Origin of the sequence: Qipengyuania nanhaisediminis (assembly GCF_900115585.1) — a bacterium.
Lineage (GTDB): Bacteria > Pseudomonadota > Alphaproteobacteria > Sphingomonadales > Sphingomonadaceae > Qipengyuania > Qipengyuania nanhaisediminis.
In genome coordinates this window covers 823,132-933,799 of the sequence record NZ_FOWZ01000001.1, presented here as the reverse complement: position 1 = coordinate 933,799, position 110,668 = coordinate 823,132, and the positions used below count along the sequence as shown (strand labels likewise).

126 protein-coding genes, 3 tRNA genes and 1 riboswitch (2 of these 130 running past the window's edge) are annotated in these 110,668 nt (G+C 60.4%); of the genes, 60 read left to right on the top strand and 69 right to left on the bottom strand.

Going from position 1 to position 110,668, the window contains the following annotated elements:
- The 16 genes from BM173_RS04790 to BM173_RS04715 all read right to left on the bottom strand — a co-directional run.
- Positions 1–1,283 carry the 5' portion of a BCCT family transporter gene (locus BM173_RS04790; protein WP_090478523.1) on the bottom strand. Its footprint begins 403 nt before the window's first position, so only the first 1,283 of its 1,686 coding nucleotides appear in the window; the start codon lies at positions 1,281–1,283; its stop codon lies off the left edge, out of view.
- Between the two features lie 206 nt (positions 1,284–1,489).
- On the bottom strand, positions 1,490–2,620 hold the full coding sequence (locus BM173_RS04785; RefSeq protein ID WP_090477814.1) for an acyl-CoA dehydrogenase family protein: 1,131 nt from the start codon (positions 2,618–2,620) through the stop codon (positions 1,490–1,492).
- Between the two features lie 28 nt (positions 2,621–2,648).
- A complete protein-coding gene (locus BM173_RS04780) occupies positions 2,649–3,845 on the bottom strand; it encodes an acyl-CoA dehydrogenase family protein (RefSeq protein WP_090477811.1) in 1,197 nt (398 codons plus the stop codon).
- A 132-nt stretch (positions 3,846–3,977) separates the two neighbouring features.
- A complete protein-coding gene (locus BM173_RS04775; protein WP_090477805.1) occupies positions 3,978–4,682 on the bottom strand; it encodes a CPBP family intramembrane glutamic endopeptidase in 705 nt (234 codons plus the stop codon).
- 191 nt (positions 4,683–4,873) lie between these two features.
- The gene (locus tag BM173_RS04770) at positions 4,874–5,398 is read right to left on the bottom strand and encodes an anthrone oxygenase family protein (protein ID WP_090477803.1); all 525 of its coding nucleotides are present in this window, start codon (positions 5,396–5,398) and stop codon (positions 4,874–4,876) included.
- Positions 5,380–6,225: an NmrA family NAD(P)-binding protein gene (locus tag BM173_RS04765; RefSeq protein WP_090477799.1), complete on the bottom strand. Its 846-nt coding sequence runs from the start codon at positions 6,223–6,225 to the stop codon at positions 5,380–5,382. Before BM173_RS04765 ends, BM173_RS04770 begins: the two co-directional genes overlap by 19 nt.
- A gap of 92 nt (positions 6,226–6,317) precedes the next feature.
- Entirely contained in the window at positions 6,318–7,331 is a 1,014-nt protein-coding gene (locus BM173_RS04760; protein WP_090477796.1) for a helix-turn-helix transcriptional regulator, read from the bottom strand.
- Between the two features lie 877 nt (positions 7,332–8,208).
- Positions 8,209–8,871: an HNH endonuclease gene (locus BM173_RS04750; protein ID WP_218152625.1), complete on the bottom strand. Its 663-nt coding sequence runs from the start codon at positions 8,869–8,871 to the stop codon at positions 8,209–8,211.
- A gap of 48 nt (positions 8,872–8,919) precedes the next feature.
- A complete protein-coding gene (locus tag BM173_RS14675; RefSeq protein WP_218152624.1) occupies positions 8,920–9,069 on the bottom strand; it encodes a hypothetical protein in 150 nt (49 codons plus the stop codon).
- 6 nt (positions 9,070–9,075) lie between these two features.
- Entirely contained in the window at positions 9,076–10,212 is a 1,137-nt protein-coding gene (locus BM173_RS04745) for a DUF4268 domain-containing protein (RefSeq protein ID WP_090477790.1), read from the bottom strand.
- A 52-nt stretch (positions 10,213–10,264) separates the two neighbouring features.
- Complete coding sequence (locus BM173_RS04740) at positions 10,265–13,378, bottom strand: type I restriction endonuclease subunit R (protein ID WP_218152623.1); 3,114 nt, start codon at positions 13,376–13,378, stop codon at positions 10,265–10,267.
- Entirely contained in the window at positions 13,363–14,214 is an 852-nt protein-coding gene (locus tag BM173_RS04735) for a hypothetical protein (protein WP_090477784.1), read from the bottom strand. The genes BM173_RS04740 and BM173_RS04735 overlap by 16 nt, the downstream gene beginning before the upstream one ends.
- Positions 14,215–14,217: 3 nt before the next feature.
- Positions 14,218–14,832, bottom strand: coding sequence for a hypothetical protein (locus BM173_RS04730; RefSeq protein ID WP_090477780.1), 615 nt, complete (start codon positions 14,830–14,832; stop codon positions 14,218–14,220).
- The gene (locus BM173_RS04725; protein WP_090477778.1) at positions 14,829–16,079 is read right to left on the bottom strand and encodes a restriction endonuclease subunit S; all 1,251 of its coding nucleotides are present in this window, start codon (positions 16,077–16,079) and stop codon (positions 14,829–14,831) included. The genes BM173_RS04730 and BM173_RS04725 overlap by 4 nt, the downstream gene beginning before the upstream one ends.
- A complete protein-coding gene (locus BM173_RS04720; protein ID WP_090478520.1) occupies positions 16,076–18,325 on the bottom strand; it encodes a type I restriction-modification system subunit M in 2,250 nt (749 codons plus the stop codon). Before BM173_RS04720 ends, BM173_RS04725 begins: the two co-directional genes overlap by 4 nt.
- A gap of 203 nt (positions 18,326–18,528) precedes the next feature.
- Positions 18,529–19,122 (bottom strand): recombinase family protein, encoded by a 594-nt coding sequence (locus BM173_RS04715; protein ID WP_090477775.1) that lies wholly within the window; start codon positions 19,120–19,122, stop codon positions 18,529–18,531.
- Between the two features lie 454 nt (positions 19,123–19,576).
- On the opposite strand from BM173_RS04715, the gene BM173_RS14400 reads away from it, so the two are divergent.
- The gene (locus BM173_RS14400; RefSeq protein WP_143089569.1) at positions 19,577–20,794 is read left to right on the top strand and encodes a hypothetical protein; all 1,218 of its coding nucleotides are present in this window, start codon (positions 19,577–19,579) and stop codon (positions 20,792–20,794) included.
- On the opposite strand, the gene BM173_RS04705 is transcribed toward BM173_RS14400, so the two are convergent.
- The 3 genes from BM173_RS04705 to BM173_RS04695 all read right to left on the bottom strand — a co-directional run bounded on the left by BM173_RS04705 (position 20,791) and on the right by BM173_RS04695 (position 23,390).
- Complete coding sequence (locus BM173_RS04705; RefSeq protein WP_090477769.1) at positions 20,791–21,408, bottom strand: hypothetical protein; 618 nt, start codon at positions 21,406–21,408, stop codon at positions 20,791–20,793. The genes BM173_RS14400 and BM173_RS04705 overlap by 4 nt on opposite strands.
- A 204-nt stretch (positions 21,409–21,612) precedes the next feature.
- Positions 21,613–23,205, bottom strand: coding sequence for a DUF6538 domain-containing protein (locus tag BM173_RS04700; protein ID WP_090477766.1), 1,593 nt, complete (start codon positions 23,203–23,205; stop codon positions 21,613–21,615).
- 95 nt (positions 23,206–23,300) lie between these two features.
- Positions 23,301–23,390 (bottom strand) — tRNA-Ser (locus BM173_RS04695).
- A 161-nt stretch (positions 23,391–23,551) separates the two neighbouring features.
- Here BM173_RS04695 and hspQ point away from each other — a divergent pair.
- The 5 genes from hspQ (at position 23,552) to BM173_RS04670 (ending at position 26,178) form a co-directional block, all read left to right on the top strand.
- Positions 23,552–23,932, top strand: a complete 381-nt coding sequence (gene hspQ, locus BM173_RS04690) for a heat shock protein HspQ (protein ID WP_090477763.1) — start codon at positions 23,552–23,554, stop codon at positions 23,930–23,932.
- Between the two features lie 124 nt (positions 23,933–24,056).
- Positions 24,057–24,147 (top strand) — tRNA-Ser (locus BM173_RS04685).
- A gap of 200 nt (positions 24,148–24,347) precedes the next feature.
- Positions 24,348–25,415 carry a peptidylprolyl isomerase gene (locus BM173_RS04680; RefSeq protein ID WP_090478517.1) on the top strand — a complete coding sequence of 356 codons (1,068 nt, stop codon included), beginning with the start codon at positions 24,348–24,350 and terminating at the stop codon, positions 25,413–25,415.
- Positions 25,412–25,729 carry a DUF1905 domain-containing protein gene (locus tag BM173_RS04675; RefSeq protein WP_090477761.1) on the top strand — a complete coding sequence of 106 codons (318 nt, stop codon included), beginning with the start codon at positions 25,412–25,414 and terminating at the stop codon, positions 25,727–25,729. The genes BM173_RS04680 and BM173_RS04675 overlap by 4 nt, the downstream gene beginning before the upstream one ends.
- Positions 25,726–26,178: an META domain-containing protein gene (locus BM173_RS04670; RefSeq protein ID WP_090477758.1), complete on the top strand. Its 453-nt coding sequence runs from the start codon at positions 25,726–25,728 to the stop codon at positions 26,176–26,178. Before BM173_RS04675 ends, BM173_RS04670 begins: the two co-directional genes overlap by 4 nt.
- Here BM173_RS04670 and BM173_RS04665 read toward each other — a convergent pair.
- The 4 genes from BM173_RS04665 to BM173_RS04650 form a co-directional block, all read right to left on the bottom strand.
- Positions 26,175–26,540, bottom strand: coding sequence for a VOC family protein (locus tag BM173_RS04665; RefSeq protein WP_090477756.1), 366 nt, complete (start codon positions 26,538–26,540; stop codon positions 26,175–26,177). The genes BM173_RS04670 and BM173_RS04665 overlap by 4 nt on opposite strands.
- The gene (locus BM173_RS04660) at positions 26,537–28,630 is read right to left on the bottom strand and encodes a RelA/SpoT family protein (RefSeq protein ID WP_090477753.1); all 2,094 of its coding nucleotides are present in this window, start codon (positions 28,628–28,630) and stop codon (positions 26,537–26,539) included. Before BM173_RS04660 ends, BM173_RS04665 begins: the two co-directional genes overlap by 4 nt.
- 50 nt (positions 28,631–28,680) lie before the next feature.
- Entirely contained in the window at positions 28,681–29,664 is a 984-nt protein-coding gene (locus BM173_RS04655) for a hypothetical protein (protein ID WP_143089568.1), read from the bottom strand.
- An 87-nt stretch (positions 29,665–29,751) separates the two neighbouring features.
- A complete protein-coding gene (locus tag BM173_RS04650) occupies positions 29,752–31,650 on the bottom strand; it encodes a M1 family metallopeptidase (RefSeq protein WP_090477747.1) in 1,899 nt (632 codons plus the stop codon).
- Between the two features lie 177 nt (positions 31,651–31,827).
- Between BM173_RS04650 and BM173_RS04645 the strand changes: the two genes are divergently transcribed.
- The gene (locus BM173_RS04645) at positions 31,828–32,727 is read left to right on the top strand and encodes a glycoside hydrolase family 16 protein (protein WP_090477744.1); all 900 of its coding nucleotides are present in this window, start codon (positions 31,828–31,830) and stop codon (positions 32,725–32,727) included.
- Here BM173_RS04645 and hemF read toward each other — a convergent pair whose 3' ends face one another.
- Positions 32,728–33,585 (bottom strand): oxygen-dependent coproporphyrinogen oxidase, encoded by an 858-nt coding sequence (gene hemF / locus BM173_RS04640; protein ID WP_090477741.1) that lies wholly within the window; start codon positions 33,583–33,585, stop codon positions 32,728–32,730.
- Positions 33,586–33,630: 45 nt separating this feature from the next.
- Here hemF and pdeM point away from each other — a divergent pair, with 45 nt between their 5' ends.
- The 6 genes from pdeM (at position 33,631) to BM173_RS04610 (ending at position 40,209) form a co-directional block, all read left to right on the top strand.
- The gene (pdeM, locus tag BM173_RS04635) at positions 33,631–34,332 is read left to right on the top strand and encodes a ligase-associated DNA damage response endonuclease PdeM (RefSeq protein ID WP_090477738.1); all 702 of its coding nucleotides are present in this window, start codon (positions 33,631–33,633) and stop codon (positions 34,330–34,332) included.
- Between the two features lie 100 nt (positions 34,333–34,432).
- Positions 34,433–34,951, top strand: a complete 519-nt coding sequence (gene infC, locus BM173_RS04630; protein ID WP_090477735.1) for a translation initiation factor IF-3 — start codon at positions 34,433–34,435, stop codon at positions 34,949–34,951.
- A gap of 317 nt (positions 34,952–35,268) precedes the next feature.
- Positions 35,269–36,378 (top strand): DUF547 domain-containing protein, encoded by a 1,110-nt coding sequence (locus BM173_RS04625; RefSeq protein ID WP_090477733.1) that lies wholly within the window; start codon positions 35,269–35,271, stop codon positions 36,376–36,378.
- 70 nt (positions 36,379–36,448) lie between these two features.
- The gene (locus BM173_RS04620) at positions 36,449–37,858 is read left to right on the top strand and encodes an SLC13 family permease (RefSeq protein WP_090477730.1); all 1,410 of its coding nucleotides are present in this window, start codon (positions 36,449–36,451) and stop codon (positions 37,856–37,858) included.
- 145 nt (positions 37,859–38,003) lie between these two features.
- Complete coding sequence (locus BM173_RS04615; RefSeq protein WP_090477729.1) at positions 38,004–39,317, top strand: cystathionine gamma-synthase family protein; 1,314 nt, start codon at positions 38,004–38,006, stop codon at positions 39,315–39,317.
- Between the two features lies 1 nt (position 39,318).
- The gene (locus BM173_RS04610) at positions 39,319–40,209 is read left to right on the top strand and encodes an ATP-grasp domain-containing protein (RefSeq protein WP_245755753.1); all 891 of its coding nucleotides are present in this window, start codon (positions 39,319–39,321) and stop codon (positions 40,207–40,209) included.
- Between the two features lie 8 nt (positions 40,210–40,217).
- Here the strand turns inward: BM173_RS04610 and BM173_RS04605 are convergent, their stop codons facing one another.
- The 15 genes from BM173_RS04605 to hisB all read right to left on the bottom strand — a co-directional run bounded on the left by BM173_RS04605 (position 40,218) and on the right by hisB (position 49,450).
- Positions 40,218–40,499, bottom strand: coding sequence for a PilZ domain-containing protein (locus tag BM173_RS04605; RefSeq protein ID WP_143089567.1), 282 nt, complete (start codon positions 40,497–40,499; stop codon positions 40,218–40,220).
- A 95-nt stretch (positions 40,500–40,594) separates the two neighbouring features.
- Entirely contained in the window at positions 40,595–41,128 is a 534-nt protein-coding gene (locus BM173_RS04600) for a J domain-containing protein (protein WP_090477725.1), read from the bottom strand.
- Positions 41,129–41,293: 165 nt separating this feature from the next.
- Positions 41,294–41,809, bottom strand: coding sequence for a peptidoglycan-associated lipoprotein Pal (pal, locus tag BM173_RS04595; RefSeq protein ID WP_090477722.1), 516 nt, complete (start codon positions 41,807–41,809; stop codon positions 41,294–41,296).
- A gap of 81 nt (positions 41,810–41,890) precedes the next feature.
- Positions 41,891–43,276, bottom strand: a complete 1,386-nt coding sequence (tolB, locus tag BM173_RS04590) for a Tol-Pal system beta propeller repeat protein TolB (RefSeq protein ID WP_090477719.1) — start codon at positions 43,274–43,276, stop codon at positions 41,891–41,893.
- Positions 43,273–44,073, bottom strand: a complete 801-nt coding sequence (locus BM173_RS04585; protein WP_090477714.1) for an energy transducer TonB — start codon at positions 44,071–44,073, stop codon at positions 43,273–43,275. Before BM173_RS04585 ends, tolB begins: the two co-directional genes overlap by 4 nt.
- A gap of 9 nt (positions 44,074–44,082) precedes the next feature.
- Entirely contained in the window at positions 44,083–44,559 is a 477-nt protein-coding gene (locus tag BM173_RS04580; protein ID WP_090477711.1) for an ExbD/TolR family protein, read from the bottom strand.
- A gap of 1 nt (position 44,560) precedes the next feature.
- On the bottom strand, positions 44,561–45,259 hold the full coding sequence (tolQ, locus tag BM173_RS04575; protein ID WP_090477708.1) for a protein TolQ: 699 nt from the start codon (positions 45,257–45,259) through the stop codon (positions 44,561–44,563).
- Positions 45,256–45,711, bottom strand: coding sequence for a YbgC/FadM family acyl-CoA thioesterase (locus BM173_RS04570; RefSeq protein ID WP_090477706.1), 456 nt, complete (start codon positions 45,709–45,711; stop codon positions 45,256–45,258). The genes tolQ and BM173_RS04570 overlap by 4 nt, the downstream gene beginning before the upstream one ends.
- Positions 45,712–45,809: 98 nt before the next feature.
- Positions 45,810–46,187 (bottom strand): histidine triad nucleotide-binding protein, encoded by a 378-nt coding sequence (locus BM173_RS04565; protein ID WP_090477703.1) that lies wholly within the window; start codon positions 46,185–46,187, stop codon positions 45,810–45,812.
- Positions 46,187–46,501 (bottom strand): phosphoribosyl-ATP diphosphatase, encoded by a 315-nt coding sequence (locus tag BM173_RS04560; RefSeq protein WP_090477700.1) that lies wholly within the window; start codon positions 46,499–46,501, stop codon positions 46,187–46,189. The genes BM173_RS04565 and BM173_RS04560 overlap by 1 nt, the downstream gene beginning before the upstream one ends.
- An 18-nt stretch (positions 46,502–46,519) precedes the next feature.
- Positions 46,520–47,293, bottom strand: coding sequence for an imidazole glycerol phosphate synthase subunit HisF (gene hisF / locus BM173_RS04555; RefSeq protein ID WP_090477697.1), 774 nt, complete (start codon positions 47,291–47,293; stop codon positions 46,520–46,522).
- Positions 47,294–47,297: 4 nt separating this feature from the next.
- Positions 47,298–47,516, bottom strand: a complete 219-nt coding sequence (locus tag BM173_RS04550; protein WP_090477694.1) for a hypothetical protein — start codon at positions 47,514–47,516, stop codon at positions 47,298–47,300.
- Positions 47,513–48,241, bottom strand: a complete 729-nt coding sequence (gene hisA, locus BM173_RS04545; RefSeq protein ID WP_090477691.1) for a 1-(5-phosphoribosyl)-5-[(5-phosphoribosylamino)methylideneamino]imidazole-4-carboxamide isomerase — start codon at positions 48,239–48,241, stop codon at positions 47,513–47,515. Before hisA ends, BM173_RS04550 begins: the two co-directional genes overlap by 4 nt.
- Positions 48,238–48,864, bottom strand: coding sequence for an imidazole glycerol phosphate synthase subunit HisH (gene hisH / locus BM173_RS04540; RefSeq protein WP_090477688.1), 627 nt, complete (start codon positions 48,862–48,864; stop codon positions 48,238–48,240). The genes hisA and hisH overlap by 4 nt, the downstream gene beginning before the upstream one ends.
- Entirely contained in the window at positions 48,857–49,450 is a 594-nt protein-coding gene (hisB, locus tag BM173_RS04535) for an imidazoleglycerol-phosphate dehydratase HisB (RefSeq protein ID WP_090477685.1), read from the bottom strand. The genes hisH and hisB overlap by 8 nt, the downstream gene beginning before the upstream one ends.
- A 113-nt stretch (positions 49,451–49,563) precedes the next feature.
- Between hisB and BM173_RS04530 the strand changes: the two genes are divergently transcribed.
- From BM173_RS04530 to BM173_RS04500, 8 genes are all read left to right on the top strand, one after another.
- Complete coding sequence (locus tag BM173_RS04530) at positions 49,564–50,064, top strand: SspB family protein (RefSeq protein ID WP_090477681.1); 501 nt, start codon at positions 49,564–49,566, stop codon at positions 50,062–50,064.
- A 37-nt stretch (positions 50,065–50,101) separates the two neighbouring features.
- On the top strand, positions 50,102–50,542 hold the full coding sequence (locus BM173_RS04525; protein ID WP_090477679.1) for a hypothetical protein: 441 nt from the start codon (positions 50,102–50,104) through the stop codon (positions 50,540–50,542).
- Positions 50,543–50,593: 51 nt separating this feature from the next.
- Positions 50,594–51,241 carry a guanylate kinase gene (gmk, locus tag BM173_RS04520; protein WP_090477676.1) on the top strand — a complete coding sequence of 216 codons (648 nt, stop codon included), beginning with the start codon at positions 50,594–50,596 and terminating at the stop codon, positions 51,239–51,241.
- A gap of 2 nt (positions 51,242–51,243) precedes the next feature.
- The gene (locus BM173_RS04515) at positions 51,244–52,002 is read left to right on the top strand and encodes a helix-turn-helix domain-containing protein (RefSeq protein WP_090477673.1); all 759 of its coding nucleotides are present in this window, start codon (positions 51,244–51,246) and stop codon (positions 52,000–52,002) included.
- A 111-nt stretch (positions 52,003–52,113) separates the two neighbouring features.
- The gene (locus tag BM173_RS04510; protein WP_090477669.1) at positions 52,114–52,620 is read left to right on the top strand and encodes a helix-turn-helix domain-containing protein; all 507 of its coding nucleotides are present in this window, start codon (positions 52,114–52,116) and stop codon (positions 52,618–52,620) included.
- A gap of 44 nt (positions 52,621–52,664) precedes the next feature.
- Positions 52,665–52,991 (top strand): hypothetical protein, encoded by a 327-nt coding sequence (locus BM173_RS04505; protein ID WP_090477667.1) that lies wholly within the window; start codon positions 52,665–52,667, stop codon positions 52,989–52,991.
- Positions 52,992–53,026: 35 nt separating this feature from the next.
- Entirely contained in the window at positions 53,027–53,458 is a 432-nt protein-coding gene (locus tag BM173_RS14555; RefSeq protein ID WP_177201801.1) for a hypothetical protein, read from the top strand.
- A gap of 5 nt (positions 53,459–53,463) precedes the next feature.
- On the top strand, positions 53,464–54,048 hold the full coding sequence (locus tag BM173_RS04500) for a JAB domain-containing protein (RefSeq protein ID WP_245755786.1): 585 nt from the start codon (positions 53,464–53,466) through the stop codon (positions 54,046–54,048).
- 83 nt (positions 54,049–54,131) lie between these two features.
- Here the strand turns inward: BM173_RS04500 and BM173_RS04495 are convergent, their stop codons facing one another.
- Genes BM173_RS04495 through BM173_RS04485 form a run of 3 tightly spaced genes read right to left on the bottom strand, consistent with a single transcriptional unit; the run spans position 54,132 to position 57,277 of the window.
- Complete coding sequence (locus tag BM173_RS04495) at positions 54,132–54,938, bottom strand: SDR family oxidoreductase (protein WP_090477662.1); 807 nt, start codon at positions 54,936–54,938, stop codon at positions 54,132–54,134.
- 14 nt (positions 54,939–54,952) lie between these two features.
- Complete coding sequence (locus tag BM173_RS04490; protein WP_090477659.1) at positions 54,953–56,092, bottom strand: acyl-CoA dehydrogenase family protein; 1,140 nt, start codon at positions 56,090–56,092, stop codon at positions 54,953–54,955.
- Positions 56,093–56,095: 3 nt separating this feature from the next.
- A complete protein-coding gene (locus BM173_RS04485) occupies positions 56,096–57,277 on the bottom strand; it encodes an acyl-CoA dehydrogenase family protein (RefSeq protein ID WP_090477656.1) in 1,182 nt (393 codons plus the stop codon).
- A 179-nt stretch (positions 57,278–57,456) separates the two neighbouring features.
- On the opposite strand from BM173_RS04485, the gene BM173_RS04480 reads away from it, so the two are divergent.
- From BM173_RS04480 to BM173_RS04435, 10 genes are all read left to right on the top strand, one after another.
- Positions 57,457–58,317, top strand: coding sequence for an SDR family NAD(P)-dependent oxidoreductase (locus BM173_RS04480; RefSeq protein ID WP_090477654.1), 861 nt, complete (start codon positions 57,457–57,459; stop codon positions 58,315–58,317).
- Positions 58,317–59,753: an MFS transporter gene (locus BM173_RS04475; RefSeq protein ID WP_090477652.1), complete on the top strand. Its 1,437-nt coding sequence runs from the start codon at positions 58,317–58,319 to the stop codon at positions 59,751–59,753. Before BM173_RS04480 ends, BM173_RS04475 begins: the two co-directional genes overlap by 1 nt.
- A gap of 72 nt (positions 59,754–59,825) precedes the next feature.
- Positions 59,826–61,172 (top strand): acyl-CoA dehydrogenase family protein, encoded by a 1,347-nt coding sequence (locus BM173_RS04470; protein ID WP_090477648.1) that lies wholly within the window; start codon positions 59,826–59,828, stop codon positions 61,170–61,172.
- Complete coding sequence (locus BM173_RS04465) at positions 61,172–62,260, top strand: Zn-dependent alcohol dehydrogenase (RefSeq protein ID WP_090477645.1); 1,089 nt, start codon at positions 61,172–61,174, stop codon at positions 62,258–62,260. Before BM173_RS04470 ends, BM173_RS04465 begins: the two co-directional genes overlap by 1 nt.
- Positions 62,260–63,345: a phosphotransferase family protein gene (locus BM173_RS04460; RefSeq protein WP_245755752.1), complete on the top strand. Its 1,086-nt coding sequence runs from the start codon at positions 62,260–62,262 to the stop codon at positions 63,343–63,345. The genes BM173_RS04465 and BM173_RS04460 overlap by 1 nt, the downstream gene beginning before the upstream one ends.
- Positions 63,346–63,393: 48 nt before the next feature.
- A complete protein-coding gene (gene dapD / locus BM173_RS04455) occupies positions 63,394–64,218 on the top strand; it encodes a 2,3,4,5-tetrahydropyridine-2,6-dicarboxylate N-succinyltransferase (RefSeq protein WP_090477642.1) in 825 nt (274 codons plus the stop codon).
- Positions 64,219–64,294: 76 nt separating this feature from the next.
- Complete coding sequence (locus BM173_RS04450; protein WP_090477639.1) at positions 64,295–64,624, top strand: hypothetical protein; 330 nt, start codon at positions 64,295–64,297, stop codon at positions 64,622–64,624.
- Between the two features lie 17 nt (positions 64,625–64,641).
- Positions 64,642–64,869 carry a hypervirulence associated TUDOR domain-containing protein gene (locus BM173_RS04445; RefSeq protein ID WP_090477636.1) on the top strand — a complete coding sequence of 76 codons (228 nt, stop codon included), beginning with the start codon at positions 64,642–64,644 and terminating at the stop codon, positions 64,867–64,869.
- A gap of 4 nt (positions 64,870–64,873) precedes the next feature.
- Positions 64,874–65,065: a DUF3008 family protein gene (locus BM173_RS04440; RefSeq protein WP_090477633.1), complete on the top strand. Its 192-nt coding sequence runs from the start codon at positions 64,874–64,876 to the stop codon at positions 65,063–65,065.
- A complete protein-coding gene (locus tag BM173_RS04435; protein ID WP_090477631.1) occupies positions 65,065–65,394 on the top strand; it encodes a DUF3140 domain-containing protein in 330 nt (109 codons plus the stop codon). Before BM173_RS04440 ends, BM173_RS04435 begins: the two co-directional genes overlap by 1 nt.
- A 3-nt stretch (positions 65,395–65,397) precedes the next feature.
- On the opposite strand, the gene BM173_RS04430 is transcribed toward BM173_RS04435, so the two are convergent.
- Complete coding sequence (locus BM173_RS04430) at positions 65,398–66,672, bottom strand: dipeptidase (RefSeq protein WP_090477629.1); 1,275 nt, start codon at positions 66,670–66,672, stop codon at positions 65,398–65,400.
- A gap of 76 nt (positions 66,673–66,748) precedes the next feature.
- On the opposite strand from BM173_RS04430, the gene BM173_RS04425 reads away from it, so the two are divergent.
- Together BM173_RS04425 and BM173_RS04420 are read left to right on the top strand one after the other, a co-directional pair.
- Positions 66,749–67,039, top strand: coding sequence for a DUF427 domain-containing protein (locus BM173_RS04425; protein ID WP_090477627.1), 291 nt, complete (start codon positions 66,749–66,751; stop codon positions 67,037–67,039).
- Positions 67,036–67,437 (top strand): DoxX family protein, encoded by a 402-nt coding sequence (locus tag BM173_RS04420; RefSeq protein ID WP_090477625.1) that lies wholly within the window; start codon positions 67,036–67,038, stop codon positions 67,435–67,437. Before BM173_RS04425 ends, BM173_RS04420 begins: the two co-directional genes overlap by 4 nt.
- 3 nt (positions 67,438–67,440) lie before the next feature.
- On the opposite strand, the gene BM173_RS04415 is transcribed toward BM173_RS04420, so the two are convergent.
- Entirely contained in the window at positions 67,441–67,692 is a 252-nt protein-coding gene (locus BM173_RS04415; RefSeq protein WP_006833160.1) for an SWIB/MDM2 domain-containing protein, read from the bottom strand.
- A gap of 35 nt (positions 67,693–67,727) precedes the next feature.
- Positions 67,728–68,309, bottom strand: coding sequence for a YbhB/YbcL family Raf kinase inhibitor-like protein (locus BM173_RS04410; protein WP_090477624.1), 582 nt, complete (start codon positions 68,307–68,309; stop codon positions 67,728–67,730).
- A 234-nt stretch (positions 68,310–68,543) separates the two neighbouring features.
- Between BM173_RS04410 and BM173_RS04405 the strand changes: the two genes are divergently transcribed.
- Positions 68,544–69,950, top strand: coding sequence for a S41 family peptidase (locus tag BM173_RS04405; RefSeq protein ID WP_090477622.1), 1,407 nt, complete (start codon positions 68,544–68,546; stop codon positions 69,948–69,950).
- Positions 69,951–69,958: 8 nt separating this feature from the next.
- Here the strand turns inward: BM173_RS04405 and BM173_RS04400 are convergent, their stop codons facing one another.
- The 3 genes from BM173_RS04400 to BM173_RS04390 are packed head-to-tail and all read right to left on the bottom strand — an operon-like array spanning position 69,959 to position 71,812.
- Complete coding sequence (locus BM173_RS04400; protein WP_090477620.1) at positions 69,959–70,411, bottom strand: DUF3429 domain-containing protein; 453 nt, start codon at positions 70,409–70,411, stop codon at positions 69,959–69,961.
- A gap of 58 nt (positions 70,412–70,469) precedes the next feature.
- Positions 70,470–70,892, bottom strand: a complete 423-nt coding sequence (locus BM173_RS04395; RefSeq protein WP_245755751.1) for a COG3650 family protein — start codon at positions 70,890–70,892, stop codon at positions 70,470–70,472.
- The gene (locus BM173_RS04390) at positions 70,889–71,812 is read right to left on the bottom strand and encodes an alpha/beta hydrolase fold domain-containing protein (protein ID WP_090477618.1); all 924 of its coding nucleotides are present in this window, start codon (positions 71,810–71,812) and stop codon (positions 70,889–70,891) included. Before BM173_RS04390 ends, BM173_RS04395 begins: the two co-directional genes overlap by 4 nt.
- A gap of 111 nt (positions 71,813–71,923) precedes the next feature.
- On the opposite strand from BM173_RS04390, the gene BM173_RS04385 reads away from it, so the two are divergent.
- Positions 71,924–72,475, top strand: a complete 552-nt coding sequence (locus BM173_RS04385; protein ID WP_143089565.1) for a hypothetical protein — start codon at positions 71,924–71,926, stop codon at positions 72,473–72,475.
- A gap of 79 nt (positions 72,476–72,554) precedes the next feature.
- On the opposite strand, the gene BM173_RS04380 is transcribed toward BM173_RS04385, so the two are convergent.
- The 4 genes from BM173_RS04380 to BM173_RS04365 all read right to left on the bottom strand — a co-directional run bounded on the left by BM173_RS04380 (position 72,555) and on the right by BM173_RS04365 (position 74,362).
- The gene (locus tag BM173_RS04380; RefSeq protein WP_090477615.1) at positions 72,555–73,133 is read right to left on the bottom strand and encodes a fasciclin domain-containing protein; all 579 of its coding nucleotides are present in this window, start codon (positions 73,131–73,133) and stop codon (positions 72,555–72,557) included.
- A 166-nt stretch (positions 73,134–73,299) separates the two neighbouring features.
- Positions 73,300–73,509: a hypothetical protein gene (locus tag BM173_RS04375; RefSeq protein ID WP_090477613.1), complete on the bottom strand. Its 210-nt coding sequence runs from the start codon at positions 73,507–73,509 to the stop codon at positions 73,300–73,302.
- 83 nt (positions 73,510–73,592) lie between these two features.
- On the bottom strand, positions 73,593–73,805 hold the full coding sequence (locus BM173_RS04370; protein ID WP_090477611.1) for a cold-shock protein: 213 nt from the start codon (positions 73,803–73,805) through the stop codon (positions 73,593–73,595).
- Positions 73,806–74,017: 212 nt separating this feature from the next.
- Positions 74,018–74,362 (bottom strand): HPF/RaiA family ribosome-associated protein, encoded by a 345-nt coding sequence (locus BM173_RS04365; RefSeq protein WP_090477610.1) that lies wholly within the window; start codon positions 74,360–74,362, stop codon positions 74,018–74,020.
- Between the two features lie 157 nt (positions 74,363–74,519).
- Between BM173_RS04365 and BM173_RS04360 the strand changes: the two genes are divergently transcribed.
- Positions 74,520–74,939, top strand: a complete 420-nt coding sequence (locus tag BM173_RS04360; RefSeq protein ID WP_090477608.1) for a pyridoxamine 5'-phosphate oxidase family protein — start codon at positions 74,520–74,522, stop codon at positions 74,937–74,939.
- A gap of 49 nt (positions 74,940–74,988) precedes the next feature.
- Entirely contained in the window at positions 74,989–75,558 is a 570-nt protein-coding gene (locus tag BM173_RS04355) for a lipocalin family protein (protein ID WP_090477606.1), read from the top strand.
- A gap of 3 nt (positions 75,559–75,561) precedes the next feature.
- Here BM173_RS04355 and BM173_RS04350 read toward each other — a convergent pair whose 3' ends face one another.
- Positions 75,562–77,061 (bottom strand): serine hydrolase domain-containing protein, encoded by a 1,500-nt coding sequence (locus BM173_RS04350; RefSeq protein WP_090477604.1) that lies wholly within the window; start codon positions 77,059–77,061, stop codon positions 75,562–75,564.
- Between the two features lie 86 nt (positions 77,062–77,147).
- Entirely contained in the window at positions 77,148–77,552 is a 405-nt protein-coding gene (locus BM173_RS14550) for a nuclear transport factor 2 family protein (RefSeq protein ID WP_177201799.1), read from the bottom strand.
- Between the two features lie 421 nt (positions 77,553–77,973).
- Here BM173_RS14550 and BM173_RS04340 point away from each other — a divergent pair, with 421 nt between their 5' ends.
- Positions 77,974–78,618 (top strand): DUF2726 domain-containing protein, encoded by a 645-nt coding sequence (locus BM173_RS04340; protein ID WP_090477601.1) that lies wholly within the window; start codon positions 77,974–77,976, stop codon positions 78,616–78,618.
- A gap of 28 nt (positions 78,619–78,646) precedes the next feature.
- On the opposite strand, the gene BM173_RS04335 is transcribed toward BM173_RS04340, so the two are convergent.
- From BM173_RS04335 to BM173_RS04305, 7 genes are all read right to left on the bottom strand, one after another.
- The gene (locus BM173_RS04335) at positions 78,647–79,339 is read right to left on the bottom strand and encodes a DarT1-associated NADAR antitoxin family protein (protein ID WP_090477600.1); all 693 of its coding nucleotides are present in this window, start codon (positions 79,337–79,339) and stop codon (positions 78,647–78,649) included.
- Positions 79,339–79,860 (bottom strand): DarT ssDNA thymidine ADP-ribosyltransferase family protein, encoded by a 522-nt coding sequence (locus BM173_RS04330; RefSeq protein WP_090477598.1) that lies wholly within the window; start codon positions 79,858–79,860, stop codon positions 79,339–79,341. Before BM173_RS04330 ends, BM173_RS04335 begins: the two co-directional genes overlap by 1 nt.
- A gap of 72 nt (positions 79,861–79,932) precedes the next feature.
- Positions 79,933–81,834, bottom strand: coding sequence for a phosphomethylpyrimidine synthase ThiC (gene thiC / locus BM173_RS04325; RefSeq protein ID WP_090477597.1), 1,902 nt, complete (start codon positions 81,832–81,834; stop codon positions 79,933–79,935).
- Positions 81,835–81,868: 34 nt separating this feature from the next.
- Positions 81,869–81,974: riboswitch (TPP riboswitch) on the bottom strand.
- Positions 81,975–82,015: 41 nt separating this feature from the next.
- Complete coding sequence (locus BM173_RS04320) at positions 82,016–82,615, bottom strand: DUF2585 family protein (protein ID WP_090477595.1); 600 nt, start codon at positions 82,613–82,615, stop codon at positions 82,016–82,018.
- Positions 82,616–82,790: 175 nt separating this feature from the next.
- Positions 82,791–83,201: a hypothetical protein gene (locus tag BM173_RS04315; protein WP_090477594.1), complete on the bottom strand. Its 411-nt coding sequence runs from the start codon at positions 83,199–83,201 to the stop codon at positions 82,791–82,793.
- A 4-nt stretch (positions 83,202–83,205) separates the two neighbouring features.
- The gene (locus BM173_RS04310) at positions 83,206–84,333 is read right to left on the bottom strand and encodes a tyrosine-type recombinase/integrase (RefSeq protein ID WP_090477592.1); all 1,128 of its coding nucleotides are present in this window, start codon (positions 84,331–84,333) and stop codon (positions 83,206–83,208) included.
- A complete protein-coding gene (locus tag BM173_RS04305) occupies positions 84,314–84,769 on the bottom strand; it encodes a hypothetical protein (RefSeq protein ID WP_218152622.1) in 456 nt (151 codons plus the stop codon). Before BM173_RS04305 ends, BM173_RS04310 begins: the two co-directional genes overlap by 20 nt.
- A 297-nt stretch (positions 84,770–85,066) precedes the next feature.
- Between BM173_RS04305 and BM173_RS04300 the strand changes: the two genes are divergently transcribed.
- The 7 genes from BM173_RS04300 (at position 85,067) to BM173_RS04270 (ending at position 88,910) form a co-directional block, all read left to right on the top strand.
- Positions 85,067–85,243 carry a helix-turn-helix domain-containing protein gene (locus tag BM173_RS04300; protein WP_090478509.1) on the top strand — a complete coding sequence of 59 codons (177 nt, stop codon included), beginning with the start codon at positions 85,067–85,069 and terminating at the stop codon, positions 85,241–85,243.
- A 170-nt stretch (positions 85,244–85,413) separates the two neighbouring features.
- On the top strand, positions 85,414–85,698 hold the full coding sequence (locus BM173_RS14395; RefSeq protein ID WP_143089563.1) for a hypothetical protein: 285 nt from the start codon (positions 85,414–85,416) through the stop codon (positions 85,696–85,698).
- A 225-nt stretch (positions 85,699–85,923) separates the two neighbouring features.
- On the top strand, positions 85,924–86,454 hold the full coding sequence (locus BM173_RS04290; protein WP_090477587.1) for a hypothetical protein: 531 nt from the start codon (positions 85,924–85,926) through the stop codon (positions 86,452–86,454).
- 251 nt (positions 86,455–86,705) lie between these two features.
- The gene (locus BM173_RS04285) at positions 86,706–87,014 is read left to right on the top strand and encodes an HNH endonuclease (RefSeq protein ID WP_090477585.1); all 309 of its coding nucleotides are present in this window, start codon (positions 86,706–86,708) and stop codon (positions 87,012–87,014) included.
- A gap of 4 nt (positions 87,015–87,018) precedes the next feature.
- Positions 87,019–87,222, top strand: a complete 204-nt coding sequence (locus tag BM173_RS04280; RefSeq protein ID WP_090477584.1) for a hypothetical protein — start codon at positions 87,019–87,021, stop codon at positions 87,220–87,222.
- A gap of 101 nt (positions 87,223–87,323) precedes the next feature.
- Complete coding sequence (locus tag BM173_RS04275; RefSeq protein WP_143089562.1) at positions 87,324–87,551, top strand: hypothetical protein; 228 nt, start codon at positions 87,324–87,326, stop codon at positions 87,549–87,551.
- Between the two features lie 270 nt (positions 87,552–87,821).
- Positions 87,822–88,910, top strand: a complete 1,089-nt coding sequence (locus tag BM173_RS04270) for a phage major capsid protein (RefSeq protein WP_090477582.1) — start codon at positions 87,822–87,824, stop codon at positions 88,908–88,910.
- Positions 88,911–89,075: 165 nt separating this feature from the next.
- Here BM173_RS04270 and BM173_RS04265 read toward each other — a convergent pair whose 3' ends face one another.
- The gene (locus tag BM173_RS04265) at positions 89,076–89,540 is read right to left on the bottom strand and encodes an SHOCT domain-containing protein (RefSeq protein ID WP_090477580.1); all 465 of its coding nucleotides are present in this window, start codon (positions 89,538–89,540) and stop codon (positions 89,076–89,078) included.
- Positions 89,541–89,664: 124 nt separating this feature from the next.
- On the opposite strand from BM173_RS04265, the gene BM173_RS14390 reads away from it, so the two are divergent.
- Positions 89,665–90,369 carry a hypothetical protein gene (locus BM173_RS14390; RefSeq protein ID WP_143089561.1) on the top strand — a complete coding sequence of 235 codons (705 nt, stop codon included), beginning with the start codon at positions 89,665–89,667 and terminating at the stop codon, positions 90,367–90,369.
- Positions 90,370–90,524: 155 nt separating this feature from the next.
- Positions 90,525–90,827: a thermonuclease family protein gene (locus tag BM173_RS04255; RefSeq protein WP_245755750.1), complete on the top strand. Its 303-nt coding sequence runs from the start codon at positions 90,525–90,527 to the stop codon at positions 90,825–90,827.
- Positions 90,828–92,295: 1,468 nt separating this feature from the next.
- On the opposite strand, the gene BM173_RS04240 is transcribed toward BM173_RS04255, so the two are convergent.
- Complete coding sequence (locus BM173_RS04240) at positions 92,296–92,751, bottom strand: hypothetical protein (RefSeq protein WP_143089560.1); 456 nt, start codon at positions 92,749–92,751, stop codon at positions 92,296–92,298.
- Between the two features lie 148 nt (positions 92,752–92,899).
- Positions 92,900–92,973 (bottom strand) — tRNA-Gln (locus BM173_RS04235).
- A gap of 177 nt (positions 92,974–93,150) precedes the next feature.
- Here BM173_RS04235 and BM173_RS04230 point away from each other — a divergent pair.
- Together BM173_RS04230 and BM173_RS04225 are read left to right on the top strand one after the other, a co-directional pair.
- Positions 93,151–94,389: a Ppx/GppA phosphatase family protein gene (locus BM173_RS04230; RefSeq protein ID WP_090477571.1), complete on the top strand. Its 1,239-nt coding sequence runs from the start codon at positions 93,151–93,153 to the stop codon at positions 94,387–94,389.
- Positions 94,386–95,048: an RlmE family RNA methyltransferase gene (locus BM173_RS04225; RefSeq protein WP_090477569.1), complete on the top strand. Its 663-nt coding sequence runs from the start codon at positions 94,386–94,388 to the stop codon at positions 95,046–95,048. The genes BM173_RS04230 and BM173_RS04225 overlap by 4 nt, the downstream gene beginning before the upstream one ends.
- 71 nt (positions 95,049–95,119) lie before the next feature.
- On the opposite strand, the gene BM173_RS04220 is transcribed toward BM173_RS04225, so the two are convergent.
- Entirely contained in the window at positions 95,120–95,824 is a 705-nt protein-coding gene (locus tag BM173_RS04220) for a c-type cytochrome (protein WP_090477567.1), read from the bottom strand.
- Positions 95,825–95,957: 133 nt separating this feature from the next.
- Between BM173_RS04220 and BM173_RS04215 the strand changes: the two genes are divergently transcribed.
- Positions 95,958–96,851 carry a prephenate dehydratase gene (locus BM173_RS04215; protein WP_090477565.1) on the top strand — a complete coding sequence of 298 codons (894 nt, stop codon included), beginning with the start codon at positions 95,958–95,960 and terminating at the stop codon, positions 96,849–96,851.
- A gap of 57 nt (positions 96,852–96,908) precedes the next feature.
- On the opposite strand, the gene BM173_RS04210 is transcribed toward BM173_RS04215, so the two are convergent.
- Positions 96,909–97,358 carry a hypothetical protein gene (locus BM173_RS04210; protein ID WP_090477563.1) on the bottom strand — a complete coding sequence of 150 codons (450 nt, stop codon included), beginning with the start codon at positions 97,356–97,358 and terminating at the stop codon, positions 96,909–96,911.
- Positions 97,359–97,556: 198 nt separating this feature from the next.
- A complete protein-coding gene (locus BM173_RS04205; RefSeq protein ID WP_090477562.1) occupies positions 97,557–98,660 on the bottom strand; it encodes an isoaspartyl peptidase/L-asparaginase family protein in 1,104 nt (367 codons plus the stop codon).
- A 111-nt stretch (positions 98,661–98,771) separates the two neighbouring features.
- On the opposite strand from BM173_RS04205, the gene BM173_RS04200 reads away from it, so the two are divergent.
- The 5 genes from BM173_RS04200 to BM173_RS04180 all read left to right on the top strand — a co-directional run bounded on the left by BM173_RS04200 (position 98,772) and on the right by BM173_RS04180 (position 104,237).
- Positions 98,772–100,019, top strand: coding sequence for a mechanosensitive ion channel (locus BM173_RS04200; protein ID WP_224803541.1), 1,248 nt, complete (start codon positions 98,772–98,774; stop codon positions 100,017–100,019).
- Between the two features lie 110 nt (positions 100,020–100,129).
- Positions 100,130–101,092, top strand: coding sequence for an SDR family NAD(P)-dependent oxidoreductase (locus tag BM173_RS04195; RefSeq protein ID WP_090477560.1), 963 nt, complete (start codon positions 100,130–100,132; stop codon positions 101,090–101,092).
- Between the two features lie 113 nt (positions 101,093–101,205).
- The gene (locus BM173_RS04190; protein ID WP_090477558.1) at positions 101,206–101,736 is read left to right on the top strand and encodes a sigma-70 family RNA polymerase sigma factor; all 531 of its coding nucleotides are present in this window, start codon (positions 101,206–101,208) and stop codon (positions 101,734–101,736) included.
- A 2-nt stretch (positions 101,737–101,738) separates the two neighbouring features.
- Entirely contained in the window at positions 101,739–102,380 is a 642-nt protein-coding gene (locus BM173_RS04185) for a DUF1109 domain-containing protein (RefSeq protein WP_090477557.1), read from the top strand.
- A 75-nt stretch (positions 102,381–102,455) separates the two neighbouring features.
- Positions 102,456–104,237 (top strand): DUF885 domain-containing protein, encoded by a 1,782-nt coding sequence (locus BM173_RS04180; RefSeq protein WP_090477555.1) that lies wholly within the window; start codon positions 102,456–102,458, stop codon positions 104,235–104,237.
- 3 nt (positions 104,238–104,240) lie between these two features.
- Here the strand turns inward: BM173_RS04180 and BM173_RS04175 are convergent, their stop codons facing one another.
- The gene (locus BM173_RS04175) at positions 104,241–105,242 is read right to left on the bottom strand and encodes a zinc transporter ZntB (RefSeq protein WP_090477554.1); all 1,002 of its coding nucleotides are present in this window, start codon (positions 105,240–105,242) and stop codon (positions 104,241–104,243) included.
- 70 nt (positions 105,243–105,312) lie between these two features.
- On the opposite strand from BM173_RS04175, the gene ispG reads away from it, so the two are divergent.
- The 5 genes from ispG to BM173_RS04150 are packed head-to-tail and all read left to right on the top strand — an operon-like array spanning position 105,313 to position 110,042.
- A complete protein-coding gene (ispG, locus tag BM173_RS04170; RefSeq protein ID WP_090477552.1) occupies positions 105,313–106,452 on the top strand; it encodes a flavodoxin-dependent (E)-4-hydroxy-3-methylbut-2-enyl-diphosphate synthase in 1,140 nt (379 codons plus the stop codon).
- Positions 106,449–106,940: a thioredoxin family protein gene (locus BM173_RS04165; protein WP_245755749.1), complete on the top strand. Its 492-nt coding sequence runs from the start codon at positions 106,449–106,451 to the stop codon at positions 106,938–106,940. The genes ispG and BM173_RS04165 overlap by 4 nt, the downstream gene beginning before the upstream one ends.
- A gap of 22 nt (positions 106,941–106,962) precedes the next feature.
- Positions 106,963–108,381 carry an NAD(P)-binding protein gene (locus BM173_RS04160; RefSeq protein WP_177201798.1) on the top strand — a complete coding sequence of 473 codons (1,419 nt, stop codon included), beginning with the start codon at positions 106,963–106,965 and terminating at the stop codon, positions 108,379–108,381.
- 36 nt (positions 108,382–108,417) lie between these two features.
- Positions 108,418–109,338, top strand: a complete 921-nt coding sequence (locus tag BM173_RS04155; RefSeq protein ID WP_177201797.1) for a histone deacetylase family protein — start codon at positions 108,418–108,420, stop codon at positions 109,336–109,338.
- Complete coding sequence (locus BM173_RS04150) at positions 109,335–110,042, top strand: murein L,D-transpeptidase catalytic domain-containing protein (protein WP_090477547.1); 708 nt, start codon at positions 109,335–109,337, stop codon at positions 110,040–110,042. The genes BM173_RS04155 and BM173_RS04150 overlap by 4 nt, the downstream gene beginning before the upstream one ends.
- Positions 110,043–110,048: 6 nt before the next feature.
- On the opposite strand, the gene BM173_RS04145 is transcribed toward BM173_RS04150, so the two are convergent.
- On the bottom strand, positions 110,049–110,668 hold the 3' end of the coding sequence (locus tag BM173_RS04145) for a L,D-transpeptidase family protein (protein WP_090477545.1). Its footprint extends 787 nt past the window's final position; only the last 620 of its 1,407 coding nucleotides appear in the window; its start codon lies beyond the right edge, outside the window — the gene reads right to left on this strand; its stop codon occupies positions 110,049–110,051.

Genomic DNA, 110,668 nt, shown 5'->3' with positions numbered 1-110,668 from the left:
GACATGCCGGTCTCCAGGATGCGGCCGCCTGCTTCCCCGCTCAATTCGAGGTCGATCGCCGTGCCGCCGACTAGGGTCATCCAGACGAAGCACATGAGCGATGGCACCAGCACCACGCCGAATACATACTCGCGAACCGTACGCCCCCTCGAGATGCGCGCGATGAACATGCCGACGAAGGGCGCGAACGCTATCCACCAAGCCCAGTAGAACACCGACCAGTCGAGTTGCCACTGCACCAATGCCTGCCCGACTTCGGTTTCACTGCCCGGATAAAGCGTCAGCGATGCAGGAATGAGCGTGCGCAGGTAATCGTAAATCCCGACGCCGAGCAGCTCCAGGCCGAACAGACCCGATCCCACGACGACAAAGAGCGCCAGCAGCATGAAGGAGAGCGCCATGTTGAGGTTAGACAGCCACTTGATGCCCCGCCCGACGCCGGACAAGGCACTGATCGTCGACGCGCCGACGAGCACCAGCAAAGCCACGATGACCGCTGACGCGGAGGAGGAGCCATCCGCATCGAGCAGCCAGTCGCCCAGCCCCAGCCGCGCCAGACCGGCGACGAATTGCTCCACGCCCAGTCCCATTGTGACGGCCACGCCGAGGATGGTCGCAACCACGGCCACGATATCTACCAGGTGTCCCGCCGGCCCGGACAGGACGCGCCCGAACAGCGGCACCAGTGCAGACCGTATCGTCAGCGGCAGGCCCCGGCGATATGAAACATAGGCTATCGCGAGACCCACCAGAGCGTAGCAGCCCCATGCGGCGAAGCCCCAATGGAGGAAGGTATAAAGATAGGCCGAACGCACCGCTTCGGCGGTCTCTCCTGCCACGGCCCCGCGAATGATCTCGGGATTGGTCGAGAAATGCGCCATCGGCTCGCCGGTGGAATAGGTCAGCATGCCGATCCCGATCCCCGCGCCGAAGAGCATGGCGAACCAGGAGAACCTGCCGAACTCCGGCTTTTCGTCCGCCCCGCCGATACGCAAGCGTCCCGATTGCGGTATCACTGCCACCACGAAACACACCGCGATCAGCGCCGCAACCAGATAGACGTACCACCCTGCAAAGGACGCGATGATCGTGGAGTTCGCCGCCGTCAGGGTCTCGCTGGCACTGACGGGGAAGAAGATCGCCCACATGATCAGCAGTGAGACGATGATCTTGGAGGGAATGGTCACGGCGCGGCTGAAACCGTCGTAAAATCCCCTTTCGGCAGTCCTGATTGGCAGCTCGACGATAGGGGGCGCGATGGGTGCGTCGCTTTGTTGATCCATGATCTTGAGGGTGGCTCGCTTGACTGGCGCTTGGCGCTTTTGCTGTCTGTTCACCCCGAACGGGGCCGTCTCGATTCCGGCAGCAGCATAGGAAGCCAGCGCAACAATGCAAATTTGCGCCAGACCCAGCGCGCAAGCGGCTCAATCGAAAAACGGCGGCGACACAGTTAAGTGCCGCCGCCGCATCGAATTCATTCCTGCCTTTGTCAGGCGAGTGCGATGTGCCGTTTCATATGGTGATCGACGTCGCCGAATTCGGAACTGAGGATGGTCAACCGCTTGAAATAGCTGCCGATCGCCAGCTCGTCGGTCATGCCCATGCCGCCGTGGATCTGGATCGCTTCCTGGCCGACGAACCGCGCTGCCTGGCCGATGCGAACCTTCGCCGCGGAAGCCGTGCGCTTACGCTCTTTCTCCGGCGCGTCGAGCTTGAGCGTCGCCAGATAGGTCATGGAAACCGATTGCTCATACTCGGTGAACATGTCGACCATGCGGTGCTGCAGCACCTGGAACTTGCCGATCGGAACGCCGAACTGCTTGCGCTGGCGCGAATAATCGACGGTCATGGCGTGGGCGACCTTCATCGCGCCGCACGCTTCCGCGCAAAGGGCTGCGACCGCTTCGTCTGCGACCTGTTCCACCAGCGGCAGTGCACCGCCCTCCTCACCGATCAGTGCGTCCGCAGGGACCGAGACGTTTTCGAAATAGACTTCGGAGGCGCGTCGGCCGTCCACGGTAGGATAATCGCGCCGGACGACGCCCTCCGCATCATTGGCGACGACGAATACCGACACCCCGTCACGCTCGCGCTGGCCGCCGGATGTGCGTGCGGTCACCACCAGATGCGAAGCCCAGGGGGCACCGACCACGACTGCCTTGTGACCGTTCAGGACATAGCCGTCGCCGTCCTTCTTCGCTGTGGTTTGCAGATCGGCAAGATCATAGCGGCCACGAGGTTCGGCATAGGCGAATGCGTAGACGCGGCTGCCGTCGACGATGCCGCCGATATGTTCTTCCCTTTGCGCATCCGTGCCGGCATGCTTGAGGAAGCCGCCTGCGCACACGACCGTCGGCAGGAACGGCTCGACCACCAGGCCTTTGCCGAACTCTTCCATCACGATCATCGCATCGACGGCCCCGCCACCAAAGCCGCCGTCCTCTTCGGAAAACGGCATGCCCAAAATGCCCAGCTCGGCCAGCTGCGCCCAGATCTCGGGACGCCAGCCGGCATCGCTTTCGACGGCGCTGCGCCGCGTTTCCCAATCGTATTGCTCGCGCACCAGCCTCGACAGCCCGTCGCGCACCATTTCCTGTTCTTCGGTGAAATTGAAGTCCACTGTGTCTCTCCGCGTGACGCCGCCAGCCTTACAGGCCGAGGATCATTTTCGTGATGATGTTGCGCTGGATTTCGTTCGATCCGCCATAGATCGAGGTCTTGCGCATGTTGAAATAAGTCGCGGCAGAATGCTGCGCGTAGTCCGGACCGATCGGATACTGGTTGGAGCCCGAATCCTCGATCTGGCCGTACATCGGCGCGCCGTAATTGCCGACCGCTTCCAGCGTAAGTTCGGTCAGGCGCTGCTGGATTTCGGTGCCCTTGATCTTGAGGATTGAGCTTTCCGGTCCCGGCCCCTTGCCCGCCTGCTCGCCCGCAAGGGTGCGCAGTTCGGTGATTTCGAGAGCGGCGAGGTCGATTTCGAGCTGGCTGACCTTGCGCGCAAAATCGAGGTCTTCGATCAGCGGCTCGCCGTCCAGCAGTTCCTTGCCGGCGATTTCGCGAAGCTTTTCGACGGCCCGCTTGGAGCGCGCCACGCCAGCAATGCCGCTGCGTTCGTGGGCGAGCAGGAACTTGGCATAGGTCCAGCCCTTGTTCTCCTCGCCGACCAGGTTTTCGACCGGGACGCGGACATCCGTCAGCCAGGTTTCGTTGACCTCGTATCCGCCGTCTATGAGCTTGATCGGACGGACTTCGACGCCGGGCGTCTTCATGTCGATCAGGATGAAGCTGATGCCTTCCTGCGGCTTCGCAGCGTCGGGATCGGTGCGGCAGAGGAAGAAGCCCCAGTCCGCATATTGCGCCAGCGTGGTCCAGGTCTTCTGCCCGTTGATGACATAGTGATCGCCGTCACGCACGGCCGTGGTCTTGAGCGAGGCGAGGTCGGAACCGGCGCCCGGTTCGCTGTAACCCTGGCACCACCACACATCCCCGCTGCGAATGCCGGGCAGGTGGCGTTCCTTCTGTTCCTCGCTGCCGAAAGTGTAGATCACCGGCCCGACCATGGAGACACCGAAGGGAAGCGGCATGAAAGCATTCACGCGCGCGTTTTCTTCGAGCCAGATGTAACGCTGCGTCGGCGTCCAGCCGGTGCCGCCATACTGTTCGGGCCAGGACGGAACCGACCAGCCCTTCTCGCCCAGGATTTTGTGCCACGCGACCATGTCTTCGGGCGACATGTCCTCGCGCATCCCGGCATCGCCCAGATGCTTCGGATAGTTTTCCTCGATGAAGGATCGCACTTCATCACGAAACGCCAGTTCATCGGCGGTGAACTCAAGATTCATCGGACCAGTCTCCACACGGGCTCATTTCAGGCATGGCTACCTGCCATGCGCAGCGCCTTGCCGAAAGCCCCCAGCGCAAAAATCCGCGCGGGCATGGCAAAGCTGAGCTTGCAGAAGACCGCGATTGGCCGCCTAGTCCTTGATGCCCAGGAAGCGGAACGTCTGGCCCAAAGTGTTGAAAGCACCATGCGCCAGGATCAGCGGCATGATGTTTCGCTTACCGAACCAAAGATAGAATACGCCGAAAGCGAAACCGCCCGCCCCCGTGACGAGAGCCCCATGCCAGCCTTGGTAATAGGCATGGCGATATCCGAAGAATATGGATGACAGCAGCAGGGCGAGGATATCGGCTTTCATCCCGCCGCCGAACGCGCGGCTCGTGTGATGGATGATGAAGGCCCGGAACAGGAGTTCCTCGAAGAAGGACGCATGGGTCCAGACGAGCAGGAGCATCACCAGATAAGCCGCCCAATTGCCTTCGACATGGGAGAACCGGTCGCTTGTCCCGATGTCCTCGAAGAAATGGTCCGCTACTGGCACCATCAGTTGCGTGCAGACGAGAAAGAAGACCATCGTGAACACGGTAAGGCCAAATGTCTTGGGCCAGTTGTCCGGCCAGCGCAGCCCCAGATCTCGCCACCCCATTCCCCTGCGCCTCAGCAGGACGGTGGCTACGATCATCGCGCTGAAGGTCGAAGCGGGTCCGGCATAGAGTTGCGTCATTGGCAGCAGCGACTGCTTCACGATTACAAGCGTTGCGACCACCAGCAGGAGATCCCGAAGGGCGGACCATCTTGCCTTTGGCGATGAAGGCGCTTTCTCTTCTTCGGAAGTCATTACCCTGTTACTCCAAACCAGTTCCTTTGGCCTTGGCGGAGCCGGCTCCAGTGCTGAAGCGTGGACCGACGAATGGCTGCATTGGCTCGATCCGCGCCTGCAAGATCCCCGCTGAGGACGACTAGCCGGGACGCGCGGGCGCCACAGTTTGGTTCTCGATCGCGCACCGGACGAAAGGTATTCTACTTTCGCTACCGCCACACTTGCCCACTCGAGACGAGCGTGATCGCGGCGGCCAGATAGAGACCGGCAGTCAGCACGCTGCCAAGCGCACGGACATGGTTGAAGCGCGTCCAGTTGCGGACGTTTTCAGACCAGTAGTCGCGTGCCTCGGCCCTTTTGCCGTCGAGTGCGTCAAGCCGGTTGTTCATCGGAACGTTGGCGAAGATGGTCGTGCCGAAAACCGAGACCACATATGTTGCGGCTCCCATGACGAGGATCACCCGTCCCGTTCCCTCGTAGACCGTCACGGCATAGATCGCCAAAGCAACTGAGAGAAACGGGATGGCCAGGATACCGGCGACAAAGCTGGTCCGGATCACGTCGCGATTTATGTGCTGCATCGCTTCGATCCCGCTCGCCGGTTCAGCTTTGCTCAAAGCCGACATGATGAATTCAGAAAATGCGGAGAAAACACCTGCGACCATCGCGCTCCAGAGCGCTAGGAACAGGCAGGCGTAGAGAGCCCAATCGTAGGTCATGCCGCTGCCCTCCATGCGCCGTTCGCCGCTAATTGGCGGGCGTAATCGGCAAAGTCCCGGGGCTTGCGGCCGAGCGCCCGTTCGACCCCGTCCGTGAGGTAAGCGTTGCGGCCATCGAGGACGGTCGAGAACAGGTAGTCGAGCATCCACACCACATCGTCTGGAGCTCCGGAACCGGCCAGGCTGTCGACGAATGCTTCGTGCGGTACGTCGACGAAGTCGATGCTACGCCCTGTCGCGGCCGAAAGATCGGCCGCCACGTCGGCAAGAGTCATGAGCCGGGGGCCCGTCACCTCGTAAACCTCACCGATATGGCGATCCTCGGTCAGCGCCGCCACCGCCACATCCGCGATGTCATCCGTATCGACGAAGGGTTCGGGAGTATCGCCCGCCGGCAGCGTGATCGTGCCGCTACGGACCATTTCGATGAATGCCCCTTCGGAAAAGTTCTGGTTGAACCAGCTGGCACGCACGATGGTCCATTCGAGGCCACTTTCCTGAACCACTTCCTCGCAGGCCTGCGCCTCCGTCTCGCCGCGCCCCGACAACAAGACAAGCCGGGTCACGCCCTCAAGCCTTGCGCGCCATACAAGCGCCTTGATAGCGTCGGTGGCCCCGGGCATCGCGAGGTCCGGCGAATAGGTTATATAGATACTCGAAACGCCTTCTAGCGCCGCTTCCCAGGTGGCCTCGCGATCCCAGTCGAAGGCAGGTGCCGAAGACCGGGAGCCGATCCTCACCTTGCGTCCCATGGCGGTTAAGCGCTCGGCAACGCGGGCGCCGGTCTTTCCAGTTCCGCCGATCACCAGCGTCAATTGCTCAGCGTTGGATTGATAGGTCATTTGCTCGTTCCCTCTTGTTGGAGACGAGCATGGATTAGGAAATCCGGGCAGCGGCTTCTTGCCTCAGCGCGACAGCCTTTATGCAGATGGCGTCACCGCCCCTCCACCGCTCCCAGCCGATATGACCGCGGGGTCTCGCCTGCCCAGCGCTTGAAGGCACGCGTAAAGCCGCTCTGCTCCGCGAAGCCTGTCAGGAACGCGATTTCCACGAGCGGGTAATCGGTCGTACGCAGGAGGCGTTCGGACAACTCCCGCCTCGCCTGGTCGACCAGATCCTGGAATACGGCGTCCTGCTCTCCTAGCTTGCGCTGGAGCGTGCGACCGCTCATGCCCAGAGCGAGTGCGATGTCCGACAGCTTTGGAACGCCTCCGCTGAGCTTCTTGCCGATTTCGGATTTTACCTTGAGCGACAGCGGCAATTCGGACCGGGCCTCGGCCATCATTTCCTCGACCCGCTGATCGAAGAAGCGCGATATCGCGTCATCCCCGACTGCATTGGGTAGCGCCATTTCGGCGTTCGAAACGATCATCGCGTTGATGCCAGCGCGATCTTCCACCGGGCACCCGAGGTACTCTTCGAGGAAAGCCCTGTCGCCGATGAAATCGTGGCCACAGATAGCCTGTACCGGGGTGAAATGCCTGCCCGACGCTTCCCGGCTGATGGCGGTGAACGAGGCGAAAGTTGCCTCGTTCGAAAGCCTGGCCCCCTTGGGGCTTTCGTCGGTAAGTCGCAGGAAGCGTATCTCGGTCGTTTCCTTCCCTCGTGTAATCTCCAGAGCCCGCACTCCCGCGACAACGCTCACATAGCGCAGCGCACGGTCCCACCCGTGGCCAAGGGTCGGGGAACTCTTCCAGGCGAGACCCACGGCGCCAAGATCCTCGCAGCGCAGGGAAGTGCCCAGCTTGATGTGGGCCCTGGGAAGTCCGCTTTCGGCCTCGGCGATCCGCGCCAACAGGGCGACGTAATCCTCTTCGCTTACCATTTTGGCGAGGTCGGGCGACGAATCCGGGTCAAGTTTGCAAAGGGCGTAGAGTTCTTCCCGGTCGAGATGGTCCGGAGCCTGCGCAATGGCCTTCAGAGAGTAGATGGAGGAGGATTGCGGCATCCAGCAATCCTAACACCTCGCGGCGTTTTTTACACGCAGCCCTATTCCCCTGTGAGCGCAGAAGGTTCCGGAGCCGAAATCTCTGGGGGTGACTGGCGGAGAGGGTGGGAAACTACCCCAATCCAAATTTAATGTTACAATTCAGTATTTTATTTGTAAAACTAAAATTCTCCATGGTGGGTTTTGTAGCATTTAATGTAATGCCATCGCCTGCATCTCGATTCCCGAACTCCACTGAGCAATTCATCATGGGTTAGCGGTGTGCGACACTACTAGTCTGCCCACCTGCTTTGTGCGGACTGAGATGAACTCCAAGACTGTTTGCCCAATACCCTTTCGAATGACGAAAGACGGTGCGGCCCTCAAGTCGTCCAACGTCCAGCCTGCCGCTTCCAAATTCGCAACAGGGAAGTGAAAGGTCCTGACTATCAGCATGTTGGTTAAACTTCGGAACTTGGCTTCGATAAAGCCGTCACATTCGTTCGCGTTCGCGAGCTCATAAATATTGGCGGCGAAAGCACTCGCTCCCTTCCTCGCTTTCCTCTTCTTTAGTCGTTTCACTTTCGCGGATTGAGCAATAGGATTGTCAGTGCAAGGATGTTTTGGCCACGGCCATCCTAGGTCATCGAAGAAAACCCGGCTACCGAATGAATTCTGATAATAGAAAACGCTTGCGCCGCAGACTGGGCATAAAGCGTTTGGGTCAGTGAACGCTTCAGGGGTGCGGAACCATCCTCTATTGCGAGGTGCCTTATTTGGCTTTGTGCCGGAGCACCAACCTCCATTTTGATGGATGGGTGTCGGTCGCCCATCCATGTAGCGAAACTCGATCTTCTCGCCGCATTGGTCGCAAGTTGGCATCCAACTCCTCCCGTCGCTATGGTTGGCTAGGCTCTAGTTGTTCTAACACTTTTAACAATTCTTCACGGAGCTTAATGTGGTCGTGGCTATAGTGCGCCTTACGATGATCCACTGGGCATAGCGCAACCACGTTGAAGACAGTGTCCGCCCCACCCTCAGAAAGCGGAACAACGTGATGTGTTTCAAGATAGGTTGCTCCGCTAACCATTTTGAAGCCTAGTTCGCCACAATACTCACACCTGCCCTGTGAGCGCTCTTTAACGATACTCCGTACTCGTGGGTCTCGAACAAACACGCTACCGCGCTGATCGCGCTTCTTCGGATCGGCCTTTTCTGATTGCTCAATGTCGAACTGATCGACAAAACGTGTAGGCAAGATGCCACGCTTGAGAACATGCGCTCCAGTGTTCCAGTCATATTCGGCAATGGTCCAGGGCTCAGGATCAAGCTCCCGTTTGAGCACTACCGAAGCCTTGGCTTTTGGGTCGCCAGGTTTTCGCCGATTTCCGTCATTGATGATTACGCGGACCGGTAGATTGTCTCTAAGGGCTTCTTGAAGCGCATCATCAAGCTTCTTTGCGCGCTCATACCATTTGGCTTTACCGCCCGGCCCTCGGTGGCTCTCCGCATCCGCGCGGAAATTGCCTCGCTCGACAATCTGCCCGTCTTCGACAACCATCGCTGGATGCCATAGGTTTAGGATCACAACCTGCTTCGGCTGCACGAATCACCAATCGTAGCAATATTTTGGGTTGGCCTTCGGGCCACGACGATCATTCGAACTCGCAATCCAGTCTGCCATATCCAAACCGGCGCTCTCGACCAGATCATAAACGAGGTGCTTCTTGGACGGCTTTATCTCGTCGAGAACCTTCATGCGATCCTAACCACCCGATTTCATCTGACCGGCCAGCGAAGCAACGCGCTCAGAGAATGCAGCATCCATTCGCTTGTAGTGCTGCTTCAGCCATTCGATCATCTCAGGCCAATTCTCCTTGCTGTAGCCTTGGACCGGCAGCTTGCACTGGATGATGCTCACCTTCTTGTCGTCCAGCCTCCGCCACTCAAGTTCTGCCCCAACTTTTCCGGCCAACTCCTCGCTGTCCTTGGCGAGTTGATCGAACAGCCACTTGTTCTCGCTGGCTTCGGATCGGTTGAGTTGCAATTCAACCCGAATTTCCTGCCGAAGGAAGATCAATACCAAGATGCAACCTGACACGCCAATGCTCGAAGTCAGCCAGTGGTCACGCGAGGGCGAAATGTTTTGCCACCGCTCAAGCCCCGCCTCGCGAAAAGCTTCGAGGACTTCTTCCCAGAAGGCATAGCGCATCTGGTGGCTCCACCGCTGCGCGCCCTTCGCGGACTTTTCCTCGGTGTCCTTCTCCGCCATGCGGATCATGTAATCCGCTGCCTCAGGCGTAGGGATGACCTGCTGTAAGTCGATAAAGAGGTCTTCACCGAAGAGGTATGGCAGCACCTTCACGCAACGGGCGTCAATCTGGTGCTCTCGCAGCCATAAGACCGTTGCGGTGACCTCACGACGGAAATTGGCCGAGATGAAGACAATTCGTTGGTCGTTCCCTTCGTTGAGAACAACCTCGTCAAGCGCGTCCTCTTGCAGGAACTCGCATATGCTGGAGGCAGCATCCCCACCTTCTCCCCGGTCGAGATATTGCTGGAAGATCGTGATGATCTCGGCCTTCTTGAGACTGGAGCAATAGGCAGCATATTTCAGTGCTTGCCAGACGACATCGCGGCCTGAGTCATCTAGCTTATTTTCAATGACAACTAATTGCCCACTGCGATCCAATGCGAGCAAATCCAAACGCTCGCGAGTGCCATCAAACCCATCGAACTCCTTCTGGATTATGAGAAGTTCTTCGCCGATTGCCTCTCCGAGCGCGCCCGGTGTCGTCGCCAACCATTCTTGCAGGTGCTCCCGCTCCCTCAGCCCTGCTTCTGTGAATGTCGTGCGGCCCAGTTGCTTGAGCCGGTTTTGGGAGCGATCAACCTGAAACATTCTGTATTACTCCAATCAACCTTCGCTCTGCGCAGTCCGAACCAAGTGCCGTTCAATCAGGACGGGGATTGCCATCCTGTCCGTTAATGCGGTCAAATATCTCTTTGGCCAGGTGCTCTTGGGCTGCCTTCCGGAACTGCTTGTCGCTCATGACACGGTGAAAAATTTCGTCGTTGCCATCCATTCTTTGAATGAAGAGATCGTCGATCACCTTGCCGAAGTAGTTTGAAAAATTGGGCAGACTGTTGGCACGGGCGGCTTCAACGACATTCTCGTCTAGCTCGGCTGTTGCCCTCACCTGATCGAAGAACAACTGATCTGCCTCATTGAAATCCGTTCCGAAGCGTTCGTTCAATCTTTCCACGAGCGACGACAACGCAACATCTGTGTCTTTGGCCCCCGCCGTCCCAATATCCGAAGGGCCTTTGAGCGGCTGGGCCTCTCCGTCTTGGAGGTCGATTGACCCTTCGCTCATTTGCTGAAGCCGGAAGAACTTGAGCGCGACATCATCGTCGAGCGTGTACTTGGTGCCATCACCGACGCGAGGCAGCTTGAGGGCCAAGTTGCGCGTGAATGCGTAAAGCTGCTCCAACTCAGCATCGTGATAGGGCATGATTTGGGACAGGAAGGCGTAGAGGTTCTTGAAGGCAGACAAGTGGCCTCGGAATTCTTCCTGTTCCGGTTCTTCCTTTTCCTTGAACCGCTCCACCACTCGGTCGAGAACGGAGTTCATGATCTTGTGATCTTGCCCCCCATGTTGCCTGCGCGACTTGAACCATACGGCAGCAAACTCGCTGACATCGGCGCTCGTGAAGATGGCCTTTTCGAGCAAGCGATGATGTAGCTCATTGAGCTTCTGCGGATCGACTTCTTCGGCGACGGGAGTTGCTTCGTAGTAAGGTTTGAAAGCGTCAAAAATCTCTTCTTCCTCGTTCCGGAAGTCGAGCACAAAGACCCTCGTCTTGCCCACAGCGGGAGCGATCCTGTTCAGGCGCGAAAGGGTTTGAACCGCCTGCACGCCCGCGAGCTTCTTGACCACATACATGGTCTGCAAGAGCGGCTGGTCGAAACCTGTCTGGTATTTGTCAGCAACAATGAGCACGCGGTATTCGTCGCCTGAGAATTTCTCCGGCAACTCGCGCTCTGGCAGGCCATCATTCATTCCGACTTCGGTGAACGAACCACCGGGCAATTCCTCATCTTCGACGGAACCGGAGAAAGCTACCAGTGCCCGGATGCCCTCATATCCCTTCTCTTTGATGTATTTGTCGAAGGCGAGCTTGTAGCGCACGGCAGCCAGCCGAGAGCCTGTCACAACCATGGCTTTGGCGCGTCCCCCAAGCTCATGCATGACCTTTAGCCGGAAGTGCTCGATGATTACCGTGACGACCTGCTCAACATTGACGGGATGCAGTTCTAGGAATTGTCCAAGAGCCTTTGCCGCGGCTTTCTTGGGAACCTCAGGGTCATCCTCGATCTGTTTCACCAGTCCGAAGAAGCGCTTGTAGGTCGTGTAGTTCTTCAGGACATCGAGGATGAAGCCCTCCTCGATTGCCTGCCGCATCGAATACTCGTGGAACGGTGAAGCGCCGGACGGACCCGGCTCATCAAAGACGGCCTTGGTTTTAAACTTCGGAGTGGCGGTAAAGGCAAAAAAGCTGAGATTGGGCTGTTTGGCCCTCTGCATCATTTCCTGCTTGATGCGCTTCTTCGCATCCTCGGTCAGGTCATCGTCCTCTTCATCCCCCACCTGACCAGCGATTGCGTCGGCAATGCCATCCTTGTTGAGAATGCCCTTGAGCGCAGCGATGGTTTCACCCGACTGGGAACTGTGAGCCTCATCGACGATCACCGCAAACCGGCGATCCTTGGTCTCAATCGAGACGCCCTCGCCCTTCTTCTCCAGCGTTCTTATCGCCTGCGAGATGAACGGAAATTTCTGGATCGTCGAAATGATGATCGGTGTGCCATTGGCCAAGGCTTTGGCAAGCTGCTGGGTGTTCTCGTCGATCTTCTCGACCACGCCAGTCTTGTGCTCGAATTGGTAGATCGTGTCCTGAAGCTGCTGATCGAGAACGCGCCGGTCGGTGATGACCACCACCGAATGAAATACCTTTTCGTCCTTCGCATCGTGGAGGCTTGCAAGCCGGTGGGCCAGCCAGGCAATGCTGTTTGATTTCCCCGAACCGGCAGAGTGCTGCACAAGGTAGTTGTGGCCCGAGCCCTTCGCCTTCGCGTGGGAGATGAGCTTCCTCACTGCGTCTAGCTGGTGGTAGCGCGGGAAGATCATTGTCTCCTTGCGCACGACCTTCTGGCCCGTCGGTGTCGGAACCCGCCGCTCGCTCACTTCCAAGTGAATGAACCGCTGGAGGATGTCCAACAGGCTATCGCGCTCAAGCACTTCGTCCCACAAATAGTGGGTCTTCCATTGTCCGGCGACGGGCGGATTGCCTGCGCCGAAATCGTGGCCCTTGTTGAAGGGAAGGAAGAAAGTCTCCGAGCCTTGCAGTTTGGTGGTCATCCAGACTTCGTCCGGATCGACCGCGAAATGGACGAGTGACCGTTCCTTGAAGCGGAAGATCGGGTCGCGGCCATCGCGATCCCGCATGTATTGCTTACACGCATCCTCGGCACGTTGGCCGGTCAGTTGGTTCTTCAGTTCAGCGGTTGCCACCGGAAGCCCGTTGAGCGCGATGACCACATCGAGGATGCATTTGCGCTTCTTGCCATCGGGGTGCTTCAAAACGTCCGAGACAAACTCGACCTGCCGGATGATCCGCAGGCGGTTGGCGTCGTATCGCTTGGCCGCTTCGGGGTTCATGCCGCTGTTCGGCTGGAAGTAGGCGAGGCGCAATTCCTTGCCGTAGCATTTGAAGCCGTGGCGCAGCACACCGAGCGCGCCCTTGCTGGCAAGCTCCTTGGTCAGGCTGTCGATGACGGTCGCTTCGGTGCGATCTTTAAGCATCGCCTCAAGCTGTTCCCAGCGGGTGGGTTGGCTCTCTTGGATGAAGGCAATTACCTCACTCGGGAACAACGCGGTTGCCGGATCAAATTCCGAGGGGGCAAGCTTTTTGTAGCCGCGTTTGGGGACGAGGCTCTCCTCAATCGCGGTTTCGTAGTGATATTCGGTATGCCCCGCCACGACGCCCCCTAACTTAGCGGCCAAACCTTACGCGTGCGCAAAGTCTTGTCATCTACTTTGTAACTATAGAAAAATTCGTGGTGGCCAAAAAGGCAAGGCGTTTCATCGCCATATCCAGCCGAATGCACCAATTCGATGAAGATGTGCGACAACCAGCGGACAACTGCGAGAGCATAAAAGCGACCGTATTCCTGCGCCCATTTGGTTTGACCCGAGCGTTCTGAGGCCACTTGCAGATCGGTCATCTGATTGCCGTTCTCATCAAAGAACAGAATTGTCGATACGTCGGACAACAATTTACCGACGACCCTCGCGCGATGCCGAACACGGTGCTCCGCCTGTCTTCCACGATAATGCTTGTCGAGGATCGGCTCGACCACCTTCTCCCACCATTTGTTGACTGGTTCGTTTGACGGATCAAAGTTCGGATTTCCGATCGTCTCGAAGTTCGCATAGCGTCCCTTCGATGCCGCTGCGAAGCTGTCCAGGCAATCGATTACGGCGGCACAGATTGGATCGGAAGGAGAGAGGTGTGGATTGGCAATCCCACGCTTCTCAGCGATGTCTCCCGACTTCTTGATTAGGTGTTCCAAGCGGTGACCGAAGGCTTTCACCGTCTGCGCATCAGGTAGAGCACCTTGGTGTTCGATGATGTGGTCGGCGACCAGAATGAGCTTTGCCAGCCGCTCGATGCCGATCGATAGGCCGAAGAAGGCGGTATAATATTCACCGAAGCTCTTTCCGTAGCTCGCCCTACCGAGTGCCGTCGCCCCGGCCCCAATGACTTGGCTGACGAGTGAAGCTTCGCGCCGGAGCGCATGCCACTCGGGCAGGGTGAACGGATCGGCGCGCGAACTCATAGCCTAGACCACAACCTCCGATTGGTTTTGCAGATCACCGATCTGCATGCTCGCCAGTTCGTCATAATGGTAGAAGCGCACCGAGACATCGGCGTTCAATTGCCGGTTCGCATCGAGGAAGGCTTCCGGTTCCTGATTGGAGCTAAAGACAAATTTCCGAGCCACGATCTTCTTCTTGTAGCCGGTGTAATGCTCGATTGTATGCTTGAGGCTGCGGCACCAGCACAAACCAGCGTTCAACTGGGGAACGATCTTGTCGTGCTGGATACCCTTGGATTTGAACTCGATCAGGTCGGCACGAAGCGCGTTGCCATTCCGCCAAAACACCACGAAATCGCAGCGCCTCGACCATGGCTTGGCGTTGTCATCGAGGAAATGGAAAAGGGCCGGTTTAGCCCGCTTCTTGGTGGATGCTTCGAAGTCGCTTTGATCCAGTTTGAAGCCGATGCCCTGCGATGGGAGGGCCAACTCAACAACCCTTGTCAGAGGCTTTGTGCCTTCCGGAGCGAAATATTCCTCCTCCAGAACGACTTTCCCCTCTGACCCATCAGAGACGACATACTCGTCGTTGAGGTAGGCCAGGAGGTGATTGAAGTAGGCGCTCGCCGATATTGTCACTGAAGCCCCTCAATTTGCCCAGTGACTGCTGCTGTGATCAGGGTTGCCCTATATTCTTGAAGGAGCGTTCCCGATCGTTCGATAGCTTGCTCAGAAACTCGAGCACTAGCTTCAAAGTTGGTAACCGCTTCCGCTATCTCGGCTTGCTCGTCTGGTGGAGGGAAAAGCAACTTCAGGTGAAGAAATGCCGAATTGGATAAGTGCGTCTGCTCTTTACCGTCATTGTGCGCGAGAAGCTGCAAATTCCTGTTCAGTTGATGCGAGAGGTAAGTGGAGTTTCCAGTGTGTGGGCGGATGCGGCAAACTCGTTGATTAACAGCATACTCTGCTTTCTCGTCGACGAGAAATGAGCGGGCCAATGCACGTCCGTTTGGAAGATCGCTCATGACCATTAAAATGTCGCCGAGCTTGGCCGGACAGAGGTTTTCAGAGCACATCTTAACCGCTTGTCCATCGGTAGAGATAAAGCGGGCATTCACACAAACAAAGGCCCCATCTGGATCGATGAACGGCTCATGAGCCTTGCCGGATTGAAAGTCGCAAAAGCCATTGAGCCGTTTAACCTCCCAATGTGCGGGGATTTGGCCGAACCATTTGATGCCGCTGTCTTTCATTGGCGCATCAGGGTTCAAGCCCTTGGTGACGGCCTGCGTGATTACCGCCTGACGCTTCTCGGCGAGCCGCTCCAATAGAGCCTGCTTCTTCTCGATCAGAGCATCGATTTGAGCGGTCTTTTGATCGAGGAACTTGGTAATGCGCTTCTGAGTATCGAGCGGCGGGAGTGGTAGCGGCTGGTGCCCAACAATTTCCCAATCTGCGCGGGGCATCTTCGATCCAAACGTCTCAGCGTTCACAGCATCGACAAATGCTTTTGAGCTAAGCACATAGAACAAGAATTTGGGATCAACGGAAGAACCGCCTCGAAGGCAAAGCAATTCACCTGAACTGAGGCCATCAAAATCGGCAAGATAGACCTTGGCGAGGTAGGGCCGAAGTTTGTTGAACAAGACATCGTCATTCCAAAACTTGCGGCTGTCCGCCTCCGTGGGTTGAGGATCGTCCACCAAGAGCTTGCCGGTCCATGAGGAAATATCCTCATTTGAAATATAGGGCAGTGTTTCGACTTCATCTTCAGTAGGCCGCAGCGCTAACCGCTGGACGTTCCACTTGAGCCAGTCGGTCTTCCAATCTCTAGGCGGAGAACCAACCCATTCCGGCAGTTCTTCGCTTCTCTGGAAATAGCTCACGCCACCAACCCTTTGAGCAGCGACGCGATTTCACCCTCTAAATCCGAAATTTCTCGCTCAATATCATCTATCGGGCGCGGCGGCTGGTAGACGTAAAAGTGCCGGTTGATGGGAATTTCGTAACCGACCTTGGTCTTAGTGTAGTCCACCCAAGCATCGTCCACATGCGGCAAGACCTCCACAGCCATATAGGCATCGATGGTGCCGCGCATGGCTTTGACCAGGTCTTCATTGGGGCGGTCTGGGCCGAAGAAGATCGGCAGCTTCACCCCGCTATGCGCGGCATTGGCGGATTGTGCGACCTTCTCAGCGAAGGCGTCAGGAAGACGCGCATAGGCGGGCAGCGGGATATTCTCTGTATCCCTGAGTTCGCTGTCTGGCTCTGGCCTTCCCTTGCTGTCCCGACAAATCTCCGCCTTCGGATCGCGTTCGCCCAGCGCAGCGATGATCGCTTTCTTGATGGGTGCGGACAATTTCACACCGGCCCGCTTGGCAGCCACCGCCAGATCGGCATCGAAATCCGCGCGGTCCATGTAGCGCCCTTTGCCTTCGAGCGCTTTCAGGACGGCACGAACGGCCTCCTGTTGCTCCCGGCCAGCCGCCTCTTCCTTTTCGATCAGGGCGGCATCCTTGCGCTTCTTGGATACCGAGAGATTGGCGAAGGCTGTCTGCTCATCCAGCCGGGCGATCCGCTCTGGCGAGGCTTCCAGATTGAGCCGAAGCGGTCGCTCAACCACGACCTTGAGGAAGCCGAACTCGTGATTGTCGAAGATGCGGCTGACTACGCGCTTTTCCCAAACGTCCTTCTTTTCATCGATGCAGACCTTGGCTTCCTCGCCATCCTCAAACCTGCCGTAGATTTCGGTCAGGTGGCGGATGTGCTCTTCGCTCAATTCGTTGCGCTTGTTGTTGAGGCTCTTCTTCATCTTGTCGAAGAAACGGGTGCCATCGATCAACTGCACCTTGCCGCGCCGCTCTAGCGCTTTCCGGTTCGTGACGAGCCAAATGTAGGTAAAAATGCCGGTGTTGTAGAAAAGCTGATCGGGCAGCGCGACAATCGCATCGAGCCAGTCGTTTTCGATGATCCAGCGCCGGATATTCGACGGGCCGGAGCCAGCATCGCCGCTGAATAGTGGCGAGCCGTTGAAAATTACGGCGATCTTCGATCCCGGCTGGTTGTCATCCCCCCCAGCATGGGGGTGCATCTTGGAAATCATGTGCTGGAGGAACAGGAACGACCCGTCATTGATCGCGGGAAGACCCGCTCCGAACCGTCCCGAAAAGCCCCAATCCTTGTGCTCCTTCTCAACCACATCCTTCTGATCTTTCCACTCCACGCCGAAAGGCGGGTTGGCGAGCATGTAATGGAACTTCTTTTCCGGAAATCCGTCGAACGTCTTCCCGTCACCCAGCGTATCGCCGAGCTTGATGTTGTCGGTCTCCTCGTCCTTGATGAGCATATCCGAGCAGCATATTGCCCAACTTTCATCGTTATATTCCTGACCGAAGAGGCCCAGCTTTGCGCGCTCGTTGCCCGCTAGGATCATTTCCTCAGAAATTGAGAGCATCCCGCCCGTCCCGCAGGCAGGATCATAAATTTCCCGATAAACGCCCGGTTTGTAGACATCCTTCTCGCCGGTGTAGACGAGGCTGGTCATCAGGCGGATTACCTCGCGCGGCGTGAAGTGATCCCCGGCCTCCTCATTCGCCTGTTCATTGAAGCGCATGACAAGGTGCTCAAAGATGTAGCCCATTTCGATGTTGCTGATCCGGTCAGGATGTAGATCGACTTTGGGATCGGCCATTGCCTTGACGATGTTGTAAAGGCGGTTGCTCGCGTCGAGCTTCTCAATCTGCTCGCTGAACTTGAACTTCTCGAAGATGCGCTGGGCAGTGGGCGAAAAGCCGTTGATGTAGGAAACGAGGTTGGGCGCGATGTTCTCGCTGTCGCCCAACAGCTTTTCAAAGGTGAAGGCGCTCGTGTTGTAGAGCGGTTGCGTGCGGTTGGGGTCGACGATCTTGGTAAGCAGCCGGGGGATGGCGCGCTCGGGCGTGTTTGCCGCGAGCAATCGCTTGTACTCGGCGACAACGGCGTCTTTGGTTGGCTCAAGAACGCAATCGAAGCGCCGGAGCACAACCATTGGCAGCATGACCAAGCGGTATTGAGGGGGACGATAGGGCCCGCGCAACCGATTGGCGATTTCCCAGATTGTCCCCGCAATTTCTTTGTGTCGTTCTGTAAGCACAAGCTTCCCCAATCCGCAATCGGACGACCTAGTGACGCTGATCTCTGGCTATGTCACTGATTTGGTAATCTGAATTTGTGCGTAACCCAAGGAGAGGGATACGGCCTACGCAAGAGCGGGGGTGTGAAAGTCCGACCTCGGTGCAACGCGTTGCAGCATTGCCACGTCGTTATACGCAGAGAGCAGCGAAGCAAGCTCCGCACCTAAGGTCTTTTGGTGCTCCCGGACGAACAATACCGCTCAACCGTTGACTTGGAGAGGCTAAATTTTTCCATTGTTTGCCGAATGGAAGCGCCAGTATCTATCCGCCATTGCCTAACTTCGGCTGGGTTGCCTGCGAGGGGTCGCCCTAGACTAGACTTACCTCTGTGCGTCTTGCCTGTTTCACGGATGGACTTCCGCGCAGCAGCACGGCCGGCCTCACAGCGCTCTCGAATTCGTTCACGCTCCATGTCGGCAATTTGCGCGAGCACCGCGACAATTAGTTCTCCCACTCCTTTGCCGATTTGACCCAGCCCTCTCACTTCAATCGTAACGCCTTGCTGGAGTAACTCTCGAACCGTCGTCTGTACATCGAGCGCATCTCGCCCCAGCCTATCAAGAGCAAACACACAAAGAGTATCTCCCTCGCGGATGTAAGACAGCAATTGTGAGAACCCAGGTCGGGAAGCAGCCAGAGTCCCACCACCAACCCCTTCGTCAACAAACTCGCGGTCGAACGGCCCAGTCAGCGCTTCGCGCTGCCCTTCGATGCTCTGCCCGCCTGTAGAAACTCGAAAATACGCAATGCGGCTCATTCCGACTGCTCCGCTTCAAAACATACCACTATTTTAGAGGCATCTTCAAAAAAGGCAATTTATATCTTTTGATGCAGGCCAGGCATGAATTGCTACGCCCTTCAAAACTTACAACTTATGATACCGATGCCGCCGCCATGATCACGGTAAACTTCCGCCTGGCGCCACGTCGATAAGTGCAACGCGTTGCATAAATCCTAGAACCCCGGTGAAGGCCGCTCATCGCCGCCTTCCATATTTCAACTGCGCGATGGGGCGCCGCCTGCCGGGAAATAATCTGAAAAATCGCCTCTCTATGAATGAAAAATTGGAGTGTGATAAATCAAAAGCTTCGTCAATTAAGAATGTTTTCTCGTATTTCATTCAGTTGCACCAGTTGCAAAATGTTTTTATTGACGAATCATTTGCGACCCCCAATTTTCAGTGAGTGGTACTTCCTCCTGACCCTCACACCTTGGCACGCCGCCGCGAGATCAGCCGTCTCTCGCGTAAAGCAAAATTGCTCCAGCAAGAGCTTCGAAGCCTGACGGACGCAGGTCGGCTTTCTCGTCTTTACCGCAGAACGATTGCATACCTGAACAAAGACGATCTGCGCGCTTGGGCAGCAATGCGCGCCCTTCCTGCTCAAGCCAGTGATGAGGCGGTGACACTCCTCACTGCACAGACCAATCCCTTCGAAGTCAATGCCGGTGAGGTTCGGTTTGAATGGCGGGCGAAAAGCTCTGGTTGGGGGCGTCGCCCCATATGTTCGCCACCGCCATCTCTCGCCGCCTGTTCTTATCTGATCAAGGATGTTTTGGAAGCGCGGCTTCAGCCAGGACATCACATTTATGATATTAGGGGGCGTGGTCGCGATTACGCGATTATCGCCATCAAAGAAGCACTGGAAGCGGGCTATAGCCACTGTTTCATTGGGGACGTTCGAGACTGCTATCAGTCCGTTTCGATCAACAGCCTATACGACCTGCTTCCCTTGCCGAGGTTGGTAATCGGGAACTGTCTCGACTATCGCAATCTCACGTTCCGGGAACAGGGAGTATCGCACTCTTGTGTATACTCTCATGGACCGGAAGCACGCAGGTGGAATGGACCTCAGGGACTGCTGCAAGGTTTGCCTTCGTCCAGCATCATTCTGGCTACACTGTTTAACAGCTTGGCCGCGCATATCGCGCCCCACGATTGCCACGCAGCTCTTTACGGGGACAACCTGTTTCTAGCGGCGCAGGATGGTCAGACGCTCTCGGCAATTATCGCCTTATGCCGCGACTATTTCGCGGAGCACCCTGCAGGTCCATTCGATCTGCGCGATCATCCTGGATGCGTAGAGCCAGAAGAAGGATTTGATTTCCTCTCTTATTTCATCAGCACGCAGAGCCAGAACATCTCGGTTCAGATGAGCCATCGGGCTTGGTCGGATATGGAAGACGCGATCGACACCGCTGTGCAAGACGACATCGCAAAGGGCTATGAATGCTTGCGCGACGCAGAGGCGGTCATTCGCGATCGCTTTTCTGGTTTCCGCGAGATTGATGACTGGCACACGCAACTGGAGCTGCGCCTCCATAAAGCTGCAGACGAAGTTGAGGGCGTGGACTACGCCCGCTTAATTGATTTCGATCTCATAAGACGGATGGGCCTCCCCACGTTCCACCGGCCTTCCTTTGGGCGCTAACCGCAGAAGGGTGGAAACTGCGAGTAGGCCTTCCTGACCGATGAAGGGTAAAGGCTGTCTCCTAAGACCAGTTTGCCCTTCGGCTGCCTCCAGCTTCGAACTGTCCGTTCAGGCTCTTCCCGCCATTGAAGGTTGAATGCACCAAGCCGTTGGAAGAATGTGACGGACGCGAACGGAATGTGGTCGTAGAGCCATGACGCCATCGCGCGCCAGTCACCGCCGCCTTCTAGATAATCAGCAAACCACGGGATGACTATGCAGGCGGTCGCTCCCATGCGACCCTCCACATCTCTCCGGTCCCAAATGTGCGCAGCACGGTTTTTCTCGTTGCTGGCACATCCAAGACCCAGACGGTGACCTAGCGCGTTCAATTCCCACGAACGGTATCCGGACCGAATGCGCACCGAGCCAAATGTTTGATGCAACGGCTCCAATAGCTCTTTACACAGCCGACTACCTGCCGCGACCGCAAGTTCGAGGTCATCGGGTTTGTTAGTGATGCCGTGCACCGCTGCGATCTCGGAATGCAGGAATTCCCGCAACCAGAAATTTCGCGACAGCCTGATGCGCCCGATCTCTTCCAACTTTTTTACGCGCTTGCGATATTCGTTCATATTTCCGCCTCAAGGTCTGGAAATATATTAGCAAAAACATTATGTTATGTCATAAATATTTACCTGCCGTAACACCTTCGCTTCCGCGCATTTTACCCCTTCTGCTACCAGCTCAACTGCAGTGAGCCCTTAGAAAAGGGCCGTTTCGTGCCAATTCTGAACCCTCACGCGCGCGCGTGCGCGAGACCGATGAGGGAAAGCACCCTACACGTCGTATCTGGGCAATTTGCTGATCTCTCTGAACATGGCCTGGGGTGAAATATCACCGTAAGCCTCGCCCTCCGTTCTCGGTGCGTGACCTTGAATGGCATCCCGAATTTCCGGCGACATTGCGACATTCCGTGCCACGGACTTGAACCTATGTCTCCAGCCGTGGTTCGGCTGAACTTCTGGATGATCAACCCCGAGGCCACGCACCCATCTTGCGAGATGTTCCCCGACCTTCTTCGATTGCGGATTACCCTCTGAGCCTCCGCGATGCCTCGAAGGGTCATAGAAGAGGGGGCCAGTCTTTCTTCGGACCTCGTCCCACAATCCTTGCTCAATCAGATGAGGATGGATGGGAACGACGCGAGCTTCATAGTTCTTTACGCTGCCGGCTTCCGGGGTAATTTCGAGAACTTTGACCCCATCAATCTCAGTGAAATCTTCCGCACGCAGTTGCGTTATCTCGTTCACACGTGCGCCAGTGTAAGCGCAGAGCCATGGCACCCAGCGTTGGGCGAAGGCCCTCTCGGTAGACAACTTCCTTGCCGGAGAACGTAGCGAGGCTCGGAGGATAGATTTTGCCTCGTGATCGTTGAGCGCCTTTGATCGTGTGCTGATTTTTCGAGGGGCTCGCACCTTCACGCGACTAGCCGGATTGGCTCCAACCTTCTCGTTTTCATAACCCCAGTTGAAGACAGTTCTTATGATTGAAAGATACGTATCGTTGACGGTTTTCGCCGAGAGGGTTGAACCCTTTCCGTTGCCTCGGCCCAACAACTCATTCTTCCATGCGACTATGTCGGCTGGAGTGACGTTTTCCGCATTATCGTGACCCAGAAATGCCACGAAAGACGCGATCTTTTGCCTAAATGATTTGACGGTAGAGGCCGCTGGGCGCCGCTCGGCGACGTAGGCCTCAAACAACAGAGTTAATCGGGTCTCGCGATCATTTGACCTTCGAATTGTGTTATCATGATCGTATGCCTCGGGTGAGAAGGTGATGTCACCGGAGCTTCGGGGCAGCCCCTCAAGATCTTCGCGTTCTCGTCGTGACGCTTCAAGTTGTCCTCGCGCGACAATTTGCATCAACTGCCGGGACTGGAACGAGCCAGGCTCAAATTCCCATCCTTCACGCTCGCAAATCGCTTGGGAAATCCACCTCGCTATCAAGTTGTTGCCTTGCTCCCCCCGCACTACCTCCCGAGCGGTCCCTTCATAGGCATCAAGCTCAAGCAAGCGAGCCTTTCGGTCCTCGTTAGAGCGCGCGCGCAGCAACTCTTCTTGGAAACGACCTTGTCTCTCTGCAAACCAACTACGCACCGCTCGCTCCAAAACCTCCCTGCCGATATCAGCAGAGAGTTCGGCATGAGCCTGCTGCGTTCTCGCTCGGATTAGCGTTCTCTCAAATTCAGCGACATGTTCGGCCAACTCGATCAGTGCCGCCGATTTAGTTTGCGCCTTCAGCGTAGTGACGACCTCGGTCTTGCCGAAGGCATCAGTGGCGTCCTTAGGTACGCTTCTCCGGAAAATAAACCTGCCGCCCCGCGAGTAAAAATAGCGGTGTCCATCCACTCTTTTGGCCGTCGACATTCCGCATCACTTTGTAGCAAGATCTGTAGCAGATTTATGCATCAAATCCGCTGATTTGCAACGCGTTTCACGAATTCAAGGGGTTGGGGGCGACGTGGCGGAGAGGGTGGGATTCGAACCCACGATACGGTTGCCCGTATACCGCATTTCGAGTGCGGCGCATTCGACCTCTCTGCCACCTCTCCGCATGTCGGGTGTGCCTGATGGGCCCTCGGGCCTCGGTCGAAGCGAGGGGGCCATTAGCCGTGTGCGTCAGGCTTGCCAAGTCCTTTCGGACCAGAAAACGGGGGACGGACGCGGGGCGAGGCTTGTTCGTCGGCGGGAACTTCCCATATCCTCTCGTGACATGGACAGGACTTTGTTTTTCTCCGCCCAGGCAGGTCGCACTCTCGAGGCGCCACGCCGAATCAAGACACGCTTCGCCATCGGCGATGTCGTCAAACACAAGACCTTCGATTTCCGCGGCGTCATTTTCGACATCGATCCCGTCTTCGCCAATAGCGAGGAATGGTATTCGTCGATCCCCGAGGAAATTCGTCCGGACCGCAACCAGCCCTTTTACCACCTGCTGGCAGAGAGCGACGAGAGCGATTACGTCGCTTACGTGAGCCAACAGAACCTGGTGAACGATGCACTCACCGGTCCGGTCTCGCACCCGGACGTGCACCAGTATTTCGAGCAATTCGAAAACGGGCGTTACCGCATGCGTCGCAAACTCACCCACTGACGAGCGCCTGCGTGAAGCATGGGCGTTTGCCTGCTTGCACCACGCTGCCAAGACCGCTAGAGGCGCGCCTTCTTGACGCCGCTCCCTTGCCATACGCGCTTTAGGGAAGCCCGTTCGAGAGCGCGGAGCAGTGGCCGAGTGGTCGAAGGCGCACGCCTGGAAAGTGTGTATACGGTAACCCCGTATCGAGGGTTCGAATCCCTCCTGCTCCGCCATTTTCTCCAGCCGTGAAAATTTGCGACGAACCGTTGGAACCCGAGCGCGGGGCGCTCGTTGCAACTTCACCACCCCCCAAGTCGCGATGGTGCGCGGAATTGCATTCCCTGCGACCATCGCTTCAGAGCCCCTTTTCGCCCCTCAAAACGTGCGAAAAGGGGCTTTTTGTTTGCCCGATTGCGTGGCAGGCTTCGAGCCCATGAACAAACCTTTGATTTCGCTTGCCGCAGCGTTCGCTCTTTCCGCTTCATGGACCTCTCCGCTCGCAGCGCAGGACGAGCCTGCCGGAGCGCCTTCGCCGAACGAGATCGTCGAGGGCGCCGAGGCCGAGGAATGGGTTTCCATACCCGCTGAAGACCTTCTGGTGATGACCCTGGCGCCGGCGTCCGACGGGACGGAACGAGAGGTTGTAATCCAGTTCATGCCGGCTCCGTTCAGCCAAGGCTGGGTCGAGAACATTCGCACTCTCGCCCGCACAGGCTGGTACGACGACATCACTGTGAACCGCGTGCAGGACAATTACGTCGTCCAATGGGGCGACCTCAATTACGACAATCCCGAAGCCGATGGCGAGCCCAAGCTCTTGCCGGAAGGCCTTAAGGTGATGGACGAGAGCGCCTACACCGTACCCGCCAGCCATTACCGCTTCTACGGCAAGCCCGGCGGGAAGGTTCACGAGAGCCGCTCCACTCCGCCGCTCAAAATGGTCAACCTGTTCGGCCGCTATGCAGGCTATGACGGCTTTTCGCAGGGCTGGCCTGTGGCGGGGAATAACTCCGCCGTGCCCGCGAAGAAGCGTAACGCCAGAGAAAATGCCTATAATAATTCACGTCCCGACCGCATCTGGCCAGTCCATTGCTACGGCATGGTCGGCGTCGGTCGCAACTATTCGCCTGACACGGGATCAGGGGCGGAACTATATACCGTGATCGGCCACGCTCCGCGTCATCTCGACCGCAACATCGCGCTCGTCGGACGGATCATCGAAGGGATGGAGCATCTCTCATCGCTGCCGCGCGGATCGGGAGCGCTCGGTTTCTATACCGAGGAGGAAGCCGGCAAGCGCACGCCCATCGTGACCGTCCGGGTGGCAAGCGACCTGCCTGCTGCAGAGCGCCCGACTTTCGAGTACCTGTCGACCGAGGGAGAGACCTTCGCCAAGTACGTCGCAGCGCGCGCCAATCGCCGCGATCCGTTCTTCATCGTCCCGGCAGGCGGCGCGGACATCTGCAATATCCCCGTGCCCATCCGCCGCGCGGGCGAGTGAGCGAAACCCTGACCTGCACCCTCCCCTTGCGCCAATGGCGCGGGGAGCGGGGCACCTACCACCTCGTGACGATCACCGGCGAAGAGGCCGAGGCCTTCGCCATGCACGAGACCCTCTCGCGCCTTGAATTCGGCAGCCGCCGGGGTTTCGGGTCGGTAAAGGTCATCGCCCGGATCGGCGGAACCCATTGGAAGACTTCGGTGTTTCCCCAGAACCGGGATTCGGAATGGGTGCTGCTTGTGTCGAAGAAGGTGATGAAACGGGAAGACCTTATCGAGGGCGATGAGCTCACTGTGGAACTCGAGCTCCTGTGAGCCGGAGCCAGCATCACAAACGCCTCGCTTGGTTCACCGCGGGCGGGCTCGGCATCGCGCTTGTCGCGGTGATCGTGGACGTTACGCTGCCGCCGGGCGAGACCCTGTGGCACATGGTGGCCGCGCCCGAAGAAGACGGAGGGTGGAAATTCGTCGAGATCGACGGAGTGGACGTGAGCGATGGGGGGTATTCTCTGGGCGTCCGCTGGGGCGAGATTTCCGGATTTCACGACGGGTGCAATTCGTGCGGCTTCGAAGATCTGGATCAACCGCGCGGCGCCCTGGATCGGAGCATGATCTGCACACTGCAGGCGTGTGAGGAAAAACCGAACGACGTATTGTTCGCGCGCTTTGCTTTTGGAACGCCGCAAATGCGGGTCGAAAACGATCGCCTGATCCTGAGCCAGCCCGGCCATCGCGCCGTGCTGGTCCGCCCGCCCGCGCGCTAGAGCTTTTCCATCAATTCGATGCGGTTGCCGAAGGGGTCGTCCACGTCTCCGCGGCGATATCCTTCCAGTTCCTTGCCTGGCTTGAACTTGATCCCTGCGGCTTGGAGCTTCGCAACAAGGGCTCCGAGATTTTCAACCAGCAGTGCAGGATGCGCACGCCGCGCCGGAAGGAAGGCGTCTTCCACACCGCAATGGATCGAGATGCCCTCGCCCTCGAACCAGCAGCCACCGTTTACGGCCAGGTGGCCGGGTTTTGCCACTTCTTCCAGGCCCATCAGATCGCCCCAGAATTTGCGGGCGTGAACTTCGCCGCCATGGGGCATGGCGAGCTGGACGTGATCGATACCGGTTAGCAAACTCATGCGCGCTCTGCCTGCGCGACGGAGTCACTGGCGCGCAGTGCGCTCAGGATACGGGTGAGGTGGGCGAGATCCTGCACCTCCAGATCGACTTCGTAAGTCGTGAACGGATGGTCGAGCTGCACCTGCTCAAGGCTTTTCACGTTCACGACATTCTTGGCAAAAATCCCCGCCATCTCGGCCAATGTACCCGGACGGTCGTACAATGTAACCCTGAGGCGACCGACTGCCCCACGCGAACGCTTGCCCCAGGACAGGTCGAGCCAATCGGTGTCGATCCCGCTGGCAAGTTCGTGGCAATCGATGGCATGAACCTCCACCCCTTCATTGGGTTTGCGAATACCGACAATGCGATCGCCGGGGACTGGGTGACAGCATTCCGCCAGCTTGTATCCGACCCCGGGAGTCAGGCCCCGGATGGACAGCGACTTTCCGCTGCGCAGCCATTCGGCATCGTCATCGGCTAGACCTTCGGTGCAGCCGGGGACGAGCGCCTCCATGACTTCGCGATCGGCGATCTTTGCCGATCCGATGGCATAATAGAGGTCGTCCTCATCTTCCATCTCGAGCCGTGCGATCGCCGCGCGAAGGGCCTTTTTGCCGATCTTGGCCGGGACCCGCGAGGCGATCTCGTCGTAGAGTTTCTGTCCGATCTCGGCGACTTCGGCCCGTTCCTTCAGGCGAACGGCGCGGCGGATCGCCGCACGGGCCTTGCCCGTCACGACGAAGCCGAGCCAGCTCATCTGCGGCTCTGCGTTCTTGCCCTTCAGGATTTCGACCACGTCGCCATTGTTGAGCTGTGTGCGCAGCGGCATGTGACGGCCGTTGATCTTCGCACCCACCGTCTGCGCGCCCAGATCGGTGTGTACTGCAAAGGCGAAATCGACCGCCGTCGACCCCTTGGGCAGCTGGAACAGCGCGCCCTTCGGGGTGAAGGCGAAAATGCGATCCTGGTAGATCGCCATGCGCGTATGCTCGAGCAACTCTTCGGGATCGTGGCTGGCATCGACGATCTCGATCAGGTCGCGCAGCCAGCCGACCTGGCCGTCCGGCTTGTCGCCCTGCTTGTAGGCCCAGTGCGCAGCGAGGCCGAATTCGTTCGTCTGGTGCATCTCTCGCGTGCGGATTTGCACTTCGACGCGCATCGACTTGCCGTAGATCAGCGAGGTATGGAGACTGCGATAACCGTTGGTTTTCGGCGTAGAAATGTAGTCCTTGAAACGCCCCGGCAGGAACTGCCACGTCGTGTGCAACACCCCCATCGCCCGGTAGCAGTCGGCCACGTTATCCGTGATGATGCGGAAGGCCATGATGTCGGTGACCTGTTCGAAGGACACGTGGCGTTCGGCCATCTTGCGCCAGATCGAATAGGGATGCTTCTCGCGGCCCGAAACCTCCACCGTCAGCCCCGCTTCCGCCAGCGCGTGCTTCATGTCGAGTGCGATGGCATCGACCTGTCCGCCGTCTTCCTGCCTGATCTGGTCGAGCCGCTGAGTAATCGTCTCGTAGGCTTCCGGCTCGAGCTGTTCGAACGCCAGCATCTGCATTTCGCGCATGTATTCGTACATGCCCACGCGCTCCGCCAGCGGCGCATAGATATCCATCGTTTCGCGTGCGATGCGCTGGCGCTTTTCCGGCTTCTTGATGAAGTGCAGCGTACGCATGTTGTGCAGCCGGTCGCCCAGCTTGACGAGCAGCACGCGGATATCCTCGCTCATTGCGAGCAGGAACTTGCGCAGGTTTTCGGCAGCCCGTTCGTTCTCGGGCATCTGTTCGATCTTGGAAAGCTTGGTCACGCCATCGACCAGCCGCGCAACGTCGCCGCCGAAATTCGCCTCGATATCGTCGATCGTGGCGAGCGTGTCCTCGACGGTATCGTGCAGGAGAGCGGTTGCGATCGTTTCCTGGTCGAGCTGCAAATCGGTCATCAGCCCTGCGACTTCGACCGGATGGCTGAAGTACGGATCGCCGCTGGCCCGCGTCTGTGTGCCGTGCTTCTGCACGGTGTAGACATAGGCGCGGTTGAGCATCGCCTCGTCGGCGTCGGGGTCGTATTCCTTGACCCGTTCAACAAGTTCGTACTGTCGCAGCATCTCGGCTCACACGATGTGGCCAAAGCGTGCTGCAATGCAACGTAAAAATCTTACAAATGGGGTTCGAGTGCCTCGATGAAGGCGGCGGGCTGATCGAGCCGGAAAGCGATCCTTCGTACTTCGCGCGATTTCCCGAACAGACCGGCATGCCGGATGGGCGTTCGCAGGCGCATGATGATATTGGGATGCGAGAACAGCGCAGCGTTGAGGACATCCGCACGATCTGCCTCGGCCTTGGTAATCGAAGCTTCCAACTCTTTGATTGTATCGATCGGGACACGCAGGTCGATCAGCAATCCGGCGCGCACGTGCACGCAATCCCCGTCCAGCAGGATCGGATAGAGCCGGAATCCCTTCATCAGCGCGATGAGGAACAGCGCGCCCCAGATGCCAAGCGCCAGCAGCACGAGCGCCGCCAGACGGCTCCAGTGGCTGACGAGAAGATCTACGACGACGATCTCGATCAGTTGCAGGACGAGGAAAGCCGCGATCATCGGGTTGATCACGCGGTGATAGGCAAAGCCTTGCGCGCCTTCGGGCACATGCGGCGGCGCGCCCCACTTGAAGAGTGCCAAGCGCATCATGCTGCTTTCGAACATTGCGAAGCGGACGAGATTGGCTGGCAATACCTCGCACGCCGCCAATTCGGCGGATCCGGTGCGACGATAAGTGCGCAGCGCATCGGCAGCGCTCCACCCGAGGTAAGCGATCACCGTCAGCGCCATCGCGAGCACGACCGCCTGCATGTCGAGCAAGGCCTCGCGCACCGTTCCTGCGCCAGCCACTGTCGCGACAATGCAGCCTGCTGCGATCGTGCCCAAGAGGGCCCTCAGCCCGGGACGGTTCTTGGGGGCCCTGGCAATCGCGGCCAGGGTCAGCGCATCGGCGGCAATCCAGAGAAACAACAGCGCTGAGGTGCGCGGATGGCGCGCGGCAAGATCGCTGTGGGTAGCTAGGCGAGCAGCGAGAATGGCCACCAGCGGAGCGAGTAATATCGCGATCGGGGCAAGGCGGGCGGAAAGGCTTGAGGGCATTGCGCTTCTCCCTGTTACCTGCTGCCTAATCGTTGTTCATGGACCGCTCAATGGCGTTGGCTGCACCGTCGCGTGCAGCGGATGCAATCAGTCCGCTGCCATTACCCGGTCCACTCCCGCACGTGTCACCGCGTGATAGCTGTCGCGGGTCTTTGCATAGATGCGCTGCGCGATAGGCCGCCCCCAATCGCCCTGGTCCCAGAGAACACCGAACAGCGGGCGAACGAACTTGGCGCGTCCGACCCGGGCAAGGAACTCTTCGGCCAGGGGCACGGCGGGCGCATAACGATTTTCCAGCGCCATCTCGAGCCAGAGGAACAGGATCTCGTTATTGCCCGTGCCCGAAAGACCGAGGCTGGCATCCAGTTGAGCCAGCTCCCCTGCCGAGAGAGTAGCAGGCAAATTGTCGAGAAAGCGCATTTGCTCGGCGGCCGTCCAATCGGAGTAGGCGGCTGGGATAACCCGGCTCGCGGCATAGGCTTCTACGGCCGCATCGACCGCGGCGAAGGCTGCGGGATCGGGCTTGGCCACGTTGGACGGCAAGCCCGGCGCGAAAATCCAGTCGCGCAGCATCAGGGCCTTCGCCTCCTGCTCGGAAGCGACGAGGTTCTGCATCATATCGTTATAGAACATCTCGCTGGTGGCGGGCTGGAAGGCGTGGTTGTCGAACCATTGCTGCAGCCACGCATCGAAGCGCTCGCGCCCGACGATGCGTTCGACCGTTCGCAGGAAGAAAGCGCCCTTGTCATAGGCGATTGCGCTGCCCAGCTCGTATCCGCCATCGGTGCTGAGAGCCGTGCCCGGAGCGTCATTGCCGACCTCGGACAACACTTCCTGGATATTTGCGTACATCAGCGCGGCCTCCTGCTCGGCCCGCTTTTTTCCATACACCGCCTCGACGATACGGTTCTCGAAATAGGTGGTGACACCTTCGTTGAGCCAGCTGTCGCCCCAGACCGCATTGGTCACGAGATTGCCCGACCAGCTATGCGCCAGTTCATGTGCGACGAGGCCGTTGTTCGAGCGGTCACCCGCGATGAAAGTCGGGGTGAGAAAGGTCATGACCGGGTTTTCCATGCCCCCGTAAGGGAATGCAGGCGGCAGGACGATCATGTCGTAGCGGCCCCAGCGATACTCTCCGTAAAGCTCTTCGGCAGCGACGACCATTTCCTCGGTATCGCCGACTTCTGCATAAGCGCGCGGGAGGACCGAGGGCTCTGCCCAGACGCCTGTGCGCGGACCGATCGCCCGAAAATCGATGTCGCCTGCTGCAATCGCGATCAGGTAGGGCGGCACCGGCTTGTCCATCACGAAGCGGAAGGCACGGCGGCCATCACCGAGATCTTCCGGTTCGCCCTGCGCTACCCCGCTCATCACCACGTCGAGCGGCTTGGGCGCGGTGATCCGGGCTTCCCATGTCTGGCGGATACCGGGGCTGTCTTGCGTCGGGATCCATGTGCGATTGAGGATCGCCTGGCCTTGGCTGAAGAGGAAAGGATATTCACCGCCGGCGGTTTGTTCGGGCGTAAGCCATTGCAGCGCCTCGGCATCCGCAGGCGCCATGTAATGGATGCGAACGTTACGTACGCCATTGAGCATCACGGTCAGCGGAGCGCCCTTGCCTCCCTCTTCGACCTGCTCACCGATTTCGAATGTCAGATCGCGGCCAACGTGATCCGTAACGCGCGAGATTTCAAGGCCATTGGTGTCGAGCACCAGCCTTTCATCACCGGGATCGGCAAGCACGCGAAGTTCCGCGGTCCCACCGACGCGCTTCGCCGCGAAATCGAGCGCGAGGTCGAGCGCAACATGCGTGACGCGAGCCTTTTCGGGCTCGGCATAGGTGAGATTGTCCTGCGCCTCCGGCGTGGTGAGGATGGGTGCCACCATCGGTTCTGACACGATAGGCATGCCGTCACGATCTTCCATCGTGGTGCAGGCCGCAGTTGCGAGGAGGATGGCGATGCCGGATGCGAGGCGGTACATAGAACTCTCCGAACAGGATGCGCCCCTTCGGTTTGGACGCGTATTTCAAATCCTTGCGCCCTATCCACGATCCCGGCACAGCTTTCCACCCCGCGGATTGAATTCGTAACCACGGGGCTCGCAAAAGGCACTCGATCGCGTATTGTGAACGTTATCAGAACTCTCGGAGAGGCAATTATGACCCGCCACTGGACCTTAGCACTCGCATCCGCCCTTACGCTCGGCACCGCGCCGGCGGCATACGCGCACAATCATGACGCGGGCGAGGCGCTGGCTCAGGCACTTGCGCCGGAGCGCGAGCTGATCTTCGCGGACGAATTCAACGATGGCACGCTCGACCGGGACAAGTGGATCGTCATCGGCCCCGATTTCTGGGTGAATAATGAGCAGCAGGCCTACATCGACGATCCTTCGGTCATCGCCTTCACGGATGATGCAGCAGGTGCCGAAGGCGGCGCGCTGATCCTGCGCCCGGTTTTCAAGCCCGGCGCCGACACGAAAGCGGATCGCAATGCGCCTTTCGTTTCGGGCCGGATCGAGAGCCAGGGCAAGTTCGACTTCATGCATGGCCGGGCAGAAGCGCGCATCAAGCTGCCCGACAATGTCGGCGTTTGGCCAGCATTCTGGCTTCTGGGCAACGACAAGTGGCCTGGCACCGGCGAGATCGACATCATGGAGTACGTCGGAGAGAAGGACTGGATCGGCGTCGCCCTTCACGGCCCCGGTTACTCGGGCGAAACGCCCATCGTGAACAAGTTCTTCTTTCCCGAAGGCGTCGATGTCACCCAATGGCATACCTACGCCGTCGAGTGGACCGACACGCAGATCGATTTCCTGATCGACGATCACGTCCTCTACCGCGTCACCAAGCCGATGGTCGAAAACTATGGCGACTGGCGCTTCGACAACGAAAAGTACCTGATCCTGAATTTCGCCATGGGCGGCGCCTATCCGTTCAAGACGAACCGTATCGAGAAACCTTATCCGGGCATTCCCGCCGCAACGGTAGAAGCCGTGAAGCGCGGCGAGGTTGAAATGCTCGTCGACTGGGTACGCGTTTACTCACCGGCCGAGTAGTCAGCTCCACGTCGCCTCGGGCGGCAGGCTCATCAGTATGGCATCGATATTGCCGCCCGTCTTGAGACCAAAGAGTGTGCCCCTGTCGTAGACGAGATTGAATTCGGCATAGCGGCCGCGCCATTCGAGTTGTTGGCGCCTGTCCGCATCATCGAATTCGCTGCCCATGCGCCGGCGCACCAGCTGCGGGAAAATGTCGAGGAAAGCTTCACCGACATCCTTGGTGAAAGCCAGATTGCGCTCGAACGCGGCGTCGTCTTCGCATTCCAGGTGATCGTAGAAGATGCCCCCTACCCCGCGATGCACACCGCGGTGGGGAATGTAGAAATAGTCGTCCGCCCATTTCTTGAACCGGTCGTAATAGGTCGGGTTATGGGCCGCACATGCAGCGCGGAAGCGGGCGTGAAAGTCCTCGGTGTCCTCTTCATACGGCAGTGGAGGATTGAGGTCCGCACCGCCGCCGAACCAGGCTTTGCTGGTCGTCAGGAAGCGGGTGTTCATGTGGACCGCTGGCACATGGGGATTGGCCATATGTGCGACGAGGCTGATGCCGGTCGCGGAGAAGCCGGGATTTTCGGCCGTCGCGCCATTGATCGAACCGGCGAATTCGGGCGCGAAATTGCCCCGGACGGTGGAGACGTTGACGCCGACTTTCTCGAAGACCTTGCCCTTCATCAACCCGCGCGTGCCGCCACCGGGATCGGCGTTGCCCTTTTCTTCACGCTGCCAGCTATCGTACTGGAACTGCGCATCCGATCCGGCTTCTCGTTCGATCGCTTCGAACTCGGCGCAGATGCGGTCGCGCAGGGTCTCGAACCAGCTGCGTGCTGCTTGGGTGTTCTCGGTCCAGTCGGTCATGCGAGAGGCCTTGCCATTCGCAGGCAGCTACGGCAATAGCGAGCCATGGTTCCCCTTTCGTTCGCTGGCGAGGAATGGCTCCTCACGGAGGGTCGTGCGCTCTATTGGCCGCGCGAGCGTGCGCTGCTGGTCGCCGACCTTCACCTCGAAAAGGGCAGTTTTTTCGCCGGGCACGGCCAGATGATACCGCCCTATGATAGCCGCGAAACGCTGGAGCGGGTGGCGCTGGCCATCCGCGAGACCGGTGCGCGGCGGGTCATCACGCTGGGCGACAACTTTCACGATTCGCAAGGCTCCGCCCGGCTCGAACCGCACGCCTGCGGCATGCTGGAAGCTCTTACCAAGGCCGTCGACTGGGTCTGGATCACGGGAAACCACGATCCCGACATGGAGGCGCGTTGCGGCGGCACGCTAGTCGAAGAGATCGAGATCAACGGCACAATCCTGCGCCACCGCGCCAAGAAGGGCGAGTCCCGTCCGGAGCTGTCGGGTCACTACCACCCTCGCCTCCAACTCAAGATCCGCCAGCGGATGATCCGCCGTCCCTGCGCCGTCGTCAGCGCGAATGAAGGCGCCGACGGAAAACCCAGCGGGAGAATGATACTCCCGGCATTCGGCGCCTACACCGGCGGCATGAACGCGGCAGACCCGGCAATCCTGAAGGCGCTGCAACCTGCCGAACGCATCGATGCCGTGGTTCCGGCGAAGGGCAAACTGGCCCGTTTCCCGCTATGGAAGGCCGCATAGCTATCACCACTAGCGGTTTGCGGTGTTTCTCCCTACATAGCCACCACACAAAACGGCAGAATCAGGAGAATGCCCCATAGCCCGTCCACCCCGGCGCAGCATGCAAATGCCCGTGAAAAGCGGCCCGCGCTACGATAACATGATCAATGTCCCCAAGGTCCGCGTGATCGATCACGAAGGTGAAAACCTGGGGGTGATGTACACCCGCGAAGCGACCGAGCAGGCCAACGAACTGGGCCTAAATCTCGTCGAAGTCTCGCCCAACGCAGACCCGCCGGTGTGCAAGTTCCTCGATGTCGGCAAATATCGCTACGAGGCGCAGAAAAAGGCGAACCTCGCACGCAAGACGCAGAAGACCCAGGATATCAAAGAGGTCAAGATGCGCCCGAACATCGACACGCACGACTATGACGTGAAGATGCGTAATGTCGTGAAGTTCATCGAAAACGGCGACAAGGTGAAGTGCACGCTGCGCTTCCGTGGCCGCGAAATGGCGCACCAGCAGCTGGGTATGGACCTGCTCAACCGCGTGCGCGACGACGTGGAAGAGATCGCCAAGGTGGAAAGCTTCCCGCGCCTCGAAGGACGCCAGATGCTGATGGTGCTGGCTCCGAAGTAAGCGAGTTTGGTTTACGGATTTATGAGGCGGGGCGTCACTTGGTGACTGCCCCGCCTTTTTGCTTCAGGCGGGCCCGTCGACCACGAACGCACTTTTTGCATCGACGAAAGGTATGGGTTCATCGGCAATCCACATGGCTTTGTTATTGAAGAAGCTTGTAATGTCACCGGCACGTTGAACGCATTACCACGTATTAATTGCAGCCATTGCTATTTCGACAGGGATTGACCGTGAAAAACCGCTTTATTTGTTCCGCAGTCCTGCTCGCAGCTTGCGCGACTTCCGCCCCAGCACTCGCTCAGGGGGAAACCCCTTACGTGGCGTCAAGTGCGGCAGCGACCGCTGGTGATTTCGACAAGTTCGTCCCTCGCCCGTCGAAACAGACCGCGCTCGACTACGCGATATGGCAGGACGCGTTGCAATACATGGTGCTGCGCATGGGCCTGTCGACCCGTGATGGCGCGACCCGTCCGGACCCGACCCTCGGCAGCCGGCGTGTCTGGGGTCATGATTCCCGTGTCAGGATGGAAGGCAACCGCATTCCCTTCTCGCTCATGGACGAAGCTGCGATCGCGACTTTCACCGAATACCGCCAGGATCTGGAGCAGATCGGGACGCAGCTGGACATCGCCAGCCTGCCCCGCGACGAACAGCTCGCTTACTGGATCAACCTGCACAATGTCGCGATGATCGAACAGATCGCGCTCAATTACCCGGTCAAGGCGCCGTCGCGCCTGCTGCTCGGTGAGAACAAGAGTCCGCTGGATGTCACACCGTTCATCACCGTGGCCGGCGTGTCGATGAGCCCCAAGGACATCCGCACGCGGATCGTCTATCCGAACTGGAAGGATCCCAAGGTCATTTACGGCTTCTTCCGCGGCGATGTGGGCAGCCCTTCAATCCAGCGCGAAGCGCACACCGGAGAAAACATCGACCGTCTCCTTCTCGAAGGAGCGAATGAATTCGTGAACTCGCTCCGCGGCGTCGAAGGATATGGCAAGAACCTGCTTGTTTCCGCGATCTACGAAGAGGCAGCGCCCTTTTACTTCCCCCAGATGGGTGCAGACCTGAAAGAGCATCTCTCGCGTTACGCGGAAGAGGAGGTGAAGGAACTGCTCGCCTCCAAGTCGGAAGTGAAGGTCAACCAGTACGAAGAGACCGTCGCCGATCTCGCGGGCGGCCAGCGCGAACCGACATACAACACGGTATACAGCGATGGACAGGCCAACAGTTTCCGCATTCCTTCCTCGGTCGCGCGCTACCTGGCTGAACGCTCCCAGAAGTACGAAAAGCTCCGCAAGGAAGGCCGCACCGGCCGTGTCTTCATCATGCCTGGCGACGGCAGCGACCTGATCGGTGCCGAAGAGGAAGAGCAGCAGGACGAGCAGACCGTGACCGAAACGGTCGAAAGCCCCTCTGCCGGCTGACGCGAGCCTGCAAATCAAATCTCTTGGCCCGATGCCCCGCCCCCGTTAGCACGGAGGGTGGAGGGATGATTTGAACGCAAAACACATAGGACTGATCGTCGGGGCGCTAGGCCTTCTGGCGGGCATTTTTGCGCCGTTGCCCGCCGGAATGTCGCGCGAAGCCGGTGTCCTCGCGGGGCTGGTCGTGCTGATGGCAGCATGGTGGATGACGGAAGCGATGCCGCTCACGGCAACCGCGCTGATGCCCTTCCTGGTGCTGCCTTTTGCCGGAGTGATGGATGCGAAGGCAACGGCCGGTGCCTATTACTCTCCAATCCTGTTCCTGATTCTGGGTGGAGCATTCATCGCCCTGGCGATCGAACGGACCGGCCTTCATCGCCGCCTCGCACTGGCTTTGCTCAAAGCAGTCGGATCCGGCAGCCAGACCGGCGTGCTGCTTGCCTTCATGATCACGGCAGCGATCCTTTCCATGTTGATCTCCAACACCTCAACGGCGCTCATCATGATGCCGATGGCAGTCGCGGTGCTGGCGGGCGGAGGCCTCGCCGACAGCGAACAGGAGGGGCTCGCCGGTGCCCTCCCCATGGGTATCGCATTCGCCGCCAGCATCGGCGGGCTCGGTACGCTGGTCGGATCGCCCACGAACGCCATTGCGGTGGGGCTGCTCGATACGCTTACCGGCACTCGCATCACCTTTGCAGACTGGGCGTTCTACGGCCTACCCGTGGTTGCAGCCGGTATCCCGATTGCCGCATGGTTGATCGCCCGCGTGCAGCGCGTAGCCGAACATCCCTTCGATACGAACGCCGCCAGGGCGGCCATCGACACGCACACTGCATGGTCCAGCGCGGAGCGGCGGCTTGTCCCCCTGATCATCGTGACGTTCCTGCTGTGGATGGGGCAGCGCTGGATTGCACCGTACCTGCCGGCAGGATCGCTGACCGACGGCACGATCGCTATCGGCATGAGCCTGCCCCTGTTCCTGCTTCCCGACGGGACAGGCCGCCCCATGCTGAAATGGGAGGAAGCCGACAGGGCTCCGTGGGGTGTCATCATGATGTTCGGGGGTGGCCTCGCCCTCGCGGCAGGAATGTCGGCCAGCGGACTTGCCGACTGGCTCGGCAATGCGCTTCTGCCACTGGAAAGCTGGCCTCTGGTCCTGGTGGCGCTGGCGATCGTTGCGATGGTTGTCCTCATTACTGAATTCGCAAGCAACGTGGCGACGGCTAGCGGGATCATTCCTGTCGTGGCGAGCCTTGTGGTGGCGCTGGGCGCCGACCCGGTCCTGCTCGCGATGCCGGCGGCGCTCGCCGCAAGCTGGGGTTTCATGCTGCCTGCCGGGACCGGGCCCAATGCGATCGCCTGGGCCACCGGCCGGATAAGGATCGAGCGCATGGTGAAGGCCGGAATCCTGCTCGACCTCGTGGGCATTTTCCTGATCGTCTTCGTCGTTTGGGGAATGGCGTCGCTTGCCGCTTGAAAAGGCGCCTGACGCTCCGTAATCCACGCCGCATTGCCACGGCATGCGGAGAAGCGTTCCTGCGGAGGTTAGGAGCGGGTGCCGCATGGCCCAAAGTTCAGCTCCCGCCTTCCTGGGAGCGACGTTGCAGGAAGGATGCTCCCCCATGAGCGACAACGATATCGATCCCGTCAGCCCCCGCATGGCGCCCAAGCGCAAGATCCCCGAAGTGGGCGGACGCCCCCTCAAGCCCAGCACTCTGATGATGGGTCATGGCTTTGACCCCACTCTTTCGGAAGGCAGCCTCAAGGCTCCCATCTTCCTTACCTCGACCTTCGCGTTCCCGAGCGCAGCGGATGGCAAGCGACATTTCGAAGGCATCACCGGCAAACGCCCGGGTGGTGCGGACGGGCTTGTCTACTCGCGCTTCAACGCTCCCAACCAGGAAATCCTCGAAGATCGCCTCGCCGTGTGGGACGGAGCGGAAGAGGCGCTCAGCTTCTCCAGCGGGATGACCGCAATCGCCGTGCTGCTATTGGCCGCGTGCAAGGCGGGCGACGTGATCGTTCACTCGGGCCCCCTGTATGCCGCATCGGAAGGTTTCATTGCCAAGACGCTGGCGAAGTACGGCGTGACATTTATCGACTTTCCCGCCGGTGCGAGCCGCGAGCAGCTCGACGAGGTGATGGTCCGCGCGAAAGCCATGGCCGAGGAACAGGGCGGCGAAGTGCCGATGATCTACCTCGAAAGCCCGGGCAACCCGACCAATGCACTGGTCGACATCGAAGCGGTCAAGGAAGCGCGCGATGCGCATTTCGATCCGGACCAGTGCTCGATCGCAATCGATAACACCTTCCTCGGGCCGCTATGGCAGCGCCCGCTGGATCACGGTGCCGACCTCGTGGTCTATTCGCTGACCAAATATGTCGGCGGCCACTCCGATCTGGTCGCCGGCAGCGTCTCGGGCAAGAAGCGTTTCATCGACGCAATCCGCATGCTGCGCAACACCATGGGCGGCATCTGCGATCCGAACACGGCCTGGATGCTGTGCCGCAGCCTCGAAACCGTCGAATTGCGCATGCAGCGTGCGGGCGAGAATGCGGAGAAGGTCTGCGATTTCCTTGCCAAGCACCCGAAGGTCGAAGGCCTGGGTTATCTCGGCATGATCAAGGATGCACGCCAGCAGGACATTTACGATCGTCACTGCATGGGCGCAGGCAGCACCTTCTCATTGCTGCTCAAGGGCGGCGAAGCCGAGTGTTTCCGTTTCCTCGATGCACTCAAGATCGCCAAGCTCGCGGTTAGCCTCGGCGGAACCGAGACCTTGGCTAGCCACCCGGCATCGATGACGCATCTTTCGGTTGCCGAGGGCCGCCGTGCCGAACTGGGCATTTCGGACAATCTCGTGCGCATTTCCATCGGTATCGAGGATGCGGACGACCTGATTGCCGACTTCGAACAGGCACTGGAAGCGGTCTAGTATGGCGACACGCATCGGCTTCCTGGCCTGTGCGGACACGCTTCCGGGCGCGGGCGAACGTCGCGGCGATGCATTCGAGCACGATCTCGTAACGGCTGCGCTGCGTCCGGCATTCGAAGAGGCCGGGCTGGAGTTGGTTGAAATCGACTGGCGGGCACCGCTGGAAGATTTCGCCAACATCCCGCTCGTCCTGCTCGGGACGGCATGGGATTACCAGGATCATCCGGACGAGTTCCTTGCCAAGCTCGAGCAGCTGGATGCAGGCGGCATCGCGGTCCACAATCCCCCTGCGATCGTGCGGTGGAATGCCGACAAGAGGTATCTGAAGCACCTGGCCGCCATGGGTGCGGCCACCGTGCCAACCCGGTGGCTGGAGGGGATCGACGCGGCGGGAGTGAGCGACGCGATGGATCATTTCGCCGTCGACCGGGTCGTGGTGAAGCGCCAGGTCGGGGCCGGAGGACTGGGGCAGTTCAGCTTTTCGCGTAGCAATCCTCCCGACCCCGACTGGACGATGGGACGGCCTTGCATGGTGCAACCGTTCCTGCCGAGTGTGGTCGAAGAGGGAGAATACACTTTTTTCTTCATCGATGGCGACTTCTCGCACGGCGTTCTCAAGCGCGCAGCTGAGGGAGAATACCGGATCCAGTCGCTCTACGGTGGGTACGAGTGCGATTACACTCCATCCCCTGCGGATTTGGCAACAGCGAGCGATGTCGTCGAAGCTCTGCCATTCGCGCGCCCGCTGTACTGCCGGATCGACATGGCACGCCTTCCTGACGGCCATCTTGCGGTGATGGAGGCGGAGATGATCGAGCCTTATTACTATCCTGAACAGGGTCCAGAGCTCGGCCCACGCATGGCGGCAGCTATCCGTGTCCGCTTGGCTTGAAGCCAATCCTACATTTCGAGTGCTGTCATGACCCTTGCCGGGAGAGACCGGGTAAATTGCACGCCCGCTTCCCCGCCACGCGTCCAGACGACCTCCCCCGCAAAGGCCAGGCGATCGTCCACTTCGAAGATGATTGTAGAACCTATCTGAACGACACCATCGAACAATTCCATCCGGCATCCGCTGGCTGAAATATCGCATAGGATCGCCCGCTCGCGCTGGCGTTGCACGATGCAGTCGATGACGAGATTGCTCGTCGTCCGGTCGAAGATGCGTTGTTGCATGGTCATGGCTGGTCCCACGACCTTATATTTAACAAAGAGCAATAAAGGGTAAACGCGGGCTTCACCATCGAAAGCCGCAAATACAAAGGTTTACCCGACGGTCAGCCCTTCCACTCTCGCCTATCTTCAGCGGATTTCAAAACCTCATAGGCAAGGGAGTATTTCTGGAATTCCGCCGCGGCATCCTCGTCGCCGGGCTTTACGTCGGGATGAACTTCCTTGGCCTTGGCCCTGAAAGCTTTTTTCACGGCTGCAAAATCTGCATCGGCCTCTAGCTCGAGTATTTCAAGCGCACGCATTTCATCGGCCGATCTCGACCCGTCGCCGCTCCCGCTCCAGCCATAGTGCTGCGCTTCTGCGTAGCCTGCATTTTCGGATTGCTCAGCCTTGGCGCGGGCTTCTTTTTCCGCCTTGTCGAGACCTTCGAAATAGTCCCACTTGCGGTTGTATTCGGCAGCGTGAGCCTGGCAGAACATCCAGCGTTCCGGGCTGTTCGGTGCCTTTGGTGCGGGGCAATCGCCTACCTCTTCGCAGCCATGGCGATCGCATAGACGCACGGTCGCGGCTTCACGGCTGGCCTCATAGCCGCGCCATCTGGGGAATCCCCAGTCGTTGGATCGCCGTGCCTTAGGCATCGACGACGGGCGCAAGTGAAGGTGAGGGGAAAGTCATGTAGGTCAATCTAGGTGAGATGGCCGGTTTCGCAACGGCTCACAGGAAATCCATCTCGAAACCGGTCTTTTCTGCAAGGCATCGGCGGGCCGGGAAGAATCCCCTCCTAGACCGCCGTTACCAAGGTATCAGTTGATCGTCACAGTCGCTGCACGGCGGTTCTGGGCCCATGCAGATTCATTCGAGCCAAGCGCAACCGGACGCTCCTTGCCGTAGCTTACCGTACGGATACGGCTGGCAGGAATGCCGACGCTGACGAGATAGTTCTTCGCCGCATTAGCGCGCCGCTCGCCCAGGGCGAGGTTGTATTCACGCGTACCGCGTTCGTCGGTGTGCCCCTCGATGGTGAAGGTGACGCTCGGATACTGGCTGAAATACTGCGCCTGGCGCTGCAACTTGGCAGAATCTTCCGCGTCGATGTTGTAGCGGTCGGTGTCGAAATAGACGACCGTATTCATCTGTCCGACCGCAGCAAGGAAATGCTCCATGCTGCCGACAGTCGGGCCGGCGGGCGTAGTGGTCGTAGGCGTCGTCGTCGTCACATCTTCCGGCGGCGGCGGCAGCTCTTCGGGTGCTTTCTTCTGGCAGGCAGCGAGGGCCAGTGCAGAACTCAACACGGCGGCAGTGGCAATACGTGTATTCATTGGCTGTCCCCTTTATAAAACAGCTTGTTGCAATCGGTTTGCCCCCGATTGAATGGCGCCCCCACGCTTACTCAAATGCACTTAAGGAAGGATCGGTCCCCAAGCCGGATCGGAAGCATCCACCGGCGTCGGCAACTTGCGTTCGTTTTCTCCCGTAAGGTCCACCTGCCACAGCGAGGTTCGCCCGCTGTTGCGCTCCGTCCGGAAGAACTGGATGATGCGGCCATTGGGTGCCCAGGTCGGCGCTTCGTCCTGCCAGCCGCGGGTCAGCTTGCGGAAGCCGCGCCCGCTCGGGTTCATGACCGCCACGTTGAAGTCACCGGCAATGTGGGTGAAGGCGATCTGGTCTCCGCGCGGGCTCCATTCCGGCGTTGCCGAGCGCCCGCCGAAGAAGGACAGGCGGCGCTGGTTGGAGCCGTCAGCATCCATCACGTAGATCTGCTGGCTGCCCGAACGATCGCTTTCGAAAACGATCTTGCTGCCGTCGGGCGAAAACGATCCGCCGATATCGATGCCGGGCGCATCGGTCAGCCGTTCACTGCGGCCGCCATTGGCCGACACACGATAGATGTCGGTATTGCCCCCGACCGCCATGGAATAGAGGATATAGCGTCCATCCGGGCTCCATCGCGGGGCGAAGGTCGGATTGTCGCTCTGCGTGACGAGCGTCTGCCGGCCGGTGCCGATGTCATAGACGTAGATACGCGGATTGCCGTCGACATAGCTGAGATAGACCAGCTGGCGATAATCCGGCGAATAGCGCGGCGTCAGCGCTGTCGAACGGCCCGTCGTAACGAACCGGTGGTTGGCCCCGTCGCTGTCCATGATGGCGAGACGCTTCGTACGATTATCCTTGGGGCCCGTCTCCGCGATATAGGCGATACGGCTGTCGAAGAAGGGACTTTCGCCAGTCAGGCGCGAATAGACGAGATCGGCGCATTTGTGCGCTGCACGGCGCCAGTCTGCAGGCGCGACCACCCAGCCTTCAGCCACCAGCCGGTCCTGCAGGGCCATGTCGTAGAGATAGCAGCCCACCGTGAGGCGATTGTCGCTGCGCGCACGGACATACCCATGGACCAGCATTTCCGCGCCGCGGGTCGACCAGGTCGCCCAGTTCGGCGAGGTGATGTTCGCGAATGCTGGCGTCGGAAGCGAGTCCGGACCAGTCGGCTTGAACAGACCGTTGTTGCGCAGGTTGGAAGTGATGACCCGTGCAAGCTCCACACCGAGCGCCGCCGTACCGTTTGCATTGGCCGGTGTCGCGACATCCCGGTCGGTGGCGAAAGCGGGAATGGCGATACCGAGATCATCGAGATTACCCTCGAAGCTGACTGAGCCTGTAAGGCCGCCTTCTTCCTCGATTGTTTCGACCGCCTGGCCTTCCTGCATCGGTTCGCCAAGGTCCTGGTTCTGCGCCGCGAGCGGAGCAGCGAAGAGTGCGAGCGGGATGAGGGCTAGATATTTCATTGGGCAAGTCTCCAGTCGAAGCCGAAGGGTCCAACCACCTTCCAGGCCTCATAGTATTCTTCGGGCAATTCGAACGGCGCGGCCAGTTGTACGGCGCGAATGGCTTGCTCGCCATGGCGACCGGCCTGCGCGCGATTGGTATCGTTGACCCCGGTCTGGCGGACGACGGTGGGCCTGCCGGCAAGGCTGCCGTCGGGGTTCAGCTGAAACCTCAGGAAGGTCGTGATCTGTTCGACTTCCGGGCCGCTGGGTGGCTGCCAGTGCGGCTTGATCTCGCGCGAGATGCGCTGGACCAGCGACGCCTTCGCGCTGGCGCCGATCTGCGAAGCCGGAACGCGCGTCTCGTTGGTCGTAGTGCTGTCGCCCGCGCCTGCGAGGAAATTGTCACCCACCCGCGATCCACCGGAACGTTCGGTACGGCGCGGCTGAGCCTGTTCGCGCGGCTGCTCGCGGCGTGGCTGCGGACGCGTTTCGCGAGCCGGAGCCGGATTTGGCTGAACCTGCGGCGTTGGTCTGTCGACTTGCGGCGTGTCCGGTGCCTCCAGCATTTCGGGCGCAGGAGCGGGGCTGTCCGACAGCTCCGGCGCGATAGCGGCACGGCTTTCGGGCACGGGTTCGGGTGCCGTAGCTTCGAGGCCGACATCTTCCGCAAGGCTTACCGTCATGCGTTCCGTTTGAGGGATTTCGGCGGCGGGCATCAAAGCCTGCACGAGCAGCGCGGCCAGCAGGGCAAGGTGCAATCCGATCGCAATCAGCAGCCCGGTGCGCTCCTCAGTCCTGATGCCTGTCCTCTCCATAAGCGCTGGCTATTCCTCGCCGGATGAACCGGAATTGACCGGCGCACTGGCCTGGCCGCCATTCGTGACCAGCGAGATACGATTGAGGCCTGCGCGGTTCAACTCGCCCATGACGGCCATTACCCGCCCGTAATCGAGCGACCTGTCGGCTCGCAGCGTGATGTCGGGTCCTTCTCCCTGGCGCGGGATGTTTTCCAGCGCGGCAGGGAGGCCGCCGACAGCAATCTGCGTATCGTCGATATAGACGTAGCCTTCGGAATCGATGCTGATCGAAACCTGCTGCGCTTCCTGCGGGAGAGCATTGGCGCGGCTGTCCGGCAGCTGGATCGGCACACCTGCGGTCAGCAGCGGTGCAGTGACCATGAAAATGATCAACAGGACGAGCATGACGTCCACGAACGGCGTCACGTTGATTTCCGACATGGGACGGCGCGAGCGCCCCCTTCCGCGCCGCGATCCCCGGGAGGAGGCGAGGCTCATCGCCATATCAGCGCTGCTCCAGCTGGCGGCTGAAGGTCGCATAGAGCCGGTCCGAGAAACGGTGGAGACCGGCTTCGAACCGTTCGACCGAATGGCTGAAGCGGTTGTAGGCGATCACCGCCGGAATTGCCGCAAACAGGCCGATGGCCGTGGCGAACAGTGCTTCGGAAATGCCGGGCGCAACGACCGCGAGCGAGGAGCTTTCCTGCGCGCCGATCTGGAAGAAGCTGTTCATGATGCCCCAGACCGTCCCGAACAGGCCGACGAAGGGTGCGACAGCGCCAACCGTGGCAAGGAAGTTCAGGCGCTCCGCAATGTCGTCGGCTTCAAGGGCGACCTGGCTTTCCATGGCCGTTGCAATGCGGCTGCGCAGTCCTTCGCGGTCGCGGATCTCGCCCTTGGTGGACTTGCGCCATTCTCCGACAGCCGCCTGCGCGACGCGGGCGGAGGGGACGTCCTTGTTGCCCCGTTCCGACATGAAGCGATCGAAATTCTCCGCCTGCCAGAAATCTTCTTCGTACTTGCGGGTGCGGCGGCGAAGGGTCTTCATGCGCAGCGAGAAGGAAACGATGATGGTCCAGACCCAGATGCTCGCGAGGATCAGGCCAAGCATGACAAGCTGCACCACGATATCGGCATCGAGGAAAAGCTGGATAGGGTCGAGCCGGGTAGGAGCAGCCGCAGCAAGCGTATCGAGTGTGGTCATCGGTCCTCTGGTGATTCTGTAAAACGCGCGAAAGCCGCGCGCCATTCGTCGGGCTGGCGTTTCGGCCGCCCTTCCAATGAAATGAAGCCGACGCGCAAATGTGCCTCGGCAAGAAGTTCGTCCCCGCGGAAAGCTTTCTGGTGCATCCGGCACGAGGCGGCTTTGAGCTCGGTGCAGCGCGTCTCTATCAGGACGTCGTCATCGAGCTTGGCCGGGCGGAGATATTTGAGATTTACCTCAGAGAGGGCATAGGCGCCCTCGCCGCTCTCGATAGCGGCACGCTGGTCGATATCGAGGCGGCGCAGCAAATCGGAGCGCGCGCGTTCAAACCAGCGCAGGTAATTCGCGTGATATACGATGCCCGAGAGGTCCGTGTCCTCGTAATAGGCGCGCACGGCATAAAGATGCCGGTCGCCTTGAATTACACCGTCGGGGAAATTGGGCAGTGACATTTATGACGGCGCTCTAGCGCAGCGAGGATTCGCGGCAAAGCGGCAATTCGTCTGTTTTACATGAACGGGGGTGAAACGAGATTCCCGCGCGACGAAATCTATCGCGCGATCATCGGGCCCAGCGGCTGCCCGCCGAAGATATGCACGTGGAGATGGGGCACTTCCTGTCCGCCATGCGCGCCGATATTGGCCATCATCCGGTAGCCCGGCTCCACCAGTCCCTTGTCGCGGGCGACCTTGCCGACTGCACGGACGAAACCGCCGATTTCCTCATCGCTTGCCCGGGCGCTGAAATCGTCCCAGCTGACATAGCGCCCCTTGGGGATGACGAGCGTGTGCACTTCGGCCTGGGGGTTGATGTCCTCGAAAGCGAACGCCCACTCGTCCTCGTAGACCTTGGTCGACGGAATTTCGCCGCGCAGGATCTTCGCGAAGATATTGTTGTCGTCATAGGGCAAGGTCGGGTCGATCGGCATCACGTACTCCTGCTGGCTTTCTCGTCGAGCCCGGAGACGCCTTCGCGACGGTCGAGCTCGGCCATTACCTCTTCAAACGAGACGCCCTTGTCGGCGAGCAGCACCATGAGGTGAAAGACCACGTCGGCAGCTTCGCCGACCAGTTCCTCGCGGCTGCCGGAGAGCGCTGCCACGCAGGCTTCCACTGCTTCTTCGCCGAGCTTGCGTGCCATGACGGGCGTTCCGCGATGCGAGAGCTGCGCAACGTAGCTCGACTTGGGATCGGCCTTGCGGCGTTCTGCAATGGTCGCTTCGAGACGGGTCAGGGTTTCCATGAGGCCCTCCTGCACCGATCAGCCGCGTGCAGGCAAGCCCGCAGCACGCAAGGCGCTGTGCGCTTCGGCGACGGTGTGTTGTCCGAAATGGAAGATCGACGCGGCCAGCACCGCACTTGCATGGCCTTCGGTTACCCCGTCGACCAGATGCTGGAGCGTGCCGACACCGCCGCTCGCAATTACCGGCACCGAGACGCTGTCCGCAATCGCCCGCGTAAGTTCGAGGTCGTAACCCTGCTTCGTTCCATCCCCGTCCATCGAGGTCACTAGCAATTCGCCTGCACCCAGTTCTGCCAGCTTCTGCGCGTGTTCTACCGCGTCGATGCCGGTCGACTTGCGCCCGCCGTGGGTGTAGATTTCCCAGCCGCGAAAGCCCTCGCCTTCGGTCTTCGCGCGCGCATCGACCGATGCGACCACGCACTGGCTCCCGAACTTTTCGGCAATCTCGCGCACCAGCTCAGGCCGCGAGACGGCGGCGGAATTGACTGCCACCTTGTCGGCACCGGCGAGCAGCAGGGCGCGCGCGTCCTCAACGCTGCGAACGCCGCCGCCAACGGTCAATGGCATGAAGCAAACCGCGGCCGTGCGCCGCACCATGTCTAGCAGCGTTCCCCGCCCCTCATGGCTGGCGGAAATATCGAGAAAGCAAAGTTCGTCCGCGCCCGCCCGGTCATAGGCCTGCGCCTGCTCGACCGGATCGCCTGCGTCCTTCAGATCGACGAAGTTGACCCCCTTCACCACGCGCCCATCGCGCACATCGAGGCAGGGTATGACGCGAATACGGACGGTCAAGCGCTCACCCCTCAAAAGCCAAATAAACGTAGATCAATAGGGCGATCCCAAAAACAACATTGGCTGACCAAGCCAGCAAAAATTTTCTGGGATTGGTCGCCCGATTGATCGCGTGCGCGTAGGTTATTGGAATTGTGCCTTTTTGCCAAATACGGAAAAGCCATGCTGTGAAGGTGCTTCCCACAATGACGATACCCAACCATAGCACGACGTTATCCTTCATGCTCGCGCCGCAATTGCCAGCGCCGCTGCGAGATCGAGCCTTCCGTCATAAAGCGCGCGGCCGGTGATGACGCCCTCGATGCCTTCGTGCGCGTGCAGTTTGAGGACGTGGATGTCGTCGATAGCCTTCACGCCGCCGCTGGCGATGACCGGAATGTCCACGCGACGCGCGAGATCGACCGTCGCGTCGAGATTGACGCCCTTGAGCAGCCCGTCCCGGCCTATGTCGGTGAATAGCAGCGCGGCGACGCCAGCATCCTCGAACCGGCGCGCGAGGTCCACGACCGGCACATCGGACACTTCGGCCCAGCCTTCGGTCGCGACCATGCCGTCTTTCGCGTCGACAGCGACGACGATGCCGTTCTCGAACTCGCGGGCCATGTCCTTGACGAATTCCGGGTCCTTGAGTGCAGCCGAACCCATGACGATGCGTGAAACTCCGGCATCGAACCAGCCTTCGACATCCTCGCGCCTCCTGATGCCGCCGCCCAGCTGGACATGGCCGGGGAAGGCTTCGACGATGCGTTCCACCGCTGCACGGTTCTGCGCCGATCCTGCAAAGGAGCCGTCGAGATCGACCACATGAAGGTGGCCCGCGCCAGCTTCGGCGAATATTGTCGCCTGCGCCGCAGGATCGTCACCGTAAACGGTAGCACGGTCCATGTCGCCTTCGGCAAGGCGCACGACCTGGCCCGATTTGAGGTCGATGGCGGGAAATACGATCATGGTTTCCACTCGAGAAAACGGGTGAGGAGGCCGAGCCCGAAGCTCTGGCTCTTTTCCGGATGAAATTGCACGCCGAGCAGATTGTCCCGGCCGATTGCCGCAACGAGGCCGCCTCCGTGGTCGGTCATCGCGAGGACGTCGCGGCCCCGATCGGCGTGGAAGTGATAGGAATGGAGGAAATAGGCCTCGCCTTCCTCGACCACCGCACGGTCTTTGGCGTGATGCGTGAGCGCGACGTCGTTCCAGCCCATATGCGGGACCTTTACGATTTCATCGCGCGGCTGGATCAGGCGCACCTCGCCGCCAATCCAGTCGAGACCGGGCGTTTCGCCGTGCTCGAGACCGCGCGTCGCCAGCAATTGCATGCCAACGCAGATACCGAGAAATGGCGCCCCGCCGACGAATACCCGCTCGTGCATCGCCTCGATTACTCCGTCCTCGGCGCGCAGACCGGCTGCACAGGCACCAAAGCTTCCCACGCCCGGCAAGACGATCCGGTCGGCCGCGCGCAGCACGTCGGGATCGGCAGTTACCGTGACATGTGCCCCGACCTTGCGCAGCGCGTTCTCGACCGAATGCAAGTTACCCGCGCCGTAATCGACGAGGGCGATCACCTCAGCCACCCAACTGCCCCTTCGTGCTCGGGATTGCCCCACCCTTGCGGGGGTCGATTTCACAGGCGATCCGCATTGCGCGGGCAAAGCCCTTGTAGATGCTTTCGCAGATGTGGTGGTTGTTGGTGCCGTAGAGCAATTCGATATGCAGCGTCAGGCCGCAGGTCTGCGCGACGGAGTGGAACCAGTGCTCGATCAGCTCGGTGTCCCACTCCCCCAGCTTTTCCTGGCTGAAACCGGCCTTCCATACGAAATAGGGACGCCCGGAGATGTCGAGCGCGACGCGCGCAAGCGTTTCGTCCATCGGCGAATAGGCGCTGCCGTATCGCGCGATCCCGCCCTTGTCGCCAAGCGCCTGGGCAAGCGCCTGCCCCAGCGCCAGGGCGCTGTCTTCGGTGGTATGGTGCTGGTCGACATGGAGGTCTCCATCGACCTTCATGGTAACGTCGATAAGCGAGTGCTTCGAAAACTGTTCGACCATGTGGTCGAGGAACCCGATACCGGTGGAGATATCGTAGGAGCCGGTCCCGTCGAGATCGACCTCGACAAGGATTTTCGTTTCGGCGGTGTTTCGTTCGATACGGCCTGTTCGCATGGCCCGCGCTATAGGCGAGCCACCGCTACGCGCAAGAAAATGCAGCTACGCGGGCGGCAAACACAGGCTTAAACCGCTTGACCCAAGGGCCTTGGAGTATCACCTAGGGGCGCATGAGCGACGAGACGCCCGACAGCCTAATTCCCTACGACACGATCGTACAGGAAGCCCTGCGCGCCGTGGTCGGCCGTGTACTCGGCGAAATCGAAGCGGGCGGCAGCGAACTGCCGGGCGCACACCACTTCTACATCACGTTCAAGACCCACGCCGCCGGCGTTTCGATCCCCGACAGCTTGCGCGAACGATTCCCGGACGAGATGACCATCGTCCTGCAGAACAAGTTCTGGGACCTGAATGTGCGCGAAGACGGCTTCAGCGTCGGCCTGTCCTTCAACCAGATCCCGGCTGCCCTCGATATTCCCTATTCCGCGATCACGCAATTCGTCGATCCGGCGGTCGACTTCGGCCTCCAGTTCCAGGCGACCGTGGCGGACATGGCCCCCGCCCCGACCGATCCGGCAGGCAATGATGAGGAACAGGCCGAGGGTGCGCCCGTTGAAGGTGCAGAAGACGGCTCCAACGTCGTCACGGTCGATTTCGGCCGCAAGAAATAGTCGCGCGGCCATATCCCGCGCCAGCAAGGGGCAGGACATGGGCTTTTCCAGCAAGAAGAAACCGAACCACATCACCGATCGCGCGGCAGATGCGCTGGAGAAGGCTACCGATAGCAATCCGGCGCAGGACGATCCGGTACCGGGGCCCAGCTCCAACCCGTCGACCAATCTCATCATCAACGACATCCTGCTTCGCAGCGTCGGACGCCTCTCTCGCCTGACGGTCGAAAAGATGGTTCTTGGCCGACAGTACGGCAGCCAGTTCGCCAAAGACGCGGTCGAGAACCGGTCTATCGTCCACACGCTGGCAGCCTATGGCGTGACCAAGGTCGCGACCAAGTCTGTGCCCGGCGCGATTGCGGTGTCCTCGGCCCTGGCCCTGAAGGTTCTCTTCGACAGGAGCCAGTCGCGGCGCAAGGCGCGCCGGTCGGGCCAGAAAGTACTTCGCAAGCAGTCACAGGAAGACAGCGCCGTGTGATTTCTCGTCCACGGGCTTGATCATTGCCCGTCAGATGCGCCAACAGCGCGCATGGCCGATTCCACACCTGCACAGGAAGCGCTCGCTCGACGCGGGCTCATGTTCATTCTTTCCTCCCCCAGCGGAGCGGGAAAGACGACCATCTCGCGCATGCTGCTGGAAGCGGATGACGAGATCAAATTGTCGGTCAGTGTCACCACCCGCCCTCCCCGCCCCGGCGAGAAGGACGGCGTCCACTATTACTTCGTGGACGATGCCGAGTTCGACCGCATGGTCGAAGAAGACGATTTCTACGAATGGGCGACGGTCTTCGGCCATCGCTACGGCACGCCGAAGGGCCGTATCCGTGCCGCGCTGAAAGGCGGGCAGGACTTCCTCTTCGACATCGACTGGCAAGGGACGCAGCAGCTGTACCAGAAGGACCAGCAGGACGTCGTGCGGGTCTTCATCCTGCCGCCCAGCATCGATGAATTGCGCCGTCGCCTCGAATCGCGGGGGCAGGACGAAAAGGCAGTGATCGATGCCCGCATGGAGCGCGCGAGGGCAGAAATCAGTCACTGGGACGCTTATGATTACGTCGTCATCAACGAGGACGTGAATGCGTGCTTTGCAAAGGTTCGCGAAATCCTGGACGCCGAACGCATGAAACGGCAGCGCCAGACAGGGCTCATCCCCTTCGTGCGTGAATTGATGAGCTGATCATGGCTGACGGAGTGGCAAGCCTGACCGATCGCGAACGCGAAGTCCTCCGCTTGCTGCTCGCCGGCCACACGGCCAAGACCATTGCCATCGAGCTCGATCTTTCCGTTCACACCGTCAATGACTACCTGCGAGAGGCCCGCAAGAAACTGGGGGTCTCGACCAGCCGGGAGGCCGCGAGAATCTTGGGGGATACGGAGGCGCAGCCCCCCTCCAGATTTGGGACCGAACAAATGGGGATGCCCCCGGCAGCTATGGATGTGGATACTCCGACCCCATCGCAACAGCCGGGGGAAAGGTCATACCTCCCCTGGATTATCGGAGGTATTCTTATGTTCGCAGCAGCCATCGCAGCCGCACTTCTCCTTTCTTCTGCCGGATCGGCCGAGGTCGAGCAGACCGCGACCGAAACGAGTGCTCAGGACGCGGTCATCGAGACCGCAGCGCGCAATTGGGTGCGCCTGATCGACAATGGCGACTATGCGCAAAGCTGGGCGCAGGCCGGACCTATGTTCAAGTCCGCAGTAACCGCCGAAACCTGGGAAGCCCAGGCGGCGCCTGTCCGGGAACCGCTAGGCGCACTGGTGTCGCGCCAGCTCAAGACCGTTTCGGCTCACTCCGCTTTGCCCGGAGCGCCGGAGGGGCAGTACATGATTGTCACCTTCGGGACGGATTTCGCAGAAGCGAGCGGGACTACGGAAACCGTCGTCATGAGCCTGGAAGAAGGCAGCTGGGGCGTGGTCGGGTACTTCATCAAGTAAGCCGGCGGGCCGCGGGCCAGGAATCCTTGCCAAAAGGATACTGCCAAATCCGACGCTTCTTCCCTCCCCGAGTATTGGCGCGGGCCAGGGAAGAAGCTAAGGTTAAGGCGAATGGATCCCCAAAGATCATATGACGTATTCGGGCGCCTGACGGACAAGCAGCGCGAGGCGCTGGATCTTGCCGCGCGAGGTTTCACCTCGAAGGAGATCGCGCGCCAGCTCGACATCTCTCCCCACTCGGTCGACAAGCGTATCGACGCGGTACGTACGCAGCTCGATGCGATGCCCCGCCAGAGGCTCGTGCGTGAGTTTCGCGAGTGGGACGAGAGGTGTCATTCAATCACCGGTGGGCAGATCACCGTCGAAAACAATCCGGATCCGGGGTCAGAAGAAAGCACGCAGTCGACAGGTGAAACGCTTGTCTTTGGCGATGCTCTGGTCCTCGGGTCGCAAGAAACAAGAGAGAGCCAGGCTCGCCGGCTGCGGTCGGGGATCAGACCGTCTGATCTGAGCGTGGGCTGGCGACTTCTGCTGGTCCTGATGGCCGCTTTCCTCGCCGCGGCAGCCTTCGTGCTGGTGGTGGCAGCAGGCAATGTCCTGGGGGACCTGCTCAGCTGACGGTCGTCGATCCCCGGCATTCAAATGCCAAGACGAGGATCGCAATGCTTGACCGTAACTCCGCCACCGCCCGGCTCACACGCCAGATGCAATCGACAGAGAGCGCCGTTTCCGACGCTCTCATTCAGTCGCTTTCCCTGATGCACACCGCAGCTATGGCACAGCGCGATATCGATGCAGATGCGCACGATAGCCAGGCCGCCCTCCTGCGTATGGGCAAGCTGATCGACGGGCTTCTTTCCGCTCAATCCGCCGCGCTGCGGGTTCATGGCCAGCTGGCAGACATCGCCCGCGAGGTGAACGGACCGGATGAGCCGACCTGTCCCGATCGCGAATTCTTCACAACGGGCCTGACCGCAAATGCCGGCTGATTGCTTTTTGGATCGAGATCGGTCAGCGCGCATGGATGGCCCGGTTCCTCCTGCAAGTCGCGCTCGTAATTCTCGTCGTGCTTTTCGCCCTGCGGAAGGGCGGGAAGCCGGAGCGGCAAATCGCGCTGATCCTCTTCGGGATGCTGGCTGCGAACACGCTCTACGGTTTGATCGTCGGCTGGTGGTCGGACTATGATCAGATACCCTGGTATCGGGTCGTACTCGACTGCATCGGTTTCGGCCTCATCCTCACAGTCGCATTGCGTGCCGACCGTTGGTGGCCGCTATGGGTAAGTGGGGTCCAGCTACTCTCCGTCCTCGCGCATCTGTTGCGCGCGATAGACGCCGATCTTCATCCCTTGGTGTACGCCATCATGGATCGCTGGCCGTACTGGATGGCAATCGGCCTGACGGCTTTGGGAACGTACTTGCACGCAAGCCGAGCGAAAACCGCCTCGAGCGATTGACGAATATGCTGGAAGGTCGCCATCCCGATCCGGGAAAGGCGGCGGAACAGCTATTGAGCCAGTCCAGCCCAATCGTCTCGCTTCATGGCATGCAGGCCGGTGACCGCGAAACGGTCGGCCCGGTTTGTCCTCAGCGTTGGACGCTCGGCATGGTCCTTGCCCGGTGGTTGGTCCGCCTGGGCCTGACACGGGAAGAGCCTGTCCCTAGCGAACCGCTGACAGAGACGCGGAGCGAGCTGCGCCAGAAGCTGTTCGATTCAATGAGCCGCCTGGAAACCGAACGCATGGTGGCAATCTTCGCAGATTCCGCCGGGCGGATAATCTCTCAGGAACTGGTCGCAGAAGGCGATAAGGGGCAACTGCGCCTGTCCTTGCGGCAACTCTTCACCAAGGCTCTCAAAAGAGACGCCAAGCGCATGATTATCGCCCACAACCACCCTTCGGGTTGTGCATCCCCCAGCGAAAACGATGTTTCCAGCACCAGGCGACTGGACGAGTATGCCCGTAGCCTGGGCATCACGCTCGAAGATCACCTTATTATCGGGGCGGCGGATATTACCAGCATGCGCACGCTGGGGCTGCTCGCGTAAGACACACCGAGGCGTAGAAAAAAGTCGGGGGCAGTCGAACCGCTTCGACCGTCCCCGATTTCATACGTTTCACAGAGAAGGTGTCAGCGGCCGCCCGCCGGATCGGCAAAGTGCGTCGGCAGGTGCGCATTCACGATGCCGCCATCGACTGCAATCGTTTCACCGACCGTATAATCGCCCGCACGGCTGGCGAGGTAGACGCAGCTGCCGCCCATATCGAACTTGTCTCCGACGCGCTTGTTCGGAATTCCCGCAGCGCTCGCTTCGGCATGGTCGCGCGCGACCTTGTTCATGTTCGACGGGAATGCGCCCGGAGCGATACCGGTTACGTAGACATGGTCCTTCACCAAACGTGCGGCCATGCGGCGCGTCAGGTGGATCAGCGCAGCCTTCGATGCCTGATAGGAATAGGTCTCCCACGGATTGATCCGCAGACCGTCGATGCTGGCGATATTGATGACCTTGCCCGGCTTGTCCTGGCTGGCCTCGGCCGTCAGCAATTTGTGCAGGCGCTGGGTCAGGAAGAACGGTGTCTTAACATTGAGGTCCATGACCTTGTCCCACCCGTCTTCCGGGAAGTCGAGGTAGTCGGCGCCCCATGCGGCCCCGGCATTATTGACCAGGATGTCGAGCTTGCTTTCGCGGCCGGAAATCTCCGCGACCAGTTCGTCGATGCCTTCCAGGGTCGAGATGTCGCCCTGGATCGGAACGACCCGCTCGCCCAGTTCCTCGGCGGTTTCGTGCAATTCACCGCCCTTCCGCGCGGTGATGTAGACCCTCTCGCATCCTGCAGCGAGAAAGCCTTCGACGATCATGCGGCCGATGCCGCGGCTGCCGCCGGTGACCAGCGCATTGCGGCCCTTGAGGCTGAACATATCTTCGAGTGTCATTGTCTCTCTCCCGCTCAATAGCCGCTCATGTCGGCCACGCGGCCTGCGTGGTAGTACATGTCGCCGAGGAACTCCTGCAGCGCGCGATCACGTTTCATGTATAGGCCGATGTCGTATTCGTCGGTCATGCCGATACCGCCGTGCATCTGCACGCCTTCCTTGACGGCGAGGCCTGCAGCCTTGGCGACCTTGGCCTTGGCGACCGAAGCCATGAGGTCGGCTTTCTCGCTTCCGCCGTCGAGCAGCTGGGCAGCTTTCATCGTTACCGCACGGGCGATCTCCACTTCGGAATAGAGATGCGCTGCACGGTGCTGCAACGCCTGGAATTCGCCGATAAGCTTACCGAACTGCTTGCGCTGTTTGAGGTAGTCGACGGTCATGTCCATCGCCCCGCTGGCGACACCGACGCCTTCTGCGGCGGCACCGATGCGGCCTGCAGTCAGCATGGCGTTGAGGATTTCGCGGCCCCCATCAACTTCACCGATCACGGCATCGCCATCAAGCTCGACGCCGTCGAACTTGGTGTGCGTGGCCATCGAGCTGTCGACGAGGCGAACGGCATCGTGGCTCATGTTGGCCGCGTCCTTTGGCACTGCGAAAAGCGTGATGCCGTCTGCATCGTCATCGTTGCCAGAGGTGCGCGCAGCCACGACGAGCATGTCGGAGCTTGCACCATGGAGAACGAAGTCCTTCTGGCCGGTCAGCTTGAAACCGTTGCCCGACTTTTCCGCCCTGGTCTTGATGGTCTCGGGGCGATGCTTCGCACCCTCATCGATGGCGACTGTGTAGACATGGTCGCCGGAAACAAGGCCGGGAAGCCAACGCTCACGCGCATTGTTGTCAGCGTGCTTGAGCGCGGTCGCCGCCAGCACCGAACTGGCGAGGAAGGGCGACGGCGTGAGATTGCGGCCGATTTCCTCGAGCACGATGCCCGCTTCATAGCTGCCCATTCCGAGCCCGCCATCGTCTTCGCTCACCAGCATGCCGGTGAAGCCCATCTCGGCAAACTGCTTCCACAGGCCGTGGCCGAAGCCGTCCTTGCAGTCGCGGTCGCGCCAGTGGCGCAGCTGTTTTGCGATGGCACCTTCTTCGGCCATGAACTGGCTTGCGGTTTCGGCCAGCATGGCCTGGTCGTCGTCGTGATAAAGCGGCATGGATCAGGCTCCCGGCAGGTCGAGAATGCGTTTGGAAATGACGTTGAGCATGACTTCGCTCGTGCCGCCCTCGATGGAATTGGCCTTGGTACGGAGCCAGTTACGCGCGGGCTTGCCGCCACGCGTTTCCTCGCTTTCCCATTCTAGGGCCCTGCTGCCGCCAGCCGCCATCATCAATTCGTGGCGCGTCTTGTTCAGCTCCGTCCCGACATATTTCATCATGTTGGGCTGTGCGGGATGGCCCTTGCCGGCCTTCATCTCGTCCAGGAATTTCTCGCCCATGGCCGAGTAGGCCAGCGCGTCGACGTCGAACATGGCCAGCTCTGCCCGCAGCACTGCATCGAGTTCACCGCTCATGCGCTTCATCGCCGCACCGATGGCCGCGGTGCGATCGCCGCCGCCGGCACCCGAGATCATCTCGCGTTCGTGGCCGAGCAGGTACTTCGCCACGTCCCAGCCGCGATTGATTTCGCCGACGTAACCGGGGATGTCCTCGCCATAGGATTTGGGCACCTTCACATCGTCCATGAAGGTTTCGCAGAACGGGCTGTTGCCGCTGATCAGTTTGATCGGCTTGGTCGAGACACCGTCGCTGGTCATGTCGAACAGCATGAAGGTGATGCCCTGGTACTTGTTTTCCTTGTCCGTGCGGACGAGGCAGAAAATCCAGTCGGCTTCGTCGGCATAGGAGGTCCAGATCTTCTGGCCGTTGACGATCCAGTGATCGCCCTTGTCCTCGCCGAATGTCTGCATGGACACGAGGTCGGAGCCGCTACCGGGCTCGGAATAACCCTGGCACCAGCGGATTTCGCCGCGAGCGATTTCGTTGAGGAATTTCTGTTTCTGCCCTTCGGTGCCGAATTTGAGCAGCGCCGGGCCGAGCATCCAGATACCGAAGCTCGACAGCGGGGGACGAGCACCGATGCGCGACATTTCCTGGCGCAGGATCTTGCCTTCGGCCGGCGTCAGACCGGCACCGCCATAGGCTTCCGGCCATTCGGCCACGGTGTAGCCCTTGTCGCGGCAGGCCTCGAACCAGGCTTTCTGCGCGTCATTCTTGAAAGTGGCATTGCGGCCACCCCAGTAGACGTCGTCTTCGTCCTTTACGGGCTGGCGCATTTCGGGCGGACAATTGGCTTCGAGCCATTCGCGCACTTCGGCGCGGAACGCTTCGTGATCCGACATATCGGGGCTCCTCTCTGGTTCTCTCTCGTCTTGCGACTTGACGTTTACGTTAGGGTGATTCGGCGGCGCGCTGCAAGGGCGATCACGGTGAAGCGCCATGCCGTAGCGTCAGCCGGATTACGTTGACGGCAGGCATGGCTCGCCTAAGCTGAAAGGCGAGGAAAACGAGGAGAGAGAGCATGGCCGAGTCCCGGCGATTCTCCGGCAAGACCGTTGTCATTACCGGTGCCGCATCGGGCATCGGAGCCGACGCCGCGCGCCTGTTCGCAAGCGAAGGTGCGATCGTTTTCGCATCCGATATCGACGAGGACGGCGGGGCCGAACTCGTCGCGGGCAGCGCGGACGACATCCGCTTCGTGCGCTGCGATGTGTGCGATCCGTCCGACATCAAGGCGCTGATGGACCAAGCCGCAAAGGAGACCGGCGGTATTGATGTCGTGTTCAACAATGCCGGTGCCGGCGGCGCTCGTGCGCCGATCGACGAGATCGAGCCCGACGAATGGGACCGCACCTTCGATCTCCTGATGCGATCGGTCGCCATGGGCATCCGCTATGCCGTCCCGCATATGAAGGGCCGCAAGGGCGCCAACATCGTCAATGTCTCGAGTGTTGCCGCAGTGGGTCCGGGCTATTCGCCGACCGCCTATGCTGTCGCCAAGGCAGGCGTGCTTCACCTGACCAAGTGCGCCGCCACCGATCTCGCCCAATACGGCATCCGGGTGAATGCGGTGCAGCCGGGCTTCATCAATACCAACATCTTCACCAGCTCGCTCGAATTCACCGGTGAGGCAGAACGCATGGCCAAGCAGGTCATTGCGCAAATGTCCTCCCATGCGCAGCCGGTCGCACGCGGCGGCCAGCCGCGCGATATTGCCGGCACCGTTGCCTTCCTCGCCAGCGAGGCGGCGGAGTTCATTACCGGTGCGTCCATCGTCGTCGATGGCGGCATCACCCTGGGCCCGCGGCACAGCTGGGACCCCGAGACGCCAGGCATGTTCGAAGCGCTCGAGGCCATGGAGAAGGAGGGCAGGACGAACTGATGGCGTTCGTCGACGGCCCCCTGCCCCAACGGCTGAAGTTCATTCACGGCTTCGGCGCGGTCGCCTTCGGCGTAAAGGACAGCGGGTTCAGCTTCTTCCTGCTGATATTCTACAACCAGGTCCTGGGCATGGATGCCGGAATGGTCAGCCTGGCGCTTGGCGCCGCGCTGCTGTTCGACGCCGTGATCGACCCGATCCTCGGAAACCTGTCCGATCGCACATACACACGCTGGGGCAGGAGACTGCCCTGGCTCTATACCGCCGCGCTTCCATTGGCGCTGGCCTGGGCCGTGCTGTGGAACCCGGTCATTGACGGCACACCCAGTTTCTGGGAATTGCTCGGCATCGCTGTTGTCGTGAGAGTGCTTCTATCCGCCTGCGAAGTCCCCTCAGTCAGCCTCGTGCCCGAGATTACTGCCGATTACGACGAGCGCACCACCCTGTTCCGCTATCGCTATCTGTCCGGGTGGATCGGCGGGATCCTCATGATGCTGCTTGCCTACACGGTCTTCATGCCGGGGCAGGACGGGATGTTGCAGGCAGGCGGATACAGCATGTTCGGCCTGTTCGGGGCCGGGCTGATGTTCGTTTCGGTTGTCGGCTCTGCCCTCGGCCAGCACTATCTCGTCGCCAAGCTACCGGAAAAGCGCCCCGAGCCATTCAGCATCAAGGGCAGCTTCGACGAGATCCGCGATGCTTTCTCCGAACGCGCCTTCCTCATTTTCGTAGCCGGCGGGCTGGCCGCCTACGTCAGCCAGGGCATGACCTTTTCGATCACGAACTACGTCAACCTGTTCGTCTGGCAGTTCGACCGGGTCGAGCTGATCATCTATCCGATCGTGCTGTTCGTCAGCGTCGTGATGATGTTCTTCGTTGTCGGCCCCATGCACCGCGACTGGGGCAAGCCGAAAAGCGCCGTCATCGGTTCGATCACCTCGATGGTCCTTGGCCTCACGCCCTACACCCTGTTCCTGCTCGGTTTCTGGCCGGAACCTGGCACCGCATTGTCGACCACGCTGGTGTTCGCCTTCCTTGTATTCGCCAACCTGTTCGGCATCGTCGTCATGATTTCGGGATCCTCGATGATCGCCGAAATCGTGGAGGCTTACGAAGAGCGGACTGGGCGCCGCGCGGAAGGCAGCTTCTACGCAGGTAACTGGTTCGTCCAGAAATGCGCGACCGGCGTCGGCATCCTGCTGACCGGCCAGATCATCAGCGCCGCACAAATGCCGGAGAACGCACGCCCCGGTTCGGTTTCCTTCGAAGTGCTGAGTGAAATGCTATTGCTTTACGGCGGTGCGATGGTCGTGCTGGCATTCGTCGCAGCCTATTGGCTCGGCCGCTTCCCGATCGACCGTGCCCAGCATGAAGCGCGCATCGCCGCATTGGATGCCGTGGCCCGCGGAGATATCGACGCGGGCACCTCGGTTCCGTGAATTACCCCCTTGGCGCGGCTGGCTCGCTCTGCCAGTTTCGCAACGCAACTTATTTGATGAGAGGACATTACGATGGATTTCGAACCCACTGAAAGGCAAGTCTACTGGCGCGACCGGGTGAGGAACTTCATCGAAGACCATGTCCGCCCCGCTGTCCCCACCTACAAGGAACAGGACGCCGAAGGCGATCGCTGGAAAGTCATCCAGGTGGTCGAGGACCTGAAAGCCAAGGCCAAGGACCAGGGCATCTGGAACCTGTTCATGCCGCCGCGCAATGACAGCCACCACCATGTCGACGAGACCTTCGATTTCGAAGGCCCAGGCCTCACCAACCTCGAATATGCGCTTTGCGCCGAGGAAATGGGCCGCATCGGTTTTGCCTCGGAGGTCTTCAACTGCTCGGCGCCCGACACCGGCAACATGGAAGTGTTCTTCCGCTATGGCACACGCGAACAGAAGGAAGAGTGGCTCGAGCCGCTGATGAACGGCCGTATCCGTTCCGCCTTCCTCATGACGGAGCCGTTCACCGCCAGCTCCGACGCGACGAACATCGAAACCCGCATCGAGCGCGATGGCGACGAATATGTCATCAACGGACGCAAATGGTGGTCGTCCGGCGTGGGCGATCCGCGCTGCAAGGTCGCCATCGTAATGGGAAAAACCGATTTCGAGGCAAAGCGCCACGCGCAGCAATCGATGATCCTCATGGCGATGGACGCTCCGGGTGTGAAGATCCTGCGCCACCTCCCCGTCTTCGGTTATGACGATGCCCCGCACGGGCACATGGAAGTGGAGCTCACGGACGTCCGTGTCCCAGTCACCAATATGCTGCTGGGCGAAGGTCGCGGCTTCGAGATCGCTCAAGGCCGCCTCGGCCCGGGCCGCATCCACCATTGCATGCGCACCATCGGCGTCGCCGAAGAAGCGCTGGCCAAGATGTGCCAGCGTCTCCAGGAGCGCGAGGCTTTCGGCAAGCCGATCTACAAGCACTCGGTCTGGGAAGAACGCGTTGCGCGTGCCCGTATCGACATCGACATGACCCGCCTGCTCTGCCTCAAGGCCGCCGACATGATGGACAAAGTCGGCAACAAGTCGGCGAAGCAGGAAATCGCCATGATCAAGGTGCAGGCACCGAACATGGCGCTCAAGATCATCGACGATGCGATCCAGGCCCATGGCGGCGGCGGTGTGTCGGACGATTACGGCCTCGCCAATGCCTATGCTCACCAGCGCACCTTACGTCTGGCAGACGGGCCGGACGAGGTTCACGCCCGCTCCATCGCACGCATGGAATTCGCCAAGCACATGCCGAAGGAAGGCCCCACTTCCAACGCACTTCGTGGCGGCAATGCGCATTCGGCAAGTGCCGGTAGCGCTGCTGCAGGCTTCAGCTCGGGCGACGTAGGAGCGACGCGCTAATGGCAAAGGCGGCAATTCTCGAACAGGTCGGCGGCTTGACGATCGGCGAGGTGGAACTCGCCGATCCGGCCCCGCATGAAGTGCTGATCGACACCAAGGCCTGCGGCCTGTGTCATTCGGACCTGCACTTTATCGAAGGCTCCTACCCCCACCCGCTTCCGGCCATTCCCGGCCACGAGGCCGCGGGCGTGGTGCGCGCAGTCGGCAGCGAAGTGAAGACCGTCAAGCCCGGCGATCACGTCGTATCTTGCCTGTCGGCATTCTGCGGTCACTGCGAGTTCTGTGTAACCGGCCGCATGGCGCTGTGTATGGGCGCCGACACGCGTCGCAGTCAGACGGCTGACCCGCGCATCATGCGCGCGGACGGCAGCGGACCGGTGGCGCAGATGCTCAACCTGTCCGCGTTCTGCGAACAGATGCTGATCCACGAGAATGCCTGCGTCGCGATCGACAAGGAAATGCCGCTGGACCGCGCTGCCATTATCGGCTGCGCGGTGACGACGGGTGCCGGTGCGATCTTCAATGCCTGCTCGGTCGTGCCCGGTGAAGCTGTCGCCGTCGTCGGCTGCGGCGGGGTCGGCCTCGCGACGATCAATGCCGCGAAAATCGCAGGCGCCGGCAAGGTCATCGCGCTCGATCCCATTCCGGAAAAACGCGAACTGGCCAAGGTCCTGGGCGCAACTCACGCAATCGATGCCATGGCGGACGATGCCGTCGAACAGGTCATGAAACTGACCGGAGGCGGCGTGCATCACGCGATCGAGGCTGTGGGCAGGCAGGCTTCGGCCGACCTCACTGTGAAGCTGCTGCGCCGCGGCGGTACGGCGACGATCCTCGGCATGATGCCGCTCGACTGCAAGGTCGGCCTCGGCGCCATGGACCTCCTCTCCGGCAAGAAGCTGCAGGGCGCGATCATGGGGATGAACCATTTCCCGGTCGACCTGCCGCGCCTCGTCGACTTCTACATGCGCGGCCTGCTCGATCTCGACACGATCATCGCCGAACGAATCCCGCTGGAGAAGATCAACGACGGCTTCGAAAAGATGAAGGCCGGGCATTCGGCGCGCAGCGTGGTGGTATTCGACTGATGAGCGACACGGGCATGCCGGAAATCGATTTCGACAAGGAAATGGTCGGCACCATCGAGGTGCCCGAACGTGACCAGCTGGACATGGACAGGCTGACCGCGTGGTTCGAAGCCAATGTCGAAGGCTTCAAAGGGCCTATATCCTATTCGAAGTTCAAGGGCGGCCAGTCGAACCCGACCTACCGGATCGACACGCCGGAGCGCTCCTACGTCCTGCGCCGCCAGCCCTTTGGCAAATTGCTGCCGAGCGCGCATGCGGTGGACCGCGAATACAAGGCCATGCACGCACTCGGCCCGACCGGCTTTCCGGTGCCGAAGACTTATGGCCTTTGCGAAGACCCGGTTGTAATCGGATCGAAGTTCTTCGTCATGGGCCTGGCCGACGGGCGCTCGCTTTGGAACGGCGCCCTGCCCGGCGTCGATCCTGCCGACAGGCGCGCAATCTACAACGCCATGATCGACACGATGGCAGACCTGCACCTGCGCAAGCCGGACAAGATCGGTCTCGGCGACTACGGCAAGCCGACCGACTATTGCGCGCGCCAGATCGCGCGGTGGTCCAAGCAGTACAAGCTCTCCGAAACAGAGCACATGCCCAAGATGGAGCGGCTGATCGAATGGCTGCCGCAGACCATCCCCCCGCAGCACGAGAGCAGCGTGGTCCATGGCGATTACCGGCTCGACAACCTCATTTTCGAGAAAGACGAGAACAAGGTCCTCGCCGTGCTCGACTGGGAGTTGTCGACGCTGGGCGATCCCATCGCGGACTTCAGCTACCTGATGCTCAACTGGCATAACCCCGCAGACGGGCGCGCGGGTGTACTGGGCCTCGACCTCGAGAAACTCGGCATTCCCACGCAGCAGGAAGCGGTTGATCGCTATGTCGCGCGCACCGGTTATCCCGTCCCGCCGATGGACTGGTACTTCGCCTATAACCTGTTCCGGCTCGCCGGCATCATGCAGGGCATCAAGAAGCGGGTAATCGACGGCACCGCATCCAGTGCCCACGCCAAGGCGATGAGCGAAAGGGTCGGACCGCTGGTCGACCGCGCCTACGACTTCGCCGTGGCCGCGGGGATGGACTAGCGCGGTAACGCTGCTAACGACCTCTCCGAAATCAATACGGAGACCAGCATGAGCGCCGACCTCGAAAGCCGCATCGAAGCCGCGTGGGAAGACCGCGCCAACGTCACCCCGCAGAGCACCGAGGTGCGCGAAGCGGTGGAGGCGGGTCTCGCCCTGCTGGACAGCGGCGAAGGCCGAGTGGCCGAACCCGACGGCAAAGGTGGCTGGACGGTCAACCAGTGGTTGAAGAAAGCAGTTCTCCTGTCCTTCCGCCTCAACGACAATGTCGTCATGGAAGGCGGCAGCGCCGGTCATCCGGCCTTCGACAAGGTGCCGAGCAAGTTCGCCGGCTGGGACGACGCGCGTTTCCGCGAGGCGGGTTTCCGCGTGGTACCAGGCGCTATCGCCCGCGAAGGCTCCTACATTGCGCCGGGCTGCGTCCTGATGCCGAGCTTCGTCAACATCGGCGCCTATGTCGGCAAGGGCACGATGGTCGATACCTGGGCCAGCATCGGTAGCTGCGCGCAGATCGGCGAGAACTGCCACATCTCGGCAGGTGCAGGCATCGGCGGCGTGCTGGAGCCCATGCAGGCAAACCCGACGATCATCGGCGACAACTGCTTTATCGGCGCGCGTAGCGAAATCGTGGAAGGCGTGATCGTGGGCGAAGGCAGCGTCGTCGCCATGGGCGTTTTCATCACCCAGTCCACCAAGATCGTCTATCGCGACACGGGCGAGGTCATTCGCGGCCACATCCCGCCCTACTCGGTCGTCGTGCCCGGTTCGCTGCCGGGCAAGGACGGTGGCCCCGGCCTCGCCTGTGCGGTCATCGTAAAGACCGTGGACGCCCAGACGCGCGAGAAAACCGGGATAAACGACCTCCTGCGCGACTGACCCGGGCGGAACATAAGCCCGCTTTGACCGTAGAAAGCCCTGAAACGCGGGATCGCGCAAAACAGGGAGTATTCGCGTGCACAAAGAAGGTGACGAAATTCATATCGACGAGCAGGAAGCGAGCGGCGGCTCCAAGGAAGGCGTCGTGCGCTGGATCCTTGCCGGCGGGCTGATCCTTGCCGTCCTCCTGATGTCGATCGTCTGGATCATTCCGGCGATGACGCAGGGCGATATCGAAGAAGAAGCGACCGTCAGCGGCGAGATTTCGTCGATGGAAGGCGGCGACGATACCGACAGCATCGTCGGTGTGCCCAGTGAAACCGACCTTGGTAACGACCAGGACGCATCGGAACCTCTCGAAGACCAGACGACTTATGACGACGGTGTCGAAGTTATTGAAAACTAAGGAGCCGAGGTGACCTCATGAGCAATTCGAACAGTTTCCAGACCGATCAGTACGTCAAGTGGGATTGGGGCAATGGCACTGCAAAGGGCCAGATCAAGGACCGGTTCGAACGTGAGGTCACTCGCACCCTCCAGGGCAGCGAAGTCACCCGTGACGGCAGCGAAGACAATCCCGCCTACCTGATCAAGCAGGAAGACGGCGACGAAGTCCTGAAGCTTGGTTCAGAGCTCGAAGCGCAGGACTGACACCATGCCAAAAGCCAAATCCAAGGCGCAGCAGCAGGCTGCGGGCGCCGCCCTTGCAGCCAAGCGCGGCGAAACCGACAAGTCGGACCTACAGGGTGCTTCCGTGGAAATGTACGAAAGCATGTCCGAGAGCGAACTGGAGGAAATGGCTTCCACCGACCGTTCCGACCTGCCCGAAACTGCAGACGACGATTGATGGATCAGGAGAAGAAGGACGATGTCTACGACGAGTTTTACGACTGCGTGAACATGCAGCCGAAGGAACTCGAAGAATGGCTCGACACCGAGGAATCCAGATCGGTCGGCGATAGCGAAGGTGGTGAAAGCACGGGTCACAAGTCGGGGCGCAGGATCGTCGAGATCAAGCGCACGAACAAGGATGACCTGTCAGACGATCAGTATGATCACATGAACAAAGTGATCGGCTATATCCACCGTCACCTTGCCCAGAAACCGTCCGGCGATATCGAGAACAGCGACTGGCGCTATTCACTCAAGAACTGGGGTCACGACCCCTGTAGATAGGGTTCAGTTTTCCGCCGCGCGCGGGGCGCCAACCGCATACTCGATCGGAGCCACGCCCGAACGGCTTGCTGCATAGGCTTCCGCCTCGCGCATCACCCGCATCATGTTGCGGCTCGCTATCTTCTCTAGATCAGCCTGCGAATATCCGCGGCGCGCCAGTTCGGCGAAGAGCGCGGGATATCCGGTTACGTCTTCCATCCCGACCGGGCCGGTGGGCATGCCGTCATAATCGCCGCCGATGCCGATATGGTCGATCCCGGCGACATCGCGCACGTGATCGATATGGTCGGCCATGTCGGAAATGGTCGACGCGGGCTGCCGGTTGTTCGCCTCCCACCGCGCAAGCTCGGCGGCCACGGTGCCCGGCAGGCCGGGGTAAAGCGCTTTGAGCCGCGCCTCTTCCGCCGCCTTGTTCGCGGCATGCTGGCGCAGGTCTTCGGTGATGAACCATGGCAGGGCGACGACCATGACGATCCCGCCGTTTTGCGGCAGCCGAGCCAGTACGCTGTCGGGAACGTTGCGCAGGTGACCGGTCACCGCGCGCGCACCCGAATGGCTGAAGATGACCGCAGCCCCAGCAACGTCCAGCGCGTCGTGCATTGCCTCTTCGCTGACATGGCTGAGATCGACGAGCATGCCGATCCGGTTCATTTCGCGCACCACGTCCATCCCGAAATCATTCAGCCCGCCATGACGCGGGGCATCGGTCGCGCTGTCCGCCCAGTCCAGCGTACGACCGTGCGTCAGCGTCATGTAGCGCGCGCCCATCGCATACATCTGGCGCAGCACGGCCAGGCTGTTGCCGATCGAATGTCCACCTTCCATCCCCATCAGCGAGGCGATCTTACCCTCGGCCATGGCGGCTTCGACATCGTCCGCCGTCAGCGCGAGCGCCATGGCATCGGAATTGGCCTCGATGAGGCGCTTGGTCACGTCGATCTGCTCGATCGTTGCCTGCACCGCTTCGGGTTCGGGCAAGGAAGCGCTGACATAGACCGACCACCACTGCGCGCCGACCTTGCCTCGGCGAAGACGCACGAGATCGCTATGCATGGCAGCGCGCACATCCGTGGCTGTGTCCAGCGTATCGCTGAAATCGAAATCGTTGATCCGATTGTCGAACCGGGCTCGCAGCTGGATCGGCACATCGTTGTGGCCGTCCCATACCGGCGCCGCCTCAAGCGCGGCGGCAGCGACTGCATCGGCCCTGTCCTGCGCGGCGACCGGGCCAGTCGCGAGACACGACGTCACAAAGAATGCTGCGGCGATACGGATCATGTAATATCTCTCCTCGGAACGGGGCGTGTCCGGCGGCTGTTGTAGCGATACAAAGCGCGAATGAAAGGACCTAGGTATGACTGTAACGGCACTTTGGAACGGCGAGGAAATCGCGCGCAGCGACGAGACCCTGGTCGTGGAAGGAAATCATTATTTCCCCCCGTCCTCGGTAGCCCGCAGCGCACTGGTGCCGAGCGACAAGACGACCGTGTGTTCTTGGAAGGGCGTGGCGCAATATCACTCGATCAATGCGGGAGGCGACATCAACACCGATGCCGCTTGGTATTACCCCAATCCAAAGGATGCGGCGGGCGAGATCAAGGATCACATCGCTTTCGGTAATGGCGTCGAGGTAGTCGAAGAGTGATCCGTGTCGCGCTACGCTGGATCCTGGCCGCCTTCTATGCACTGGCGGGGTGGGCGCATATCGCCGATCCTGCCCCGTTCCTGACGATCATGCCTGATGCCGTCCCGGCCCCCGAAGCCGTGGTGTTCTGGACGGGCATCGCTGAAATCGCGGGCGCAATCGCGCTGGTGCAACCGTGGTCGCGCAATCTGAGGCGGTGGGGCGGGATAGGATTGGCGCTCTATGCGCTTTGCGTCTTTCCGGCGAACATCAATCATTTCATGATGGATATGGCGCGCGAAGATAACGGCCTGGGGCTTGCCTATCATGTGCCCCGCATGGTGGCCCAGCCGATCCTGATCTGGCTGGCCTTGTGGGTCGGCGGCGTCACGGACTGGCCGCGACGCCGCCCAACCTGATGATCAGCTCATGTGCTTGGAAACAGCACCGGTCATCTTGAACATGGAAATCTGTTCCTTGCCGATGACGGCTCCGAGCTTGTCGTCGGGATTGATCATGCGGCGATCCTTCGAATCCTGCAGGTCGTTCGCCTTGATGTGATCCCACACCTTGGACGTGACCTGGGCGCGGGTCATCGGACCCTTGCCGACCACATTCTCAAGCTCGGGCGAGAGGTTCACCGGCTTCTGCAGTGCGTTGTTCTTGCCAGCCATTTCAGGTTCCTTTCAGTTGGCTTTTCTTGGTATTATCAGATGTCGAATTCATCTTCGGCATCCCATTCTTCGACCTCATGGCCTTCGAAACGGGCCGTGAGGATCGCGACCGCGGTGACGTGGTTCGCCATGGTCTTGATCAGGTCTTCGTGCTTCGCGCCCGGCATCAGCGTCAGCGGCAGATCGAGCGCGAACAGCTGGAAGGCGTAGCGATGCTGGACCCCCAACGGCGGGTCGGGAAGCAACCATTCGGAGTTGCCCTTCGCGTTCTTGCCCGTGCGCGGCGGCACTTCGCCTTCGAACAGGGCGCCTTTCTGTGCCTTGAGACCCCAGACGAGCCAGTGGACGTCGCCGCGCTCTATATCCTCGACGACGAGAACGAGTTCCTGCGAACCCGGGGGCGGCGCGGTCCATTCCAGCGGCGGGGCAACCGCGTCGTCTTCGCAAGCGGTGAAGCTGGGATCGAGTTCGCCGCCATGCTTGAACGCAGGGCTGGTCATGGAGAAGCCCGACCGAGCCAGCGCCTTTTCTTCTGCGACACGGGCTGCAGTCAATTCGGCTTTCACCTCGCCTTCTCCGACAGCCTTCTGGATCCAGTCTGGAACCACCGTACTCACCACTCGAACTCCGTAATTTCGGGCGCAATGCCCCGATTAGCCGCCAAGACTAGGCACAGCGCCGGAGGAAACGCCACCACGGGAGAGCGAATTTGCACCGTTTTGAGGAGAAATACGCCCTGTTTTCCACCGAAAGGCGATAACTGACACCGCGCTCTTGCTCACAAGGGGTTAATTGCGCAATCACTAGGCAGCCTTGCGGCGGTAATCGCCGGGGTTCTGGAGGGAAATACTATGCCTGTGGGTCGCACCATTCTGACTGCTACGCTTGCCGTGTCTCTTGCCGCTTGCGGAGGCGGAGGCGACAGCAGTCCGTCAGGTCCCGTCGTTGGCGGCGGAAGCAGCGGTGGCGGCGGGAATACGACCTGCTCCCTGTCGGCCCGGCAGGATTGGGCGCGCGACGTTCTCAACGAATGGTATCTCTTCCCCGACTTGTTGAACCTCAACGTCAACAAGGCTCAATATTCCGATGTGCAAAGTTACATCGATGCCCTGGTCGCGCAGGCTGCCGCGCAGAACAAGGATCGGGGATTCACCTATCTCACTTCCATCCAGGAAGAGAACGAGGCTCTCCAGGGTTCGCGCGCAGGCCTCGGTATCCGCCTTACCACCGACGGCGTGAGCAGGCTCTTCGCAGCCGAAGTATACGAGACAGGCCCCGCCTTCGACGCAGGCTTCGACCGCGGCACCGAAATCCTTTCGATCAACGGTCAATCCGTAGAAGCCCTGTTTCAGAGCGGCGGCACCAACGCAGTGCTCAATGCCCTTGGTCCGAGCGACCCGGGGGTCAGGCGCGACTTCACTATCCGTGGCACTGACGGCGTGACGCGCAATGTCAGCGTGACCAAGGCAGATTACACGCTCGACCCGATTTCGGACCGCTACGGCGTCGTTATCCTCAACGATGGAACCGATAACGTCGCCTACATCAACCTGCGCACCTTCTTCTCCCAAGATGCGGACCCGCAATTGCGCGCCGCATTCCAGCAATTGAAGGCGCAGGGCATCACCAAGATTATCCTGGACCTACGCTATAACGGCGGCGGCCTGGTAGATGTCGCCAACACCCTGGGCGACTTGATGGCCGAAGGGCTGGAAGGGCAAGTCTTCTCGAAAACCGTCCTTCGTCCGTCGAAGAGCGCCGAGAATTCGACCGAGCTATTCCAGAACATTCCAGAGCAGATTGCCGTCACTAAACTTGCCGTGATCGGCACGCGAAGCACCGCGTCTGCCAGCGAACTGGTGACCAACTCCTTCATCCCCTACCTTGGCGAAAATCTCGCTTTGGTCGGCTCCAATACGTTCGGCAAGCCAGTGGGGCAGTTCGCCTTCGACCGGTCGGCCTGCGATGATCGCCTGCGGGCCGTGACGTTCAAGACAGTGAATGCCAACGACCAGGGCGAGTACTTCGATGGCCTCGCCAGCGTGGTCCAGAAGACCTGTGCGGCACCGGATAATATCTTCGAGCCGCTGGGCGACCCTGCCGAACCTTCGATCAGCGCAGCTCTCGATTTTATGGCCGGACGCTCTTGCACGTCGATCACCGGCGTCCAGAGCGCCCAGTCGAGCACTTCCAAACGCCGGCTGCTGGTCAAGGATCGTCCCAGCGAATTCGAGAGGACCAACCCCGGTCTTTACTGATCCGGGCGTTACGCCAACGCAGTTGCGATCGTAGCCGATCCGAGCAGCACGGATAACGGCACCCGCAACTGCATCCACCAAGGCGGCGCCAGCCGGCCGAGGCGTGCGTCCACGCCCAGACTGAGCAGCAGTGCAGCGCCCAGCATGACCAAAGACGGTTCCGGCGTGCTCGACCCGACAACCATCGGGGCAAGGCTAGCAAGGGCGACGAGGCTGGGCGTAACGGCTGCGATCCAGACCCAGCGCAAGGCGCTACGCCTTTCGGCAGCGGGTGCCCCCGCCGCCAAGCCCCACCACATGCCTCCAAGGAAGCTCAGGATCAGGGCGGCGTAGACAGCAGCGATGCCTCGAGCCGCATCGTGCCAAGCCTCGGGGCCGAACAGGACGATTGCCACGCAGGCCATTTGCGGCAACAGGCCTGCCAGGCCGAGCCACTTCGGATAGCTTGGAATTTCACGCATTCTTCGTCAGCTTTCTATCCGGCGTTCGGTTCCGATACGCTTTCGCAATTCCGCGCGATCAAGGCATTTCGGGCCCGCTAAACGGCTGCCTGTCCGTGTAGCCGCACCCGACCAGTTGATCCGCCCCCCATGAAATCGTGACTGTATAGGGATAGGTGCGATCGCTCATCCCGTCGGAACAATCCCCGGGTGTCACCATCGCATCGAAGCTCTCGCCCTCCAGGCGGCCCGAGAAGCTGATCCCGTTGAGACCCGCGAAACGTTCGACCGGGAAACTGGTACCTTCAAGGTTTTCGGGACTGCTGAAAGTAGCTTCATCGCCCTCGATCTCGACGCTCCAGAAAGGTTCTGTCCCCGCAAGGCTGACGACTTCGTCATCCGCAATCCCGGAAAAGGCCTCGGCGTCGTCCTCGATCTCGCTGTTTCCAGCCCCGCACCCGGCCAGGAATGCGAGCGATAGAAGGGTGGGTATGGTTTTCACTGCGCAGCTTCCTTGTGCAATTTCCGCATAAACGACGCCGCTTCCTCTAGCGCTGCGGCGCCTTCGGGTATCGGCAGTATCATCCAGACATGCTGCATGCGATCCGCTTCTCGATAGAGAGCAGGCGGGTTTCCGGCGGCTTCCATCTTGTCGCGCAGGCGGCGGGCATCGACCAGCAGGATGTCGCGCGTGCCGACGAAAATGCCGGTGGGCGGCAAATCGTCCAGATTCCCGAACAGGGGGCTAAGCCTTGTGTCTTCGAGGTCCAGCCCGCCCGCATACCGCCTGCCGCACGCTTCCAGTCCCTGGGGCGAGAGCAACTTGTCGTAGGGGTCGATCGCAGCCATTCCTTCGCCAGACGCGCTGGCATCCACCCATGGCGAGAACAGCGTGAGGGAATTCGGCAGCGCCTCGCTGTCCTTGGCGAGATCCTGTGCCAGCGCCAGCGCCATGCCGCCGCCCGCGCTGTCGCCCGCAATTGCGATATTCCCGGCGCCATATTTCTGCGCCAGCTCGTCATACAAGGCCCGCATTGCCGGGAGCGTGGTCTGGACCGTCACTTCCGGTGCCAAGGGATAGATCGGAACGCTCGCCGATGCCTCGGCATGACTGCAGAGCTTGACGATTGCATCCCAATGCAGCGCTGCGATATCCATGACGTAACCGCCGCCGTGAAAATACAGGAGATGAAGACCCGATTTTTCGCCGGTCTCGCGGGGTTCCAGCGAGACCAGCGGATAGCCTCTGCTTGTGTCCTCACTAATCACGAAGTCGCTGTGCGCACTCTTTGAGGGGCGGGGCGATTGTGCCCGGCGCATCTTGGATATCCTCTTGTCCATCTTGTCGGGCTGGGAAAAGAAGCGCTTGATCCCGAGCAAAGGCAGGACAAATTCGAAAACACGCGCGCGCAAACTGACCATCAATCGCTCCCTCAATATCCAGGACGGACGTTAGCGAAGGTGGAGGAAACACTCCAGCAGGCCAAGCCTCGCATGCGGGAACCCATCGGGGGGGCGTTTTGTTGTTTTTGCATGAAGATCAGTCCTCACCTCCTAGTCGCCGCGGCAGTCGTGGCAGTCGGTGGCGCGGTCGGCGGTAGTGCTATCGGCGACAGCCCGATCATTGCGCGCTCTTCGCAGGATAGCTTGCCCGAAGCGCAGGTTGCATTCGTACCTCAAACACCACGTAAAGCCTCCGAGCGGCCACCAAACCAATACCCGCTACAGACCGACGAAGGAACGATTCCGGTTGCCGAATTGGCACTGCATGGCCGTTATCGGGACACCGCTCACGCACGTTCCATGCTCCGGGCCAATCGCCAGGAGCAGGCTACGCTTGCAAGTGTCGAGCAGTATTATTCCGACGCGGATGTCGAGCGCTTAGCTCATAGCGACCTGAACGCAGATCGATCGCAGCAGATGTCGGCGGGGTATGTTCCGCAGCAGCAGCCTCCCGAACAGAAGCAGGCTGTGACTCCTCCGCAGCCGGCTCCCACTTCCGCCCAGGCAAACTCGGGTGAGGTGCGGATCGGCAATGCCAAGTCGATCGACGTCGCGGCCGCCCTGAAAGATAGGCGGTTCTAGACTTTTCTTCTCATCACTGGACATGAAAAAGGCGGCCCCTCGCAGGGCCGCCTTTTCAGTTTGGAATTGAAGCCTCAGCTTACTGGGGCATCAGGACCGTATCGATCACGTGGATCACGCCATTCGATGCGGCGAGATCGGTTGAAGTCACGGTCGACGTACCTCCGGCAGCGTCGGTCAGCACCACATTGCCGTCCACTACATTGGCAGTCAGCGTGCCGCCGTTCACGGTGTTGATAGTGTATCCGCCTTCACCTGCATCGGTGATCGCCTGCGTCAGCGTAGCGGCGTCGACGTTACCTTCCACGACGTGATACGTCAGGATGTTGCCGAGCGTTTCGGTATCATTGGTCGTCAGCTCGGTCAGCGTTGCTTCCGGAATCTTGGCAAACGCATCATTCGTCGGCGCGAACACGGTGTACGGACCTTCGCCCGAAAGCGTTTCGCCGAGGTTAGCTGCGGTCACGGCGCTCACCAGCGTCGAGAAGGTTTCGTCACCCTGTGCAACTTCGACGATCGTGCCCGGGGCCATGTCGTCATTCGTCATCTGGTCAGCAGCGGCATTGTCATCATAGCCCGCATTGTCGGCCGGTTCTTCGGCGCACGCGGCGATCGCGAGCGAGGCGGCAGATGCGAGAGCAATTGTCAGCTTTTTCATGTGTGTACCCTTTGTATGCTTTTACAGCGCAAAAACAGCCGGCCCACCCGACTGGCGCTTCGCAAGACAAACGGGCGACACGATGAGAATGTTCCGAATTTGTCGGGAATGTGGCAAGCCGAGTAAAACTTGCGATAGGGTGTTTCGAAAGGCCTGACGGCAGGAATCAGGAGGAGGCGGCAGCCTCTCGTTCGGCCGCTTTCTCCAACTCGATCTTTTCGCGGCGCTTGGCGACGGCGCGCGCTTGTTTGGCCAATCCCAGCCATGTCGCCTCGGAGCGCAGCGCACGCTGACGGACATTGTCGAGCGTGGCCTTTTTCGCCTCGGCTGCAGCCTCGCTGGCTCGTGCGGAGTAGAATTCGTAAGTCTGGCTCATCTCGTGGCTCCGTAAGGAAAAAACGATAGAATTCGCGCGCCGCGGAGCTCGTGGCTCCGGCGGCGCGCGAAAAGTATCTTGGCTTAGTCGGCAGCCGAGAGGTTCACGGCGCTTTCCTTGCCGTTGCGACCCTGCTCAACGTCAAAATTCAGACGCTGGTCCTTGTCGAGGGTCTGCATGCCAGCGGCCTGAACTGCCGTGATGTGCACGAAGCTGTCGGGCGAACCGTCGTCGGGCTGGATGAAGCCATAACCCTTGTCGGCGTTGAAGAATTTTACGGTGCCAGTCTTGGCCATGTGGTGTTCCTTTCAAGAACGTATTTGCCCGCGCAGCAGCGTGCCGCATGGGTCGTGCGTCAAATCGTCCGATGAAAGGAAAACGTCGTCTGGTTTGCGCCGGGGCCCTTGGGAAAAAGGGCAGGCGGCGGTCGTCAAAATCCGAAGTCCGTCGCAAATTTCGACGTCAGCGAGGGCGCACTATCATGCCCTCGCCGAAACGCCTAATTTAATTACAGAACCTTGTCGGGACGCGCATCGTGACCGTGCCGCTCAGCCTTGCCGAACTGCCTTTCGAGCCGCTGGGCAAGCGTGCGCGCAGCCTTGCTGGCCGCATCGTCGACCTTGGATGCGTGTTCGGTGACCCCTATGGGCTTGCCGCCACGGGGCCGCGCCTCGATCATGCAGGCCTTGTCGTCGGCGCCGTGCTTTGGTCCGTTTTCGTCACGTACATGGATCTCCACCCGTGTGAGCCGGTCCTCGAACCTTGCGAGCTTGTCACGCACGCTGGCTTCAATGCGTTCCGCGACGTTTTCCGTGCCCATTACCGAACTGTCGGAATTGAACTGGACCTGCATGGGTAAGCTCCTTTGTGTTCTTTCTCTAACCCGTCCCACCTATCGATATGGGTGCTTTTACAGCGCTTTCCAGCACAATCGCATGCATCCGCGCCGCCGGGCACCAATCGCAGATCCGCCCGTTGACTTGGCACTATCCCTCCAGCCGGAGAACCCCATGTCCGACCGTTCGCTTGCCCAGATCGCCGAAAAACTCAAATCCATCGATGTCGCCATGCTGGTCACCAAGACGGGGGAAGAGGGCGCGATTGCCGCGCGGCCCATGTCGAACAACAAGGACGTGAGCGAGAGCGACGGCACCACTTTTCATTTCGCCACCGATGACGGCCGCATCGACGACGACCTCAAGCGTTCCGACGAATGCGGTGCCACCTACACCAGCGGCGAATTCTACTGCTCGGTCCAGGGCACCGGCAAGCTCCATCGCGATCGCGCTACGCTGGAGAAACACTGGGTCAAGGACCTCGAAAAATGGTTCGAAAACGGGCTCGATACCGACGGGCTAATCCTGATCGAGGTCAGCCCCCGCCGCATCGCATGGTGGGAAGGGCGCGAGCAGGGCGGACTGACGCCCTGACCCTCCGCGCTGTCGGGAACCGGAGGAAAACGGCACGATTGTATCGGCCATGACACCCACCCGCTCCCTGATCCTCGCCCCGGCCCTTGCCCTCATCGCTGCCTGTGTCGGCACGCCCGGGCCAGTCGGCAATGCCAGCGTCCCGCAACCGGCAAAGCCCGTCGAGACGCAAGCCTATCTCGGCAAGTGGTACGAATACGGCCGCTACGAAGCGCCCTTCCAGGAAGGGTGCGAAGGCGTGACGGCGGAATATTCCCTGCGTGACGACGGCAAGATCAAGGTCGTCAATTCCTGTTACAAGGACAGCCTCGACGGTGAATTCGACCAGTCGACCGGCAAGGCCAAGATCGTGGAGGACAGCGCGGGCGCGAAGCTGAAGGTCAGCTTCTTCGGCCCCTTCTATGGCGACTACTGGGTTCTCGACCGTGGGGAGCAGGGCGCCGACGGCCTCTACCCCTGGTCCATCGTGGGCGAACCGAGTGGCCGCTACCTGTGGATGCTTACCCGCGGGCCGCAACCCGACACTGCGACCCGCACCCTGCTGGAGCAGCGGGTGAAGGAATTGGGCTACGACTGGAGCCTGGTGCGCAAGACCGAACAACCGGCGAACGTGGCGTAAGGATCAGTCCAGCTTCACGAGGCGTATTTCGCCTTCGATATCGAGCGCCTCGACATCTCCATCGGGGCCAAGCTCGAGAGTGAAGTTCAAGCCCGACGGGATGAAGAACTCGGTTCGCGAGGTGGCGTAAAAGGGTGAACGCTCGGCGAGCTCGCCCTCGATCCACAGCTTGCCGTTTTCAACCTCAATCTCGACGATCGGGGAGGCCGCTTCTCTGTCGAAGGCATATCCGCCCGAAACCGCGTCTTGCCAGCCTGAGGACAAGGCGATCGTTTCCCGTTCCTCAAACGCGTCCTGTTTCCAGCCGTAGATGTGACCGATCGCACTCGCCACCTCGCGGATCAGGTCGCCTCCGGTATCGGAATTGGTGAGGATCGCCACGCTCGCCCTGCCATCGGCATAGTTGAACCAGCGCGCGCTGTATCCGGGATTATGCCCGTTATGGACGAAGACGATCCCGTCGCCGGGCGCGTTGAGCCCGAAGCCGAGACCCGGATCATCCGCGCTGTCCGGCACCAGCTGGTTGGCCAGCTCTGTCGAGACCAACCCTGCGGAATTCCGTCGCGCATCGGCCACCTTCCCGCCGAGCAGCACAAGCTCGCTCGGCGTCGTCCACAGCCCGGCCGCCGCCATTTCGGGATAGGCATAGTAGCCGTGCCCCTCCATGGCCTGCGATGCCTTGCCCCTGTGCCCTCGCGCCACATTGCTGCCGCGCTGCACGTAATCGTAATTGCTGAGCGACAGTCCTGCGGGTTCGAGGACATGGGATGTCACGTAATCCGCGAACGGGGTGGTCGCGACGTCTTCGATCAACAGTTGGACGACCTGATACCCGCCACCCGAATAGCGGCGGCCCTCCCCCGGCACCTTGTCCACCACGATAGGCTGGGTGTTGGCCGGCGCCTCTCCCGTCAGGACCTGTTCGCTCGACGGATAGACCTCAGCGATGTCGTAGCCCCGGAACCCGTGCACGGTCGTCCCTGCGCGATGCGACAGCAGGTGGCGCAAGGTGACTGGGCGCTGCTCGGTGAAGGCGTTCTGCGGGATTTTCCAGGAGGAGAGATAATCGTTCACCGGCGCATCGAGATCGACCCTTCCCTCGTCGACCAGCGTCAGCGCCGCCAGCGCCGCGACGGGTTTCGACAGGGACGCGGCCTGGAACAGCGTTTCCGTGTCGACCGCCTCGCTGCCCCCCGCTTGCGCCACCCCGTAAGCCCTCGCCCAGGCCAGCTCGCCGTCGATCGCCACCGCTATGCTGATGGCGGGCACGCGGTGGTGGGCCATCCTTTCCGCGAGCGTCCAGACCGGACCCGGCTCGCCCTTTGCTCCGAGGGCCGGACGCAGGCCCTGCTCTATCGCCGCGATCTTGTCGTCATGGGCGCCGTGAGGCTGCGTCCCTTCGATTTCACCCGCAGCATCCGCCTGCGCAGAGGCGGTTTCGGGCAGTGTGAACGCGATGGCTGCACAGGCCAGCAGCGCGCTGGCCGATATCGTTTTCCGCAATTTGAAACCCCTCGCAAGCGATCGAACCTGCTTACGGGGTAACGTCACCTGACCGCTATGTCTACATTTGTAATCGAAATCCGTCCCTAGCCAGCCCCCAGCGCCGCGTCCGCCAGGATCGTGTCCATATACTCGCGCACTTCGACGATCTTGCCGGCTTCCAGGCGGAAGACGAAGCAATAGTCGTTGTCGTAGCGCGCGCCGTCGACCGTGGCGGCATTGCCCTTGGCGATCACGGCCACGCGGTCGCCATCGGCGAGGATCAGTTCGGCCGTGGTGAGATAGGGCCCGTCGATCCGTGCGAAGAGCGGACCTACGAGGTCGCGCTCCACCGCCTCCAGACCCTTCAGATGTTTCGACCAGGTGGAAGAGCCCATGACCCGCCATTCGATATTCTCGTCGAACAGGGCGGTGAAATGCGTCGGATCGCCCTTCGCCAGTCCGTCGTAAGCCTTGGTGATGAGCGCGCGGTTGGTTTCGGTCTGGGTCATGGCGAGAGTTTCCCCCTCCGGCCCCGTCCCGTCAAGTAGGGCGCGCCGGCCCGCCGCCGCAGGAGGCCGGAGCGAAGGCGACAAAGGCGACACCCTGTCACCCGGCGCCTTGGGGCGCAAACCCGCATGACTGTGCGGTTTCGCGGGTCTGGCGCTAAGTTGACACATGGCGCGGGGAAACGTCCGCCTCGCTGGGTGGTCGAGCCGTCGCGACGGATGACGCGGAGAGTAAAGGCAGGACATTGCCGAGTGGTCATCCGTAAGGAAAAGGCAGATTTTGGCGGAGTAGGAAACCGAAAGGCTTCTCGCGTTTCCCGCAGGCGGTGGTGATGATGGGACGAGTGAGCTTCATCATTGCGACGTGAAAAGCAGCGCTGGGCGATTTACGCTTTGCAAACCGGCAGCGGGCTAAAGTCCCTGAATGGAAACGGTAAACTTCCTCCTCGACCGTCCGGTTGCACTGCTTCTCGTGCTGCTTGTCGGCGCGCTGATCGGCATTGGCCTCGAACGCACGATGGCCAAGGCCGATGCGGCCAGGCGCAAGGCCTATTGGCAAGGCCGCAATGCAAAGAAATTCGGAAAGAAGGGCCCTACCCTCAGAACCATCGAAAAAGCGGAGCGCAAGCAGGCTGCCAGCGCCGATTTCGCAGCAGACCAATTGAAGCTGGTGAGCCGCGCCAAGTTCAACTCGCGCTCGCTACTCAACAAGTCCGAAGCAAAGGTGTTCGACGCGCTCGACAAGGCGGTGATCGGCCGCAATTCCGGCTGGCAGGTGATGGCCCAGGTGAGCCTCGGCGAATTCCTCGCCAGCCCCGACAAGGACGCCTATTTCGCGGTCAATTCAAAGCGCGTCGATTGCGCGCTGATGGACGAGAATTGCCAGGTCGTGCACGCGCTCGAATACCAAGGCAGCGGACACCACACAGGCACCAGCGCCGCCGCACGCGATGCGGTGAAGAAGGAAGCGCTACGCAAGGCGGGCATCGGCTATCACGAGATTGTCGCCGGCCACACCACGCCGAGCGAACTCAGGGCGCTGGTGGAGAAGCTGGTTCCGGCGGGTTAGCTGAACGGCATGACTTTTCTAAGAAAAGTCAGATGAGCCGCGCCACCTCGTCAGGCTCATGCGGGTCTGAGATACGTCCAGCGTACAAAGACCGAAAGCTCTCCGGAGATTCTAGAGCTTCTTCCAATTTATCGTTGTGATATAGGGCGCAATAGAGAGCGACGGCCCGAGCCTGACAGTTGATTGATCGATCAGGGTTAAATTCGATATCGGTGAAGCCATCGATATCTGTTACCTTCCGTGCCAAATTTGGGTTTTTCAGCAGCGCATTTATGTAAAGCCAGTCATAAAAGGCTGTCTTTGGTTCTAATGGCCAATCTTCTTTAAAAAAAGAGAACTTCGTTAGACGACCGCTATTGCGGAGGCGCTCATCCCTTTTCGCCTCTTTGGGCTCCATCTCGAAAATATCGATAAATGGGCCACCTCGTTCGAAGACTTTACTACCTTGGAAAGCCGCTTCGACTGTAAACGTTCGACCCTTTTGCGTGGTGAATTTCAAATTGAATGAGGAAAGAGCAACTCCCATTGGATCTTCCGATTTGGAAGATACTTCTAAAGGGTTGCACACCTGATATTGCTCACGCGCCATAGCGTGTAGAGCGCGTATGCTCTTCTGTTTTTGCGATTTCGCAAATCCAGGAAACCACTGAAAATCTACATGGATTTCGCGAACAAAGCGCTTACCGTCGATCAGGGGCACGAAGATAGGACGGCGGGCCACTACAATCCGCCAATTAATTCGGGTTCAATTCGTTCCGGTATCATCGCCTCCCACTTCTCTGCGGCCAACCTCCGCTGGTAATTTGCGGGCACCTTCCAGTCTATGTGTTTGTAAGTCGCTTCAAGGTCCATCCTATTGATCATCTCGTTCGGACCCCCGAGTTGCACATCATTGTCCGTCGTCACCCGGTCAGCCATTTGAACTCCAGCTCGGAGAAGAACAGTCGGTTCAACTCTTAGAATCCGAACGACATCAATCTGACCGCGCTGTCGGGCTACATGAGACATCGGATGCTGCCGACAAAAACTCAAACGCACAAAACGATCATATCCGTGGTGTCGATCAATTCCCAGGCTATCCGCGTCGCCCCCAGTTACTGCGACAACATTTGCTGCCTCCAATTGCGACGTTGGAAGTAAACCATGTGCGCGAATCGTCGGCAGGTTCCGCTCATCAGTGAAGTGGAAGAGCGTTCTACCGCTCCTCTGCAACGCCGCGACAAATTCATCGACTAAAGCCATAACACCTCAAACTGCTTCATTTGCGAGTTACATAGGTGCTATTTATTAAGTGTCAGCTTAATTCTCGGCCTTCTAGTCTTCCGGCAAATACAACTTCTCGCCCTTCTCGCGGTAAACCTCGCTCATCTCCTCCATGCCCTTCTCCGCTTCCTCGGCCTCTTGCGGAGAGGTCTCGCGCTTGATGTTCTCGCTCGCGAGATAGCTGTCCGAGTTCTGCTTCGCCGCGAAGTCACGTACTTCCTGCGTGATCTTCATCGAGCAGAATTTCGGGCCGCACATGGAGCAGAAGTGGGCGGTCTTGGCGCCTTCTGCGGGGAGGGTCTGGTCGTGATATTGCTCGGCCGTGTCGGGGTCGAGGCTGAGGTTGAACTGGTCGCGCCAGCGGAATTCGAAGCGGGCCTTGGAAAGCGCGTCGTCGCGGACCTTGGCGGCCGGGTGGCCCTTGGCGAGGTCGGCGGCGTGGGCGGCGAGCTTGTAGGTCACCACGCCCACCTTCACATCGTCGCGGTCGGGCAGGCCGAGGTGTTCCTTGGGCGTGACGTAGCAGAGCATGGCGGTGCCGTACCAGCCGATCTGCGCCGCACCGATGCCGCTGGTGATGTGGTCGTACCCCGGCGCGATATCGGTGACGAGGGGTCCGAGCGTGTAGAAGGGCGCTTCGCCGCAGGCTTCCAGCTGCTTGTCCATGTTCTCCTTGATCTTGTGCATCGGCACGTGGCCGGGGCCTTCGATCATCACCTGCACGTCCTGTTCCCAGGCGCGCTTGGTAAGTTCGCCCAGCGTGTAGAGCTCGGCGAACTGGGCTTCGTCATTGGCGTCGGCGATACTGCCGGGGCGCAGGCCGTCGCCCAGCGAATAGGCGATGTCATAGGCCTTCATGATCTCGGTGATCTCGTCGAAGCGCTCGTAGAGGAAGCTCTCCTTGTGATGCGCGAGGCACCATTTCGCCATGATCGAGCCGCCGCGCGACACGATGCCGGTGACGCGCTTGGCGGTCATCGGGACATAGGGCAGGCGCACGCCCGCGTGGATGGTGAAATAGTCGACGCCCTGTTCGGCCTGTTCGATCAGCGTGTCGCGGAAGATTTCCCAGGTCAGGTCCTCGGCAATGCCGCCGACCTTCTCCAGCGCCTGGTAGATCGGCACGGTGCCGATCGGAACGGGGCTGTTGCGGATGATCCACTCGCGCGTGTCGTGGATGTTGCGGCCCGTGGAGAGGTCCATGACCGTGTCCGCGCCCCAGCGGATCGACCAGACCATCTTGTCGACCTCGCTCGCCACGTCGGACGCGACGGCGGAGTTGCCGATATTGGCGTTGATCTTGACGAGGAAGTTGCGCCCGATCGCCATCGGCTCGGTTTCGGGGTGGTTGATATTCGAGGGGATGATGGCGCGGCCGCGGGCGACTTCGTCACGGACGAATTCGGGGGTGACGTAATCGGGCAGCTCGGCACCCCAGGGCTGGCCGTCGTTGCGGGCGGTGAGGCGGGCTGCCTCCTCGCGCAGCATTTCGCGGCCCAAATTCTCGCGTTCCGCCACATATTCCATCTCGGGCGTGATGATGCCGCGGCGGGCATAGTGCATCTGGCTGACGTTAGCGCCGGGCTTGGCGCGCAGCACCTTCTTCGCGACATTAGGGAAGCCGGGGACGCCGCCCGAACGGTCGGGGCCGAGCTGGCCGTTGTCTTCGGGCTTAACTTCGCGCGCGTCATATTCCTCGACATCGCCGCGCGCCATGATCCACTCGCGGCGCTTCTGTTCGAGGCCCTGCCGGATGTCGATCGTGGCGTCGGGGTCGGTGTAGGGACCGGAGGTGTCGTAGACGCGCACGCTGGGCTCGCCGCCCTCGAGATCGATCTCGCGCATGGCGACCTGCACCCCGCTGCCCGACTTCGCGCCGACGTGGACCTTGCGGCTGCCGCGAATGGGCCCGGTGGTGACGCCGATGTCGAATTTGCTGTTGATGTCGGCCATGCGTGCTCTCTCCATAAGGCGGAGGAAGAGCGGTATTCTGGCGCCGCTCCACTCCCTCCGCCGATGCTAATCGGTTCAGGTTCGACGGGTCGGCGGACTTCAACCGCCCTCTCAGCCTCATGGCTCCCCGGGGATGCAGATTCTCTAGAACCGTGGCGAGGCCGAGTCCAGCACAGTCACGTCAGCCATGCGTGCTCGCCGCCTGCCATTCGGCGATGGCGTCGATCGGGAAAAGCAGCATGATGACATTGAGCACCAGCCCGTCGCGTACGACGATCCCGGCGATTACTTCACCGATAATGGCCAGCGCCACCGTCCACTTCACCGGAAGGCGCAGCGCGAGCCAGAAGCCGAAGCTCATCCAGCCGATGTCTGCGGCGGAATTGAGCACGCTGTCTCCGGAATAGCCGAAGTTCGCCGTGACCGAACGGAAGCGGTCAATCACCATCGGCGTATTCTCGGCAACTTCCCATGCTGCCTCGAGAAACACCGCCAGCGGCAAGCCCCAGCGCGAGGCCGCCTGCGTCCCTCCCCATCCGCGCTTGGCGAAGATCCACCAGCCCAGCGCGTAGAAGATCATGCCATGGATGATGTGGCTGGGCGTATACCAGTCCGCGATATGCTGACTGTTACCCGCATCGTTGATCAGCCCGTGCCACAGCTTAACATAGCCGCATTCGCAGATTTGCGGGCGATCCATCGCAAGCAGGATCGCAACCGCAGCTGCTGCGATCGCGAACGAGACGACAATGGCCTTGCGGCCAGGTGCAAGTTTACCCATCGACCGCGAGGGTTACCCCGCGGCGGGCTCTTGGCAAGAGAGCAAAGGGAATGAGAAGTGGATGCCCCGTGAGGATTCGAACCTCAATTGACGGAGTCAGAGTCCGCGGATGAGCATTGAAATTAAATCAAAATCCGGCCTGTGTTGCACTGGTGTTGCACTGGTGTTGCATCGACTAATCGACCAGAGCGTCAACGCGTGCGCTTTTGGTTGCTATCTCGCGTCTTAGGTTATCCATCTCGTCATAGATAGCTTGTAGCTCGTCTGAAAGGGGCAGCATTTCTCGTTTGAAGACGTATCGAAGATGAACCTTATAGGCGGTAACTCCCATTCCGCCGCCGCCGACGCTGTAACTAGCAAAGTTGACTAACTCCCACCCGTTCGCGCCCCGAATGTCTAGCTCCTCCTCAGATACGTCTTCGAGAATCAGATATTCAAACTTTGGAGCGCGGCGTGCCCGTTCGTCTTGTATCTCTTGAAGGCTTGCGGATTGTTCCTGCTGAAAAAGGAACAGGCGCTTTTGATGCTCCTGAATCTCTTCCCTTAGTAAATTGACCTCGGCTTGACGTTCGCGCCAGTCAGACATGATTTCAATTCTCCTTCGAAAAAAGTGCAGCCTCGATTGCGTCCGCGTCTTCGAGTTCTGTCTCGAAAAGGTGGCCATACGTGTCGAATGTTACTGTAATTGACGAATGCCCCATGAGATATTGCACCCGCTTCGGATTAAGCCCCCGGTCGATCCAGAGGCTTGCAGCGGCGTGCCTGAAGGCGTGCATCCCATAACGCGCCTTGTCGCCCTTCTGTGATGTCACACCAGCCGAACACTGAAGTGGGCCGATGAGGTCTTTCATCAAGACCGTATGCGAGAGCGGCTTCCCCTTTTCGCTCGGGAACACCAGCCCCGCGTCATGGGCAGGACAAGCGAGCTTCCACCGCTTCAGGATCGTTACCGCTCCGCTCGGCAGGGGAATTGTCCGATAGCCTGCCTTCGACTTCGGCGGGCCTAGATGACCCTTCGCATCGGCGCGCTGCTCGACCGTTACCGTGCCGCGCTTCAGGTCCAAGCTATCCCATGCCAGCCCACGCAGCTCAGACGCCCTCAGGCCGCTATAAATGGCCGGAGTGGCAAGCGCACCCGCCTTGATATTGTTTGAGCCTTCAGCGGCCTTCAGGATGGCGCGTAGGTCCGATTTGCTCGGCGGCTTTACCTTTCGCTTTTCCCGGCTGACTCTTGACGGCTTGACGGCCAGCGCCACGTTTTGCGCGACCAGCCCTTCCTCCTGCGCATTCGTTAGGATTGCCTTGAAGGATCTCAAAACCCGCACGGCCATCGGACGCGATAGGTCGCCAAGCCATTCGTTTAGATATCCCTTCACCATCGGCGCGGTGAGCTGCGAGAGCTTCACGGCTCCGCACTTGGGGACAATATGCAGACGGACGTGCTGATCGTATGCGGCCACCGTAGTCGGTTCGCGATTGGCAGCACGGACGCTATCAATCCAACGCTCGGCAGCTTTTTCGACCGTTATCGAAACGCTGTCAGGAGTATGGATGCCCTTGGCGACTTCACCGCGCGCATTTAGCTCCCACGCATCGGCTTCTTTTCGCCGCTGGAATTGCTTGAAGCGCCGCTTACCGGCCTGATCGCGATACTCGACCAGCCAAGCCTGTTTCGGCGTGCCATCGGGGGCGATCCAGTTACGCTTTCGGATTGCCATTCGCTAGTTCCTCAATACGTTCGTAATAGCGATCAATGGCGTCCTGTCTCAATCTTTGCCACTTCATGAGGGGCTCCCTAAGCTCCTCTCGTTCGCCAAGCGCTCCTGCCTTCTGGAAATATTCTACGTAGGCCGAAAACACCTCGTACATATCGATGAACGCGAAGCGGCGAGACTTGAAGAGCGGGGAGATGGGAAGCATCTTTTGAACCTCGCTCCGGGACAGCATCATGCTTGAAAAGCCCGGAGCCTCGCCCGCTTCACCGCGAAACTGATGGAGGCTCTCTGGTGCAAAAATATAAAACACCGGGTCGGGATCTTCCGGCTGCTGATCCAGGCATTCAATAAACCCATCTACCAAATAGCCGCCTGCGTATTTCATCTGGCCAACCACTCTTTCGGGCGTGAGGCCGAGTTGCAGCAGCTCGAAGCCCATGGCGAAGCTTAGGGTTTGCCCAACGCCATACTGCACACGCGCGCCCTTCCCCTGATTAGTGCCAGAAGGCCACCCCAGTCTTTGGAAGTGTTTTATCCTCCCTTTTAGTGCGGTCCTCTTTTCAGGCGCAACCCTATGTATTTCCGCAAGAAATGCTTCCAGTTCCGCGTATGTGTGATGCATCAAGACCTCCGTTGAAGATAAAGTATATTCTTATCCCTTGACGGAATCAAGCGAAGCCAGTAGATAAGGATTGTTCTTCGCAGTCGAAGAATGATCTTCAACGGAGTTGGCCTAATGCTAAATCATGATCTCATCCGTGGCGCACAAGCAGCCGCGTCGTATTGCGGCCTGCCCCGCCGCGCTATTTATCATCTTGTCGAAAGCGGTGAACTGCCCGTCATCCGCAAGGGACGGCGATTGTTCTTTCGCAAGTCCGAACTCGAAGCGGCTTTCCGCTCGGAGGCTGTCTAAGGACGAGGCAAAGAAAAACCCCCTGAGCACGGCTCAGAGGGCTTCCATTGAAGCTGGACACTTCGAAGCTCTCACTAGCCGAAATCGCCCGACACTTCAAGCAAATCAGGCACATCGCGCGCGCCTTTTGTGGCTCTCACGCCTGTCCTGGTTCCCGATGGAGGCCGACAATGGCTGAAACGAAAACCATTCCCCTAACCTCGCTTGCGCGAGGCGTTCCCCCCGCCCCTGTGCTCCGCATTCTCGCACGGCATAGCAGGACGGAGATTGAAGGCTTCATTGCAGTTGCGATTGACCTCCTCGACCTTGCCGATGGCGATCCCGATAAAGAAGCCACAGCGGCGGAAGATGACTTCGCCGATTGGCCAGCAAGACCTTGGCACGGTGCAGGCTGCCAAATATCGGACCCCGGCGGCTGCGAGCATAACGGACGGGAGCCGGAGGACGCCGAATGATTGTCCTAGCAACAGGTAACGCGACCATTAGACGCGAAGGCGATCTGACGTTCGTGTCAATGCCTAGCGGCGATGGTGAACCCATCACCCTAGCCCTGACGCGTCATCAGCTCGCTAGTCTTGCAATGTCATCGGGAAAGGCGGTGACAGAGGCATTTAACGAGCCACCGCCCGACCTCGTCAACGTCAAGCCGATCCGGCGCAAGCGAACGGTAAGGTGACGGTATGGGTAGGCGCAAGAAATACAGCGCAGACCATCGGGCTGACACGCGCGGGGATGGCCTAATCGGGCTTCCCAAAGTCGTCCACAAGAGCGAAGCCTATCGCAGCCTCGACCTATACGGACGAGCTGTCCTGCTGGCGATCCTGTCCCGCTTCAATGGTTATAATAACGGGCAGATAGGATGCAGCTATCGCGAGCTAGGCGAGGACCTTGGCAATCAGAACTATAGCCGGATTGCCCGCGCTATCGCTGACACCATCGAACGCGGTCTGCTCGACATAGCAGCGGAGAGCATTTGGAAAGAGCGGCACTCTAGGCAGTATCGTCTCACCTTTATCTCCAGCGGCAGCCCGCCATTCATCAAGCCCGCGACGAATGAATACCGCGACTGGCCGCGAAAAAACGGCGTTGACCACGTCTCAGCAGATGCAAGCACGTCTGCTGAGGGTGGGTCAGCAGGGTCGAAAATGTCTGCTGAGGCAATGTCAGCAGTCGAAACCGCAAAAGCACGCAAAACAGCCAAAGTTGTCTGAGGGAGTCTGCTGACCATGTCTCAACGCTTATATATTAGCCATACCAGGGCGGAGAAAAACGACCGTTTTGATAGCCCAAATTGCACGTGGCCCAATTCCACCCGTTGCGAACTCGATCACGATTGGACCGCACAACATCGACCGCGATGGTGGCCCGTGGGAGGCGCTTCATTGCGACAGCGTCTTAAACCTCAGGATCGGCGTGGAAGTGAAACTCTCGCGCTCACAGATCAGATCCTGGGGCAGCGACCATGACACGCAAGGCATGGGACAAAGGCGGCAAGACACGCCACCAGCAAGGCTACGGCACTGCCTGGGACAAGCTGCGCAAGGTCATCCTCGAACGCGACAAACACCTTTGCCAAGAATGCAAGCGCAGGGGCCGCGTGCGAGCTGGCAATCAGTGCGACCACATCACGCCGAAAGCCAAGGGTGGCACGGATGATCCGAGCAACTTGGAGATCCTGTGCAAACCCTGTCACCTCGAAAAGAACCTTCGCGACAAGGGCCACCGCATCAAGCCGACATTCGGCGTGGACGGCTGGCCGATAGAGGAGTGACCTTATGAACGACCGTAAGCATAGCGACCTTCAGGCCAAGACCCGCGCAATCATCGATGATGCAATCGCCGAACTCTACCTAATGGGAATGGAGAGCGCGGACGACGCGGCCTGCCTCATGGCTATTCAGGCGATCATCCGAATTGAAGGCGACGAGAAGCGCAAGAGCGTCATCGAGTTTGCAAACAGCCTCAGGGGGGACGGGTGAACTCTACAGCCAAAGAGCCACGGAGCGACGTGATATCCGTTTGAAACCGCAAATACAGCTTTTCGCCCGCGCCCGCGCGCGAGGCAGTGGGAGGACAAAACATGAACGAAGAGATGCAAGAAACCGCCGCCCTCCTCCTGAAGGCACACGAATGGATCGACAACCTCCTGGTCGCTGGATGCTCTGAGCGATCGATCATGTCTGCCCTCATGACGGCAGCAACCGAACGATCCCTGAAGGCGGGCGGGAGAGATAAAACAGCGGACTGGCTGGAAGGCCAAGGCGAGCGCGTCCGGCGCTTCGGAGATGCTTGGATAAAGGCTTTCTAACCTTGACTTTGTTCCCCTTTTGTGCTAGTCGCTAACCGTTCCTTCCAGCGAGAGGCTGGAGAACACGCTGTAACGTTGCCCGGAGCGAGTCCGGGGCGGTCGGCGACATAGCCTGAAAAGCCAAGTCCGGAGCGAGTCTGGCGGCAATAGGGCCTTTTGGAGAGCGCGGCTTTGCGCCTGCTTTCCTGTGTCGAGATCGCACACGAGTTACGGCCCAGCCTTGCCCGTCGCGATCCTCCAGAGATTAGACTTAGACGGGATTAAAACGACATGACTTTGCAGACCAAAACCGCCGCCGAACTGGCCAACGAAGTGAAGGCGTCGATCGACAACCGCTTTCGCGAAACCAACTCGCGCCTAAACGAGATGGAACAGAAATATGCGCGCAGTGGCCCTAGCGGGGACTACCTCGCGAAGAGCTGGGGCGAGCAGATTGCCGAAAGCGATCAGGTAAAGGCCCTTTCGGAAGTGAAAGAGTCGCAGCCGGGGCGCGTTCGCCTGGAGGTGAAAGACATCACCAGTGCGGCAGCAAGCGGCGGCGCTTTTGCCGATCCGATGCGCGAGAACACGCCAAACCTTATCGCCCGGCGTACTCCGCGCATTCGCGACCTGCTTACGGTAGTGAATACCAGCAATGGCTCGGTTGATTGGGTCAACCAGACCACGCGCACGAATAACGCCGCCACGCAGGCGGAAGGCGCACTGAAGGCTGAATCGGATTACGCCTTCGAGCTTTTGAACCTGCCGATGCGCACGATTGCGCACTGGACCAAGGCCAGCGTTCAGATCCTCGACGATAGCCCACAGCTTGCGTCGGTCATCGACAATGAGCTTCGCTTTGGCCTCGCCCTTGCGGAGGATGCGCAGCTTCTGAACGGTGACGGTGTAAGCCCGAACCTCGACGGCCTGATTACCAACGCCACGGCCTACTCGGCAGAGTTTGCCCCGGCGTCGGAAAACATGATCGACAAGATTGCGCTTGCTGCTTTGCAGGTGTCGTTGGCGGATTATGAGCCGAACGGCGTTGCGGTACACCCTTCCGACTGGATGCGGATGCGCCTGCTCAAGGACGGTGACGGGAAGTATATTCTCGGCGATCCGCAGGCGAGCGTTGCGCCTAACCTGTTTGGCCTTCCGGTGGTCCCTACGACGGCAATCTCAGTCGATAAGTTCCTTGTCGGTGACTTCGCACGCGCGGCCACGCTGTATGACAGGCAGGCACCCACTGTGCAGCTTTCGACTGAGGACGGCGACAACTTTGTTCGCAACCTCGTGACGATCCGTTGTGAGAGCCGCCTGGGCATTGCGATCAGGAACCCGACCGCACTCAGCTTCGGTGACTTCGGGAACGTAGCTTAATCAGTTTGGCGCGGGATAGTCACCCGCGCCTTTCCTTGCGCTGCGGCTGCTTCACTCGCCGCAGCGGATTCAGAGGGGACGGCAGGCGAAACTCACCTTGCATGGCGATGGCTTCCCCACGCCTTGCTTGTTCGCCTGCCGGAACCTCCGCTTCTCAGGCGTCAGTCATGATTTAAGGATTCGAGCCTTTTGGACTGCGTACTCTTCTTCGGTAAGAGCGCCCGATTTATAAAGGCCGTGCAGCTTCTCTAAACTGCCGAACATGTCGTCCTGCGTCTTATCTTCGGGAGGGGCCCCACTCGTGATGCGAACCGCTCGAGTTCGCGTTTCTTCGCCGTGCATCGCGCCCGAGCCTTCCGTGACAAATCCACGTTCCAGAAGATTGTTTGCTACGATGTCGTTACCGTTTGCACCAAGAAAAAACCATGAGCCGATTGCGACCAACCAGCCGAGCACTGGAATCCACGCCGTAAACAAGAGAAGGATAAAGAGAATCGCCGCATGCTTCCAAAGACCCTTCGCCATGCACCAGAAGATGCCGAAGAAAAATGCCGGCCAATTCCAGCCTTCATAGACTGGCTGCTTGACTCCGCTTGCCGGATTCACTGCGTAACATAAGAGCGTGCTCATATACCCCCCGCGTAGATAATATATTTCCCGATAGAGGGTTGTTCTATTTTTCTGTACTATGCAACAATCGATTATTCGCCCAACGCGGGTTGGGCTCAGACCGTAATTGTTGGGGGAGTAATTGATGCAGCACCTTCCAGTCTTTATCGTTAGTGGCTTGGCGGTCTTCGCAGCGCTAAGCCATGCGCAAGCCTCATTCGCGCAGTCGCGGATTCAAACGAGCGGCAAAATTTATCCGCACAGTTCGGAGAAGTCTGAGGATGAGACGAAAGCAGAGCCTTCTGCGCCAAGTAAAACTCTAGCGGAGTCCAATTCCGAAGCAGAGGCCGAGAGCACAACACAGCAAGCAGAACGGCCACAAGGACCGCCAATTGAGCAGGGGGGGCGCCTGGATCTCATTTGCGGTGGCACGGGCGCTGCCAACAAGATCGATCAAGTTGACGGATACGGAAGCTTCAGCGGCAGTGTGAGTAATTACGGGCGGCATATTGGAGACGTTAGCGGCTCAACCAACATGACGATCACCGGGACCCGCCGTGATGGCTTCGGAGACCAAGTTGCCCTTTTTATCGAGGACGGCGAAGGTCGCCTTCGAATGCCCAAGATCATGCTCCCCCCGATACGCGGAGGGGAAGATGGTTGGTTCAAGTTGAACAAGATCAAGATCAAGGAAAACGAGATCACCGCCTCGATCAGCGTGAACCCGTTTAATAATCCGAAGATGCGCGTGGATCGCTACACAGGTGCAATTTCGATCTCCGGGAAGGCAGGTGACTATATCGGTCAATGTCAGCGTTTCGTGCCAGAGGAAACGCAGAAGCAATTTTAGTGGTGACAATTTCTCGAACTTCGGTCGCAATCGGCGTGGCAGGGTTTCTCGCCACGTTCGGAATTGGAATGCTTGTCACGCAGGGTCTCGGGACGGCGGCCAGCGCTCAGTCTCAAAGGACTTACTCAGTCTGTGGGATGGTGCGACAGAATTGCGTGGTCGACGGCGATACTGTTTGGATCGACGGAATCAAAATTCGCATTGCCGACATTGATACGCCCGAAATCGGGCAGCCGAAGTGCGACTGGGAATTTCAGCAAGGCATCAAAGCACGCGACCGCCTACAGGAGCTGATGAATTCGCACCCATTTGAGGTCAAACGCGTCGGTTCGCGTGATGAGGACCGCTACGGCAGGAAACTTCGGATACTTGTCTCCAACGGTCGGTCGCTTGGCGATCAGCTTGTCAATGAAGGTCTTGCTCGCACCTGGACAGGTCGAAGGGAGCCTTGGTGTTGAAAGGGGACTGGACCTCTCAGAAGGACGAGAACTGCGAACGTACTTTTAGGAATGAAGCGTTTTTCTGGGGCGGCCTACAAGTTATCGGGCTGCTATCCTTTGCTCTACTCCTATTTGGCTGCGATCGAGACCCTCGGCCCAACCAATGGGACGCGTTCGTGTATCCTAACTCGGAAGATCTAACTCAGCATCTTGAGATCAGGGGTTTCAAGACATTTGAGCTTTGCCAGCAAGCAGCCATCGGCTTGCTTCAGCAATTGGAAAAAACATCTGGCAGCTACGAATGCGGTTTTAAGTGCGGGGAGAAACCGGGTTGGGATGGAATGAAGCTCTGCGAGGAAACCCGGCGATAGCTTCAACCAACATTCCATCGGTGCACTCATTCCTCTTGCCTAGATTCACTAATGAACCCTCTAAGAATCCAGCGTCCGCCAGCGAACAGGAAAAACAACAAAAGCGGGACGATAATTGGTGGTCCAAAAACATGAACCGTCCATGCTAGCCACCTCTGTTTCCACTCAGTCTTCGAGTCACAGGAAACACTCAGCTTGTGCGTCGCGGAATTGCGGCCCTCTAATCTGAACGCAGGGACGGCATCCATGATTGCGATGGAGCGATCCAATTCGGCCCGATTAAATTTGGTCCACTCACTCTGAACTTCAAAGGTTGGTATTTCGCCACGCATCCTCGTGGCAAGTGGATCAGGGCTAGTTGGCTTCTTAGGGGCTGCTGGCAGCTCAACCCAGTCCGCGGTTACAGTGTCCGTCACACACTTCTCATTTGCCAACTCTTCAAGGTTTGGGATGAGGCGAACCAGTTCATCGACCTGTTTGCGAGCGTTTTCCTCCCCAGCAAGAAGGAAAGAGCTGACGGGTACAGTCGGAATGTGCGATGGGATCGACTTTGTTGCGTTGGCATAGATGAACCATCCAACAGAAAGGACGAGCCAAGCCCGAAACCAACCCCTTCGGCTTTTCCAATTCACGCTGGTCAATTGTTCCCCCGGCCTTTCCTAGCAGACAGGCCTAGGTGGCTCTATGCTCCGCCTAACATAGAAATATCGAAGCAAGGAAGTGGGGGCTAGAGCGGACCGTTTCCACTTTTTACGGGGACGTATTGAACGGTCCGCATGAGACAGTTTGGCGCATGCAATGACGCTCCGTGGAATGCGCTCTACACCGTCTAAAACGAGCGGGCGAAACTCGTGTTCCAATTGACCTGCGTTCCCTTTCTGTTCCAATATAAGGAATGGCACGCCACTCCCTCGATTCTGTCAATGAATTTGCCCGCCGCGGCTACAATCTTCGTATAACCTGCCTTGGTTGCGGACGCGTCATTGAAGCCAACGCAATCGAGCTGATGGTGGAGCTAAACCGCCAGCGCGCCCCGCTTTCCATTGCCAGCTTGGAGGACCGGGCAAAGTGCCGGGAGTGTGGTCACAGGGGCGCGACGATCACCGCATGCGAGGTTAGGTTCTAGGCTTCATTTCGAAGAGCGTTCGAAGCTTAGCTCCCTCTTTTCTAACCACTCTCCACGCCGAAAATGCCACAGAGTATGGCGCAGTGGAACCTTCGTATTCGCCGACGAGGATTGAAATAGGCTTTCCTTCTTTGCCGTAAGCGAGGACTGCTAATTTTTTGCCGTCAAGGATCACTGAGCCAGGCTTCGACGTTGCCCTATCCCCCCGTGAAGCGGTCTCAATGTCAACTTCGAAAAAGGCATCCTCAACTATGACCGCAAATCCTGACAGAACATGCGGATATGCGAGGTTCTCGCTTTCCCAATCATCAAGAAAAATTACCACAGGATCGCCGTTGGGAATCTTCCCTACGAACGCCTTAGAGTTTTCGTGCTCGACAAAGGCGAATTGACCAAAGGTCAAAGCCTCAGCCTCGATAATTTTCAAATCGTCGATGACAAACACCACGCCCTCCCATGTTGCACCCATGTTGCATGGAGCCGCCGAGGATGGAACGGATTCTGCGTAATTACAAGGAATTAGCTGCGGAACATGGCGCAACACGAGGAATGGGGTGGCAACCCGCTATCACCTTGTTTTCGCTAAGGAATGATGGATGCCCCGTGAGGATTCGAACCTCAATTGACGGAGTCAGAGTCCGTAGTCTTACCATTAGACGACGGGGCATCATCATCACCGGCCATGCGCGAGAATCGCAAGCGATGCCGGGAGAGGAGGCGCACTTAGTTTCGCTCCTTCCCTAGGTCAACCCTTGTGCTTGCCCCCAGGCCCACTCGTCGCTAGCATCACCGCCAAGTCCCCGTGCGCGATGGTTCGTGCGGGAGGATAGAAAGAAGATACCCCATGGCGGATCAATCTCCGCCGGACAGTAAAAGGGGGCATGGGAAAAAGAGGGGCGGCACGTCCGGCAAGGTAGCCGATTTCCGCTACAAGCGCCCTTCCCGGCCCGATGGCAAGAAAGGCCGCAAACCGGCCTCCCGCGCGGCGCAACCGCGTGCCGGGGAAAAGCCGCGCAATCCTTTCGACAAAGCGAAGCAGCAACAGCAATCGCAAGCCCGTCCGCACCAGCGGCGGCAGGCCTATGCCGCGCTCGATCTCGGCACCAATAACTGCCGCCTCCTGATCGCCCGCCCCTCGGGCGAGAACTTCACCGTCATCGATGCCTTCAGCCGCGTCGTACGCCTCGGTGAGGGCCTTGCCGCCAGCGGCAAGCTGTCCGACGCTTCGATGGAGCGCACGCTCGCCGCCCTGCACGTCTGTGCGGAAAAACTGCGCCGCCGCCACGTCCACCTCGCCCGATCGGTCGCCACCGAAGCCTGCCGCCGCGCCTCGAACGGCGAGGCTTTTATCGAGCGCGTGCGCGAGGAAACGGGCATCGTGCTCGACATCATCTCCGCGCAGGAAGAAGCGCGCCTGGCGGTCCTTGGGTGCCATATCCTGCTCGAAGACGGGCCGGGTCCTGCGGTGATTTTCGATATCGGCGGCGGGTCGACCGAACTGGTCCTCGTCGAACCTAGCGGCGCGGTCCCGCGCATCCTCGACTGGATGAGCGTGCCGTGGGGCGTCGTATCCCTTACCGATACGGTGACAGGATCGGACGAAAGCCTCGAAACCCGGCTCGACCGCTACAACCGGATGCGCCGCACCGTCCGCGACAGCTTCGCCGACTTCGCGCAGCGGATCGAAAGCCATATCGGGGGCGAGCACCCCATTCGCCTGCTCGGCACGAGCGGCACCGTGACTACCCTTGCAAGCCTGCATCTCGAACTGCCGCAGTACGACCGCCGGGCGGTGGACGGGCTGATCCTGGAATCGCAGGCGATGCGCAATATCTCGACCCGCCTTTCGCGGATGAGCGGGCAGGATCGCCAGCAATTGCCGTGCATCGGTGACGACCGCGCCAATCTGGTCGTGGCAGGCTGCGCGATCCTGGAATCGATCCTCGACATCTGGCCGTCCGAAACGCTGGGCGTGGCCGATCGCGGTATTCGCGAGGGCATCCTGCGCAGCCTGATGGCCGCCGATGCCGACGGGGAGCGCAGCCGCGTCGCCGTGCAACGCATGAGGGAGCAGGACGTATGAGCCGTTCGGGCAAGGATCGCGACACGCGGGTACGCACCGCCAAGAAGCGCAGCGAATCCTCGACACGCTGGCTCCAGCGCCAGCTCAACGACCCTTATGTGAAACAGGCCAAGGCCGACGGCTATCGCAGCCGCGCCGCTTACAAGCTGATCGAGATGGACGAGAAATTCGGCATCCTTAAGGGTGCCAAACGGATCGTCGATCTCGGCATCGCTCCGGGCGGATGGAGCCAGGTCGCACGCAAGGTCGTGCCCAAGGCCGATATCGTCGGGATCGACCTGCTCGAAGTGGAGCCGATCGAAGGCGTCACCATCTTCCAGATGGATTTCATGGACGACGATGCGCCGCGCGTGCTTGAAGAGGCGCTCGGCGGCAAGGCCGACCTCGTCATGAGCGACATGGCCGCCAATACCGTGGGCCACAAGCAGACCGACCACCTGCGCACGATGGGCCTTGTCGAGGCAGGGGCATGGTTTGCGGTCGAGAACCTGGAGAAAGGCGGCACTTTCCTCGCCAAGGTCCTTGCGGGCGGCACCGACAAGGACCTGCTCGACCTGCTCAAGAAGCACTTCAAGACCGTGAAACACGCCAAGCCGCCCGCGAGCCGCAAGGGTTCGAGCGAATGGTACGTGATCGCGCAGGGCTTCAAGGGCAACTGACGCAGCGCCTGCGACAGATACGAAAAACCCCGCCGGAGCGGGGCTTTCCTTAAATTCGTGGGAGTGAACGCTTAGTCGACCTTGGTCGCGCCTGCGTTGTCGCCCGCTGCATTGGCTGCGGGGACCGGCTGGTCCGCGCTCATCGCGCCTGCTGCTTCGGCTGCGCCTGCTTCGGCACCTTCGACGGGACCGGGACCTGCACCGGGGGCGTCTTCACCCTCGGCAGCAGCTTCTTCGACCGGAGCCGGTTCGGGCTTCGCCGGAGCGCCGCCATAGGTCGCCATGAATTCCATGACGTTGGCGCGATCTTCGGGCTTGGAAAGACCGGCGAAGCTCATCTTGGTGCCGGCAGCGAAACCGCGCGGGCTCTTGAGCCATTCGTTCATGTTTTCCCAGGTCCACTGGCCGCCCTTGTCGGTGAGGGCAGAGCTGTAGGCGAAGCCGGCAGCATGCGAACCGATCGCCGTGCCCATGACACCGTAAAGATTCGGGCCGATGCCGTTCGCGCCGCCCTGGTCGATGGTGTGGCAAGCCGTGCACTTGGCGAAAACCTTTTCGCCGGCTGCAGCATCTGCGCTGGCCAGAAGCGTGCCGAGATCGGGCCCTGCTTCTTCCGTGCCGACTTCTTCGCCCTTGACGAAGTAGCCGAAGTCTTCGCCTTCGGGATAGCTGTTGTCGTCGGCGTGGAAGTACATTCCCGATGCGATCGACGCCCCGAGAGCGACGATACCGGCGAAGAGCACCCAACCGGAAGCGGTATTGAAACGATCGTCCATTGCTTGAAAGCCTGCAAGAATCCGAAAGGTCTGTGGTTGGGCGCCGCTCTAGTGCCCTCGCCGCGCTCGCGCAAGTGCAGGCTGCGCAATAGCGCTTGCGATAGGCACAGTCGCGGCTTAGCAGCACGGCCCCATGCGTAATTTCGCCAAGCCCGCACTCGCCATGGTCGATTCCATGCGCCAAGCCGCCGCCGCCGATCCGGAACGCGCGATCGCGTTCGGTGGAGCGCCCGGTTCGAATTCGCACCAGGCGGCGATGCAATTCGCGCCCGACGCACTGCCCCTGCCATTCCTCGGCTTCCAGGATGCGCTCGATGCGGTGAAGACTGGCGCGGCAGGCTGCGCGATGATCCCGATCGAGAACAGCCAGCACGGCCGCGTGGCGGATATCCACTTCCTGCTCCCGGAAAGCGGGCTGTCCATCGTGGCAGAGCATTTCATGCCCATCACCCATGCGCTGATGGCGACCGGCGACGGTCCCTTCGAGGCAGCCTATAGCCACCCCCAGGCGCTGGGCCAGTCGCGCATCTACCTGCGCGAGCGCGGCATCGTCCCGATGAGCCATGCCGACACCGCGGGCGCGGCAGCATTCGTGGCGGAAGAACAGGACCCGACCATCGCCGCGCTCGCCCCGCCGATGGCGGCGGAATTGTATGGCCTGAAGATCGTGGAAAGCGCGGTCGAGGACGCGCAAGACAACACCACGCGCTTCGTGGTTCTCGCCAAGGATGCGCGCTCGGCAGACGAGCTGGCCGATGAAGAGGCCATGACCACATTCATCTTCGAGGTGAAGAACGTGCCCGCCGCGCTATACAAGGCGCTGGGCTGCTTCGCGACGAATGGCGTCAACATGACCAAGCTGGAAAGCTACCAGAAGGGCGCGAGCTTTGCCGCCACGATGTTCTATTGCGATATCGAGGGTGCACCGGGAAATCCCCGCGTCGATACAGCGCTGGAGGAACTGTCCTTCCAATGCAATTCGGTGCGCTTGCTCGGCAGTTACCAGCGCGCGCGCAAACGCGGTTGAGCCCGAGAAAGGGCGAGCCGCTCGCAGGCAGCCCGCCCTCCCGGGGGGATTAGTGCATCAGTCGCGCCAGACCAGCCGCTTGGCGAGGACATCGCCAAGGATCGTGCGATATTCGGCGCGGTTGCCCGATTCCGAATTCAGCTGGGTAATCGTGCGCTGCATCATCGCGCGCACTTTCCGGCCGCGTTCTTCATATTCCGCATTGGTCGCGAACTGGTCGAAACGGGTGATCAGCCACAGGTCCGGCTCGCCCTTGCGCGCATGGGTGTTGCTCCAGATCTCGTAGCTTTCGATCCAGCCCTGCTCGACCGAGTAATCCATGTTCTTGCGCCATGCATCGGCAAGGTGGGTGGCGTATTTGTATCCGGCACCGTCATGGATATCGATCCCGGTGATCTCGATCCATTCTGCGCCGGTCAACGGATACTCGTCCTGCGCCTGCGCCGCCTGCGGGACGGCAAAGGCCAGCGTGGATGCCAATACTGCGGTCTTGATAAGGTGCTTCATACCTGACTCCTTCTCTAACGAGTGCTGCGACCCGTGAGTGGCGTCAGGACCATGCGGCCCTACAGTTTCTGGATGTCCCCCAACGCTGGAGGCAAGGTGCGCCTCGCCGCGAGCCGAGTCAAAAGCGGAGGCTAATTACCTGATTCAAAATCCTGTTTGCGATGGCCCTACATTGCCCTGCGTCGCTGCGACTCGGCGCTAGTCATCGCCGTAGATCGCCACCTCGTTGAGCCCGTCGCTCGTCGCCCGGCCGCGATACATGCCTGCAGTGTTGAAACTGAAGAGCGCGTGTCCTTCCGGCGTGACGAGAATGATCCCTCCGTCGCCGCCGAGCTCTTTGACGTCGTCCATGACATCGTCGGCGACATTCTGCGCAGCTCCGACTGGCATCTCAACTCCGGAAACAAATACGACCGTGTCCGGTCCCGCCGCCCGCGCTGCGTCCCACTCCGCGGCGCTGCGTGCCGCCTGGCGATCGGCCCTAAGCAAAGCACAGATTTCGTGCGCCACACCGACGCGGATGAAGTATTCGCCCCAGCCGGTCGCCGAGACGGCGCAAGACCGGTTGTCGGCATAGGTGCCCGCGCCGATGATCGGTGCATCGCCAACGCGGCCCCAGCGCTTGCCGGTCATCCCGCCGGTCGACGTGCCCGCAGCCATGTTGCCATTGCGGTCGAGCGCCACTGCGCCGACCGTCCCGAACTTGAGGTCCACATCGAGCGAGGACAATTGCCGCGCTTTCATCCGCTCCAGCGCCTCGCGCCGCCGTTCGGTGTCGAAATAGCTCGGCGGGACGATCTCGATGCCCTGCTCCACGGCAAAGTCCTCCGCGCCCTTGCCGGCCAGCATGACATGCGGGCTATCGGTCATGACCTTGCGCGCCAGCAGGATCGGATTGCGGATGTTGGTGACACCTGCCACCGCGCCTGCATCGCGGGTCGCGCCGTCCATGATCGAGGCGTCGAGTTCGTGGCTGCCTTCCCAGGTATAGACCGCGCCGCGGCCCGCATTGAAACGCGGCTCGTCTTCCAGCAGCAGGATCGCGGCCTCGACCGCGTCCATCGCCGTGCCGCCTTCGTCCAGCACCTTCGACCCCGCATCGAGCGCGGCCTGCAGGGCGGCGCGGTGCGCGGCGTCTTCTTGCGGAGTCATGTCCTCGCGCGAAATCGTGCCTGCGCCGCCATGGATGGCGAAGGACCAACGCGTCCCGGCAGGTTCACTGTCCTGGGCCGTCGCAGGGACCTGTCCGGCGAACGCGAGAGCCGAGAAAACGAGGGCGAAGCGGGTGAAAAATCCTCTCATGCGAGAGTGATAGCAGGCAAAGTTATCCACTCCACCCCCCGCGCGCTTTTTGTATGAATGCGTCATCGTGGTAGAGCGCGACGTTACGGAAACCAATAGGGGAGAGGTTTCGTGATTTTCGACAGATACAAATTCGACCAACAGGTCGCGATGGAGCTGGGTGAGAAGCTGCTTTACGCAGTCATCGCCCTGGTCATCACATGGCTTGCCGCGCGAGCGGCGAAATGGGCATTCGCCAAGCTCGTCGACAATGTCGCATTCTTCAATCGCGGGACCGGCAACGGTGCCAGCCTCGGCGAATCCCTCGGCAAGATCGTGGGACTGCTGATCTGGCTGTTCGGCCTGCTGATCATTCTCAATATCCTCGAACTCGGCGGGGTCGCGGGACCTATCGACAGCCTGCTGGAAAACGTGGTCGATTTCGTGCCCAACCTGCTGTGGGCCGGCCTCATCTTCTTCATCGGCATGATGGTGGCTCGGATCGTGCGCGATCTGGTTGTCACCACACTGCAGACGGTGGATTTCGACAAATGGGCCAATCGCGGCGGCGTGGACAACGTCACCGGCAATACCGCCATCAGCAAGACCATCGGCACGATCGTCTATGTCCTGATCGCTATCCCGGTCGCCATCGCGGCGCTCGAGCAGCTGGAAATCCAGTCGATCAGCGATCCGGCATCGGACATGCTGCGGATGATATTCGCTGCGATCCCGAACATCATCGCTGCGGCGATCCTGCTCGGTATCGGCTATCTCATCAGCAAGTTCGTGGTCCAGATCGTGAAGGAAGTCCTGCCCGGTCTCGGCGTCGACAGGGCGCTCGGTGAAAGCGGGCTGGTTGCCGAAGGCACCACTGCGAGCGGTATCATCGCCCGCATCGCCCAAGTCGCGATCATCCTGTTCTTCGCGATAGCCGCGACGCGCATCCTCGGCTTCCCGGAACTGACGAGCATCCTCGATCAGTTGCTCGAACTCGGCGGGCGCGTGATCTTCGGAGCGGTGGTCATCGCCTTCGGCTTTCTGATCGCCAACATGCTCGCACGGCTTATCGCGGGCGATGCAGGCAATTCGACGGCAGCGACCATCGTGCGCTGGGCGACGATCATCCTGTTCGTCTTCATGGGCCTGCAGTTTACCGGCATCGGCGGCATGATCCCGGCCAATGCGCTGACGATCCTGATCGCAGGCATCGCGGTTGCAGGCGCGCTTGCCTTCGGCCTTGGCGGCCGCGACTGGGCGGCGCGCAAGCTCGACCAGATGGATAACGATCTGGCCGGTGGCAGCGCTGCGGCACCCAAGCCCAAGCGGCGCAAGGCGGCTGCTCCCAAGAGCGACGATCCGCTGCCTCCGGGCGCATAAGCAAAGCCATAACGAGACCCCAAGGGGACGCAGGATCGGGGCGTGAGGCGAAAGCTCTCGCGCCCCTTTTCGTTTCTGCTACGCTGGCCTCCACAAGGGAGAAGACAGCGATGAGCGAATTCGGTTTCGAAAGCACGGCGGACGACGTTCTTGAAGGCAAGGATCTGTCGGGACGCACCGCACTGGTTACCGGCGGCTATTCCGGACTGGGGCAGGAAACCGCGCGTGCGATGGCCGCGAAGGGCGCGCACATCATCCTGTCCGGCCGCGATGCGACCAAGCTGTCCGCGGCGGCCGATGCCATCGCGGAACAGACCGGCGCGACGGTCGACACGCTCAAATGCGACCTCGCCTCGCTCGACAGCATCCGCAAGGCGGCCGCCGAAGCGAACGAGCGCTTCGAGAAGATCGACCTCCTGATCAACAATGCTGGCGTCATGGCCTGCGACCAGGCGAAAACCGCCGACGGTTTCGAAATGCAGTTCGGCACCAACCATGTCGGCCATTTCCTGCTGACCAATCTGCTGGTCCCCCTGCTGGAGAAGGGCGAGCGTCCGCGCATCGTCAACCTGTCGAGCCGCGGCCACCACATTGCCCCCGTCGACTTCGACGATCCGAATTTCGAAAGCCGCGATTACGACAAGTGGGTGAGCTACGGCCAGTCGAAGACGGCCAACGTCCTGTTCGCCGTGGGCCTTGAAAAGCGGCTCTCCGACAAGGGCATCCACGCCTATTCGCTGCATCCCGGCGGCATCATGACGAACCTCGGCCGTCACATGAGCGATCAGGACATGGCCGATCTCATGGAGCGGATACGCAAGAACGCTGAAGAGCGCGGCGAAACCCCGGAGCCGTTCAAGACCATCCCGCAAGGCGCAGCGACCACCTGCTGGGCCGCGACGGCGGAAGAGCTGGAAGGCAATGGCGGTCTTTACTGCGAAAACTGCCACGTCGCCGACCAGGACGACGAGAGCACCGGTGGCGGCGTGCGCAGCTATGCGATCGATCCCGACAAGGCCGACCGCCTCTGGTCGATGAGCGAGAAAATGGTCGGCGAAAGCTTCACTTACTGAGCGGGGCGCCGGACCGGCGCTCCCGACACCCGGATTTTCTTTGCTCTCCTGTAACCGACCGGCCAGCTCTCGCGAATGGCGGTGAAGACAGGAAGTCGAGGGGAAGACGCGCGATGATCGCCGACGAAGCCAGCATGGCGCAGATGATGGCCGCCTCGCAAAAGGGCGACCGCGCCATGTACCGCGCGCTGCTGTCCGAAGTGCAATTGTGGCTCGAACGCTATTTCAGGAAGCGCGTGGCTCCCGCCCAGCTCGACGATCTGGTGCAGGAAGTGCTTATGGCCGTGCACGCCAAGCGCGCCACCTGGGATCCGACACGGGCTTTCTATCCTTGGCTTGCCGCGATCGCGCGCTATCGCTGGATCGACCATCTGCGCAAAGTCTACCGCAGCGCCGAAGACGAGCTTGGCGATCACGACGCGGCCGAGGACAGCGAGGAAGAGGCCGTCATGGCCCGCATGAGCCTCGAACGGCTGTTCGTCCACCTCCCCGACAAGCAGGCCGAGGTCATCGAGCTAGTCAAGATCGAAGGGCTGACCATCTCCGAAGCTTCCGCCAAGACCGGCCAGAGCGAAAGCCTGGTCAAAGTGAATATCCATCGCGGACTGAAAAAGCTGTCCGCGCTCGTAGAAAAGGCCGAATGACAATGAACCGGGTTCCGAACTCCCTGATCGACGATCTGGCGGACGATCTTGCGCCGGTAGAGCCGATCCGGCTTTCGCACGGCATCGCGCTGGTGGCCCTGTCGGCAGTGGCGACCGTGATCCTCGTCGAATTGCTCGATGGGCTGTGGCGCGGCATTGGTTCCGGCCAGGCGTCCGGGGTGTTCTTTATCGTCAATGGCATGCTCGGAATGGTCGGGGCGGCGTCCGCCCTCGCCGTCCTGCGCATGGCCAGCCCCCGCGTCGGCAATACGCACGAAGGCGCGCGCTGGTCTTCCGCCATGCTGTTCCTGCTGCCACTAACCGCACTTGCCGTCCTGGGCTTTGGCGGCCTGACGACCGCGCTGTTCAACGACCCCTATGGTGCGGGCTGTTTCCTCGCAGGGGCAGCTTTCGGACTGGTGACTGCCGCAGCGCTCGTACTGTGGCTGCGCCGCGGCGCGCCGGTTTCGCTCAATGCGGCAGGAACATACACCGGCATTGCAGCAGGCGCGATCGGCAGCTTCGCCTTCGGCCTTGCGTGCCCCATCGACACCATCGGCCACCTCGGCATCTGGCATGTCGCCCCGGTGGCACTGATGGCGCTGGCCGGGCGGTACGCGATACCGCCGCTGGTCCGCTGGTAAGGCGCATTCGTCGGGCCGGCGCTTGCCAAGTGGCGCGCGGCTCGGCAGTCCCTCCGCCAACAGGAGGGAATACCCATGAAGACTTTCGCCGCCGCCATCGCCCTTGCCACCGCATCGGCCCTGCCCGCCGCACCGCTGGTGGCCCAGGATGCCGCCGAAACGCCCGCCACGCCCGACTGGGTAGAAACCAGCAATGCCTACACCCAGAAAGCGATTGCCCTTCAGGCGAGCTTCTTCCCGACCGGAGCGTCATCGGCGGGCTATGAGCAGTATGACGGGCTGGTCAACGACATGTCGCTGGACCGGGACGAGCGCTATGTCGCCGCCTCGCGCGCGCTGATCGCGGAATACGAAGCAGCCAAGCAGGTCGAAACCAACCCTTACGTCCTGCAGGACCTCCAGATCCTGATCGACTCGCTCGAAATGGACAATGAGCGCATCGAGTTGAGCAATCGCGAAACGCTCGAATTCGCAGAAGTCGGCCAGGCCATGTTTGGCAATATCGGTCAGCTCCTGTCCGACCAGACCGCAGAGCACCGCCGCGCCAAGGCGCTCGAACTGCTGCAGCGCTACACGGGGCTGTGGCCCGATACCCAGCCAATGACCGAGCTGGCCAAGGCCCGCTTCGAAGCCAGCCGCGGCGAGGGCAAGATGGGCCCTTACCGCGTCGAGGTGGAGGAATCGGTCGGTAAGATCCCGACCTTCGTCGCCGGCATCCGCGAGCTGTTTGCGAAGTACGAGATCGAAGGCGCGGACGAGGCTCTGGATGCGATGGAGGCCCAGCTCACCGATTACGGAGAGTGGACCACGGCAACCGTGGTTCCTGCAGCACGCACCGATCCGCGCCTGCCCGAAGAACTCTATGCCCTGCGCCTGCGCGAGGTCGGGATCGAGATGGACCCGCGCGAAGCGATGAGCCGCGCGCGCCGGGGCTTCTACGAAATACGCGCCCAGATGGAAGCGCTCGCCCCGCAGATCGCTGCCAAATACGGCTGGGAAGAGACCGACATGGCCTCGGTCATGGCCGGCCTGAAGGCAATGACCATTCCCAATGACGAGATCGAGGATTTCTACCGTGCAGTGAACGCGAAGCTGGAAGCCCAGATCCGCGCGCACGACATAGTCTCGCTCCCAGATTACGAGATGAACATGCGCGTTGCGAGCCAGGCGGAAAGCGCTGCACAGCCCGCCCCGCACATGCGCCCGCCGCGCCTGATCGGGAATACCGGGGAACAGGGCACGTTCGTCCTCACCGTCGGCAACCCGACGGCGAGCGCGGAAGACGCCTATGACGATTTCAACTTCCCCGCCGCCAGCTGGACGCTCAGCGCCCACGAAGCGCGCCCGGGTCACGAAATGCAGTTTGCGGCCCTCGTCGCACAGGGTGTCAGCCTTGCGCGCATGCTCTACGCCTTCAACAGCGTAAACGTCGAAGGCTGGGCGCTCTATGCCGAAGCGGAAATGCTGCCGCACGAACCGATCGAGGGGCAGTTCATCGCGCAGCAGTTCCGCCTGCTGCGCGCGGCCCGTGCCTTCCTCGATCCGGCGCTCAACCTCGGCCTGATGTCGCGCGCAGAGGCAGAGCGGATCTTGCGCGAAGAAGCGCTGTTCTCGCCCGGCATGACCAAGCAGGAACTCGATCGCTACCAGTTCCGCATGCCCGGCCAGGCAGGGTCCTATTACTACGGCTATCGCAAGCTGATCGACCTGCGCGTGGAAACCGAGGTGGCACTGGGCGCTGCCTTCAACGAACGCGCTTTCAACGACTTCCTGCTCAGCCAGGGCATCATCCCGCTAGACCTGATCGCCAAGGCCGTGCGCGAGGAATTCATCCCCTCGCAGATGGCCGGGGGATAAGCCTCACAACCAGCGCAGGCGCCGGAAGACGACGATAAGCGCGATAAACAGGAACAGGCAGAGCGCGACCACGGCCCAGAATGCGTCGGGATCGTCCATGCCGGGCATCCCGCCGACATTGATGCCGAGCAGGCCGGTGAGGAAGCCCAGCGGCAGGAAGATGCCCGCCACGATGGTGAGCATGTAGGTCGCATGCTCGCTGCTGGCGAGGCTGCGGGCGCGCAATTCGTCCTGCAGGACCAAGGCGCTTTCCTTGCTGATGTCGATATCGTCGAGATAGCGGCGCAGGCGCGCGATGGATTCGGCGATTTCGCGCCGGTCGTGCTCCTCGAACCAGTAAGGGGCCTCGCGGCTGATCTGTTCCAGCGCTTCGTGCTGCGGTGCCATGTGCCGTTTGAGGCCGAGGCAATTGCGGCGGATCGTCGAGATGCGACTGAGCATGGCTTCGGCATGTTCTTCCGGATCGTCATCCTCCAGCTCGTCGAGCACGTAGTTCATATCGACAATCGACTGGCTCATGCGGGCAATCATCAGCTCTGCCAGCAGGGTGATGGTCGCGCCCGCGTCCGGTGGCCCGACCCCGCGATCGAGCTGCGCCATGACCTCGCGCGGGGTCTGCAGCGGGTGGCGACGCAATGTGATGAGCCGGCGGCCGTCGCACCATAGCTGCATGGAAATCATGTCCTCCGGCTGCGCGCCCGGATTGAAGTTGATCCCGCGCAGCGTGCCGACCAGCGTCTCGCCCTCCCTGAAGGCGCGCGGGCGGGTCTGGTCGCTGGTAAGCAATTCGGCCGTGGGTTCGGGAACGCCCAGCTGGTTCTGGAGCCATTGCTGCACGCCCGGACGGTTGCGGCAGATATGCAGCCATAGCACCTCTCCCGGCGCAGCCGGTTGCCAGGCCATGGCCTCTTCCCACTCGATCTGGCGCGCCCCGCCCTGCCCGTCGAGCACGCGCCCGAACAGGAGCGCGCTGTCGGTCATTACGTCGTCTGTCGCTTCGCTCATGTGGCTCTCATGCCGTAAGTCATGCTGCCTGTCATTGCCCCTTCATCGAAGCGTCTCTATATCGCCCTCCATGTCTTCCGTACGCCCCTGGCGCGATATCGAGCGCCGCAAGTCCCGCCAGATCATGGTCGGTAACGTCGCCGTCGGCGGCGATGCCCCGATTACGGTCCAGACCATGACCAACACCCCGACAGAGGATGTGGCCGCGACGATCGACCAGATCCGCCGCTGCGAGGACGTGGGCGCGGACATCATCCGCGTGTCCTGCCCGACCGAGGAATCGACCGCGAATTTCGACAAGATCACGCGCGCGGCAAACGTGCCGATCGTCGCGGACATCCACTTCCACTACAAGCGTGCACTCGAAGCTGCCGACAAGGGCGCGGCCTGCCTGCGCATCAATCCGGGCAATATCGGCTCTTCCGAGCGCGTCGCCGAAGTCGTGCGTGCGGCAAAGGCCAATGGCTGCGCCATCCGCATTGGCGTGAACGCAGGGTCGCTCGAAAAGGACCTGCTGGAGAAATACGGCGAGCCTTGCCCCGAAGCGCTGATCGAAAGCGCGCTCGATCATATCAAGCTGCTGCAGGACCACGATTTCCACGAATACAAGGTCGCGGTGAAGGCCAGCGACGTGTTCCTTGCGGTCGCAGCCTATCATGGACTGGCAGAGGCCGTGGATTGCCCGCTCCACCTCGGCATTACCGAGGCAGGCGGGCTGATCGGCGGTACGGTCAAGAGCTCCATCGGTATCGGCAGTCTGCTGTGGGCCGGCATCGGCGACACCATCCGCGTGTCCCTGTCCGCAGAGCCGGAGCAGGAAGTGAAAGTCGGCTTCGAAATGCTCAAGGCATTGGGCCTGCGCACTCGCGGCGTCCGCGTGGTCTCCTGCCCCAGCTGTTCGCGCCAGGGCTTCGATGTAATCCGCACCGTCGAAACGCTCGAGAAGCGTCTCGAACACATCAAGACGCCGATGAGCCTTTCGGTCCTCGGCTGCGTGGTCAACGGCCCCGGCGAAGCACGCGAAACCGACATCGGCCTGACGGGCGGCGGTTCGAGCAAGCATATGGTCTACCTCTCGGGCGTGAAGGACCACCATATCGAGAGCGAAGACATGCTCGACCACATCGTCCGCCTCGTCGAGGAGAAGGCCGCGAAGATTGAGGCCGGCGAAGCCGAAGCCTTCGACCCGCACAAGGTCGCTGCCGAGTGATCCGCACCGGCCTTGCCGTCATGGCGCTGCTTGCCCTGTCGGCTTGCGCGACCGCTTCGGCTGAAACGACACTGGATCATCCCGAAGCGCGGTCCTTCGCTGTAACGCTGGACCCTTCGGCACAAGTCGATGCGGCGCTTGCCAGCGCTGCGGCAAACGACACACACGTCCTCCTGGTGATGGGCGCGAACTGGTGCCACGACAGCCGCGCCCTGGCCGGATGGCTGGAGAAGCCGCGCTTCCAGGACCTGATCGCGAAGGAATACGAACTCGTTTTCGTCAACGTCGGGATGCCGCAGACGGGCGATGGCCACAATCTCGATATCGCGCAGCGCTTCGGTCTTGATGAATTGCCCGGCACGCCCAATTTGCTGGTGATCGACGGGTCTGGCGCCCTCGTAAATGCCGAGACGGCGACGGGCTGGCGCAATGCCGCCAGCCGGAGCGAAGACGGAATCTACGACGAGCTCGCCCGCCTCGCCCGCTGACGAATTGCAAAGGAATACGCCGATGACCCTTGAAACCGACTATCTGGTCATTGGCGCGGGTGCGACCGCACTGTCCTTCGCCGACACGCTGCTGGCGCAGGACCCCGATTGCGATGTCGTCATGGTCGACAAGCATTCATCGCCCGGCGGTCACTGGAACGACGCCTATTCCTTCGTCGCCCTGCACCAGCCGAGTGCGCTCTACGGGGTCGAAGGGGTGCCGCTGGGCACTGACCGGATCGACGAAAGCGGGCCCAACAAGGGCTTTTTCGAACAGGCGAGCGGTCCGGAAGTCGTAGCTTATTTCCAGTCGGTCATGCGCGATCACCTGCTACCGACCGGGCGCGTGCGCTATTATCCTAATTGCGAATACATTGGCGATCATCGCTTCCGGAATGTGCTTTCGGGGGAAGAGAGCGGCGTGACGGTCAAGCGCAAGCTGGTCGACACCACCTATTTCGCCACCTCGGTGCCCACCACGCACAAACGCAAGTTCGAGGTGAGCGATGGCGTGCGGGTCGAAGTGCCCGGCAAACTGCCCGACCTATGGCGCGACCCTGAAAGCATCCCTGAGCATTTCGTCATCCTGGGTGCGGGAAAAACCGCGATGGATGCCGGCGTCTGGCTCCTCGAAGCGGGCATCGCACCAGATCGTATCACCTGGGTGAAACCACGCGAAAGCTGGCTGATCAACCGGACTATCACGCAGCCCGGCGAACAGTTCTTCGAAAGCACGGTGGGCGGCCAGATCAAGCTGATGAAAGCGGCTGCGACAGCGGAGGATGTGCCCGCGCTCTTCCACCAGCTGGAACGGGACGGGGCCATGCTGCGCATCGATACCGATGTCGAGCCGGAAATGTTCCATTACGCCACGATCTCCGAAGGCGAGGTCGAGCGGCTGCGCAAGATCGGGAACGTGGTGCGCAAGGGCCGGGTCCAGCAGATCGAACCCGGCAAGATGGTCCTCGCCGGGGGCGAGGAGCAGGTTCCGGAAAATACGCTCTTCATCGACTGCACGGCATCTGCCGTCAGCCCCAAGCCGGTCCACCCGCAATGGGAGGAAGGCAAGATCACGCTCCAGCTGCTCCATGTCCCGCTGGTGACGCTCAATGCCGCGGTTTCGGCTTTCATCGAGGCCAACTTCGAAACCGACGAGGAGAAGAACGCGCTCTGCAAGCCGGTCAGCTTCGTCGACGATATCGACGGCTATGCCGGAACCCTGCTCGGCACGGGCATGAATCGCTTCCTCTGGGCGAGCAACCCGAAGGTCTCCGCCTTCCTGTCGCAATCGCGGCTCGATCCTGGCGCGCCGACCGTGCGCTGGCTGAAGGAAAATGCGCCTCACCGCCTCGCAGTCGCCGCCGAAATGCCTGCCGCGACAATGGCCGCCGTCCCCAATCTGCAAAAGCTCGTGGCGCAGGCCGAGGCGAAGCGCGGGTAGATCGCCATTCTCCACGTCGTTCACCACGTAGACTACATGGCCCCCGCGCCCACGCGCGGGACCTTCCGCTTCGACAAGTACATGGCGGTGATGGAGGCGCTGCGCCAAAGCGGCTATCCGCTGGTCGAACACGCGCCGCCGCCCATGCCGCGCCGCTGGCTGGAGGCGATCCACTGTCCCGATTACGTCGAGGAAGTCTTCACCGCCAGCGTGCCGCAGGTGAAGGAACGCCGCATCGGCTTTCCCGTCACGCCGCATATTTCCCAGCGCGTGCAGCACACTAATGGCGGCACATGGCTCGCCGCCCAACTGGCGAAAAAGCACGGATATGCGGCCAATTCCGCTGCCGGGAGTCATCACGCGCTCTACGAGACCGGGGCGGGCTATTGCGTGTTCAACGACCTTGCCGTGGCCGCGAACCGGTTGATCGCGGAAGGCGATGCTCAGCGGGTGCTGGTCATCGACCTCGACGTCCACCAGGGTGACGGGACCGCCAGCCTCACCGCCCTGCGCGACGACGTCTTCACCCTCTCGGTCCATGCGGAAAAGAATTTCCCGGTGCGCAAGGCCCGCTCAAGCCTCGACGTGCCACTGGCCGACGGGATCGACGACGACGGCTTCCTCGAAGCGCTCGACAGGCATTTGCCGCGCGTCTTCGAGAGCTTCGCTCCCGACATGGTGCTCTACCAGGCTGGGGTGGACGTGCATGACGACGACCGGCTCGGTCGGCTGGCGCTTACCGACACAGGTATCGAAAGGCGCGACCGCTTCGTGGTCGAGCAGGCACGGCGGCGCGGTCTGCCGGTCGCCAGCGCGCTGGGCGGCGGATATGGCAAGGATCCGCGCGAGGTGGGGCAGCGCCACGCCCGCTCGATGATCACCTGCGCCGACACCAATGCACGCTTCGAACGTTCATTTCCCGTAAGCCTCGGCTGTGATATGGATGGAGCAGGATGAAACGTCGCGATCTTCTCAAGGGCACTCTTGCCGCAGGCGCCGCAGCGGCGCTGCCGGCACGCGTGTTTGCCCAGGTCAATCCGACCGCCTCGCGCGACCGCCAGCTTATCGCCATCGCGCGCGACCAGCTCGACCGTGTCGGCGCAGGCATCTGGAAGAAGGACATCGTCGGCATTGCCGATTTCGGTCTCCATTCCGCCAACCAGCGCTTCCATTTCGTCGATCTCGAAAACGAACGCGTCGAAAGCTTTTTCGTGACGCACGGCACCGGGTCCGACAGCGAGCACGACGGCTGGCTCAAGCGGTATTCGAATATCGAGGGAAGCGAGGCGACCAGTCGCGGCGCCTACATGACGCGCAGCTGGTATCGCGGGCGCTACGGCACCTCGATCAGGCTCGACGGCCTCGACCCGACCAACTCCAACGCCCTGCCGCGTGCCATCGTCATGCATCCGGCCGAATATGCGCGCCCGGAACACATCGCCCGGTGGGGCAGGCTCGGCCGCTCCAACGGCTGCTTCGCCCTTGGGCCCGACCAGTTTGCCAAAGTCCTGCTGAGCCTGAGCGGCGGGCGCCTGCTCTACGCCGAAAGTCTCGGCATCCAGGCCGACGGCAGCCGCCGCACTCCGCCGATTGCGCAGACCGACCTGATCCGCAGGCCGGGCGGCGGCACTTTCGAACGCGCCAACCCCGGCCTGTTCTGATCCGGTTTAGCTGATCTGCATGTCGTCGATGATCTCGACGGCTTCTTCGCTCGTCTCGCGCGCACGATCCGACTGGCGCGGCGCGTCAAGCGCGGCCAGAACGGGGGCGTCACGGTCGTAGAGGTCCTTGAAGGTCTTCAGGTTGCCGTCGACGTCCGTCGCCATCGTGAAATAGGTGATGTAGACCGGCCACTGCTTCTTCATGGCGTAGCGCGTGTATTCCCCGCTGCCGGTGATTTGAGACACTTCCTCGATGATCGCGGGAAATTCGTCCTTCGAACTCGCATTGCCCAGCAGCGACATGGTCATGGCCAGCTCGCGCGCGCCCTGCACGCGGATGCAGCCGTGGCTGAGCGCGCGGTTCTCGTTCGCGAAGAGGTGTCGGCTCGGCGTGTCATGGAGGAAGATCGCATGCTCGTTCGGCATGTCGAGCTTCATCAGGCCGAGCGCGTTCTGCGGCCCCGGCTGCTGCACCACGGTCACCCAGCCGTTCGCGCCCTTGGTTGCCTTGTAGCCTGCGCTGCGGGCCCAGCGGGGATTGTTCAGAACCTTCGCGCCAAGGCCTTCGCCCTTCACGATCGACTGCGGCACGGTCCAGGTCGGGTTGTAGATCACCGCCTCGACCA

Bases quoted from the DNA above. Each gene is read 5' to 3' on its own strand.
- BM173_RS04780 (WP_090477811.1), bottom strand. From the start codon at position 3,845: ATGAATCTTGAGTTCACCGCCGATGAACTGGCGTTTCGTGATGAAGTG.
- BM173_RS04430 (WP_090477629.1), bottom strand. From the start codon at position 66,672: ATGATCCGTATCGCCGCAGCATTCTTTGTGACGTCGTGTCTCGCGACT.
- BM173_RS04210 (WP_090477563.1), bottom strand. From the start codon at position 97,358: ATGAAGCACCTTATCAAGACCGCAGTATTGGCATCCACGCTGGCCTTT.
- BM173_RS04645 (WP_090477744.1), top strand. From the start codon at position 31,828: ATGACCCGCCACTGGACCTTAGCACTCGCATCCGCCCTTACGCTCGGC.
- BM173_RS04550 (WP_090477694.1), bottom strand. From the start codon at position 47,516: ATGAAGGATAACGTCGTGCTATGGTTGGGTATCGTCATTGTGGGAAGC.
- BM173_RS04425 (WP_090477627.1), top strand. From the start codon at position 66,749: ATGACTGTAACGGCACTTTGGAACGGCGAGGAAATCGCGCGCAGCGAC.
- BM173_RS04490 (WP_090477659.1), bottom strand. From the start codon at position 56,092: ATGCCGCTTTATCACGACGACGACCAGGCCATGCTGGCCGAAACCGCA.
- BM173_RS04495 (WP_090477662.1), bottom strand. From the start codon at position 54,938: ATGACACTCGAAGATATGTTCAGCCTCAAGGGCCGCAATGCGCTGGTC.
- BM173_RS04560 (WP_090477700.1), bottom strand. From the start codon at position 46,501: ATGGAAACCCTGACCCGTCTCGAAGCGACCATTGCAGAACGCCGCAAG.
- BM173_RS04470 (WP_090477648.1), top strand. From the start codon at position 59,826: ATGGATTTCGAACCCACTGAAAGGCAAGTCTACTGGCGCGACCGGGTG.
- BM173_RS04605 (WP_143089567.1), bottom strand. From the start codon at position 40,499: ATGACCATGCAACAACGCATCTTCGACCGGACGACGAGCAATCTCGTC.
- BM173_RS04290 (WP_090477587.1), top strand. From the start codon at position 85,924: ATGGGTAGGCGCAAGAAATACAGCGCAGACCATCGGGCTGACACGCGC.
- BM173_RS14555 (WP_177201801.1), top strand. From the start codon at position 53,027: ATGGCCCGGTTCCTCCTGCAAGTCGCGCTCGTAATTCTCGTCGTGCTT.
- hisA (WP_090477691.1), bottom strand. From the start codon at position 48,241: ATGATCGTATTTCCCGCCATCGACCTCAAATCGGGCCAGGTCGTGCGC.
- BM173_RS04360 (WP_090477608.1), top strand. From the start codon at position 74,520: ATGTCCGACCGTTCGCTTGCCCAGATCGCCGAAAAACTCAAATCCATC.
- BM173_RS04315 (WP_090477594.1), bottom strand. From the start codon at position 83,201: ATGTCTGACTGGCGCGAACGTCAAGCCGAGGTCAATTTACTAAGGGAA.
- BM173_RS04225 (WP_090477569.1), top strand. From the start codon at position 94,386: ATGAGCCGTTCGGGCAAGGATCGCGACACGCGGGTACGCACCGCCAAG.
- BM173_RS04565 (WP_090477703.1), bottom strand. From the start codon at position 46,187: ATGCCGATCGACCCGACCTTGCCCTATGACGACAACAATATCTTCGCG.
- thiC (WP_090477597.1), bottom strand. From the start codon at position 81,834: ATGGCCGACATCAACAGCAAATTCGACATCGGCGTCACCACCGGGCCC.
- BM173_RS04205 (WP_090477562.1), bottom strand. From the start codon at position 98,660: ATGAGAGGATTTTTCACCCGCTTCGCCCTCGTTTTCTCGGCTCTCGCG.
- BM173_RS04465 (WP_090477645.1), top strand. From the start codon at position 61,172: ATGGCAAAGGCGGCAATTCTCGAACAGGTCGGCGGCTTGACGATCGGC.
- BM173_RS14550 (WP_177201799.1), bottom strand. From the start codon at position 77,552: ATGACCCAGACCGAAACCAACCGCGCGCTCATCACCAAGGCTTACGAC.
- BM173_RS04480 (WP_090477654.1), top strand. From the start codon at position 57,457: ATGGCCGAGTCCCGGCGATTCTCCGGCAAGACCGTTGTCATTACCGGT.
- BM173_RS04150 (WP_090477547.1), top strand. From the start codon at position 109,335: ATGAAACGTCGCGATCTTCTCAAGGGCACTCTTGCCGCAGGCGCCGCA.
- BM173_RS04570 (WP_090477706.1), bottom strand. From the start codon at position 45,711: ATGTCACTGCCCAATTTCCCCGACGGTGTAATTCAAGGCGACCGGCAT.
- BM173_RS04180 (WP_090477555.1), top strand. From the start codon at position 102,456: ATGAAGACTTTCGCCGCCGCCATCGCCCTTGCCACCGCATCGGCCCTG.
- BM173_RS04750 (WP_218152625.1), bottom strand. From the start codon at position 8,871: ATGGTTGTCGAAGACGGGCAGATTGTCGAGCGAGGCAATTTCCGCGCG.
- BM173_RS04405 (WP_090477622.1), top strand. From the start codon at position 68,544: ATGCCTGTGGGTCGCACCATTCTGACTGCTACGCTTGCCGTGTCTCTT.
- BM173_RS04310 (WP_090477592.1), bottom strand. From the start codon at position 84,333: ATGGCAATCCGAAAGCGTAACTGGATCGCCCCCGATGGCACGCCGAAA.
- BM173_RS14675 (WP_218152624.1), bottom strand. From the start codon at position 9,069: ATGAAGGTTCTCGACGAGATAAAGCCGTCCAAGAAGCACCTCGTTTAT.
- BM173_RS04735 (WP_090477784.1), bottom strand. From the start codon at position 14,214: ATGAGTTCGCGCGCCGATCCGTTCACCCTGCCCGAGTGGCATGCGCTC.
- BM173_RS04280 (WP_090477584.1), top strand. From the start codon at position 87,019: ATGAACGACCGTAAGCATAGCGACCTTCAGGCCAAGACCCGCGCAATC.
- BM173_RS04615 (WP_090477729.1), top strand. From the start codon at position 38,004: ATGAGCGACAACGATATCGATCCCGTCAGCCCCCGCATGGCGCCCAAG.
- BM173_RS04485 (WP_090477656.1), bottom strand. From the start codon at position 57,277: ATGTCGGATCACGAAGCGTTCCGCGCCGAAGTGCGCGAATGGCTCGAA.
- BM173_RS04385 (WP_143089565.1), top strand. From the start codon at position 71,924: ATGAAGATCAGTCCTCACCTCCTAGTCGCCGCGGCAGTCGTGGCAGTC.
- BM173_RS04375 (WP_090477613.1), bottom strand. From the start codon at position 73,509: ATGAGCCAGACTTACGAATTCTACTCCGCACGAGCCAGCGAGGCTGCA.
- hspQ (WP_090477763.1), top strand. From the start codon at position 23,552: ATGGACAGGACTTTGTTTTTCTCCGCCCAGGCAGGTCGCACTCTCGAG.
- BM173_RS04265 (WP_090477580.1), bottom strand. From the start codon at position 89,540: ATGAGCACGCTCTTATGTTACGCAGTGAATCCGGCAAGCGGAGTCAAG.
- BM173_RS04320 (WP_090477595.1), bottom strand. From the start codon at position 82,615: ATGGGTAAACTTGCACCTGGCCGCAAGGCCATTGTCGTCTCGTTCGCG.
- BM173_RS04475 (WP_090477652.1), top strand. From the start codon at position 58,317: ATGGCGTTCGTCGACGGCCCCCTGCCCCAACGGCTGAAGTTCATTCAC.
- BM173_RS04525 (WP_090477679.1), top strand. From the start codon at position 50,102: ATGGGCTTTTCCAGCAAGAAGAAACCGAACCACATCACCGATCGCGCG.
- BM173_RS04305 (WP_218152622.1), bottom strand. From the start codon at position 84,769: ATGGGCTTCGAGCTGCTGCAACTCGGCCTCACGCCCGAAAGAGTGGTT.
- BM173_RS04195 (WP_090477560.1), top strand. From the start codon at position 100,130: ATGAGCGAATTCGGTTTCGAAAGCACGGCGGACGACGTTCTTGAAGGC.
- BM173_RS04230 (WP_090477571.1), top strand. From the start codon at position 93,151: ATGGCGGATCAATCTCCGCCGGACAGTAAAAGGGGGCATGGGAAAAAG.
- BM173_RS04390 (WP_090477618.1), bottom strand. From the start codon at position 71,812: ATGGTCAGTTTGCGCGCGCGTGTTTTCGAATTTGTCCTGCCTTTGCTC.
- BM173_RS04445 (WP_090477636.1), top strand. From the start codon at position 64,642: ATGAGCAATTCGAACAGTTTCCAGACCGATCAGTACGTCAAGTGGGAT.
- BM173_RS04770 (WP_090477803.1), bottom strand. From the start codon at position 5,398: ATGGAGGGCAGCGGCATGACCTACGATTGGGCTCTCTACGCCTGCCTG.
- gmk (WP_090477676.1), top strand. From the start codon at position 50,594: ATGGCCGATTCCACACCTGCACAGGAAGCGCTCGCTCGACGCGGGCTC.
- BM173_RS04215 (WP_090477565.1), top strand. From the start codon at position 95,958: ATGCGTAATTTCGCCAAGCCCGCACTCGCCATGGTCGATTCCATGCGC.
- BM173_RS04600 (WP_090477725.1), bottom strand. From the start codon at position 41,128: ATGCCTAAGGCACGGCGATCCAACGACTGGGGATTCCCCAGATGGCGC.
- BM173_RS04765 (WP_090477799.1), bottom strand. From the start codon at position 6,225: ATGACCTATCAATCCAACGCTGAGCAATTGACGCTGGTGATCGGCGGA.
- BM173_RS04510 (WP_090477669.1), top strand. From the start codon at position 52,114: ATGGATCCCCAAAGATCATATGACGTATTCGGGCGCCTGACGGACAAG.
- hisB (WP_090477685.1), bottom strand. From the start codon at position 49,450: ATGCGAACAGGCCGTATCGAACGAAACACCGCCGAAACGAAAATCCTT.
- BM173_RS04700 (WP_090477766.1), bottom strand. From the start codon at position 23,205: ATGTCGACGGCCAAAAGAGTGGATGGACACCGCTATTTTTACTCGCGG.
- BM173_RS04220 (WP_090477567.1), bottom strand. From the start codon at position 95,824: ATGGACGATCGTTTCAATACCGCTTCCGGTTGGGTGCTCTTCGCCGGT.
- BM173_RS04185 (WP_090477557.1), top strand. From the start codon at position 101,739: ATGAACCGGGTTCCGAACTCCCTGATCGACGATCTGGCGGACGATCTT.
- BM173_RS04500 (WP_245755786.1), top strand. From the start codon at position 53,464: ATGCTGGAAGGTCGCCATCCCGATCCGGGAAAGGCGGCGGAACAGCTA.
- BM173_RS04665 (WP_090477756.1), bottom strand. From the start codon at position 26,540: ATGAGTTTGCTAACCGGTATCGATCACGTCCAGCTCGCCATGCCCCAT.
- BM173_RS04370 (WP_090477611.1), bottom strand. From the start codon at position 73,805: ATGGCCAAGACTGGCACCGTAAAATTCTTCAACGCCGACAAGGGTTAT.
- BM173_RS04440 (WP_090477633.1), top strand. From the start codon at position 64,874: ATGCCAAAAGCCAAATCCAAGGCGCAGCAGCAGGCTGCGGGCGCCGCC.
- dapD (WP_090477642.1), top strand. From the start codon at position 63,394: ATGAGCGCCGACCTCGAAAGCCGCATCGAAGCCGCGTGGGAAGACCGC.
- hemF (WP_090477741.1), bottom strand. From the start codon at position 33,585: ATGACCGACTGGACCGAGAACACCCAAGCAGCACGCAGCTGGTTCGAG.
- BM173_RS04175 (WP_090477554.1), bottom strand. From the start codon at position 105,242: ATGAGCGAAGCGACAGACGACGTAATGACCGACAGCGCGCTCCTGTTC.
- BM173_RS04460 (WP_245755752.1), top strand. From the start codon at position 62,260: ATGAGCGACACGGGCATGCCGGAAATCGATTTCGACAAGGAAATGGTC.
- pal (WP_090477722.1), bottom strand. From the start codon at position 41,809: ATGAATACACGTATTGCCACTGCCGCCGTGTTGAGTTCTGCACTGGCC.
- tolQ (WP_090477708.1), bottom strand. From the start codon at position 45,259: ATGACCACACTCGATACGCTTGCTGCGGCTGCTCCTACCCGGCTCGAC.
- BM173_RS04745 (WP_090477790.1), bottom strand. From the start codon at position 10,212: ATGTTTCAGGTTGATCGCTCCCAAAACCGGCTCAAGCAACTGGGCCGC.
- BM173_RS04270 (WP_090477582.1), top strand. From the start codon at position 87,822: ATGACTTTGCAGACCAAAACCGCCGCCGAACTGGCCAACGAAGTGAAG.
- BM173_RS04775 (WP_090477805.1), bottom strand. From the start codon at position 4,682: ATGACTTCCGAAGAAGAGAAAGCGCCTTCATCGCCAAAGGCAAGATGG.
- BM173_RS04705 (WP_090477769.1), bottom strand. From the start codon at position 21,408: ATGAACGAATATCGCAAGCGCGTAAAAAAGTTGGAAGAGATCGGGCGC.
- BM173_RS04160 (WP_177201798.1), top strand. From the start codon at position 106,963: ATGACCCTTGAAACCGACTATCTGGTCATTGGCGCGGGTGCGACCGCA.
- BM173_RS04655 (WP_143089568.1), bottom strand. From the start codon at position 29,664: ATGCCCTCAAGCCTTTCCGCCCGCCTTGCCCCGATCGCGATATTACTC.
- BM173_RS04660 (WP_090477753.1), bottom strand. From the start codon at position 28,630: ATGCTGCGACAGTACGAACTTGTTGAACGGGTCAAGGAATACGACCCC.
- BM173_RS04380 (WP_090477615.1), bottom strand. From the start codon at position 73,133: ATGAAAAAGCTGACAATTGCTCTCGCATCTGCCGCCTCGCTCGCGATC.
- BM173_RS04275 (WP_143089562.1), top strand. From the start codon at position 87,324: ATGAACGAAGAGATGCAAGAAACCGCCGCCCTCCTCCTGAAGGCACAC.
- BM173_RS04680 (WP_090478517.1), top strand. From the start codon at position 24,348: ATGAACAAACCTTTGATTTCGCTTGCCGCAGCGTTCGCTCTTTCCGCT.
- BM173_RS04400 (WP_090477620.1), bottom strand. From the start codon at position 70,411: ATGCGTGAAATTCCAAGCTATCCGAAGTGGCTCGGCCTGGCAGGCCTG.
- BM173_RS04580 (WP_090477711.1), bottom strand. From the start codon at position 44,559: ATGGCGATGAGCCTCGCCTCCTCCCGGGGATCGCGGCGCGGAAGGGGG.
- infC (WP_090477735.1), top strand. From the start codon at position 34,433: ATGCAAATGCCCGTGAAAAGCGGCCCGCGCTACGATAACATGATCAAT.
- BM173_RS04585 (WP_090477714.1), bottom strand. From the start codon at position 44,073: ATGGAGAGGACAGGCATCAGGACTGAGGAGCGCACCGGGCTGCTGATT.
- BM173_RS04190 (WP_090477558.1), top strand. From the start codon at position 101,206: ATGATCGCCGACGAAGCCAGCATGGCGCAGATGATGGCCGCCTCGCAA.
- BM173_RS04365 (WP_090477610.1), bottom strand. From the start codon at position 74,362: ATGCAGGTCCAGTTCAATTCCGACAGTTCGGTAATGGGCACGGAAAAC.
- BM173_RS04415 (WP_006833160.1), bottom strand. From the start codon at position 67,692: ATGGCTGGCAAGAACAACGCACTGCAGAAGCCGGTGAACCTCTCGCCC.
- BM173_RS14390 (WP_143089561.1), top strand. From the start codon at position 89,665: ATGCAGCACCTTCCAGTCTTTATCGTTAGTGGCTTGGCGGTCTTCGCA.
- BM173_RS14395 (WP_143089563.1), top strand. From the start codon at position 85,414: ATGGCTGAAACGAAAACCATTCCCCTAACCTCGCTTGCGCGAGGCGTT.
- BM173_RS04155 (WP_177201797.1), top strand. From the start codon at position 108,418: ATGGCCCCCGCGCCCACGCGCGGGACCTTCCGCTTCGACAAGTACATG.
- BM173_RS04285 (WP_090477585.1), top strand. From the start codon at position 86,706: ATGACACGCAAGGCATGGGACAAAGGCGGCAAGACACGCCACCAGCAA.
- BM173_RS04330 (WP_090477598.1), bottom strand. From the start codon at position 79,860: ATGGCTTTAGTCGATGAATTTGTCGCGGCGTTGCAGAGGAGCGGTAGA.
- BM173_RS04340 (WP_090477601.1), top strand. From the start codon at position 77,974: ATGGAAACGGTAAACTTCCTCCTCGACCGTCCGGTTGCACTGCTTCTC.
- BM173_RS04505 (WP_090477667.1), top strand. From the start codon at position 52,665: ATGCTTGACCGTAACTCCGCCACCGCCCGGCTCACACGCCAGATGCAA.
- ispG (WP_090477552.1), top strand. From the start codon at position 105,313: ATGTCTTCCGTACGCCCCTGGCGCGATATCGAGCGCCGCAAGTCCCGC.
- BM173_RS04610 (WP_245755753.1), top strand. From the start codon at position 39,319: ATGGCGACACGCATCGGCTTCCTGGCCTGTGCGGACACGCTTCCGGGC.
- BM173_RS04435 (WP_090477631.1), top strand. From the start codon at position 65,065: ATGGATCAGGAGAAGAAGGACGATGTCTACGACGAGTTTTACGACTGC.
- BM173_RS04300 (WP_090478509.1), top strand. From the start codon at position 85,067: ATGCTAAATCATGATCTCATCCGTGGCGCACAAGCAGCCGCGTCGTAT.
- BM173_RS04355 (WP_090477606.1), top strand. From the start codon at position 74,989: ATGACACCCACCCGCTCCCTGATCCTCGCCCCGGCCCTTGCCCTCATC.
- BM173_RS04760 (WP_090477796.1), bottom strand. From the start codon at position 7,331: ATGCCGCAATCCTCCTCCATCTACTCTCTGAAGGCCATTGCGCAGGCT.
- BM173_RS04530 (WP_090477681.1), top strand. From the start codon at position 49,564: ATGAGCGACGAGACGCCCGACAGCCTAATTCCCTACGACACGATCGTA.
- BM173_RS04515 (WP_090477673.1), top strand. From the start codon at position 51,244: ATGGCTGACGGAGTGGCAAGCCTGACCGATCGCGAACGCGAAGTCCTC.
- BM173_RS04715 (WP_090477775.1), bottom strand. From the start codon at position 19,122: ATGAGCCGCATTGCGTATTTTCGAGTTTCTACAGGCGGGCAGAGCATC.
- pdeM (WP_090477738.1), top strand. From the start codon at position 33,631: ATGGTTCCCCTTTCGTTCGCTGGCGAGGAATGGCTCCTCACGGAGGGT.
- tolB (WP_090477719.1), bottom strand. From the start codon at position 43,276: ATGAAATATCTAGCCCTCATCCCGCTCGCACTCTTCGCTGCTCCGCTC.
- BM173_RS04650 (WP_090477747.1), bottom strand. From the start codon at position 31,650: ATGTACCGCCTCGCATCCGGCATCGCCATCCTCCTCGCAACTGCGGCC.